The organism is Luteimonas sp. Soil_C_16 (assembly GCF_057657295.1).
In genome coordinates, this window is record NZ_JBDGIS010000003.1 from 1 (window position 1) to 112,486 (window position 112,486).

Below are 112,486 nucleotides of genomic sequence, written 5' to 3' on the forward strand. Positions count from 1 at the left end.
TCAGACATGGGCTGCTCTTCGGCCACGCCAGGCTCCGGTGCTCGGCTCGCTCTACGGCTCGATTCAAGTCAAAGGCTCAAAGCCAAAGCCAAGGCCAAGGCCAAGGCCAAAGCCAAAGCCAAAGCCAAAGCCAAAGCCAACGCCAACGCCAAGCCAAAGCAAAAGCCGGAGCCGAATCCAAAGCCGAGCCAAGGCGAAAACAATGCAAAAAAGAAGCCGCGCCCAAGTCCAAAAGCCGAGGCCGAAACACTCGACCACCTACACGCCACCCATCACCCACCCCGGTATGCTCATGCCCCCCGGAACGCGTCACGGATGTCGCCATGGGCATGTGGTCTCCGCTCGAGATGTTCTGCCTGCTTGCCGGCCTGGTCGTGTGGGCTGTGGCCAGTGTCGTGAGTGTGCGTCTGGTGCTCGCGCATCGGCGTGTGTGGCCGCCGGAACGTGTCGAACACGGCGCCGCGTTTCCGGAACTGCCCACGCATGCGCGGCTCGCGGCGCTCGATGCGCTGTTGGCGAACGGGCGCATCGGCGCTGCCGAACACGCGGCGCGGCGTCGGGATCTGATGCTGGAAGCGGTCGGTTTCGGTCGCTAGGACGACGACACGCGACACCCGCTCAGAAGATCCGCGCCAACCATTCGGTCGCAGCCGTCGCCAGCGTGCCGCTGAGTACGCCGAAGAAGCCGATCGCGACGATCCCGCCGACCCACGCCCACACCATCAGCGCGCCGTCGCGCTCCAGCAATGCCAGCGAATAGGCTAGCAGCAGCAGGCCGAACACGTAGTTGGTGAACGGAATCGGCAGCGCCAGCAGCACGCCGAGCAGCACCAGCTGCAGGCCGGTGAACATCGCCGCGGCGCGGTGGTCGAGCACGCCGGGCAGACGCGGGCGGCTGAAGCGTTCGACGCGGCGCAGCCAGGGTTCGAGCACGGTTTCGAAGCGCTGCACCGCGCTGCGATGCGGGCCGCGTTCGGCGATGAAGCGGGGCAGCCAGGGCTTGCGCAGGCCGATCAGCAGTTGCGCGCCGACCAGTGCGACCAGCGGGCCGCCGATCGCGCCGCCGACGCCCGGAATCGGGATGAAGGCGGGCAGGGTGGCGACGAACAGCATCATGCCGAACACGCGCTTGCCCAGGCCGATCAGCAGGTCGGCGAAGCGCAGCTGGTCGTCGGGATCGCCCAGCGCCATCGCGGCGAGCAGTTCCCGCGTGCTGGCTTCCTCGCGCGAGGGGATCTCAGGCGTCATCGCCGCCCGCGTCCGCATCCGGAAGGCGCTGCAGCAGCAGCTTGTCGACCCGCGGGCCGTCGAGGTCGACGATCTCGATCCGCCAGCCCTGCCACTCGAAGTGCTCGGCGACGTTGGGAATGCGACTGAAGCGCGCGATCGTCATGCCGGCCGCGGTGTGGAAGATGTGCTCGTCCTCGCCCGGCAACGGGCCGCCGCCCAGCAGTTCGCGCAGCGCGCCGGTCGGCAGCGTGCCGTCGACCAGCATCGAGCCGTCCTCGCGCTGGACCACCAGCGGCGCGGCGTCGAGGCCGCTGCTCTGTGTGCGGCCGATCACCGCTTCCATCACGTCGTTGAGCGTGACCATGCCGGTGATGTCGCCGTACTCGTCGACCACCAGCGCCAGGGATTGCTGGTTCTCGCGCAGGATCTCCAGCAGCTTCATCGCCGGGGTCGATTCGGACACGAACAGCGGCTCGCGCAGATACTTGAAGAGGTCGAATTCCCTCTTCTCGAGCCGGTCGATCAGCGACTTGATCTCGAGCACGCCGACCACGTCCGAATCGTTGCCGCGGAACACCGGATAGCGCGAATAGGGCGTCTCGCGCATCTCGGCGAGGTTCTCCTCGAAGCCGGCCGAGACGTCGAGCCAGGCGATGCGCGTGCGCGGCGTCATCAGGCTTTCCGCGTCACGGTCGCCGAGGGTGAGCACCCGGTTGACCATGTTGCGCTCGTCGGCGTCGATCACGCCCTGCTCGTGGCCTTCGCTGACCAGCATGCGGATCTCTTCTTCCGAGACCTGCGCCGCTTCGGTCTTGTCCAGGCGCAGCAGCTTCAGCAGCCCGCGCACGCTGGCGCTGAGCAGCCAGACCGCTGGCGTGGCGATGCGCGACAGCCAGTGCATCGGCAGGGCGACCAGGGAGGCCAGGCGCTCGGGCGCGAGCAGGGCGAGGCGCTTGGGCAGCAGTTCGCCGAAGACGATCGTCAGGAATGTGATCAGGCTGACCGCGAGCACGGTGCCGACGGTCGAGGCATAGGTGCCGAGGATCGGCAGGCTCGACGCGAGCCACGTGCCGATCAGGCTGCCCAGCGCATCGCCGCCGAGCATGCCGGTGAGCACGCCGATCGTGGTGATGCCGACCTGCACCGTCGACAGGAAGCGTTCGGGATGCTCGGCCAGTTCCAGCGCCGCGCGCGCACTGCGGTGCTCGGCGGCCATCTGCTTCAGGCGCGGTTTGCGGGACGTGACCACCGACATTTCCGACAACGCGAAGAACGCGTTGCAGGCGATCAGGGCCAGGACGATGAGGATCAGCTCGAGCATTGCCGGGGCCTCCTGCCGGATTGAGGGCGATGCAGAGCATCGGGGGAGGCGTCAGCGGTGTGCGTCGCGGGGAGCGGTCTAGAGTCGTCGTCCATGTGAAAGATGAACAGCGCAAGGGGCGCGGCGGCGACTATAACAGGCTGCGATGTGACGACCGCCGTACACCCCGGGGCGGCCCGGGCTGGCCCGGAGTGTCATCGAACCGTCATAATCCGCGCCTTGCGCAGAGCGTCCGGTCCCGGGCGCGCGACTTCAAGGCGTCCCGGCATGTTCTCCCTGCAAACGATCTTCGGCCAAGGCAACCAGTTCTACACGCTGCTCGAGGAGGCCGCCGTGGCCGCGCACGACAGCACCGTCGCGCTGCATTCGATGCTCAAGGCGTCGGACCGCCAGCCGGCGCTGGACGCGTTCAAGCTGGCGCGCATGCGCGAGCGCGAGGCGTCGGACAAGATCAGCCAGGCGCTGGTGGACAGCTTCATCACCCCGATCGAGCGCGAGGACATCGAGGCGCTGGGCTCGGCGCTGTACAAGATTCCCAAGCAGGTCGAGAAGTTCGCCGACCGCTACTCGCTGGCGACGCGCCATCTCGAACACATCGACTTCGCGCCGCGCGCGGCGATGCTCGAGCAGGCGTCGGCGGTCGTGGTGAAGATGGTCAAGACCCTGCGCAGCATGAAGCTCGAGCCGATGAAGGCGCTCAACGACGAGCTGCGTGCGCTGGAGAACGAGGCCGACCGGCTGATGCTCGAGCTCTACCGCGACATCTACTCGGGCCAGCTCGAGCCGCTGCAGATGTTTCTGCTCAAGGAGTTCTTCGAGATTCTCGAAAAGGCGATCGACCGCTGCCGCGAGGCGGGCGTGGTCGCCTACGAGATCGTGCTGAAGAACTCCTGACGGACTCCGGATCATGCTGACCCTCGTGCTGATCGTGGTCGCGACCGCGCTGGTGTTCGAATACATCAACGGGTTCCACGACACCGCCAATTCGATCGCGACCGTCGTCGCCACCAAGGTGCTGTCGCCGATGCAGGCGGTGGGCCTGGCCGCATCGATGAACCTGATCGGCGCGCTGATGGGCACGGCGGTCGCGAAGACCATTTCGTCGGGCCTGATCGACGCCGGCGTCATCGACGTGGGCTCGCAGCTGATCCTGTGCGCGCTGCTGGGTGGCATCGTCTGGAACCTGATCACCTGGTGGTGGGGCCTGCCGTCGTCGTCGTCGCACGCGTTGATCGGTGGTCTGATCGGCGCCGCACTGGCGGCCGCGTCCAACAATCTCGACGTGGTGATCTGGTCGGAGCCGGCGCAGCCGATCTGGCACAGCGCGGGCGTGCTGTGGAAGGTCATCGTGCCGATGGTCAGTTCGCCGGTGCTGGGGTTCGCCGCAGGCTTTCTGATGATGGGCGTGCTGTTCTTCGCGATCTCGATGATGGCGCGCAGCGGCGGCGTGCTCGCACGCATCGCGCGGCCGCGCTGGGTCAACGCGTTCTTCGGCAAGAGCCAGATCGTCTCGGCTGCCGGCATGGGCTTCGCGCACGGCATGAACGATGCGCAGAAGACGATGGGCATCGTCGCGCTCACCCTGGTCAGCGCGCAGAGCGTCGGCACGCTCGACAACCTGCCGGCCTGGCTGGCGTTCCTGCATCCCTCGGACGCAGCACTCGCCGAAGGCGACATCGACCTGTGGATCAAGATCACCTGCGCCGTGGTCATGGCCGCCGGTACCGCCGCGGGCGGCTGGCGCATCATCAAGACGCTGGGCCACAAGCTGGTCAAGCTGCACCCGATCCACGGTTTCGCGGCCGAGACCAGTGCCGCGTCGGTGATCCTGGCCGCCTCGTCGATGGGCATTCCGGTGTCGACCACCCACAACATCTCCGCCGCGATCATGGGCGTGGGTACGGCCAAGCGCCTCAACGCCATCAAGTGGACGGTCGTCAACAAGATGATCTGGGCGTGGATCCTGACGATCCCGATGTCCGGCGGCATCGCCTACGGCCTGTTCCGGATGTTCCACCACTTCGGCTGGGTCTGATCCCGTCACGCGCCGCCGCATACTGCGGCGATGCACGACGCCCACTCGAAGGCGGACGCCCGCGCCCGCATCCTCGCCGCGATCCGCGCGGTGCCGGCCGGCCGCGTTGCCGGCTACGGACACATCGCACGTCGCGCCGGTCTGCCCGGGCGTGCGCGGCTGGTCGCGCGGGTGCTGCGCGATCACGGCGATCCGGACCTGCCGTGGCATCGCATCGTGCGCAGTGACGGGCGCATCGCGTTCCCCGACGGTTCGCCGGGCTTCCGCGAACAGGCGCAGCGGCTGCGCGCCGAGGGCGTCACCGTGACGCGTGGTCGGGTGCGGATGCCGATCGACGACACGCTCGACGCCGCGCTGTGGGGCCCCGACGCACACGCCTGATCCGGCACGATCGTCTACACGCCTGCGCCGGTATCATGACGCCGGAAAAACGAGGAGTCGGGATGTTTCCGAGGTTGCCGCTGGCCGTCAAAGTGATCCTGGCCATCAATGTGGTCGTGTTCGTGCTGCAGCTGGCGATCGGCAATGCGCTCGCGCATTTCATGCTGTGGCCGCTGGGCGGCGCGGAGGCGGGCGGGCTCGGCTTCCAGCCATGGCAGCTGGTGACCTACGGCTTCATGCACGACCCGCGCAACATCGGGCATCTGGCGTTCAACATGCTGGCACTGGCGATGTTCGGCTCGCAGCTCGAATACACCTGGGGCACCAGGCGCTTCGTCACCTATTACCTGGTCTGCGTGATCGGCGCGGGGCTGTGCCAGCTCGGCGTGGTGACGTGGTCGCTGGCGCAGGGCGCGTTTCCGTATCCCACGCTCGGTGCGTCGGGCGGTGTGTTCGGTCTGCTGCTGGCCTACGGCGTGCTGTTTCCGAACCAGCGGCTTGTGCTGCTGTTTCCGCCGATCCCGATGCGCGCACGCACGCTGGTGATCGTCTACGGCCTGGTCGAGCTCGTGCTCGGCATCACCGGCACGCGCTCGGGCGTCGCCCATTTCGCCCACCTGGGCGGCATGCTGTTCGGCTGGCTGCTGCTGCAGCACTGGCGTGGACGTCCGCCGTTCAATCGCGGCGGCGGCAAGCGGCACGTGCGCAGGGTCTGAGGCGCCCACTTCCATCGGGTTTCGGCGGGTTGCGCTTCGCGCTGCCCATCCTACGAAAGCCCAGCCGGTCGACGCACGGTCGAGCGTCGGCCGCACACATCGCCTGACGCATCACCAGACGCCCAAAAAAAATGCGCCGGACGCGCCGGCGCATTTTTCGTGTCATGCGTGGCCCCGGCTCAGCGCCAGATCCGCACCTGGTCTTCGGCCTTGCGGCTCATCGCATCGTTGGCGCCGCACTTGAAGGTCTCGGTGTAGACCGGCAGGTTCGTCACCGGGCCGTTCGCCCGCCACTGGCCCGGCGCATGCACGCTGGTGGCGGCGCTGCGGGTCGCGGTGTCGACGGCCGACTGCTGGCGCCACAGCTGTGCCCAGCCGCGGAAGAACGCTTCCTTGCCCGATTGCGCGAGTTCCGGGCTCGCGGTCTGCAGCGCATCCCATGCGAGCTCCACGCCCGCGAGATCGGCGGCATTCTCGTCGCGGGTCAGCGCGCCGTTGACCTGGGTGCCGGTCAGGCCCGGATATCCGTAGCCGTTGTACTGCGAGACGAGCTTGTCGGTGGCGGTCAGCCAGCCGGCGTCGTCGTCGTTGCTCCACCAGGTGCGCACGGTGCCGGCGCTGTCGACCAGCTTGCCCTTGATGTCGACCGCGCGGCTCAGCTCGTGGCCGACCAGTGCGCCGTAGGTGCCGTAGTGCGTGGCGGCGTCGGCAGCGACGTCGAGCACCGGCGGCTGCAGCACGGCGGCGGACACGATCAGGCGGTTCTGCGCGAGGTCGTAGGCCAGCGCCGGCGTCTGCGGCAGCACGTCCCAGCGGCGGCCGGCATTGGCCTGGCCGATGCGGCGCATTTCCTGGGCGTGGCGCCAGGTCGACGCGATGAGCATGTTGCTGCCGAAGCTGGCGCGGCCCATCGGCTGCACCGTGTAGTCGATGTCCTGCACCGGCGCGCCGATCTCGATCTTCAGCGCGGCCAGCTTGGCCTTGGCCTCGGTCTTCGCGGCCGGTGTCATCCAGGTGTTGCGCTCGATGCCGCGGCCCAGTGCATCCCGCACCTGGCCGGCGATCGTCTCGGCGCGCGCGCGGGTGGTGTCGGGCAGATACGCGGCGACGTATTCGCGCGACATCATCGGGCCGGCAGCGCGGTTGATCGCGCCCAGCACCAGCTGCTGACGGCTCGGCTGCGCGGTTTCGCCGCGCAGGATGCGGCCGTGGAAATCGTATTCGGCGTCGCGGAAGCTCTTCGACAGGTACGGCGCCATGGCGTTGCCGATATGGAAGCGCAGGTACGCCTTCCACTGGTCCGGCTTGAGCGCGTTGACCAGCGTGTCGAGCTGGGTGAACAACTCGGGGTTCGCCAGCGACACCTGCGGTGCCTGCACGCTCTGCGCGGACAGGAACGTGCCCAGCTGCAGGCGGCGGTACTGCTTGTCGAGACCGGCCGTGTCGACGAGCGCGTACTGCGCGCGCGGATCGCGCAGGTCGGCCAGCGGCTTGGACACGGCGGCGATGCGACGCTCCAGATCGATCACCAGCGCGGTTTCGGCGTCGAGACGGTCCTCGGCGGTGCCGGTCAGCGCGAGGATGTTGCGCACGTACTGCGTGTACTGCGAGACGATCTGCTGCGTCTCGGCATCGCCACGGCTGTAGTACGCCGGGTCGGGCAGGCCGAGGCCACCCTGGGTGAAGTAGCCGACGTGGCGGTTGAGATCGGCCAGATCGACCTCGGCGCCGAACTCGAACAGCACCGGGATGCCGACCTGGTGCAGCGCGGCGAGTGCCGGCGCGATGTCACGCGTGCGGCGGATGCCATCGATGCGGGCGATCAGCGGAGCGATCGGCTTGGCGCCGTCGGCTTCCACCGCGGCCTCGTCCAGGCCGCTGGCCCAGAAGTCGCCGAGCAGGCGCTGCACGTCGTTCTGCGGCGCCGTCATCGCTTTGTTGAGCAAGTCGTGCTGCTGGGTGAGCGCGAGCGCCTGCAGTTCACCGAGCGCCGAACGCGTGCCCTGACCGGCGACGACCATGTTCGCGGCCAGCCAGTCCTTGTTGACGAAACTGTAGAGGTCGGTACAGGCGGTGACCGGCGGCGGTCCCTTCGGGGCGGCGGCGCGGCGACGCTGCGCGTCGGCATCGGAACTCAGGCCGACCAGCAGTGCGATCGAGGCGGCGAGCAGGGCGGGGCGGGCAAGCGTGTGCTGGATCGGCATTGCGGAGTCCGTGCGGGCATGAATCGCGCAAGTCTAGCAAGCCGCGCGGTGGCAGGACGGTGCGGGATTTCGCGTTCAGGGATGTCCGGTCGCAGGCGTGGTGCACGACGTGACCGCAGCCTGGTCCGGTCCGTCGATGCGCGGGCAGTTGCTGACGCACGGAAGTGCCTGCGAAGCGTCGTGGCGCCGCGCACGTCGGGGCGTCCGGCCGCAGCCATTGCGCCGTGGGCGTCGACCTTGCATCAAGTCCAGGGCAGGTGAGCTTCCGCAGGCGCAGTGTCGAAAACGACGCGCGTCGCTCGCCCTCGCGCCGTGGTCGGGACACGAAAAAGCCCGGCATCACTGCCGGGCTTCGTCGTTACCGCGATACCGCGTGGATCACCAGATGACGACCTGCTGGTCGCCGGTGCGGACCATCGGATCGCCCGGCTTGCACGAGAACGCGGCCGCGAACGCGGGCAGGTTCGACGGCGCGCCGATCGCGCGGAAGTTCGCCGGGGCGTGCGAGTCGGTCTTCAGACGCACGTCGAGTTCCTGCGGGGTGAAGTTGCGACGCCACACGGTGGCCCAGTTGAGGAAGAAGCGCTGGTCGCGGCTCAGCCCGTCGGTCATCGGGTCGGGCGTGTCGCCGGCCGCCTTCTTCATCGCATCGTAGGCCGTCGCCAGACCCCCGAGATCGGCGATGTTTTCGCCCAGCGTCAGCTTGCCGTCGACGTGCTTGCCCGGTGCGGCCTCATATGCGTTGAACTGCGAGGTCAGCAGATCGGTGCGGCCGGTGAAGCCGGTCGAATCGGCCTTGGTCCACCAGTTCTCGAACTTGCCGGTCGGGCCGAAGCGGCTGCCCTGGTCGTCGTAGCCGTGGGTCATCTCGTGACCGATCACCGCGCCGATGCCGCCGTAGTTGATCTCGTCGGATGCGTTCGGATCGAAGAACGGCGGCTGCAGGATCGCCGCCGGGAACACGATCTCGTTCTGCAGCGGGTTGTAATAGGCGTTGACCGTCTGCGGCGTCATGCCCCACTCGGTCCTGTCGACCGGCTGGCCGATCTTCGACAGCATCCACTTGTAGTTGAACTCGGTCGCGGCGAGCACGTTGCCGATGTAGCTGTCGCGCGAGGTCGACAGGCCGTCCCACGCGCGCCACTTCTCGGGGTAGCCGATCTTCGGCGTGAACGAGGCCCACTTCTCCATCGCCTTGGCCTTGGTCTCGTCGCTCATCCAGGCCAGGTTCTCGATGCGCACCTTCAGCGAGTCGCTGAGGTTCTTGACCAGCGTCTCCATGCGCGCCTTGGACTCGGCCGGGAACGCGACCTGCACGTACAGCTGCCCCAGCGTTTCGCCGGCCTGGTCGTTGAGCGTGTCGAGCACGCGCTTGCCGCGCTCCTTGAGTTCCTTCTGCCCGCGCAGCTTGTTGCCGTAGAAGTCGAAGTTCTCCTGCACGAACGCATCGCCCAGATACGGCGCGGCGCCGTCGACGAGGTGATAGCGCAGGTAGGCCTGCCAGTCGGCGACCGGCGTGTCGCCGAGCATCGCGCTGACTTCCTTGTGGAAGTCCGGAATCGCCAGCGAGAACTTCTCCGGCACCGCGACGCCCTGCGATTCGAAGAACGTGGTCCACGGGAAGTTCGGGGTCAGCGCATCGGCTTCCGCCGGCGTGACCGGGTTGTAGAACAGCTTCACGTCGCGCGACATCTCGACGCTGGACTTGGACTTCGACGCCAGGCGCGTTTCGAACGCCAGCACCGACTTGGCCTGCGTCGCCGCATCGGCGGCCGGCACGCCCGACAGCTCGAGCATCTTCGCCACGTGGGCGACGTACTGCTCGCGCACCGGGGCCTTGTCGGCATCGGTGTAATAGCTGGTGTCGGGCAGACCCAGACCGCCCTGCATCGCGTAGGCGATGTTCATGGTCGGCACGTCGAAATCGGCCTCGGGGCCGAAGCCGAACAGGCCGCCTTCGCCGCGTGCATAGGTCTGGCGCAGGTATTCGGCCACGGCCGGGCCGTCGGCCAGCGCTTCGATCGCGGTCAGGCGGTCCTTCAGCGGCTCGACGCCCTGGGCGTTGATCTTGGCTTCGTCCATGCCGGTGGCCCAGAAGTCGCCGACGATCTTCTCGACGCCGGTCGCGGCGGTGTCGGCCGCGGACTGCTCGGCGAGCTGGCGCTGGATGGCGGTCGAGCGCTCGTCGAGCATCTCGAACGCGCCCCACGAGGTGCGATCGCCCGGGATGGCGTTGGCGGCGAGCCACTTGCCGTTCGCGTAGGCGTCGAAATCCGTACAGGCGTTCTTGCTGGTGTCGAGATCGCCGATCTCGAAGCGGTTCACGCCGGGCAGCGTGCTCTCGTCGAGCGTCAGCTTTCTGGGCGCGGCGGCATCCGTCGCCGGCGCGGCGGCCGTGGCCGGCGGGGTGTCCTGGTCGCCCGAACAGGCGGACAGCGCCAGCACCACCGAACAGGTCAGCAGCAGGCGCTTGGGAACGAAGGCAATCACGTGGAATCTCCGAAAGGAAGGACCGCCGGGCGACGCCCGGTGTGGGCGCACTCTACGCCTGCCCCGGAGGCGCCGGGGGTGTCGAAGGTCATGCGTGCAGCCGGGCGGCCAGGGCGCGATCGAGGTCCCGCCGCGCGCGGATTTGCGGTTCGTGGCGATTTACCTTTCAACGGCGGGTGACGTTCGACCCATGTGCGGCTGCACGGGACAGGCGAGGATCGCGCCATCGTGCCGATGGCACAGGGAGACGCCCATGCTCGCGATCCGTGACCTGACCAAGACCTACGCCAATGGCGTGCGCGCCCTCGACGGCGTGACGCTCGACATCCCGCGCGGCATGTTCGGGTTGCTGGGTCCCAATGGCGCGGGCAAGTCCTCGCTGATGCGCACGCTAGCGACATTGCAATCGGCCGACGGCGGCAGCGTCACGCTCGACGGCAGCGACGGTCCGATCGACGTGCTGCGCGACAAGGATGCGGTGCGCCGCCAGCTCGGCTACCTGCCGCAGGATTTCGGGGTGTATCCCAAGGTCAGCGCGCTGGATCTGCTCGAACACTTCGCGGTGCTCAAGGGCCTGACCGATCGCAAGCAGCGGCGCGAGGTCGTCGACGGCCTGCTGGCGCAGGTGAACCTGTGGGATGCGCGCAAGCGCAAGCTCGGTACGTTCTCCGGCGGCATGCGCCAGCGTTTCGGCATCGCCCAGGCGCTGCTCGGCAATCCGCGCCTGGTCATCGTCGACGAACCCACCGCCGGTCTCGATCCCGAGGAGCGCAACCGCTTCCTCAACCTGCTGGCGGCGATCGGCGAGGACGTGGTGGTGATCCTGTCGACGCACATCGTCGAAGACGTCACCGACCTGTGCCCGACGATGGCGATCATGAATCGCGGCCAGGTGCTCCTGACCGGGCGCCCCAGCGACGCGATCGAGGCGCTGTCGCAGCAGGTCTGGCGCAAGCAGGTGACCAAGGAGACGCTGTCGGGCTACGAGGCCGCGCATACGGTGCTGTCGACGCGGCTGGTCGCCGGCCAGCCGGTGATCCACGTGCACAGTGCGGATCGTCCGGAAGACGGTTTCGTCCAGATCGAACCGGATCTCGAAGACGTCTACTTCCAGCGCCTGCGTCTGCAGGCGCGGCAGCAGGCCACGCCTGCGCCGGTCGTCTGACCGGAGCACGCCATGATTCTCGAATTCTTCCGTTTCGAGCTGCGCCAGCAGCTGCGTTCGCCGCTGCTCTGGTGCCTCGCGGTGCTGTTCGCGCTGCTCGGGTTCGGCGCTGCGTCGAGTGATGCGGTGCAGATCGGTGGCGCGATCGGCAACGTGCATCGCAATGCGCCGGTCGTCGTGGCGCAGTTGTTCGGCGCCTTCACCCTGTTGACGATGCTGATCGTGCCGATCTTCGTCAGTACCGCGCTGCTGCGCGATTTCGAACAGGGCACCGCGGACCTGCTGTTCGCAGGGCCGGTGCGCCGGCGCGACTATCTGCTGGGCCGCATCGGCGCTGCGCTGTCGGCCAGTCTGGCGGTGTTCGTCGTCATCGGTGTCGGCCTGTTCGTCGCGCAGTTCATGCCGTGGATCGATCCGGCGCGACTCGGGCCTGTGTCGCTGCAGCCGTATCTGTGGTCGCTCGGCGTGCTCGTGCTGCCGAACCTGCTGTTCGTCACGGCGCTGCTGGCGGTTCTTGCGGTGACCACGCGTTCGATCCTCTGGGTCTACATCGGCGTGCTGGCGTTCTTCGTGCTCTACGGCGTCAGTGCGACGCTGATCAAGGACATCGACAACATCTGGCTGGCGACCCTGGTCGAGCCGCTCGGTGTGCGCGCGTTGTCGCGCACGGTGCGGTACTGGTCGGCCGAGGAACGCAATGCCGGCCTGCCCGCATTCGCCGAGTATCTGCTCGCCAATCGCGCGTTGTGGCTGGGCGTGTCGCTGACGCTGTTCGCGGCGGCGTTCGCGCTCTTCCGGACCGAGCGCAGCGGGACAGGGCGCGGACTGTTCAGGCGTCGACGCGTGACGGCTCCGGCCACCGTCGCATCGGTCGTGCCGTCGCCCGCACCGATCCGCGTCCAGCCTGTGTTCGGCGCGGCGACCGCCTGGACGCAGACCTGGCGACAGGTGCGGTTCGACACCGCAGGCGTGCTGCGCAGCGTGCCGTTCCTGGTGATGCTGCTGTTCGGCATCCTCAACTTCGTGCCGTCGGCGCTGTTCCAGCAGTCGCTGTACGGCACGTCGGTGTATCCGGTGACGTCGCAGATGCTCGACGCGCTGCGCAGCAGCTACAGCTTCCTGCTGATGCTGGTGGTGATGTTCTACGCCGGCGAACTGGTGTGGAAGGAGCGCGGCGCCAAGCTCAACGAGGTGATCGATGCGATGCCGGTCGCCAACCGCATTCCGCTGCTGGCCAAGTTCCTGACGCTGCTGGTGGTGACCGCGCTGTTCCAGCTTATCGGCATGGCGATGGCGATGACGATCCAGCTGTTCAAGGGCGGCGTGCAGCTGGAGCCGCTGGTCTACGCGCAGGCGCTGGTGTTCGACTCGATTCCGTACGTGATCATGGGTGGGCTGGCGCTGGCCTTGCAGGTCCTGGCCAACAACAAGTTCATCGGCTACGGCCTGCTGGTGCTGGTACTCGTCGCGCAGTCCGTGCTCGGCATGCTCGATTTCACCCACAACCTCTACACGATCGGTGGGTGGCCGAACGCGCCGTATTCCGACATGAACGGTTACGGGCACTTCCTCGCCGGGCAACTCGCATTCCAGGGCTATTGGGGCCTGTTCGTCACGGCGCTGTTGCTGCTCGCGGCGGCGTTGTGGGTGCGCGGCGTGGATGGTGGCTGGCGCCAGCGTCTGGCAGGCATGCGTGCGCAGTTGCGGGGCGGCCTGGGCGTGGCGTTCGCGGCGGCGGTACTCGCGTTCGCAGCGGTCGGTGGCGCGCTGTTCTGGAACACCAACGTCCGCAACGACTTCGTCTCGCCCGATGGCCAGCTCGATCTGCAGGCCCGCTACGAGCGAGATTACAAACAGTACGAATCGCTGCCGCAGCCGCGCATCATCGCGAGCCGCTCGGACATCGACCTGCGCCCCGAAACGCAGTCCATGACCGGCACGCTGGTCTATACGGTGCGCAATCCAAATGCCGGGCCGATCACCGATGTGCACATCGGCATGGAGGAGGACCGCGCGCTGGTCGATGTCGATCTCGGTGGGCAGGTGCTCGCCAAGCACGACGCGCCGCTGGGCTATCGCATCTACCGGCTCGCCACACCGTTGGCGCCGGGCGAGACGCGCGAGTTCCGCTTCAGGGTCGACTTCCATCCAACCGGCATCACCAACGACCGGGCGCAGACGCAGTTCGTCGAGAACGGCAGCTTCTTCAACAGCAGGATGTTTCCGCAGTTCGGCTACAACGCACGTGTCGAGATCAGCGACCGCAACGAACGGCGCAAGCGCGATCTCGGCGAACCGCGGCGCATGCCGAAGCTGGAGGACGAAGCCGCCCGGGCGAACACCTATCTGACCGACGACGCCGACTGGATCGATTTCAGCACCACGATCTGCACCGCGCCCGACCAGATCGCGCTGGCGCCGGGCTACATCGAACGCGAGTTCGAGCGCGACGGGCGTCGCTGCTTCAGCTATGCGATGGATCGCCCGATGCTGCACTTCTACGCATTCCTCTCCGCGCGCTGGGAGGTCCGCAAGGGCATGTACAAGGACATCCCGATCGAGGTGTATTTCGACCCCAAGCATCCGCTCAATGTCGACCGGATGATCGAGGCGACGCAGAAGTCACTGGCCTACTACGAGGCCAACTTCACGCCGTATCAGCATCGCCAGTTGCGCATCATCGAGTTCCCGGGCTACGAGAGCTTCGCCCAGGCGTTCGCCAACACGGTGCCGTATTCGGAGTCGATCGGCTTCATCGCCGACCTGCGGGATGCCGACACGCTCGACTACGTGTTCTACGTCACCGCGCACGAGGTCGCACACCAGTGGTGGGCGCACCAGGTGATCGGCGCGAACGTGCAGGGCGCGACGATGCTGTCCGAATCGCTGTCGCAGTATTCGGCGCTGATGGTGATGGAACAGGAATACGGCCGGCCGCGCATGCGCCAGTTCCTGAAGTACGAACTGGACCGCTACCTCGGCGGTCGCGGCGGTGAACTGCTGGAGGAGTTGCCGCTCTACCGCGTGGAGAACCAGCAGTACATCCACTACCAGAAGGGTTCGCTGATCTTCTATCGCCTGCGCGAAGAAATTGGCGAGGCCGCGCTCAATCGCGCGCTCAAGCGGTTCCTCGAGGACAAGGCCCACCAGCAGCCGCCGTACACCACGTCGCGCGAACTGCTGGACTACATCCGGGCCGAAGCGCGACCCGACCAGCAGGCGTTGATCACCGATCTGTTCGAGACGATCAGCTTCTACGACAACCGGGTCGTGACGGCGACGACGACGCGTCGCGACGATGGCCGCTACGACGTCACGCTCAACCTGCATGCGGCCAAGCGCTACGCCGATGGCACCGGTCGCGAGACAGCGGGCGTGCTCGACGACTGGATCGAGGTCGGCGTGTTCGCACGCGGGCTGTCGGGCGAGGAACGCGACGAGAAGGTGCTGTACCTGGAGCGACACCACATCACGACGGCCGATCCGGTGATCACGGTGACGGTCGACGAGGCGCCGTTCGAGGCCGGCTTCGATCCCTACAACAAGCTGATCGACCGGGTGTCGTCGGACAACCGGCGACGGGTGACGCAGTAACGGAACCGGTTTCCGGGGCGATGCGGGTCATCGCCCCGGACTCCGCGCTCAGGGCAATGGCGCGTCGGGTCCGGGCGCTGTCGCTGCGGCATCGTTGAGCCGCTTGCTCTCGCGGCGCGGACGCGTCAGCGGCGTCGGCTTCGGGCCCGGCGCATTGGTGTTCTTGATGATCAGCGGGATCCCGGCGCGGGTGTCGTTGCTGGCGGTTTCCAGTTCGAAGCGTTCGGTGTCCAGACGCCGCACCTGGGTCGCGATCGCATCGGCGTCCTCCTCCGACACATCGAGCTCGCGCAGCACGGCGGCGCCGAACTGCACGGCCGATTCGAAGGTCTCGCGGATCTGGAAGTCGACGCCGGCGTTGACCAGGCGCAGGGAATGCTCACGGTCGAACGAGCGGACCAGCAGCTTGGCCTGGGCGAATTCGTGCTGCGCGAGTTCGACGATGCGGTCGGCGGCCGCGCGGTCGTCGATACAGATCGCGATCGCGCGTGCGGTGCAGGCGCCCGAGGCATGCAGCACGTCGAGGCGCGTGCCGTCGCCGTAGTAGACCTTGAAACCGAACTCGGCCGCGCTCTGGATCATTTCGATATCGGTGTCGATGATCGTGACGTCGACATCGCGCGCCAGCAGCGACTGGCTCATGACCTGGCCGAAGCGGCCGAAGCCGATGATCAGCACGCTGCCGCTCTGGCCTTCGACGTCTTCCACGTCGTCGGGCCGCGCGTCCTTGGCCTTGACGATGAAGCGCTGGGTCATCAGTACGACCAGCGGGGTCAGCGCCATCGACAGCACGACGATCGCGGTGAAGTTGGCGTTGACCTCGGCATTGATCAGCCCCGTCGCGGCGGCAGTGGAGAACAGCACGAACGCGAATTCGCCGCCCTGCGCCATCAGCACCGCGCGCTCCAGCGCTTCGGGATGCGAACTGCGGGTCACGCGCGCGACGATGTAGATGCACAGCGCCTTGGTGGCCATGGCCGCGAACACGCCGCCGACGATCAACGGCCAGTTGGCCGCCACCACCGTCAGGTTCAGCGCCATGCCGACGCCGAGGAAGAACAGGCCCAGCAGGATGCCGCGAAAGGGTTCGATGTCGGCTTCGATCTGGTGGCGGAACGAGGATTCCGACAGCAGCACGCCGGCCAGGAACGCGCCCATCGCCATCGACAGGCCGCCGAGCTGCATCAGCAGCGCCGCGCCCAGCACCACCAGCAGCGCGGCCGCGGTCATGACCTCGCGCGCCTTGGCCGCGGCGAGGATGCGGAACATCGGATTGAGCAGATAGATGCCGGCGACGATCAGCGCGACCAGCGAGCCGATGCCGATCGCGATCGACATCCAGCGCGAGGGCGCATCGACGGCGGCCTCGGGGGTCGGCGCGAGGAACGCGATCAGCGCCAGCAGCGGCACGATCAGCAGGTCCTCGAACAGCAGCACCGAGACGATCTTCTGGCCGTGGGGCAGGGCGATCTCGCCGCGCTCGGACAGCAGCTGCATCACCACCGCGGTGGATGTCATCACGAAGCCGGACGCACCGACAAACGCGATCGGCCATGGAAACCCGAACGCGGCGCCGAGCAGGGTCAGCGCGGTGATGCTCAGGATGATCTGCAGCGCGCCGAGGCCGAAGATCTGCCGGCGCAGGCTCCACAGATGCGAGGGCCGCATTTCCAGGCCGATGACGAACAGGAACATCACCACGCCCAGCTCGGCGACGTGGAGGATCGATTCGGGATCGGAGAACCAGCCGAAGCCGAACGGGCCGATCGCCAGGCCGGCGGCGAGATAACCGAGTACCGAGCCGAGCCGGAGCTTGCGGAACAGTGGCACCGCGACGACGGCGGCGCCGAGTAATGCGACCACCTGGATCAGCTGGCTGGTGGTTTCGTGGGCCTCGGTGGCCATGGATCACTTCCTCGGTGCGGTCGCGGCCAGCAGCAGGAAGCCGCCGGCCAACGCGATGTTCTTGATGAAATGCAGCAGCTGGCCGTCGAGCGCCGTGGCGCGCGCCGACCAGAAGGGATGCGACAGCAAGGTGTCGGCCACCAGCAGCGCCGCGGCCGCCAGCGCGACCCAGCGCAGGCGCCAGCCACCGAGCAGCAGCAGGCCCAGCAGCAGTTCGCCGACGCTCAGCACCAGCGCGGCGTTCGACAGCACCATCCCGTCGAGTGCGCCCCAGACCCGCCATCCGCCGAGCACGATGAACAGGCTCGCCATCAGAACGCGCGCAAACAGCATCGGGGCGGACGGCGCGCTGGATCGGAAGGCCATGGGTGGATCCTGTCGAGGATGCGTGAAGGGTGACACAGCGCCGCACGGCCGCCCAGCAGCCCGTGCCGCGCCGGGTGCGCCTGAGCCCCGGCTGTCGCGGCGCGTGGCCTGCCGCTGGAGTGACCGGCTGAATTGGCGTAGACTCTGCCTCGTTCTGCAACACGGCTGCCCCTGTCCGACGCGATCCGCGCCGACAGATACGATCCTGGTACGCCTACCGCATTGATCGATTCCTGATCCGCGCGGACTTATCCCGCACGTCTTTCGTCGCGCAGACCACGGCCCGGAGCATCCGGCAGCCGTTTCATCATTGCTCGCAGCGCGGTTCTGGATAGCTCCGAGCAAGACTTCCCAGCGTTTCCGTTCCGGTGTTCGTGCGTCCGCACGATTCGCAGGCGGTGGCGTGCGGAAGCGCAAGGAGTTCCAAGATGACGTTTGAAGACCTCGGGCTGTCGCCCGCGCTGCTGCGCGCGCTCGCCGAAAACGACTACACCACGCCCACGCCGATCCAGGCGCAGGCCATTCCGCTGATCCTCGGCGGCAACGACGTTCTGGGCGGCGCCCAGACCGGTACCGGCAAGACCGCCGCGTTCGGCCTGCCGCTGCTGCAGCGTCTCGCCAAGGAAACGCCGCCCAAGGGCCCGCGCAAGCCGCGCGCGCTGATCCTGGTGCCGACCCGCGAACTCGCGGTGCAGGTCGCCGACAACCTCAAGACCTACGGCCGCCACCTGCGTCTGAACGTCACGACGATCTTCGGCGGCGCCGGCATGCAGCCGCAGATCGACAACCTGCGCCGCGGCGTGGACGTGCTGATCGCGTGCCCGGGTCGTCTGCTCGACCATATGGACAGCGGCCACGCCAAGCTCGACGCCGTCGAAGTGCTGGTGCTCGACGAAGCCGACCGCATGCTCGACATGGGCTTCCTGCCGCAGATGAAGCGCATCATGAACCGCGTGCCGAAGCAGCGTCAGACGCTGCTGTTCTCGGCCACGTTCGAGCCGCGCATCAAGGCGATGGCGCTGGAGTTCATGCGCGATCCGCAGCAGGTACAGGTGGCGCAGAACAGCACGATCGCCGACACCATCGCGCACCGCGCACATCCGGTCGACAACAGCCGCAAGCGCGATCTGCTGGTCGATCTGCTGTCCAAGCGCCACACCGACCAGGTGCTGGTGTTCGGCAAGACCAAGCACGGCTGCAACCGTCTGGCCGAACAGCTCGCCGAGTCCGGCCTGCCGGCGGTCGCGATCCACGGCAATAAGAGCCAGGCGCAGCGCCAGAAGGCACTGGATATGTTCAAGTCCGGCCGCGCCCGCATCCTGGTCGCCACCGACGTCGCCGCGCGCGGTCTCGACATCCCGAACCTGCCGCTGGTGATCAACCACGATCTGCCGATGGTCGCCGAGGATTACGTGCACCGCATCGGCCGCACCGGTCGCAACGGTTCGACGGGTGAGGCGCTGTCGCTGGTCTCGCCGGAAGAGGGCGGTCTGCTGCGCCAGATCCAGCGCATGCTCAAGGCCGAGATCGACCTGACCGCGGTGCCGGGCTTCGAGCCGAGCCAGCCGGTGCGCCTCGACACGCCGATCCCGAAGAACGGTGGCGGTCAGCGTCGCCAGCCGGCCGGTGGCCGTCCGGGCGCACGCATGGGCGAGCAGAAGCCGGGTGGCGAGCGCGCACCGCGCAAGCCGGGCAACCGCGGCCACGGCAAGCCGGCGGACCGCAGCGCACATGCGCACGCGGGCCCGAAGCAGCACCGTCCGGGTGCCGGCCGTCCGCAGGAACGCCGCGACAGCCGCGCGTGAGGCAGGGCGCGGCGCGGGCCTGACGGTCCGGGTCGCGTTCGATCCGCGTTGATGAAAAAGGCTGCCTTCTGGCGGCCTTTTTTTGTTCCGGCGCTGGCGCAACGGCGACGTCACGGAGCATCGCTGCTGACGTGTCAGGTGCGAGGTCGTTAAGACGCAGGAAGACAGAAGCCCTCCCCCGCATGCGGGGGAGGGTTGGGGTGGGGGCAAACTCCAAGCAGTGGTGTCCGTCGATGTGGGCGCGATGCTGGTGTCCCGGCACCCGCTTTGAGCGTCCCGGCACTGGCGCCTATCGAAACCGGTGGATGCTACCCCCTGCGCGTGCAGGTCATTCGATCCAGTCCCGACAGCGCGCCCCCACCAACCCTCTCCTGCACGCGGGGGAGGGCTTTCAGAACCGGTGCCTGCAACTAAGAGCGGCGCCCACAACGCAAAAGGCCGCCTCTCGGCGGCCTTCTCGCATCGGGCGTCAGCCCTCAGACGCCGGCGACGCGGCGTGCGGACTTGAAGCGGGTGGCCCAGTAGCCCGAGTCCAGCTCGGAGACCATCACGTCCTTGCCGCTGCGCGGGGCGTGCACGAAGCGGCCGTCGCCCAGGTAGATGCCGACGTGGTCGATGCGGTTGCCGCGGCGGCCGAAGAACACCAGATCGCCGGCGGTCAGGGCGGTGCGCTCGACGCGCTCGCCGTTCTGCGCCATGTCACGGGAAACGCGCGGCAGGTCGATGCCCAGCGCGGTGCGGAACACGTAACCCACCAGGCCGCTGCAGTCGAAGCCGCTGTCCGGGCTGGAGCCACCCCAGCGGTACGGGGTGCCGATGAAGCTCAGGGCGCGCTTGAGCAGGCCTTCGACGCGGCCGTCGGCCTGGACCGGCTTGTCGACGTCCATCGCGATCAGCTGGTTGATGTCGCTGGCCAGCAGCATTTCGGGCTGGGCGAGCTGCGCGGTCGGCGTGGTGAGCGCGCGGGCGACAGAGGTGGTCGCTTCGATCTGGTCGGCGGAGTCGCCGGCGAGGCCGGGGCCTGCGAAAACGGGTGCTGCGGAGAAGGCGAGAACGCTTGCGACGAAGGCAGTGCGAAGGCGGCTGTGGCGTTTGGCGCGAGCGCCTGGCGTTGCGTCTGTCATCGTCACGTGGGTTTCACATTGTCGCGGACCAGCGGGGGAAGCTACCGGACGGGAATGTGAAAGTTGTTAAACAAAAATTAATGAATGCGTACAAGTCCTCGTTTTTGAACAGAAATCGGTGAAGAGCGTGTGGAGAAACCGTGTCGCGCTTCAGTCCCGCGGCATGACGATCGGCGTGACAGCCGCGATGTGAAAAGGTGAATGCGAAGTTGGATGAACGAGGTGCAAGCAGATCGCCTCAGCCTCAAGGTCCAGGACGAATCGACGTCTCGCCGATGCGTCGGCCGACGCCTCCCGAGATCCGTGCGCTCGAGCCGCGGTGATCGCGTCCTCTAATGCAGCACGCGCTTGGACCCAGAGTAGTTCCGCACCCAGTAGCTGCCGTCCAGATGGTCCAGACGCACGGTGCCGCCGGTACTCGGGGCGTGCACGAAGCGGCCTTCGCCGACATAGATGCCGACGTGGGTCACGCTGCCGCCGCTGCCGAAGAACACCAGATCCCCGGTGGCGAGGCGGCTCGGCTCGATCTTCGGGCCCTGGTAAGCGAACAGCTCGCGGGAGGTGCGCGGCAGGCGCAGGTCGAGCATGTCGCGGAAGACGTAGTTCACCAGGCCGCTGCAGTCGAAGCCGCCCTCGGGCGTATTGCCGCCGTAGCGGTAGGGCGTGCCGACGAGGCTGATCGCCCGCATCAGCACCGCATTCGCCGCCGCCGGGTCGGCCGGGGCGACCGGTGTCCAGGTGCGGGTGGCGGCCTGCGTTTTCGCAGCGGGCGGGGTGGGGCGCACGTCGTCGCGTCCGCAGGCGGCCAGCGCGAGCGTCCCCACGAGCAGCGGAACCAGCCAGCGGCGCGCGGCGGTTGGCGCCGGCGTGCCGGAGTCCGGATAATGTGAGGTTGCTCGCATGGGGCGCCCGGTCGATTGCATCGCGGCATCCTGCCCCAGCCACACCTCCTCCTCAAGCGGCGCTGCCGCGCTATCCGGATATTCCAGCAATGAAGATCGAGAAAGACCGCGTCGTCCGTTTCCACTACAGCGTCGCCGAAACCGGCCAGGAGCCGGTGGAGACCTCGCGCGACCGCGAGCCGCTGGCCATCCTGTTCGGCCACGGCAACATCATCCCGGGTCTGGAGAAGGCGATGGACGGCCGCGAAGCCGGCGAGACCTTCAAGGCCGACGTGACCGCGGCCGACGCCTACGGCGAGCGTCGCGACGGCATGACCCAGCGCGTGCCCAAGAAGCACTTCGGCGACCAGAAGCTCGCCCCGGGCATGCAGGTCGTGCTGAACACCAGCTTCGGCCCGCGCGCGGTGACGATCGAGAAGATTGGCATGAGCGTGGTCGACGTGGACCTCAACCATCCGATGGCCGGTAAGGACCTGCAGTTCGACATCGAAATCGTCGACGTGCGCGAAGCCTCGGCCGAAGAAGTCGAGCACGGCCACGTGCACGGCGACGGCGGTCACCAGCACTGAGATCGGGCGCCGCCGCCGGCAGTGACGCTGGCGGCGCTTTGACATCGCGAGGACCGCAGGATGCACACGCAGGCCGCGCTTGGACCGGTCCCCACCGGTCAGCGTCTCGAGGTGATGGACGTGCTGCGCGGCATCGCGCTGCTCGGCGTGTTCGCGATGAACATCGAATGGTTCAACCGGCCGATGCAGCAGATGGGGTCGGGCATTCCGGTCGACGCGACCGGGCTCGACCATGCGGTCGCGTGGGTCGTGCACGTGTTCGTGGCCGGCAAGTTCTGGACGATGTTCTCGCTGCTGTTCGGCATGGGCTTCGTGCTGATGAGCGGGCGCATCGCCGCCGCCGGCCTGTCGGTCGAACGCGTCTATCTGCGCCGGATGGCGGCGCTGTTTCTGTTCGGCGTCGCGCATATCGTGCTGCTGTGGCCGGGCGACATCCTGCATACCTATGCGATCGCCGGCGCGATCCTGATGGCGATGCGCGCGGTCGCGCCGAAATGGCAGCTGGTGACCGGCCTGCTGCTGTACGCCGGCATCGCGGCGTTCTATCTGCTGTTCGCGGCGGTGATGTTCGTGCTGCCCGAATCCGCGCTGGCCGAGATGTCCGCGCCGATCGCGGCGAGCGCCGAGCGCGCGGCGAGTGTCTATCCCGATGGCGGCTTCGGTGCGGTGCTCGTGCAGCGCGTCAGCGATTACGCGCAGATCGGCCTGATGGGCCAGACAATGATGGTGCCGATGGTGCTGGGCGTATTCCTCATCGGCAGCTGGCTGATGTCCGGTGGCTGGCTGCAGTCGCCGGCCGCGCAGCGCCGGTTCTGGTGGCGTCTGCTGGCGATCACGTTGCCGACGGGTCTGGTGTTCACCGCGCTCGCGGTCTCCGTCGGCACGACGTTCACGCTCGGTGCGATGGATGCGCGCGGCATTCTGGCGCAGGGGCTGATGCTGTGCGGCGCGCTGCCGATGTCGCTGGCCTACGTCGCGCTGATCGTGCTCGCGTGGAGCAGCGGTGCGGGTGCGCGCGTACTGGGCGTGTTCGCGCCGGTCGGACGCATGGCGCTGACGCATTACCTCGGCCAGTCGCTGATCTGCTCGCTGCTGTTCTATGGCTACGGCTTCGGCCTGTTCGGCGAACTGGGCCGCGCGGCCCAGACCGGCATCGTGCTCGGCGTGTTCGCGCTGCAGATCGGGATCAGCCATGCGTGGCTGTCACATCACCGCTATGGACCGATGGAATGGACCTGGCGCTGGTTGACCTACGGACGCCGTCCGGGTTGGCGGCGCATTCCCGCGCTGCCGTGAGAATCCGTCCAATATCCTGCTGCGCTTGTCGGAAGGCGCGCGTGCGGTGCCCGGAGTGCTCACGTACCCCACGTACGCTGCGCCTCCTGCGATGCGCCACGCGCCATCCGGCTGCGCTCGCGACGGATCCTGAACAGATTCAGAGGGCGCTGGCATGAGCGCGCGGGACGACGTGCTGATCGTCGGCGGCGGGGTCATCGGCCTCGCCAGCGGCATCGCGCTGCTGCAGGCGGGCCGCGGCGTGCGTGTGCTGGAGGCCGGCACCGCGGGCTGCGGCAGTTCGCATGGCAACTGCGGCACGATCACCCCGAGCCACGCTGCGCCCCTGGCTGCGCCCGGCACGGTGGCCAAGGCGCTGCGCTGGATGCTGATGCCCGACGCGCCGTTCCGCGTGAGCCCGCGCATCGACCCGGCGCTGTGGCGCTGGATGATCGGTTTCGCGCGCCACTGCAACCGGCCCGACTGGCTGCGTGCGATGCGTGCGCGCTCGACGATTCTCGAAGCCTCGCGCGCGTCGTTTCCGGAATGGCTCGAGACGCTGGGCATCGATTGCGAGTTCGAAGCCTCCGGCGTCGATTACGTCTATCGCGACCGCGCCGATTTCGACGCGTTCGAGGATGAAGCCACGCAGCTGCGCGCGCTGGGCGTCGCGGTCGAGCGCATCGACGGCGCCGACTATCTGCGTCAGGAGCCTGCATTGCGCGAAGGCGTGGTCGGCGCGATCCGCTTTCCCGGCGATGCGCGTCTGCGCCCCGATCGCTATGTCGCAGGTCTTGCGCGCGCATTCCGCGCGCTGGGCGGCGAACTGGTCGAGCACTGCGAGGTGCGCGCGATTGAAGAGACCGGGGACGGCGTGCACGTGGACACCACGCAGGACGTGTTCGCGGGACGCGATCTGCTGCTCGCGACCGGCGCCTGGTCGCCGCTGCTCGCGAAGTCGCTGCGCCTGCGCGTCCCGGTGCAACCGGGCAAGGGCTATTCGATCACCTATTCGCGTCCGTCGATCGTGCCGCGCACGCCGATGGTGCTGCACGAACGCAGTGTGTGCGTGACCGTGTGGGACAGCGGGTTCCGGCTCGGCAGCACGATGGAATTCTCCGGCTACGACCGCTCGCTCAACCGCGTGCGCCTCGATGCGCTGGAGCGCGCGGCGCGCGAATACCTGCACGAACCGGTCGGCCCGGTGCGCGAGGAAGAGTGGTACGGCTGGCGCCCCGTGAGCGTGGACGACGTGCCGATTCTCGGCCTCGCACCCGGTCATCGTCACCTCTGGCTCGCGACCGGGCATGGCATGCTCGGGGTCAGCATGAGCGTGGCGACCGGACACCTGATGAGCGATCTGATCTGCGGCCGCGCGCCGCGCTTCGACCCCGCGCCCTACGCGCCGGCGCGGTTCGCATGAGCGCCGCGCGACACGACGATTCCGCGCTGCTGCATTTCGACCTCATCGTCATCGGTGGCGGCTCCGGCGGCCTCGCTGCGGCGTTCCGCGCGGCCGAACACGGCCAGCGCGTCGCGGTGCTGGAACCGCAGCCGCTCGGCGGCACCTGCGTCAACGTCGGCTGCGTGCCGAAGAAGGCGATGTGGCTCGCCGCGGATCTGCGCCTGCGCATGGGGCAGGCCGCGCGGTTCGGGTTCGATCTGCCGATGGACACGCAGGTCGCGTTCGACTGGCCGTCCTTCATCACCGACCGCCAGCGCTACATCCACATGATCCACGAGAGCTACCGCACGCGGCTCGATCGCGACGGCATCCTCGTGCTGCCTTCGCGCGGACGACTGGCCGGGCGCGACCGGGTCGAATGCGAAGACGGCACCTGCCTCACCGCGCCGCACATCGTGCTGGCCGCGGGCTCGCATCCGCAGCGGCCCGACATTCCGGGCGCCGCGCTTGGCGCGATTTCCGATGACTTCTTCCGCTGGTGCGAGGCGCCGCCGCGCGTGGCGATCATCGGGGGCGGCTACATCGCCATCGAACTCGCGGGCGTGCTGCAGGCGCTCGGCAGCCAGGTCGACGTGTTCGTGCGCGAGCAGCGGCTGCTGCGGCAGGCCGACGCCGAACTCGTCGCGCAGCTGCAGGAGAACTATTGCCAGCAGGGTATCGATCTGGTGTTCGGCTACGGGCTCAAGGCCCTGCATCGCGACGACGACGGCCTGCGTCTCGAAGCCGAAGACGGCACGTCGCGCGGTGGCTACGCCGAGGTCATGTTCGCGACCGGTCGCCGCCCCAACACCGCCGATCTCGGACTCGACACCGTCGGCATCACGCCCGATGCCGCCGGCAATATTCCGGTCGACGAATGGCAGTGCACACCTGCGCCCGGGGTGTACGCGATCGGCGACATCTGCGGCTGCGGGCCGACCTTGACGCCGGTCGCGATCGCGGCCGCTCGCCGTCTGTGCGATCGCCTGTTCGGCGGCAAGCCGGACGCGAAGCTCGATGCCGACAACGTACCGTCGGTGGTGTTCTCGCATCCGCCCCTGGCGATGGTCGGACTGACCGAAGCCCAGGCGCGCGCGCAGTACGGCGACGATGTGCACATCTACCGCAGCAATTTCCGCCCGATGCGGGAGGCGCTGGCCGAATCGAGCCAGCGCAGCCTGTTCAAGCTGGTCTGCACCGGCGACGAGCGTCGCGTGCGCGGCATCCACCTGCTTGGCGATGCGGCCGACGAGATCCTGCAGGGCTTCGCGGTCGCCTTGAAGATGGGCGCGACCCTCGACGACCTGCACGACACGATCGCGATCCATCCCACCAGCGCCGAGGAAGTGGTGCTGATGCGCTGAGCACCGGTGCGAGAGGAGCGGGCCTACAATGCGCCGATGCGCACCGACCTCTTCGACCTCCATCGCGGCGACGCGCCGCTGCTGATCAGCATCCCGCACAACGGCACGCACGTGCCCGATGCGATCGCCTCGCAATTGACGGACAAGGCACGTCGCGTGCCCGACACCGACTGGCACGTCGCCGATCTCTACGCGTTCGCACGCGAACTCGGCGCTTCGATGCTGGTGCCGACGCATTCGCGGTACGTCGTCGACCTCAACCGGTCCGAGGACGACGTCTCGCTGTATCCCGGCCAGAACACGACCGGTCTGTGCCCGGTGGTGCGTTTCGACGGCGGCCCGGTGTACCTGCCGGGTGCAGCGCCGACTCCCGACGAGGTCACCGCGCGCGTCGACACCTATTGGCGTCCGTACCATGCCGCGCTCGCGGATGAGATCGCGCGCCTGCACGCCGCGCATGGCCGGGTGGTGCTGTGGGAAGCGCATTCGATCCGCGGCACGCTGCCGTTCCTGTTCGAAGGTCCGCTGCCCGATCTCAATCTCGGCACCGCCAGCGGCGCGAGCTGCAGACCGGAACTCGAAGCACGGATGACCGCGCGATTGCAGGTGCAGTCGACGTTCGGCTTCGTCGCCAACGGCCGCTTCAAGGGCGGCCACATCACCCGGCATTACGGACGACCGGAGACCGGCGTCGAAGCCGTGCAGCTGGAAATCAGCCAGCGCTGCTACATGGACGAGGACACCTTCGCCTGGGCCGCGGCGCGCGCCGGCCGGCTGCAGCCAATTCTGCGCACGCTGATCGAAGATGCGATCAGCTATGCAACCGGAGATTCCCGCCGCGCATGAGCGCCACACGCGCCAGCGATGCCGAGTTGCTGCGTCCGTTCAAGCCGATGCTGTGGCTGGTCGCCGCGGCGGTGTTCATGCAGATGCTGGACACCACGATCGTCAACACCGCGCTGCCGTCGATGGCAGTCGATCTGGGTCAGTCGCCGCTGCGGATGCAGTCGGTCGTGGTCGCCTACGCGCTGACGGTCGCGATGCTGATCCCGGCATCGGGCTGGCTCGCCGACCGCTTCGGCACGCGGCGTCTGTTCGTCGCGGCGATCGCGCTGTTTTCGGCCGGCTCGCTGGCCTGCGCGCTGTCGCAGAACCTCGATGCGCTGGTCGCCTCGCGCGTGCTGCAGGGCGTCGGCGGCGCGATGATGATGCCGGTCGGGCGACTCGCCGTGCTGCGCGCGGTGCCGCGCACGGCGTTCCTCGCGGCGATGAGTTTCGTCACCGTGCCCGGGCTGATCGGCCCGCTGATCGGGCCCGCGCTCGGCGGCTGGCTGGCCGATGTCGCGTCCTGGCACTGGATCTTCCTGATCAATCTGCCGCTGGGCGTGCTCGGCGCAATTGCGGCACTGAAATGGATGCCCGATCTGCGCGCACCGGTCTCGCGGTTCGACCTGCCGGGCTACGCGATGCTCGCGTTCGGCATGATCGCGATCTCGCTGTCGGTCGAAGCGCTGTCGGGCCACGCGGCGCGGCATGCGGCGCTGGTCGTGCTGCTGGTCACCGGGCTCGCGGCGCTGGTCGCGTACTGGCTGCATGCCGCGCGTTCGGTCGCGCCGCTGTTTCCGCTGACGCTGTTCCGCACGCGCACTTTCAGCGTCGGCCTGCTCGGCAATCTGTTCGCACGCCTCGGCAGCAGCGGCATGCCGTACATGATTCCGTTGCTGCTGCAGGTCGCGCTCGGCTACCCGCCGACCCACGCCGGACTGATGATGATTCCCGTCGCGCTGGCCGGCATGTTCTCCAAGCGCATCGTCGTGCCGCTGGTGCAGCGCTTCGGCTACCGCAACGTGCTGGTGGTCAACACCGTCTTGACCGGTCTGACGATGGCGAGTTTCGCGCTGGTCGACGTGGGCCAGCCGACGTGGCTGCACATCGTCCAGTTCGCGATCTTCGGCGCGGTCAATTCGCTGCAGTTCACCGCGATGAACACCCTGGCGCTGCGTGATCTCGGTGGCCCGGAGGCGAGCGCCGGCAACAGCCTGCTGTCGATGGTGATGATGCTGGCGATGAGTCTGGGTGTGGCGACCGCGGGCGGGTTGCTCGGCGCCTTCAGTGGCGAACCGGCCGGGGATGCACCGGTGCTCGCGGCGTTCCGCTGGACCTTCGTCTGCATCGGCGCGCTGACGCTGGCCTCGGCGGCGATCTTCGCCCAGCTCGGCCGCACCCATCGCATTCCGGGGCGCGTCGTCGAGACCAGCGATCAGGCCTGACGCGGCGCCTGTTTGACCGCGCGCAGTTCCCACAGCAGATACGGCGCGCGCGGCGTGAACGCGCGACCGCGCATCCAGCGCAGCCAGCGGCGCAGTGCACGCGCGGCGAGTTTGCGCGAGCTGTGATTCTGCGGCGAGCCGGGCAGGGCGCTGTAGGCCGCGCCGCGTTCGGTGCGGATCACCCGCACGATCTCGAAATGCCCATGGAAGCCGTACATACGCCCGTCGGGCGCGGGCCCGCAGAAATACGCGTGGCTGTCGTCGGTGATGATGTTGACGTGGGTCGGGTCGACGAACGCATCTGTATGCGGAAACGCCGGCGTCAGCGCGTACAGCCGGCCGTCGTGCGCGAGCACGCGCCAGATCTCGTTCATCAGCTCGATGAAGGGAAACCGCGTGCCGCCGTTCGCGTCGGGAAAGATCCGTGGCACGTGCTCGATGAAGTCATAGGCCGACACCGAACCGAAGCTGTCGTCGGGATACGGAATCGGCGCGACGACCAGGTTCGCGGTGCGATATTCGTGGGCGACATCGCCGTCGGGCGCACGAATGTCGATGCCGCAGAGCTGGGCACGTCCGTAGGGATTGCGCGGGGCGTCGCCGCAGCCGAGATCGAGGTGACGGTCGGGTAATGGCATCGGGACAGTCTGCCGTCCGACCCGCATTCAGGCGTTACAGAAACGTTACCCGGGTGCGTGCGACGCGGCTCCAATCACGCCGGCCACCACTCCAGCAGCTGCAGTGCGAGCGGCACGGTGACGATCGCGAGCAGCGTCTGCAGCGTGATCAGCGAGGCCATCAACGGCGCATCGCCGCCCATTTGCCGCGCCATGATGTAGGCGTTGGATGCGGTCGGCAGCGCGGCGTAGAAGGAGGCGGCGCGGGTGACGTCGTCGTCGGCGCCCAGCAGGCGGCAAGTCGCGACGGCGATCAACGGCAACGCCAGCAGTTTCAGTGTCGAGGTGATGCCGAGCGCCAGCGGGCGCGCCGCCGACCAGTTGAAATCGAGTCCGCCGCCGACGCAGATCAGACCCAGCGCAAGCGACGCGCTGCCGAGGATGTCGAGGCCGTTGGCGAGCGGCGCGGGCACCTGCAGGCCGAGGGCATTCACCAGCGCGCCGGCGACCGTAGCGACGATGATCGGATTCTTCGCCAGCATCATCGCGATGCGCGCGGCGCTCACGCGCGTGCCGCCCCACCACGCCAGCGCGACGACGGCGACCACGTTGACCACCGGCAGGCAGATCGCCAGCGCCAGCATCACCAGCGCAGCCGCGGCGTCCTCGAACAGCAGGGACGCGACCGCGAGTCCGAAATAGGTACTCGGACGCACCGCGCCCTGGATGATCGACGAGCGGCTCGGGTCGGGCAGGCGCGGGGCGAAGCGCAGGGCGATGACCAGCAATGCCACCATCGCCAGCGTCGGCAGCAGCGTCGCTGCGGTGAGGTCGCGCAGCGCGCCGCCGGTGAATTCCAGCCGCGCGGTGTTGATGAAGAGCAGTGCCGGAAACGCGACGTAGAACGAGAACCACTCGATCGCCGGAAAGAACCCCTCGGGCGTCCAGCGGCTGCGTCGCAGCCAGACGCCGAGCAGGACGATCAGCAGAACCGGGATGGTGTAGTCGAGCATCGGTCAGGAGTGGCGATCGGACGTAGCAGCGTGATCCGTCGTCACGTCGCGGCGCGCCATCAGACTTCCAGTGTCGCCAGGTCGCCCTTGGTTTCCAGCCAGGCCTTGCGATCGCCCGCACGCTTCTTCGCCAGCAGCATGTCGACCAGCGAGCGCGTCTGCAGATCGTCGTCGATCGTCAGCTGCACCAGGCGGCGCGTGTCGGGATGGATCGCCGACTCACGCAGCTGCGAGGGGTTCATCTCGCCCAGACCCTTGAAGCGGGTCACATTGATCTGGCCCTTGAGCTTCTCGCGCGCGATCTTCTCCAGCAGCAGGCGCTTCTCTTCTTCGTCGAGCGCGTAGAACACCTGCTTGCCCACATCGACGCGGAACAGCGGCGGCATCGCGACGAAGATGTTGCCGGCCGCGACCAGCGCCGGGAAATGGCGCAGGAACAGCGCGCACAACAGCGTGGCGATGTGCAGGCCGTCGGAGTCGGCGTCGGCCAGGATCACGACTTTGCCGTAGCGCAGGCCGGAGATGTCCTCCTTGCCCGGATCGCAGCCGATCGCGATCGCCAGGTTGTGCACTTCCTCCGAGCCCAGCACCGAGGTGCTGGCGACTTCCCAGGTGTTGAGGATCTTGCCGCGCAGCGGCAGGATCGCTTGGAAATCCTTGTCGCGCGCCTGCTTGGCGCTGCCGCCCGCCGAGTCGCCCTCGACGAGGAACAGTTCGGTGCGCGAGAGATCCTGGCTGATGCAGTCGGCCAGCTTGCCCGGCAGCGCCGGACCCTGGGTGACCTTCTTGCGGACGATCTGCTTCTCGGTCTTGAGCCGCGCACTGGCGCGGTCGATCGCGAGCTGGGCGATCTTCTCGCCCAGATCCGTGTGCTGGTTGAGCCACAGGCTGAAGGCATCGTGCGCGGCGCCCTCGACGAAGCCCGCGGCCTGGCGCGAGGACAGCCGCTCCTTGGTCTGGCCGGAGAACTGCGGGTCGGTCATCTTCATCGACAGCACGAAGGCGACACGGTCCCAGACATCTTCCGGCGCCAGCTTCACGCCGCGCGGCAGCAGATTGCGGAAGTCGCAGAACTCGCGCAGCGCGTCGGTGAAGCCGGTGCGCAGGCCGTTGACGTGGGTGCCGTGCTGCGCGGTCGGGATCAGGTTGACGTAGCTCTCCTGCACAAGCTCGCCATCGACCACCCAGGCGACCGCCCAGTCGACGGTCTCGGTGTCCTTCTTCAGCGCGCCGACGAACAGCTCCGGCGGCAGCAGTTCGCGCTCGGCGAGTTCGCCCTTGAGATAATCGCGCAGGCCGTCCTCGAACAGCCACTGGTCGCGTTCGCCGGTCGCCTCATCCAGCAGCGTCACGGTCAGCCCCGGGCACAGCACGGCCTTGGCGCGCAGCAGATGCCGCAGGGATCGCACGCTGAACTTCGGGCTGTCGAAATACTTCGGGTCGGCCCAGAAGCGCACGCGCGTGCCGGTGTTCTTCTTGCCGACCGTGCCGACCACTTCCAGCGGCGAGGCGCGGTCGCCGTCGCGGAAGGTGATGCGGTGCTCGCTGCCGTCGCGCTTGATGTGCACTTCCACCAGCGTCGACAGCGCATTGACCACGCTGACGCCCACGCCGTGCAGGCCGCCGCTGAAGGTGTAGTTCTTGTTGCTGAACTTTCCGCCCGCGTGCAGGCGGGTGAGGATCAGTTCGACGCCCGGAATCTTTTCCTCGGGATGGATGTCGACCGGCATGCCGCGGCCGTCGTCGGACACTTCGCAGCTGCCGTCCTTGAACAGCGTGACGGCGATTTCGCGGGCGTGCCCCGCCAGCGCTTCGTCGACGGCGTTGTCGATGACCTCCTGCGCCAGATGGTTCGGGCGCGTGGTGTCGGTGTACATGCCGGGGCGGCGTTTGACCGGATCCAGGCCGGAGAGGACTTCGATGTCGGCGGCGTTGTAACGGGTGTTCATTCGAGGCTGCGCGGCGGGAATCGGCGCATGTTAAAGGAATTGCCGATCCGCCGATTCCGGAGCGTGTCGCGGCGGAAAACAGCGCGATCCGCGTCATCGCCGCATGTAAGCGGTTGCAATGAAGTTAGGACCGTGTGGACCCCCTGTAAGCAGGCCGTTGTTCAGTTGCGGGCCGGGTCGCGGTGGCTAGGTTCGAATCGTCGAGCAGATCCAGCCGACACCCTTCATCCGCCGCGCCGCCGCGGATGGTTTGCAAGACGCAACGCTGCTCCACTTTCGAATTCAAATCCGGAGAGTCCAATGAAGACCCGCAACGTGTTGTTCGCCGCCATCGTCGCCACCGCCTTCGCCGCCCCGGCGTTCGCCCAGGATGCCTCGGTCGAGCAGCAGGCCCGCGACGCCCAGATCGCCGCGCAGCAGGCCGAGCAGGCCGCCCAGACCGCCGAGGCATCGGCGCAGGCTGCCGAAACCGCCGCCACCGAAGCCGATTACGCGACCGACGCGGTGAACGAGGCCTACGACGCGCAGGCCGACGCCGCCGTCCAGACCGCCGAAGAGCCGGTGCCGCAGGTCGAGGAAGAAGAGGAAGATCCGGCCTGATCCACGCGCCTGGCTGTACCCACGAACGCCCCGCCCAGTCGGGGCGTTCTGCTGTGCGGGCGGGTGTCGATGTGGCCGACCGGGGCGCAGGACCGGGCGCGGTTCGGCCACAGCCTGTAGAATGGGGCTTTCCAGCGACCCGCTGTCCCCATGACGCCTCCTTCCAGTTCCATCACTCCGCTCGTGTTCGTGACCGGCGGCGTGGTCTCTTCCCTCGGGAAGGGCATCGCGGCCGCCTCGCTGGCGGCCATTCTCGAAGCCCGCGGCCTGCGGGTGACGATGATGAAGCTCGATCCCTACATCAACGTCGACCCCGGCACGATGAGCCCGTTCCAGCACGGCGAGGTCTACGTGACCGACGACGGCGCGGAAACCGACCTCGATCTCGGCCACTACGAGCGCTTCATCAATGTGCGCCTGTCGGGCAAGAACTCGATCACGACCGGCAAGATCTACGAGAGCGTGATCCGCAAGGAACGCCGCGGCGATTACCTCGGCGCGACCGTGCAGGTCATCCCGCACATCACCGACGCGATCAAGCGCGCCATCGACGAGGCCACGCAGGGCTACGACGTGGCCCTGGTCGAAATCGGCGGCACCGTCGGCGACATCGAGTCGCTGCCGTTCCTCGAGGCGATCCGCCAGATCCGCACCGACCGCGGCAGCGACAAGGCCGTCTTCATGCATCTGACCCTGGTGCCGTACATCGCGGCCGCCGGCGAGCTGAAGACCAAGCCGACGCAGCACTCGGTCAAGGAACTGCGCTCGATCGGCATCCAGCCCGACATCCTGCTGTGCCGCAGCGAGCAGCCGCTGCCCGACGGCGAGCGCCGCAAGATCGCCTCGTTCACCAACGTGTCGGAGAAGGCGGTGATCTCGGCCGTCGATCTCGACAACATCCACAAGATTCCGATGTGGCTGCATGCGCAGGGCCTGGACGAGATCGTCGTCGAGCGCCTGCGCCTGGGCGACAAGGCCAAGCCGACTGCGGATCTTTCCGAGTGGATCGACGTGGTCAATGCGGTCGAGCATCCGATCGACGAAGTGGTGATCGGCGTCGTCGGCAAGTACGTCGACCACAAAGACGCCTACAAGTCGGTCGGCGAAGCACTCAAGCATGGCGGCGTGCGCCAGCGCACCCGCGTCAGTCTGAAGTGGATCGAATCGCAGGACATCGAGCGCGACGGCGCCGCCGCGTGGCTCGGCGACGTGGACGGCGTGCTGGTGCCCGGCGGTTTCGGCGACCGCGGTTTTGAAGGCAAGGTCCTCGCCTCGCAGTACTCGCGCGAAACCGGCCTGCCGTATTTCGGCATCTGCTACGGCATGCAGGCCGCCGTCGTCGACGTGGCGCGCAATGTCGCCGGTCTCGAAGGCGCCAACAGCACAGAGAACGACAAGCAGTCGCCGCATCCGGTGATCGGTCTGATCACCGAATGGCGCACGCAGTCGGGCGATGTCGAGCGCCGCAGCGAGGACAGCGATCTGGGCGGCACGATGCGCCTGGGCCTGCAGGAACAGCGCCTCAAGCCCGGCACGAAGTCACGCGAGGTCTACGGCCAGGATGTCGTCGGCGAGCGCCATCGCCACCGCTACGAATTCAACAACCGTTACCGCACCCAGCTCGAGGACGCCGGCCTGGTGATTGCCGCCAAGTCGATGGACGACCTGCTGGTGGAGATGGTCGAACTGCCGCAGCATCCGTGGTTCATCGCCTGCCAGGCGCATCCCGAATTCCTGTCCACGCCGCGCGGCGGCCATCCGCTGTTTATCGGCTTCGTGCGCGCCGCGCGCGAGAACAAGGCCGGCGGCGCGCTGCTCAAGGAGGCACACGCATGAAGCTCTGTGGATTCGAGGTCGGTCTCGACCAGCCGTTCTTCCTGATCGCCGGCCCCTGTGTCATCGAGTCGGAGCAGCTGCAGCTCGACGTCGCCGGCCAGCTAAAGGAGATCACGTCCGATCTGGGCATCAATTTCATCTTCAAGTCGAGCTTCGACAAGGCCAACCGCACGTCCGGCACCAGCTTCCGCGGCCCGGGCATGGAAGAAGGCCTGCGCGTGCTGGCGGAAGTGAAGCGCCAGCTCGGCGTGCCGGTGCTGACTGACGTGCACGAATACACGCCGATGGACGAGGTCGCTTCGGTCGTCGACGTGCTGCAGACGCCGGCCTTTCTCGTGCGCCAGACCGATTTCATCAAGAAGGTCTGCGCCGCCGGCAAGCCGGTCAACATCAAGAAGGGCCAGTTCCTGTCGCCGTGGGACATGAAGCCGGTCGTCGAGAAGGCCAAGTCCACCGGCAACGACCAGATCATGGTCTGCGAGCGCGGCGCGAGCTTCGGCTACAACAACCTGGTCAGCGACATGCGCTCGTTGGCGGTGATGCGCGAGACGAATTGCCCGGTCGTGTTCGACGCGACCCACTCGGTGCAGCTGCCGGGCGGGCAGGGCAATTCCAGCGGCGGCCAGCGCGAGTTCGTGCCGGTACTGGCACGCGCGGCGATCGCGGTCGGCGTCGCCGGTGTGTTCATGGAAACGCATCCCAAGCCCGAAGAAGCGCTCAGCGACGGCCCGAACGCGTGGCCGCTGGGCCGCATGCGCGCGTTGCTGGAAACGATGCTGGAACTCGACGCCGTCACCAAGCGTGCCGGCTTCGCGGAAGCCGACCTCTGACCGGCTGGTGGCCCTGGCTGATCGCCTTGCTGTCGTGCGCGGCAGCGGTCGCCTTGGCCGTGCGCAGTGCCCGCAAGATCGCGGCGTCGGCCGTACCGGTCGCGCGCGACGAGCCGTTGCTGCACGCGGCACGTGCGCGCGCCCAGGCGTCGATCGATGAGCTGCGTCCGCATGTCGGTTCGCCACTGCAGGTCGGGGTGAAGATCCCGCTGCGCAACGCGGCCGACGAAATCGAACACGTCTGGGGCACGCCGGAATCGATCGATGCCGCATCGGTGACGGTGCGCATCGTGACCCCCTTCGTCGATGGCGCGACGCCGTCCGAGCCGGTGACCGTCGCGGTCACCGAGATCGAGGACTGGCAGGTGTTTCTTGACGACGGCCGTATCCTCGGTGGCTTCGGCACCCGTGCGCAGATGGCCGTGGCCCGCCGCGACGGCCACCCGATTCCCGAACACGTTCTGGCCCAGGAAGCGCGCTTCGTCGACGCCTGAGCACTCCCATTTTCCCGAACGAGACTTTCGACCCGACCATGACCGCCATCGCCAAGATCCACGCCCGCGAGATCCTCGACTCCCGCGGCAATCCGACCCTCGAAGCCGAAGTGACGCTGGAAGACGGCAGCTTCGGCCGTGCGATGGTGCCGTCCGGCGCCTCGACCGGCGCCCGTGAGGCGGTGGAACTGCGCGATGGCGACAAGACGCGCTATCTCGGCAAGGGCGTGCAGAAGGCCGTCGGCAACGTCAACGGCGCGATTGCCGAGGCATTGAAGGGCTTCGATGCCGCCGACCAGGCGGGTCTCGACAAGCGCCTGATCGATCTCGACGGCACCGAGAACAAGGGCCGTCTGGGCGCCAACGCGCTGCTCGGCGTTTCGATGGCGAACGCGCATGCGCTGGCCGCGTCGAAGAAGATGCCGCTGTGGAAGCTGCTCGGCGGCGACCGCGCGCCGGTGCTGCCGGTGCCGATGATGAACATCATCAACGGCGGCGCGCATGCCGACAACAACGTCGATTTCCAGGAATTCATGGTGCTGCCGGTCGGCTTCTCGAGCTTCTCCGAGTCGCTGCGCGCGGGCACCGAAATCTTCCACGCGCTCAAGTCCGTGCTCAAGAGTCACGGCCTGAGCACGGCGGTGGGTGACGAAGGTGGCTTCGCGCCGGACTTCCGCAGCAACGTCGAAGCGCTCGACACGATCCTCGAGGCGATCGGCAAGGCCGGTTACGCCGCGGGCGACGACGTGCTGCTGGGCCTGGACGTCGCGTCGAGCGAGTTCCATGACAACGGCAAGTACCACCTGGTCGGCGAGAACAAGCGCCTGACCGGCGAGCAGTTCGTCGACTTCCTCGCCGACTGGGCCGCGCAGTACCCGATCGTCACGATCGAGGACGGCATGGCCGAGGACGACTGGACCGGCTGGAAGCAGCTCACCGACCGCATCGGCAGCAAGGTGCAGCTGGTCGGCGACGATCTGTTCGTCACCAACCCGAAGATCTTCAAGGAAGGCATCGATTCCAAGACCGCGAACGCGATCCTGATCAAGGTCAACCAGATCGGCACGCTGACCGAAACGCTCGAAGCCATCGCGATGGCGGATGCGGCCGGTTACGCCGCGGTCGTGTCGCACCGTTCGGGCGAGACCGAGGACACGACGATCGCCGACATCGCGGTCGCCACCACGGCCACGCAGATCAAGACCGGTTCGCTGTGCCGCAGCGATCGCGTCGCCAAGTACAACCAGCTGCTGCGCATCGAAGAGGCCCTGGGCAGTGCTGCCCGGTACGCCGGCCGCGATGCGTTCGTGTCGCTGAAGCGCTGATTCCACAGGACACAGGTCAATGCGCGCGTTGCTCGTCGTGCTGCTGGTGCTCGCCACCCTGCTGGCCTGGTTGCAGTACCGGTTGTGGTTCGGTGTGGGCGGGACCGAGCAGGTCGAGGAGCTGCGCGGTCGCGTCGAGACGCAGGCACGCCAGAACGAAGGCCTGGAGCAACGCAACGCCGCGCTCGCGGCCGAAGTCGCCGACCTCAAATCAGGTGAGGCGGCGATCGAGGAGCGCGCGCGTGGCGAGCTGGGCATGATCAAGCCGGGCGAAACCTTCTACCGCGTCGTCGACGATGCCCGCATCGCGCCGCTGCCGGCCGAGCACGCGCTCGATCCGGACGCGCAGCGCCGCGCGCAGGACCAGGCGCCGTGAGCAACTGGGTGATCGTGCCGGCCGCCGGTCGCGGCAGCCGGTTCGGTGGCGCGGTGCCGAAACAGTTTCTCGAGGTGGGCGGGCGGAGCGTTCTGGCGCACACGCTCGACGCGCTCGCCGGGCATTCCGGCATCGGCGGCGTCGTGCTGGTGCTCGGTGCCGACGACGCACCGCTGCTGCCCGACGCCGTGCTGCACGGCAAGCCGCTGGTCCGCGCACCGGGCGGCGACACGCGTGCGGCATCGGTGCTCGCCGGTCTGCATGCATTGCCCGAATCGGTCCGCCCCGACGACTTCGTGCTGGTGCACGATGCCGCGCGTCCGAACCTGCACGCCGACGATCTCGACGCGCTGCTCGAACGCGGCCGCATGGATCCGGTCGGCGCGATTCTCGCCGCACCCGTGCGCGACACGCTCAAGCGGGCAGGCGACGACGGCGGCATCGACGGTACCGAACCCCGCGAACGCCTGTGGCGCGCGCTGACCCCGCAGCTATTCCGCCGCCTGCAACTGGGCCGCGCACTCGAAGCCGCCGATGTCGACGGCATCGCGGTCACCGACGAAGCCATGGCCATGGAGCGCCAGGGCGCGCGCCCGCTGCTGGTCGAAGGCCGCGAGGACAATTTCAAGATCACGACGCCGGCGGATTTCGCGCGCTTCGAGTTCGAGCTGTCGCGACGCAGGTAAGGACTGCCCACGGATCTACGCAGATGCGCGCGGATCGAAGCGAAGCCTTCGTAGGTGCATCAGCCGCCCCTGTGACTTGCCCAGGTCCCAATCCGTGGCAAGCTGCCGTCCCGTTTTTCCTGCAGGGTCCGCCCCATGACCGCCACGCCTGATTTCCGCATCGGCCAGGGCTTCGATGTCCACGCCTTCGGCGACGGCGACCACGTCATGGTCGGCGGCGTCCGCATCCCGTTCGAGCGCGGCGTACTCGCGCACAGCGATGGCGACGTCGCGCTGCATGCACTGTGCGACGCGATGCTCGGCGCGCTCGCGCTCGGCGACATCGGCGTGCATTTCCCGCCGACCGATGACCGCTGGAAGGGCGCCGACAGCCGTGCGCTGCTGCGGCATTGCAACGTGCTGCTGGCGGAGCGCGGCTGGCGCGTCGGCAATGCCGACGTCACCGTGATCTGCGAGCGGCCGAAGATCGGTCCGCACGCGGCTGCGATGCGCACGGCAATCGCCGACGACCTCGGCATCGCGCTCGACTGCATCTCGGTCAAGGCGACGACCAGCGAACGCCTCGGCTTCACCGGCCGTGGCGAAGGCATTGCCGCGCAGGCGGTGTGCCTGCTGGTGCGCGATGGCGGCTGAGCCGGACGAGAGCGCCGACATCGCAGCCGGCACGCCGACCGCGCACGGCGCGCCGGTGCTGTCGGCGACGATCCGCCAGCATCCGTCGGATTTCCGCGTCGACGAGATCGACGGCTTCGAGGCCAGCGGCGCGGGCGAACATCTGCTGCTGACGATCGAGAAGACCGGCATGAACACCGCGTTCGTCGCGCGCCTGCTCGCGCAGTGGGCCGACGTCGACGGTCGTGCGGTCGGCTATGCGGGCCTGAAGGATCGCCACGCGCTGACGACGCAGCGTTTCACCGTGCAGTTGCCGGGCCGTGACGCACCCGACATCGCCGCGCTCGAAGCCATGGCCACCGGTCATGGCCAGTCGCTGCGCGTGCTGGCGCAGGCGCGGCACGCGCGCAAGCTGCCCCGCGGCGCGCTGGCGGGCAACCGTTTCGTGCTGACGCTGCGCGATGTCGTCGGCGATATCGCGGCGATCGAGGCGCGTCTGCAGACGATCGCCTCGCGCGGCGTGCCGAACTATTTCGGCGAACAACGCTTCGGCCACGACGGCGGCAACATCGACAAGGCGCTGCGCATGTTCGCCGCGCCGCGCCGCCGCATGGACCGCGACCAGCGCGCGATGCTGCTGTCGGCCGCGCGCTCGGCGCTGTTCAACCGCGTGCTCGCGGCGCGCGTCGACGCTGGCGACTGGGACACCGGACTCGATGGCGAGGTCTGGATGCTCGACGGCAGCCGCAGCGTGTTCGGGCCCGAGCCGGCAAGCGCCGAGCTCGACGCACGCGTCGCCGCGCAGGACATCCATCCCACCGCGCCGCTGTGGGGCCGTGGCGCGCTGCGCAGCGCGGGCGACGCACGCGCACGCGAAACCGCGGCGCTCGTCGATCCGCAGTCGCTGGCATTGCGCGAGGGTCTGGAGACTGCCGGCCTGTCGCAGGAACGTCGCGCGACACGCCTGCAACCGGGCGAACTGCAGTGGCGCTGGCCGGCGCCGGACCAGCTGCAGCTTTCGTTCGTGTTGCCGGCCGGCTGCTATGCCACTTCGGTGCTCGCCGAACTCGGCACCATCGGCAATGCCGCCGCCCGTCGGCCGGCACCGGACGCGCCGACCGGCGGTTGATCGGCCTGCGCGGCGCGGGTGTATAGCGCAGGGGCAGGTACCGCAACGGCGGCGCACCTGCGCCGAGCCAGTCGCCGCGGAGTCCGACCATGCCGTCCTTCCTCCGAACCACTCTCGTCCTGTCGGCCTGCGCGCTTGCGGCCTGCGCCAGCAGTTCGCCACGCCTGGCGGATGCACCACCCCGTGAGGTGCGGATGCAATCCGGGGATCCACTGCGGATCACGACCGACGATGCCTACATCGCGAAGGTCAACCGCGAGGCGCAGCGCCGCGGTCTGCAGGTGCAGTGGATCAATCCGCCCTTGCAGCGGAACGACTGATCGCGTTCAACCGGCGACGCGCAGCGCGGGATCGCTGATTTCCAGGCCGCGCAGGATCACGCCCGCGTGCGTGCGGTTGCGTGCGCCGAGCTTTTCGAAGATCGCCGACATGTGCGCCTTGATCGTGCGTTCCTGCACGTCGAGGCGATCGGCGATCTGCTTGTTGAGCAGGCCTTCAGCGACCAGGCGCAATACCCGGAACTGCTGCGGCGTCAGGCTCGCGAGGCGCGCGGCGAGATCCATGTCCGCCGGCGCCGACTGCGCGCGTGCGACCGCGCCGCGGAGCGCCAGCGGCAACCACTGCTCGCAATCGAGCACCGCGCGGATCGCTTCGCGCAATTCGTCGAGGCCGGCGCTCTTTGGGATGTAGCCGGCGACGCCGTGATCAAGCGCGCGGCGCACGACCAGCGGGTCTTCGTTCGCCGATACCAGCACCACCGCCACTGCCGGGAACTGCGCGCGGATCGCCGCCAGTCCGGCGAGCCCATGGTTGCCGGGCATGTGCAGGTCCAGCAGCACGAGATCGATGTCGTCTTCGTTCTCCAGCGCTTCGAGCACGCCGTCGAGCGTCTCGGCCTCGCGCGTGGTGACGTCGGGCGCCGCGTCGGCCGCGGCGCCACGCAAGGCGGCGCGGAACAGCGGGTGGTCGTCGGCGATCAGCAGCTTGGGCATTCGGGGGCCGGGATGGGGATTCGGAATCGGGATCCGGCGCGGTGGCCGCCAGCGTCGGCGTCGACTCCCGGGTCCGGATCCGAGCGCCACACTAGCAAGCCCGGGCCAGCCGCGCGGCTGGTACCAAAGTACGATGGCCGCCGGCGAACGCGCTGCTACGGTGCCTGCATGACCAAGACCCGCATGCTCCGGCCGCTGTGCCTCGCCACCCTCGCGCTCTCGCTCGCCGCCTGTGCCGGCAGTGCGACGCGCAGCGATCCTGCCTCGATGCGCGGAGACGACGCCACGATGTTCAGTGCCCAGCGCACCAGCCTCCACCGCGGCGACGACGATCTGCTGACCGCCGGGCTCGGGCTGGCCGGCCTGCAGGCGATGACGCCGCCGACCTTCGCCGATCCGGAGCGTCCACTCGCGGCCGAAGCACGCCGTCGTGCGCTGTGGGCGAACTGGCGCGGCATCGCCGACCTGGCGCCGGGCGGCGGCTACGGCACGCTCTACGGCAGCCTGACCGCCGTGCCGGGCCGCGAATTCCACGCGCTGGCCACGGTGCCCGGCGCCTCGCAGCCGCATCGTGTGCTGGTGCAGGTGCCCGACGATTTCGACCGCACGCGTCGCTGCATCGTGGTGACCGCCTCGTCCGGCTCGCGTGGCATCTACGGCGCGATCGCCGTCGCCGGCGCCTGGGGTCTGCCGAAGGGCTGCGCCGTCGCCTACACCGACAAGGGCGCAGGCACCGATTACTTCGACGCCGATGCCGGCCTCGGCGTCGCGGCCGATGGCACGCCGTCCGCCGATCGCACGCAGGCCGTCTTTGCGCCGCAGGGCGCGGGGAAGGGCGTTGCGTTCAAGCATGCGCATTCCGGCGACAACCCCGAGGCCGACTGGGGCCGCCACGTCCGCCAGGCCGCCGAATTCGCGCTGCAGGCGCTGGGCGAGGCGTATCCGGACGATGCGCCGTTCGATTTCGACAGCACCCGCGTCATCGCGGTCGGCATTTCCAACGGCGGCGGCGCGGTGCTGCGCGCGGCAGAACTCGAAGGCGACTGGCTCGATGCCGTGGTCGCCGGTGAGCCCAGCGTCCACGTCGATGCACCGGGCGCGCGTTCGCTCTACGACTACACCACCGAAGCCGCGCTGCTGATGCCGTGCGCGCTGCTCGCCGTCGACAACCTGCCGCAGCCGCCGTTGACCGCACAGGTTGCACCGCTGTGGACCGCGCGTTGCGCCTCGCTGCGCGCGGCCGGTCTGGTCGAAGGCGACGACGCTGCGGCGCAGTCGCGGTCGGCACTGGGAATCCTGCGCACCCACGGCTGGACCGATGGTGCGCTGCGCGCGGGCGCCCTGTCGGCGGGCTTCGACCTGTGGCGCGCGATCGCCGCGACCTATGCATCCGCGTACGGCCGTTTCGAGGCCGACGCGCATCCCTGCGGATACCGCTACGCGGCGCAGGGCCCGGACGGCAGTCCGCGTCCGGCGACCGCGACCGAACGCGCGACCTGGTGGAGCGACGGCAGTGGCATTCCGCCGGGCGCGGGTGTCGGCCTCGTCGACACGCGCATGGCGGGTGCCGATCCGCTGCTGCCCGGCCTGCAATGCCTGCGCGCGCTCAACGATGGCGACGATGCGGCCGCGAAACGCGTCCAGGCCGGCATCACCGAGACGCAGGTCGGTCTGCCGCGCGCAGGTCTGCCGGTCGTCGTGATCCATGGCACCGACGACGGCCTGATCCCGATGGCGTTCACCAGCACGCCCTATGTCGGCTGGGCGAAGGCGGCCGGGCGCGACGTGCGTCTGTGGCAGGTCGCCAATGCGCAGCACTTCGACGGATTCCTCGGCCTGCCGGACTACGCCGCGCGCTACGTGCCGCTGCTGCCATACGTGTACGCCGCGCTCGACCGCGTCGACGCGCACTTGGACGGCAACGGCGCGCTGCCGGCGGACGCCGCGATTCAGACCACGGCGCGTGGCGCAGGCAAGCCGCTCGACGCCGTCCACCTCGCGGTCCCCCGCTGACGCCCCCCCGCTGACGGACTAACGTCTGACGCCCTTCTCCTGACGGCAAACGCTTGCAGTGCCCATGCGTTAGTAGTAATACTACTCACCATGGACTTGACCCAGACCCAGCACGCGATTCTCGAAATGATCGGCGAGCGCATCGCGGCCGAAGGCATGCCGCCTTCGCAGACCGAGATCGCCCGCGCGTTCGGCTTCAGTGGCGTGCGTGCCGCGCAGTACCACCTCGATGCCCTGGAAGCCGCCGGCGCGATCGAGCGGGTGCCGGGACGGGCACGTGGCATCCGCGTGCTGGTCCCGGTGCAGCAGGCGCAGCACGCACTGGCCCTGGGCGCCACGCCCGGTGATGCGCTCCGCCTGCCGGTGCTCGGGCAGGTCGCCGCCGGCGCACCGATCGGTGCCGACATCGGCTCGGACGATTACCTCGTCCTCGACCGCGTGCTGTTTTCGCCGTCGCCCGACTACCTGCTCAAGGTCAAGGGCGACTCGATGCGCGATGAAGGCATCTTCGAAGGCGATCTGATCGGCGTGCACCGTACCCGCGATGCGCGCTCGGGCCAGATCGTCGTCGCCCGTGTCGATGACGCGATCACGGTCAAGCTGCTGAAGATCGGCAAGGACCGCATCCGGCTGATGCCGCGCAATCCCGATTACGCACCCATCGAGGTGCTGCCCGACCAGGACTTCGCGATCGAAGGCCTGTACTGCGGGCTGGTCAGGCCGAACCGTTGAGCGCCTTGCCACGGCGGCGCACGGGATGCGGGGTGTTTCCCGACCGGCATCCGCGTCGCGCGCCGCTGACCGGCGCGCATCCACCCACTTAATTTGATGTCCTCCCTGCAGCGTCGCAGCCTGTGCGACCTGCGATTGCGAGGATGCATCCACCAGACCGGAACACGAATGACGAGGACCACCACGATGGACGAGAACAAGAAGCGCGCGCTCTCCGCAGCCCTGAGCCAGATCGAGAAGCAGTTCGGCAAGGGCTCGGTGATCCGCATGGGCGACCGCGTGTCGGAAGTGGTCCCGGTGATCCCGACCGGTTCGCTGCAGCTCGATCTCGCACTCGGCATCGGCGGTCTGCCGCGCGGCCGCGTCATCGAGGTCTACGGCCCGGAATCGTCGGGCAAGACCACGCTGACCCTGCAGACGATCGCGCAGTGCCAGAAGATGGGCGGCGTCGCGGCGTTCATCGACGCCGAGCATGCGCTCGATCCCACGTACGCCGCGAAGCTCGGCGTCAACGTCGAGGATCTGCTGGTCTCCCAGCCCGACACCGGCGAGCAGGCGCTCGAGATCGCCGACATGCTGGTGCGCTCGAACTCGGTCGACATGGTCGTCATCGACTCCGTTGCCGCGCTGACCCCGCGCGCCGAAATCGAAGGCGAGATGGGCGACCAACTGCCGGGCCTGCAGGCCCGTCTGATGAGCCAGGCGCTGCGCAAGCTGACCGGCAACATCAAGCGCAGCAACTGCATGGTGTTCTTCATCAACCAGCTGCGCATGAAGATCGGCATCATGATGCCGGGCCAGAGCCCCGAGACCACGACGGGCGGCAACGCGCTGAAGTTCTACGCGTCGGTCCGCCTCGACATCCGCCGCATCGGCGCGATCAAGAAGGGCGACGAGATCATCGGCAACCAGACCCGCATCAAGGTCGTCAAGAACAAGATGGCGCCCCCGTTCAAGCAGGTCATCACCGAAATCCTCTACGGCGAAGGCATCAGCCGCGAAGGTGAACTGATCGACATGGGTGTCGAGGCCAAGCTGATCGAGAAGGCGGGCGCCTGGTACAGCGCGGGTGACGAGCGGATCGGGCAGGGCAAGGAGAACGCCCGCCAGTACCTCAAGGACAACCCGGAAGTGGCCGCGCGCATCGAGGCGGGCATCCGCGAGAAGCTGCTGCCGGCAGCCGTGCTGGCGGCCGCGGCGGCGGGCAATGAAGAAAACGACGACGACTGAGCCGGCCGCGTCGGGCCTGCCCGGCGGCGGCGAACCGCATGACACGGACCTGCCGGCAGGCGGGTCCGTGGAACGCCTCGACGCAGCCGAGTCCGGATTGACCGCCCAGGGTGATACGCCTGCCACGGGCAGGCGCAGGAAACGCCGCGAACTGACGCCCGCCCAGCGGGCGTTGTCGTTGCTGGTACGGCGTGAGCATTCGCAACCCGAACTCCTGCGCAAGCTCGCCGCGCGCGGCATCGAGCCCGAAGCCGCTGCCGATGCCGTCGAGCGCATGCGCGAGGCCGGCTGGCAGGACGACGGCCGCTTCGCCGCGAGCCTCGCCCGCAGCCGGGCCACGGGCGGCCACGGCCCCTTGCGGATCGAGGCCGAACTGGCGACGCATCGGCTCGATGCGGGCAGGATCGCTGCCGCCTTCGAATCGCTGGCCGCCGACGGCGACGCCGACTGGCCGCAGCGCGCACGCGATCTGCTCGAGCGTCGTTACGACGTGGCCGGGTTCGCGGACGATCCGGCACTGCGGCGCAAGGCCGTGGATTTCCTGCTGCGTCGTGGGTTCGACGGCGAGACCGCCTATGGCGCGGTCCGCGCGTTGCGGGACGATCCAGGCGCCGTGTAGCACGCGCGCGGGTTGCGCCGGTGCAGCGGCGCGCGTGGCCCCCGGACGGCCTGCTACCCTTTGCGGCTGTGGGCATGGCTCCGGACCTGTCCCCGCCGAGATGGCGGGCGTGCACGGCTGCCGGGGATGCCCTTACTCCCTCCAGCACGTCCGTCACGCCAGGCCCATGACCACGCAGACCCCCACCAGCACCGCCCAGATCCGCAGCGACTTCCTCGAGTTCTTCAAGGGCAAGGGCCACACCATCGTGCCGTCGGCGCCGCTGGTGCCCGGCAACGATCCCACGCTGCTGTTCACCAACTCCGGCATGGTGCAGTTCAAGGACGTATTCCTGGGCGCCGAGAAGCGCAGCTACGTGCGCGCGGCCGACGTCCAGCGCTGCCTGCGCGCGGGCGGCAAGCACAACGATCTCGACGTCGTCGGCTACACCGCGCGTCACCACACCTTCTTCGAGATGCTCGGCAACTGGTCGTTCGGCGACTACTTCAAGCAAGACGCCATCGCCTGGGCGTGGGAACTGCTGACGCAGGTCTGGAAGCTGCCGGCCGACCGTTTGCTGGTCACCGTCTACCAGACCGACGACGAGGCCTACGCGCTGTGGCGCGACATGGTCGGCATTCCGGAAGACCGCATCGTCCGCATCGGCGACAACAAGGGTGCGCCGTTCGCCTCCGACAACTTCTGGCAGATGGCCGACACCGGCCCCTGCGGCCCCTGCACCGAGATCTTCTACGACCACGGCCCTGCGCATTTCGGCGGCCCCCCGGGCTCGCCCGACGAAGACGGCGACCGCTTCATCGAGATCTGGAATCTGGTCTTCATGCAGTTCGACAAGCAGTCCGACGGCACGCTGGTGCCGTTGCCTGCGCCGTGTGTCGACACCGGTATGGGGCTGGAACGCCTCGCCGCGATCCTGCAGGGCGTGCACAGCAACTACGAGATCGACCTGTTCCAGGCCCTGATCCGCAAGGCCGGTGAACTCACCGGCACGCAGGATCTGGAGAACAAGTCGCTGCGCGTGATCGCCGACCACATCCGTGCCTGCAGCTTTCTGATCGTCGACGGCGTGCTGCCGTCCAACGAAGGTCGCGGCTACGTGCTGCGCCGGATCATCCGCCGCGCACTGCGCCACGGCTGGATGCTCGGCGTGCGCCAGCCGTTCTTCAGCGCGATGGTCGCCACGCTCGACGACGTGATGGGCGAGGCGTATCCGGAACTGCGCGAGAAGCGCGACCTGGTCGAGCGCGCGCTCAAGGCCGAAGAGGAGCGCTTCGCCGAGACGCTCGATGCCGGCATGCGGATCTTCGACGACGTCGCGTCGCGCAGCAACGGCGCGATTCCGGGCGAGGACGCGTTCCGCCTGTACGACACCTACGGATTCCCGCTCGATCTCACCCAGGACATCGCGCGAGAGCGCGGCCTCGAGGTCGACATGCCCGGCTTCGATGCCGCCATGCAGCGCCAGCGCGAGACTGCGCGCGCGGCCGGCAAATTCACGTCGAGCGCCGGCCTGTCGGCCGATCTCGTCGCCCAGCTGTCGCCGACCGTGTTCGTCGGCGACGACCAGCACGAGGCCGACGGTCTGCAGATCCTCGCGCTGCTCGTGGGCGGGCGCCCGGTCGAGTCCGCATCGGCCGGCGACGAAGTCGTCGTGATCCTCGACCGCACACCGTTCTACGGCGAGTCGGGCGGCCAGGTCGGCGATACCGGCGTGCTCGAAGCCGACGGTGTGCGTTTTGAAGTCGACGATACGCAGAAATTCGCGGGCCAGTTCCACGGCCATGTCGGCCGCCTGGTGTCGGGTACGCTGCAGCGCGGTGATCAGGTGCGCGGCGCGATCGATACCGCACGTCGCGGCACCATCGTGCTCAACCACAGCGCGACGCATCTGCTGCACGGCGCGCTGCGCGATCTGCTCGGCACACACGTCGCGCAGAAGGGCTCGCTGGTCGCGCCCGAGCGCCTGCGTTTCGACTTCTCGCATTTCCAGCCGGTGACGACCGACGAACTCGCCGAAATCGAGCGTCGCGTCAACGTCGAAGTGCGCGCCAACCATCCGGTCAGCATCGAGCAGATGGACATGCAGTCCGCGCTCGATTCAGGCGCGATGGCGCTGTTCGGCGAGAAGTACGGCGAGCGCGTGCGCGTGGTGACGATGGGCGAATCGGTCGAATTGTGCGGCGGTACGCACGTCGACCGTACCGGCCGCATCGGCCTGTTCAAGCTCGTGTCCGAAGGCGGCGTGTCGTCCGGCGTGCGCCGTATCGAAGCGCTGACCGGCCAGGCCGCACTCGATCACGTGCGCAGCGATGAAGAGCGCATGCGTCAGGCGGCCGGTCTGCTCGGCGGCACTGCCGGCGAAGTCGGCGAGCGACTGCGCGCGCTGCTCGATCGCCAGAAGCAGCTCGAGCGCGAGCTCGAATCGCTCAAGGCCAAGGCCGCCAGCGGCGCGACCGCCGACCTCGGCGCATCCGCTGTCGACGTCGACGGCATCAAGGTCGTCGCCGCGCGCATCGAAGGCCTCGATGCCAAGGCGCTGCGGGATGCGGTGGATCGTCTCAAGCAGCAGCTCGGCGATGTGGTCGTGCTGTTGGCCGGCACGAGCGACGGCAAGGCGGCGCTGGTCGCCGGCGTCGGCGGCGCCGCGACCGGTCGCGTCAAGGCGGGCGAACTGCTGTCGCACGTCGCGGCGAAAACCGGCGGCAAGGGCGGCGGTCGACCCGACATGGCGCAGGGCGGCGGCGAAGACGGTCCTGCGTTGCTCGCGGCACTCGGCGACGTCCGCCAGTGGGTCGCCGAACGCCTCGGCTAAGCGGGCGCTAAACGCCCGTCCCCGCTTGTTGACCGGCCGCCCGGCAGGGGACATGCTTCACGGCCTAACGAGGTCTGTAATCGGTTTCCAAGGTCGAGAACGGTCCGAATACAGTCCACGCCGGCGCGTCGAAACGGGCCGGTTCCAGGAGATTGCTATGCTGATTTTGACCCGCCGCGTCGGGGAGACGCTGATGATTGGTGACCAGGTGTCGGTCACCGTATTGGGCGTCAAGGGCAACCAGGTGCGCATCGGTATCACCGCACCCAAGGATGTCGCCGTGCACCGCGAGGAGATCTATCAGCGCATCCATCGCGAAGGCGATGGTGCCGACGCGCAAGAAGATTTGCCGCAGACGCCCTGAGCCGTTATCCTTCGCACCGCGTTCGGCGCTTGCGTCGAACGTGTTGCTTCGGAGAGTTGCCCGAGTGGCTGAAGGGGCTCCCCTGCTAAGGGAGTATGGGGCTTAAAACTCCATCGAGGGTTCGAATCCCTCACTCTCCGCCACTGCTCGAATTCGATCGGATTTCTTCGGAAATCGCAGAGAAAAATTCTGGATAGTGGTTGACGAAGCAAACGTTTTGCTAGAAAATTCCGCTTCTGTTCAAGGCGCCCGTAGCTCAGTTGGATAGAGCACCAGGCTACGAACTTGGGGGTCGGAGGTTCGAATCCTTCCGGGCGCACCAGAACAACGAAGAGGCCAGCGAGCGATCGCTGGCTTTTTTGTTGCGCGCATGTTTTCCGCAGGGGCGTGTGCGTCTGTTTCGATCCACTGCGCATCTCGCGATTGGTGGACGCCGCACCGTGCGTTGGCCTGCGACCGCGGCGGCGCGATGCATCTTCGAAGGCATGGATCACGTGCCGTACGCGGCGCTCCCGTCGCCGAGTGGCGGGCGCGACGAGATCTACGCGCGCTTTGCATGCCGGTGCAGAGGCGGGTCTCGATGCGTCGTGGTGAACTTGCATCGCTGACGCCGCCGCATGCGAAGCGCGTCAGCTCGCCGGAACGGAACGTCGGGACACCGGGATTGCAGACGCGACGCTTCGACGCGATCGACCCGCTCTAGGCGGGCACCGCTTCACGACAGTCTGGAGGGCGGGTCACGCCGCGCATCCGGGCGCAGCGTAGCGACGCGCTAGAGTCGCGCGTCCACCGCGTCCGCGGGTAGCACGGCCTTGACGTCGAAGAGCACCGCGCCCGGCTTGCCGAACGCGCGCATGCCATCCGCGCCGAGATCGCGGAACTGCGTGTGCGCGACCGCGAGGATGATCGCGTCGTAGGCGCCGGTCTCCGGCGTGTCGATGGGCGTGAGCCCGTACTCGTGCTGCGCGTACGCCGCCGCGACCCACGGATCGTGCACGTCGACGTCGATGCTGTAGCTCTGCAGTTCGCGCACCACGTCGATCACGCGCGTGTTGCGCAGGTCCGGGCAGTTCTCCTTGAACGCCAGCCCCAGCACCAGCACGCGCGCGCCGGCGGTCTGGATGCCGCGCTGCTGCATCAGCTTCACCACGCGCTGGGCGACGTGCAGGCCCATGCTGTCGTTGATGCGACGGCCGGCGAGGATCACTTCGGGGTGGTAACCGATCTCCTGCGCCTTGTGCGTCAGGTAATACGGATCGACGCCGATGCAGTGGCCACCGACGAGACCCGGTCGGAACGGCAGGAAGTTCCACTTCGTACCCGCGGCTTCGAGCACTTCGTGCGTATCGATGCCGAGGCGATCGAAGATCAGCGCGAGCTCGTTGACGAGGGCGATGTTGACGTCGCGCTGGGTGTTCTCGATGACCTTGGCCGCTTCGGCCACGCGGATGCTCGACACGCGATGCGTGCCGGCTTCGACGATGTCGCGATACAGCGCGTCGACGAACTCTGCCGCCGCGTCGCTGGAGCCTGCAGTGACCTTGAGCGTGTTCTCCAGCCGATGCTGCTTGTCGCCGGGATTGATGCGTTCGGGGCTGTAGCCGACGTGGAAGTCGTCGCGATAGCGCAGTCCGGAAGCGGCCTCCAGGATCGGCACACAGATTTCCTCGGTCGCCCCCGGATACACCGTCGACTCGTAGATCACCACGCCACCGCGCTGCAGGGCCGCGCCGACCGCGCGACTCGAAGCTTCCAGCGCCGACAGGTCGGGCCGCTTGTAGGCATCGACCGGCGTCGGCACGGTGACGATGTGAACGTTGCAGCCTGCGAGATCGGCTGCGTCGGCGCTGTAGCGCAGATGTGCGGCCGCGCGCAGTTCGTCGGGCGACAGCTCGCGGGTGTGGTCGTCGCCGCGCTGCAGGCCGGTCACGCGCGTCTGGTCGATGTCGAAACCCAGCGTCGCGTGGTGGCGGCCGAATGCGACCGCGAGCGGCAGGCCCACGTAGCCGAGGCCGATGACGGCGATGCGGATGTCGTCGCGTGCGGGCAGCGGTGCGGTCATGCAGGAGAGGCTCGTTGGTCGATCGACGCAGTGTAGCGGACGCTCGCAACCCGCCTCAGGTGTCGGCGAGCCAGGCGGCGATCGCGTCCGGCGTGCGCATCCACGCGAAATGGTCGGCCCTCGCGTCCAGGCGCGCGGCGTCGAACCCCTCGATCGCGACATCCGCGCTGCCGAGCTTGCCGAGCAGGAAACGCAGCGACGACGGCGGGCCGAGCCAGTCGTCGCCGAGCCAAGCCGCGCGGACGGGCACCTCGACACGCGCCATCGACGTATCGATATCGACATCGATGCCGGCTGCCGCATAACGCCCGCGCAATCCGCTGCGCGTCCAGTCGGCGATCACGCCGCGTGATTCGTTGCCGGCGAAACGCAGCCGGCGCCCCGGCAATACGCCGCGCGTGCGCGCGAGCCACGCCATGAAGCGGTACAGCGGCGGCAGCGTGTAGCGCACACGCGGCGGAAACGCGCGCCAGTAGGGCGCGCCGCTGGCGACCAGCCATAGCGCGTCGGCCGCATCGGGCTGCAGCGCGAGATGGCAGCAGGCGAGCTGACCACCGAGGCTGTGCCCGCCGACGATGCGCGACGCACCCGGCACGGCGGCGTCCAGCGCCGCTTCGCTGCGTGCGATGTCCGCCAGCAGTTCGCGGTAGCCCCAGTCGTGCGCGCGGCCGGCGCGCAGGCTGCTCGAGCCGATGCCGCGCCATTCGTGCAGGCCGACGGCAATGCCGCGCGCCGCCAGCGCATCGGCGAACGGCAGGTAATGCTTCGCCGGCACGCCCATCGCCGGCAGCCACAGCAGCCGACGCGTCGGGGCATCGGGTACGCGCAGGATCAGTTCGAAGCAATGGCCATCGCCGCTGTCGAGCGGTGCTACGCGGGCCACCGCTGTGCTCACGACGCGAGCGGACCCAGGTGACCGAGCACGCTGACCGCACTGCGTCCGGGGCGGTAGGCGTCGCGCATCGCGCGGTGCACGTAGTCGATGCCGCCGCGGCACGCAGTCGCGGCGTCGTCACCCAGCGCGAGGCGCGCGGCGATCGCCGACGACAGCGTGCAGCCGGTGCCGTGGCCGTCGATCTCGAGCCGCGGCGCGCGATGCGCGAAGGCTGCGTGTGCATCGGCATAGCGATCCACGACCTCGTCGCCCTCGTCCAGATGCCCGCCCTTGAGCAGCACACCGCGCGCGCCGAGTGCGCGCAGCGCCGCAAGTGCGGCTTCTGCGTCGGCGCCTGCCGCGATGCGGCGGCCGAGCAGCAGTTCGGCTTCCGGCAGGTTCGGCGTCAGCACGCGTGCGCGTGGGATCAGGCGCGTGCGCAGCGCGCCGAGTGCGTCGTCGTCGAGCAGCTTCGCGCCCGAGGTCGCGATCATCACCGGGTCCAGCACCACCGGCACATCGGGAACCAGCGCCAGCGCGTCGGCCACGGCGTCGACGATCTCCGCCGTCGCGAGCATGCCGATCTTGACGCTGCGCACGTCGAAGTCGTCGAAGCAGGCATCGAGTTGCGCGCGCAGGAACGCGACCGGCGGCGCATGCACGGCGGTGACGCCACGCGTGTGCTGCGCGGTGAGCGCGGCGATCGCGGACAGGCCGTGCACGCCGTGCGCGGCGAAGGTCTTGAGGTCGGCCTGTATGCCGGCGCCACCGCCGGAATCGGAACCGGCGATCGTGAGCACGGACGGTGGGCGGGGCGCGGACGGATCGGTCATGCGCACATTGTGCAACAGCGCTCGACGCGGAACGCAGCGCACACGCATCGACCGGCCGCGTGTGCGGCCGGTCGTGCGCGGGTCAGAGCACTTCGGACGCGAAGTCGGCCAGACGCGAACGCTCGCCCCGACGCAGCGTGACGTGCGCGCTGTGCGCCCAGTTCTTGAAGCGGTCGACCGCGTAGGTCAGGCCCGACGTCGTCTCGGTGAGGTAGGGCGTGTCGATCTGTTCGACGTTGCCCAGACACACGATCTTCGTGCCGGGGCCGGCGCGGGTGATCAGTGTCTTCATCTGCTTCGGCGTGAGGTTCTGCGCCTCGTCGAGGATCAGATACCGCGACAGGAACGTGCGCCCGCGCATGAAGTTCATCGAGCGGATCTTGATGCGCGAGGCCAGCAGATCGTTGGTCGCCGCGCGGCCCCAGCTGCCGCCTTCCTGGTTGTGCGTCAGCACTTCGAGGTTGTCGGTCAGCGCGCCCATCCACGGGGTCATCTTTTCCTCTTCCGTGCCGGGCAGGAAGCCGATGTCCTCGCCGACGCTGACCGTCGCGCGGGTCATGATGATCTCGCGGTAGCGCTGCTGGTCCATCGTCTGCGCCAGCCCCGCGGCGAGTGCGAGCAGCGTCTTGCCGGTGCCGGCGGTGCCGAGCAGGGTGACGAAGTCGACTTCGGGATCCATCAACGCGTTGAGCGCGAAGTTCTGCTCGCGGTTGCGCGCGTTAATGCCCCACACCGCGTGCTGGCTGTGGCGGAAGTCGTCGACGATCTGCAGCGTCGCGCGGCCGTCCTCCACCCGGGTCACGCGGAATTCCGATTCCTCGTCGCCCGGCAGGTACAGGAACTGGTTCGCGTACCAGCCGTCGTCTTCCGACACGGCGAGGTCGTAGTACGTACGGCCCTTGTCGGTCCACGACCGCAGATCCTTGCCGTGGATCGTCCAGAAATCCGCGGGCAGCGCGGTCGCGCCGGTGTAGAGCAGGCTGAAATCGTCGAGCGCGCGGTCGTTCTCGTAGTCCTCGTTCGGAATGCCGGCGATCGCCGCCTTGATCCGCAGGTTAATGTCCTTGGAGACGAACACCACCGGGTAGTCCGGCTCGGTGCGCACCAGATCGAGGATCGCGCCGAGGATGCGGTTGTCGGGCGCGGCGGCGCCGAACGAGGTCGGATCCTCGGTCGGCGTGGTGGTCTGGAAGCGCAGCTTGCCGACGCTCTGCGCGCCCCGCAGCTGCAGGCCCTGGGGACGCAGCAGCGGCAGGCCGGTGGAGATCTGGTCGCTGCCTGCCGCTTCGATCAGTTCATTGAGGAACCGGCTGACCTGGCGCGCGTTGCGGCTGGCTTCGCTGGTGCCCTTCTTGCCGTTGTCCAGCTCTTCGATCACCTGCATCGGCAGGTAGACATCGTGCTCTTCGAACTTGAACAGCGCCGTGGGGTCGTGCATGAGCACGTTGGTGTCGAGAACGTAGACGCGCTTGCCTTTGGTCATCATCGTCAGTCGGCGTTCCGTGTTGGAGAAGGGATGACGGAAGTGGAGCCTGTGTCGCACACGCACGGCCGCGCCGCCGTGACCCGCGATGCGGGACGGCGAGCGGCACGTTCGGAAATGGCCGTCACTGCGACTGCGCAGCCTGCAGTGCGTCGAGGACGGCCTGCGCATGGCCCTGCACGCGGACCTTGCGCCACTCGACCGCGATACGGCCGTCGGGATCGATCAGGAACGTGCTGCGCTCGATGCCGAGCACGGTCCGGCCATACATGTTCTTTTCGCGGATCACGTCGAACGCGCGACACAAGGCTTCGTCCGCGTCGCTGACCAGCGGAAACGCGAAGCCCTGTTTGGCGCAGAAATTGTCGTGCGATTTCACCGAATCGCGCGAGACGCCCAGCACGTCGGCGCCGAGCGCCTGGAACTGCGGCAGCAGCGCGCTGAAATCCAGGCCCTCGGTCGTACAACCGGGCGTGGAATCCTTCGGGTAGAAGTAGAGGACGAGCCAGCGTCCGGCGTGGTCGGCCAGTGTGGCCTTCGCGCCGCCCGACAGCGCCAGCGGCAGCTGCAGGGTGGCGTTTACGAGCTTCTTGCGTGTTCCGCTCATCGTTCGAACGGGCGTTCCATTGCGACGGTCGTGATCACAATGCGCGCGAGTTCCTGCTTTCGCAAGCGTCCGCGCGCACCGGATCAGAACTTCATCGGATCCATGATCGCGTCGAGGTTCAAGTGGTCGCAGAACTCGAGGAAATCGTCGCGCAGCGCGGCGATGTGCATGTTCGCCGGGATGCCGATCGTGATCTGCGCCGAGAACATGTCCGCGCCGGTCTGCATCGCGCGATACCGCGAAGAATGCAGGCTTTCGATCGTAATGCCCTGACGGTCGAAGAAGTCGGCCAGCTGGAACAGGATGCCGGCCTTGTCGGCCGCGACCACTTCCACGACGTAGGGCAGCAGGTTCGACTGGATCGGCTTCGGGCCGGTGCGGTACCACACCAGCTTCAGGTCTTCCTCGCGCTCCAGACGCGTGAGCATCGCTTCGAGCTTGGCGACCGCATCCCACGGGCCGTTCGCCAGCGCCGTCACCGAGACGTCCCGGCCCACCGTCGACAGGCGCGTGTCGACCAGGTTGCAGCCGCTGTCGGAGATGCGACGCGACACCGACAGCAGCGGCGAGGCCGGATGCGTGGTGTACGCGTTGATCAGCAGGTAATTCTCGTTCGGCGAGGGCCGGGCAGCGGTGTCGGAATCGGTCAAGGGGGCGTCCGCGGCGGGAAATCTGTTCGACTGCGAGGGTCGATGGCGACTGGAGGGTGAACGGCGGTCCGGTCGGGGCCGGATGCGGCGGCCAGCATACTTGCCCGCGCTTCGTGGCCGCAAGTAACATCGGCCAGCTTTTCCGGGCCAAACCGCGCGTTTCCCGGCCTCCTCGTTTCTCTGCGACCGCGCCGCGGCCGCCCATCGGACTCCCATCTTGCGACTCTCAGGCAGCATCACCGCACTCGCCACGCCCTTCGACGCCACCGGTGCACTCGACCGCGCAGCGTGGAAACGGTTGGTCGAGTGGCAGCTGGCGGCCGGTACCCAGGGGCTCGTGGTCGCGGGTTCGACCGGCGAAGCCGCGACGCTGGAAGACGATGAATACGAATGGCTGGTCCGCAGCGCGGTCGAACTGGCCGGCGGCCGCGTGCCCGTGCTCGCCGGCACCGGACTGTCGGCGACGTCGAAGACGATCGCCGCGACGCAGCGGCTCGCGCAGCTCGGCGCGGATATCGCACTCGTCGTGGTGCCGGCCTATGTGCGGCCGACCCAGGCTGGCCTGATCGCGCATTACCGCGCGGTGGCCGATGCCGGCGGCCTGCCGGTGCTGCTCTACAACGTGCCCGGCCGCACCGGCACCGACATGCTGCCCGAGACCGTCGCCGAGCTGGCGAAGCACCCGCGCATCGTCGGCATCAAGGAAGCGCACAGCGGCGCGGAGCGCATGCAGGCGCTGCTCGCCCTGCAGAGCGAGACGTTCGCGGTGCTCAGTGGCGACGATCCGACCGCCGCGCGCGCGATGCTCGCCGGCGCCGATGGTGTGATCTCGGTCGTGTCGAACCTCGTGCCAGGCGCGTTCCGCAAGCTGTGCGATCTGGCCCGCAACGGCCAGGCCGACGCCGCACACGACTGGGACGCGCGCCTGCAGCCGCTGCACGTGTTCTGCGGCATCGAACCCAACCCCATTCCCGTCAAGGCGGTGCTGAGCAGGCAGGGCCTCGGCCATGGCCTGCGTCTGCCTTTGACGACACTGGCCCAGGCGCATGATGCGCAGGCCGACGATGCGACGCGACTCGCGGCGGACCTCGAAACGTCCTGCCGTGCCCGCGCCGCCTGATTTCCCAGGAGATTCCACGATGCGTCCACCCCGTTCCTCCATGCGCTATCTCGCCATTGCCGTCGTCGCGGTCGCAGTCGTGGGCACCAGCGGCTGCCGCTGGTTCAAGAAGGACAACGCGCTGTACGCGCAGAGCCCGGAAACCCGTCCGCTCGAAGTGCCGCCGGATCTCGACCGTCCGCGGACCGACGGTGCGATGGCGCTGCCGGAAGCCACGACGTCGGTCACCCGTTCGGGCACCGCGGCGGTGCCGGCCGATTCGAACGTGTCCTTCAGCGCCACCGGCGCGCGCGACGCGGTGTTCGCACAGGTCGGCGAAGCGCTGGCCGCGACCGACGGCGTGACCGTCAACAGCCGCTCGCAGGTGCTGGGCACCTACGACGTGTCCTATGCCGGCAGCCAGTTCCTGGTGCGCGTGGCCTCCCAGCAGGGCGGCGCCGTGGTGTCGGCCGTCGATCCGCGCGGCGTGGCCGCGACCGGCGATGCGCCGGTGCGTCTGATCGCCTCGCTGCAGGCGGCGCTGGCGCAGTAGGACGGGTCGACGGCGTTCGCGGTCCGGACGTTGTCGATTCCCGGATACGGAAACGGGCGCCTCGGCGCCCGTTTTTTTTCGTCGTGCGAGCGCGCTGCGCGGATCAGCGCTCCAGCAGCGGCAGCTTGTCCGGTTTGCCTTCCCAGTCCTTGGCATCGGCCAGCGCATCTTTGCGCGTGGTGATGACCGGCCACGCCTTGGCCAGATCGGCATTGAGCGCGACGAACGCTTCCTGGCCCGCCGGCACGTCGTCCTCGGGATAGATCGCGTTGATCGGGCATTCCGGCTCGCACAACGTGCAGTCGATGCACTCGTCGGGATCGATGACGAGGAAGTTCGGCCCTTCGTGGAAGCAGTCCACCGGGCAGACTTCGACGCAGTCGGTGTATTTGCACTTGATGCAGTTTTCGGTGACGACGAAAGGCATGGAATTCGGATCGGGCGGGGCGGCGACGGGCTGCAGTTTAAGGCAGCGCCCGCGGCGCCGGTGCGAAGTGTTCGCATTTGCCGGGAAAGCGTGTGCGTTGCGCTGCGTCGGGTCGGGTCTGGTCGGAGGATGACGTGCGACGGTGTCCCGCGCCCGGCGCGAACTCGAAGTCACGGCCAGGATCGATCGTGGTCGCGGAGATGTCGTCGACCGTGCCGCAGGTCCGAGGCCGTGTGACAACGGGTTGCGATCGCTGACCCGTCTGCCGCCGGCGGGGCAGGTGCATTCCGCCGAGCGGGCGCGCATGTCGGCGGAGGACGCTTCGGGTGGGCTGCCGTCCCTCATCCTTCGCCGGCCGGCGGCGGTGCACCACGCGCGCAAACGCAGACAGCCCACGCCTTGCGGCATGGGCTGTCGACTTTTATATGGTGCTCCCTACGGGATTCGAACCCGTGTTTTAGCCTTGAGAGGGCCACGTCCTGGGCCTCTAGACGAAGGGAGCTGGGTGCCGCGAACGGCTCCGGTTGGACGACCGGCCTGCAAACGCGTCTAAGACGTGTGCAGCTTGCTAGTATATCAGGCTTGCTGGCGCCGCAACGGCCGCCTGAGAATTTTTTCAGACTTGATGCATACCGATTCCGCTCCGATTCAAAGCGCCGTGTCCGCCGACCTGCGGATCATTCCGCGCGACCAGCACACCATCTCGCGGCGGCAGATCAGCCAGAACGCGCTGCGCGTGCTGTACCGCCTGCACGAGGCCGGTCACGAGGCCTATCTGGTCGGCGGGGCGGTGCGCGATGTGCTGGTTGGTCTGACGCCGAAAGACTTCGATATCGCGACCGACGCGACGCCGGAGCAGGTCAAGGGACTGTTCCGCAACTGTCGCCTGATCGGTCGCCGGTTCCGCCTGGCGCACGTCGTGTTCGGCCGCGAGATCATCGAGGTCGCCACGTTCCGCGCCAACGTCGACGACGGCAGCGGCGACCGCGAGGTCCACGATGGCGGTCGCCTGCTGCGCGACAACGTCTACGGCACGATCGAAGACGACGCGGTGCGCCGCGACTTCACCGCCAACGCGCTGTATTACGCGATCGCCGATTTTTCGGTGCGCGATTACACCGGTGGTTTCGAGGACGTGCAGAACCGCGTCATGCGCCTGATCGGCGATCCCGACACGCGCTATCGCGAAGACCCGGTGCGCATGCTGCGTGCGGTGCGTCTTGCGGCCAAGCTCGGTTTCACGATCGAGCCCGGTACCGCGGCGCCCATTCCGCGGCTGGCCCCGCTGCTGGCCGAAGCTGCGCCCGCGCGGCTGTTCGAGGAGTGCCTGAAGCTGTTCCTGTCCGGGCATGCCGTCGCCAGCTTCGAAGGCCTCGAGCGCCACGGTCTGCTGCCGGCGCTGTTCCCAGAGTCCGCGGCCGCGCTCGCCAGCAACCGCAGTGGCGCGTTGCGCGCGATGGTGCTCGCGGGCCTGGCATCGACCGATGCCCGCATCGCCGCGGGCGATCCGGTGTCGCCGGCGTTCCTGTTCGCGACCCTGCTGTGGCCGGCGTTCTGCCGCGCCTGGATGAAGCTGCAGGCCGATGGCGTGCAGCCGGTCGAAGCGCAGCGCCGCGCGGCCGATCGCGTCACGCTGCATCAGGTGACCACGGTCGCGCTGCCGCGTCGATTCTCGTTGCCGATGCAGGAAATCTGGCTGCTGCAGGCGCGCTTCCCGCTGCGCCAGCGCAAGCGCGTCACGCGCACGCTGTCGCATCCGCGTTTCCGCGCCGCGTTCGATTTCCTGGTGCTGCGCCAGACCGCGTCCGATGCGCATGCCGCCGACGTCGCGTTCTGGGAAGAAGCCCAGCACGATCCCGACCACGCGATCGCGCTGTATCCGGGCGAGGACGAGGCGGGTGGCAGCGACGACGCACCGCGTCGCCGTCGACGGCGACGTCGTACGCCGGCCGCGGTTGGATGACCCCGCGCGCCCCGCGGAGCGGGCAGAGCGGCGCCCGCACATGAGCGTGCGCGCCTGGGTCGGACTCGGCGGCAATCTGGGCAACGTGCCGCAGGTGCTGCGCGACGCGGCGTCGGCGCTGTCGGCGTTGCCCGGCATCCGGGATCTCCGGCTGTCGTCGCTGTACCGAACGCCGGCCTGGGGCCGCACCGACCAGCCCGATTTCGTCAACGCGGTCGCGGTGTTCGACACCGACCGCGCGCCGATGGATCTGCTCGACGCGCTGCTCGACATCGAACGTCTGTTCGGCCGCACCCGCAGCGACGAGGCCGGCGACCAGTGGGGCCCGCGCACGCTGGACCTCGACCTGCTGCTCTACGGTGATGCCGTGATCACGCTGCCGGGACTGACCGTTCCGCATCCGCGCCTGCATCAGCGCGCATTCGCGCTCGTGCCCCTGTTGGAACTCGACGCCGCCATCGTGATTCCACGCATCGGCGCGGCCGTCGAGGCGCTCGTGCACGTGGATCGTGCCGGCATCGAAGCGCTGCCCTGATCGCGCGTCGGGCCATCGTTCGCTGATCCGCGGCGACGCACTGCGCGGCGCGTCGATGCCGGCGCGCGCGACCGCCCCTTCGGCATTGGTGCGACACTAAGGCGATGAACACTTCATCTTCCGCGCCGGTCACCGTGCCCGCGCTGTTCGAGGCACGCGCCGCCGGTCGCCGGCTGGCGATGCTGACCGCCTACGACGCCGGCTTCGCCCGCACTTTCGATGCCGCCGGCGTGGACCTGCTGCTGATCGGCGATTCGCTCGGCATGGTGGTGCAGGGGCACGGCTCGACGCTGCCGGTCACCGTCGACGACATCGCGTATCACACCGCCTGCGTGGCGCGCGGCGTACAGCGCGCGCTGATCGTGGCCGACCTGCCGTTCCAGGCCGACGCGACGCCCGAGCGCGCCCTCGACGCATCGACGCGGCTGCTGCAGGCAGGCGCCGGCATGGTCAAGCTGGAAGGCGCGACGCCGAACAAGTGCGAGGTGGTGCGTTTTCTCGTCGAACGCGAAATTCCGGTCTGCGCGCATCTCGGCCTCACGCCGCAGTCGGTCCTGCGTTTCGGCGGCTTCAAGATCCAAGGGCGTGGTGATGCCGCGGCGCAGGCGCTGCGTGACGACGCACGCGCGATCGCCGACGCCGGCGCGACGCTGATCGTGCTCGAAGGCGTGCCGGCTGCGCTGGCGGCCGAGATCACCGCCGCCTCTCCTGTCCCGACGATCGGCATCGGCGCCGGCCCGGACTGCGATGGTCAGGTGCTGGTGCTGCACGACATGCTGGGCCTCGACAGCGGCCATCGCCGGCCGAAGTTCGTGCGCGATTTCCTCGTCGATGGCGGCTCGGTCGCCGGCGCCGCGCGCGCCTACATCGACGCGGTGCGTGACGGCAGCTTCCCGGGTCCGGAACACTCCTACAAATAAGCGATCGTGGTGTCCGGGCAGGGCGGCGACGACATGTAGACGACGATGTGCCGAAGCGTGCGCTGACGCCCGACGCTGCCGATCTGCGAAAATCGACGCCTCCCCATTGCCGGACCCGCCGTGATCGACACCGTCCATGACCTCGCCGCGCTGCGCGCGCGGATCGCCGACTGGAAGCGCGCGGGCCTGCGCATCGGTCTCGTGCCGACGATGGGCAATCTGCATGCGGGTCATTTCTCGCTGGTCGAGGCATTGCGCGCGCGCGTGGATCGCGTGGTCGCCAGCGTGTTCGTCAATCCCACCCAGTTCGGCCCGAACGAGGACTTCGCCCGCTATCCGCGCACGCCGGACCAGGACGCGCGGGGTCTCGCCAACGCAGGCTGCGATCTGCTGTGGCTGCCGTCGGTCGAGGCGATGTATCCGCTGGGCCTGCGCAACACGGTGACCGTGCGCGTGCCGGGCGTGACCGAGGTGCTCGACGGCGCGCACCGCCCCGGCCACTTCGACGGCGTGGCGACCGTGGTCGCGCGTCTGTTCAACCAGGTGCAGCCCGACGTCGCCGCATTCGGGCGCAAGGATTACCAGCAGCTGGCGGTGATCGCGCATCTGGTCGCCGATCTCGCGTTTCCGGTGGAACTGCTCCCCGTCGAGATCGCACGCGAGGCCGACGGCCTGGCGATGAGCTCACGCAACCAGTATCTCGACGCCGATGCGCGCACTCGCGCGCCGGCGATGCAGGCGGCGCTGCGCGCACTGCGCGACCAGATGCAGGGCGGCGCGTCCGCGGCCGACGCGGCGGCTGAGGCCGCTGTGGCCCTGCGCGAGGCCGGCTTCGTGGTCGATTACGTCGAGGTGCGTGCCCCCGACCTGTCGGCCCATTTCGACGGCCAACAGTCGGCCGTCGCGCTGGCCGCGGCGCGCCTGGGCGCCACGCGCCTGATCGACAACCTCGAATTCAGCATCGACGGGACGCCGTCGGCCCGCTGAATCTCCCGTCGCCGCGCCGGGCGGCGATGTTGCGATGCCGCAGATGGTCCCTATACTTCGCGGTTCCTGCGGGCTTCCCGCGTTGTCCGATGCCGTGATCCGGCCGCATCCGTCATGCAACTCACCCTGCTGAAAGCCAAGATCCACCGCGCCTCCGTCACCCACGCCGAGCTGCATTACGAAGGCTCGTGTGCGATCGACGGCCGTCTGCTCGACCTGTCGGGCATCCGCGAGTACGAGCGCATCGAGATCTACAACATCAACAACGGCGAGCGCTTCGCGACCTACGCGATCCGCGCCGACGTCGGCAGCGGCATCATCTCGGTCAACGGCGCCGCCGCGCACAAGGCCGGCGTCGGCGATCTGGTGATCATCTGCGCCTACGGCGCGCTGGACGAGGCCGAAGTGGCCAAGTTCAAGCCCAAGCTGGTGTACGTGGACCGCGACAACCGCATGACCCACACCAACGATTCGATTCCCGCACAGGCCGCCTGATGACGACGGCGGCGCGGCGGATCATCGATACGCTGGCGCCGCACGCGCGTCGCCTCGATTCGGCGCGCATCGCCGACCTCGTCGACGCCGATGCGGCGCGCCCGCACGACTTCGCGCTGCGCATCGGCGGGCTCTACGCCAGCTTCGCGCGCCAGCGATTCGACCGCGACGCGCGTGGTGCGCTGGTCGCACTCGGTGAAGCCGCGGCGTTGCCGCAGGCGTTCCGCGCGCTGTTCGACGGCGCCATCGTCAATACCTCGGAAAATCGGCCGGCGCTGCACGTTGCGCTGCGGTCCGCGCTGTCCGACACCGCGATCGCGCGCGACGCGCATGCGCAGGCTGCCGAAGCGCGCGTGCGCATGGCCGAACTGGTCGCGCAGCTCGAAGCGTCCGACGTCACCGACATCGTCAATGTCGGCATCGGCGGTTCGGATCTCGGCCCGCGTCTGGTGGTCGACGCGCTGAAGGATTTCGGCACCGGTCGCTTCCGCGTGCATTTCCTGACCAACGTCGACGGCAGCGACGCGCAGCATCGTCTGGCAAGGCTCGATCCGGCGAAGACCGCCGCGATCCTCGTGTCCAAGACCTTCGGCACACAGGAAACCCTGCTCAACGGCGCGGTCGTGCGCGACTGGCTCGGCGGCAGCGAACGTCTGTACGCGGTGAGCGCCAACGTGCCGCGCGCCGAAGCCTTCGGCGTCGCGCCCGAGCGTGTGCTGCCGATGTGGGACTGGGTGGGGGGGCGTTATTCGCTGTGGTCGGCCGTCGGTTTCTCGATCGCACTCGCCGTCGGCATGGACGGGTTCGAGGCGCTGCTCGCCGGCGCCGCCGACATGGACGCGCACGCACTGCAGACGCCGATCGGCGAGAACCTGCCGCTGCTGCACGCGCTGACGGGCGTGTGGAACCGCAATGCGCTCGGCCTCGCTACGCATGCCGTGCTGCCCTACGACGAGCGCCTCGCGCTGCTGCCCGCCTATCTGCAGCAGCTGGTGATGGAAAGCCTCGGCAAGTCGGTCACGCCCGATGGCGAAGCCGTCGGCATCGATACCGTGCCGGTGCTCTGGGGCGGGCCGGGCACCAATTCGCAGCACAGCTTCTTCCAGGCGCTGCACCAGGGCACGCAGAGCGTGCCGGCCGATTTCATCGGCGTGGTGAATCCCGCGCACCCGCACGCCGACAACCACGCGGCGTTGCTGTCGAACCTGCTCGCGCAGACCGAAGCGCTGGCCAACGGGTATTCGGCCGACGATGCGCAGAAGTCGTATCCCGGCAACCGTCCGTCGACGCTGCTGCTGCTCGACCGTCTCGATCCGCGCAGCCTCGGCGCGCTGATCGCGCTCTACGAACATAGCGTCTACGCACAGTCGGTGCTGTGGGGCATCAACGCGTTCGACCAGTGGGGCGTCGAGCTCGGCAAGCGCATTGCCGGCGAACTGATGCCGGCGGTGCAGGGCGATGACGTGGCGGTGGCCGATCCGGTCACGCGCGCGGTGCTGGACGAGATCCGCGCGCGTCGCGCGCGCTGATCGATCGCTGTTCGCGCGGGCATGTCCCGCGCTTGCGGATTCAATCCACGCCGTGGCGTGCCAGCGCCCAATCCACGTGTTCTTCGATCAGGGGATCGCCGGAGTTGCGGCGCGTGCGCAGCGCGGCGATGGTCTCCGGCGTCGTCGGTGCATTGCCGAGCGCGACCGCGAGATTGCGCAGCCAGCGGCAATGGCCACTGCGGCGGATCGGCGAGCCTTCGGTGCGCTGGAGGAATTCATCCTCGTCCCAGGCGAACAGCTCGGCCAGACTCGCGGTGTCGAGGTGGTTGCGCGCACGGAAGTCGGGCTCGTCGGTGCGCTTGGCGAACTTGTTCCAGGGGCAGACCAGCTGGCAGTCGTCGCAGCCGAAGATACGGTTGCCGATCAGCGGGCGCAGCGAGACGTCGATCGCGCCTTCGTGCTCGATCGTCAGATAGGCGATGCAGCGACGCGCATCGAGCCGATGCGGCGCGATGATCGCGCGCGTCGGGCAGACGTCGATGCAGCGCACGCAGGTGCCGCAATGCGCGGTCGCCGGCGGATCCACCGGCAACGGCACGTCGACGTAGATCTCGCCGAGGAAGAACCAGGAGCCGCCGTGCTTGTCGATCAGGCAGGTGTGTTTGCCGATCCAGCCCAGGCCCGCATTGCGTGCGAGGGCGCGTTCCAGCACCGGCGCCGAATCGACGAACACGCGATGGCCGAACGGCCCGATTTCGTCGGCGATGCGATGCGCGAACTTCTGCAGCCGGTTGCGCATCAGCTTGTGATAATCGCGGCCCAGCGCATAGCGCGCCACGTAGGCGCGGCTGCCGTCTGCGAGCGTGTCCCAGGCGCTGTCGTCATCGTTGCGGCCGTAGTCGAGACCGACCGACAGCACGCGCACGGTGCCCGGCAGCAGCTCGTCCGGACGCGCACGCATGTCGCCGTGGCGCGCCATCCAGTCCATGGTTCCGTACAGCCCCTGCGCGAGCCAGTCGCGCAGATGCGCTTCGTCCTCGCGCAGGTCGATGCCGGCGATGCCGCAACGCTGGAAGCCCATCTCGCCCGCGATCGCCTTGATGCGCGCGGCGAGCGCGTCGGGCGACGCGGTCATTGGAACGGCGGTGGCGGCTGAGGGCATCACGATGCGCGAAGTATAGAATCCGCCCGATGAGTGCTTCCTGTGCCACGCCTGCGTCCGGCGCTTCGCTGCCGGGCACCCCGCTGTTCGACGCGGCCGCGCTGCGCGCGATCGAGGCCGCGGCGCTCGCTGGCGCAGATGACACCACCGTGCTGATGCAACGGGCGGGGCAGGCCGCTTGGCGCACGTTGCTCGCGCACTGGCCGCAGGCGCGGCGTATCGTCGTGGTCTGCGGGCCTGGCAACAACGGCGGCGATGGTTACGTGCTTGCGACACAGGCGCAGGCGTCGGGGCGCGACGCGGTCGTCGTCCGGCTCGCATCGCATGCACCGCGGACCGATGCGGCGCAGGCGATGTGCGCCGCGTTCGGGGCCGCCGGCGGCCGGATCCTCGTGTTCGACGGCGCGTTGCCGGCTGCCGACCTCGTCGTCGACGCGGTGTTCGGTATCGGCCTGTCGCGCGCACCCGACGACGCGAGCGCTGCATTGATCGACGCGATCAACGCTGCCGGCGTGCCGGTGCTCGCATTGGATACGCCCAGCGGCCTGTCCGGCGATCGCGGCAGTGCGGACGGCGTTGCCGTGCGCGCGACGCGCACGCTGCAGTGCCTCGCGCCGCAGATCGGTCTGCAGACCGGCGACGGCCCGGATCATGCAGGCGCCCTGTCGCTGGACACGCTTGATATCGGCGCGAACTGCCTCGCGGATGCGCAGGCGCAGGCGCGCCGGATCGACGCGCATGATCTCGCGCACTGGCTGCGGCCGCGTCCGCGCAATGCGCACAAGGGCACCCATGGACGCGTGCTGTGCATCGGCGGCGACCACGGCACCGGCGGCGCGGTGCTGCTAGCGGCCGGCGCGGCGTTGCGTGCAGGCGCGGGGCTGGTGGAAGTCGCGACCCAGGGCGGCCACGTCGCGCCACTGCTCGCGCGCTGGCCCGAGGCGATGGTCCGGCGCACCGACAACGTTTCGGCGCTGGCCGGCGCCCTCGAGGCCGCCGATGTCATCGCGCTCGGTCCGGGCCTCGGCCAGGGCAGTTGGGGCCATGCGCTGTTCGACGAAACGCTCGATGCGGCCAGTGCCGCCGGCACGCCGCTGGTGCTCGATGCCGACGCGCTCAATCTGCTCGCCGCGCGTCCGCGCGCGTTGCCGGCGGGCGCGATACTCACCCCGCATCCGGGCGAAGCCGCGCGGTTGCTCGATCGCGATACCGCCGCGATCCAGCGCGATCGGCCGGCCGCGGTGCGCGCACTCGCCGCGCGCTGGCACGCCGTCGTCGTACTCAAGGGCGCCGGTACACTGGTCTGCGCGCCCGGCGGACTGCCGTGGCTCGTCGCCGCCGGCAATCCGGGCATGGCCACCGGCGGCATGGGCGATGTGCTGACCGGCGTGATCGCCGCGCTGCGGGCGCAGGGACTCGACGCCGAACACGCGGCCGCCTGTGGCGCCCTGCTGCACGCCGTGGCCGGCGACACCGCCGCGCGCACGTCCGGCGAACGCGGCCTGTTGCCGGGCGATCTCATCGACGTGCTGCGCGCCTGCGCGAATCCGGAACCGAACCCATGATCCGACGCCATCTTCCCGACGACGCGGCGACCCGCCTGCTCGCCGAACTTCTCGCCGCGCATCAGCCGCGCGGCGCCGTCGTGCACCTGCAGGGCGACCTCGGCGCCGGCAAGTCCACGCTGGCCCGCGCGTGGCTGCGCGCGCTCGGCGTGACCGGCACCGTGCGCAGTCCCACCTACACCCTCGTCGAACGCTATCCGGTCGATGGCGGTGAGGCCCTGCATCTGGATCTGTACCGGATCGGCGATGCCGGCGAACTCGATTTTCTCGGGCTCGACGATATCGACGCTGCGCTGTGGCTTATCGAGTGGCCGGAGCGCGGCGCCGCGGCGCTGGCGCCCGCCGATCTGGAGATCCACCTGGCCGTCGACGGCGCGGGCCGTTCGGTCGAACTCGTGCCCGACGGGAAGGGCGGTCACGTTTGGCTGGCCGCACTTCTCGACGATCCCCGTTTGTCGACGCTTCCTGAACCGAAACCATAGGAAGGATCTGCAGGCCACGGATTTGAAAGGGAAAACGGCTTGCAATGTTCCAGATGCGGTGATTGACTAGCCGCCATGCGTATCCGGGGGATCAATCTGTCTCAGCTCACGTTGGCGGTCGCCCTGATCGCCGCGCTGTGCTGGAACCTTGCCTACGGTGCCGAGCTGCGCGGCGTCGACGTGCGCTCCGGTGCCACCGGCACCCGCGCCGAGCTCAAGCTCGATGCTCGTGCCGAATATTCGGTGATCTCGCTCGCCAATCCCGACCGCCTGGTCGTCGATCTGCCCGGCACCCGTCTGCGCACGACGGCAATGCCCGCCGGCGCGGGCACGATCAAGTCCGTGCGCAGCGGCCAGCCGGTCGCCGGCACCACGCGCATCGTGTTCGACCTGTCCTCGTCGGTGAAGGCGATGCCGCCGCGGCTCGAAGACAGCCCGGACGGCCCCCGGCTCGTCATCGAATGGCCGGGCGACGGCGCAGCCGATCCGATCGCGCGGATCGCCGCATCGACTGCGGCGACGCCTGCCGCCGGCACTGCCCCGGCTGCAGTGCCCGCGGCCGATCCTGCATTGGCCTCGAACGATGCGACCTCGCGCCTGATTTCCAGCATGGGCCCGCAGCAGGGCCCGGCGCCGTCCGCGCCCGTCGCGGCCACCGCGCAGGCTCCGGTCACGCAGTTGCCGCCCGCGCCCATTCCCACGCCGCCGCCTGCCGTGCAGCGCGAAATCGCGCCCGCGCCGCAGGTGCCGATGCCCGCAGCGGTGGGCCCCGGCATGCGTCCACTGGTCGTCGCGATCGATCCCGGACATGGCGGACGCGATCCCGGTGCCATCGGTCCGGCCGGTACGCACGAAAAGAACGTCGTGCTGGCGATCTCGCGCGAACTCGCGCGCCAGATCAACGCCACGCCGGGCATGCGCGCGCATCTGGTGCGCGACAACGACACCTACATCGAGCTGCCGCAGCGTGCAGCGCGCGCCCGCCGGGCCAAGGCCGACATGTTCGTATCGATCCATGCCGACGCTGCGCACAACCGCGCGGCATACGGCTCGTCGGTCTACACCCTGTCCACGCGCGGCGCGTCGTCGCAGCAGGCGCGCTGGCTGGCCGATCGCGAGAACAGCGCCGATCTGGTCGGCGGCGTGTCGCTGTCGCAGGACACGCTGTCGAACGTGCTGCTGGAAATGGCGCAGAGCGGTCATATGCGCGCTTCGCAGGATGCCGCGACGCACGTGCTCTCGGGCCTGCGCAACGTGGGCAAGACGCACAAGGCGAATGTCGAGTACGCGAATTTCTCGGTGCTGCGCAACGCCGACATGCCGGCGATGCTGGTCGAGACCGGCTTCATCTCCAACGCCGAGGAAGAGCAGCGTCTGCTCGATCCCGCGCACCAGCGCCGCCTCGCCAGCGCCGTGCTCAACGGCATCAATACCTACTTCACCGCGCAACCGCCGCCGGGCACGCTGTATGCCGCGCGCGCGGCGGCTGCGGCCGATGCGGGCGTGGCGGCCGGCGGCAGCCCCTGATCGACCGGGCCCGACGCTCGAGCCGGTATCATCCACGTTGATTCCTGCCGCGACGCGCCTGCGTCGCCGATGCCCACGTGCCGATCCGCCAGCTGCCCGACATCCTCGTCAACCAGATCGCCGCCGGCGAAGTGGTCGAACGCCCTGCGTCCGTGGTCAAGGAACTCGTCGAGAACGCGCTCGACGCCGGCGCGCTGCGCGTCGACATCGATCTCGAAGAAGGCGGCGTCCGCCTGATCCGCATCCGCGACGACGGCGGTGGCATTCCGCCTGAGGAACTGCCGCTGGCCGTGCAGCGTCACGCGACCAGCAAGATCGGTTCGCTCGACGACTTGGAAGCCGTGGCGACACTCGGCTTCCGCGGCGAGGCACTGCCGTCGATCGCGTCGGTGAGCCGCTTCTCGCTGATCTCGCGTCGCGAGGACGAGGCTCACGGCTCTGCGCTTGAAGTCGAGGGCGGCCGCGTGGGCGACGTCACGCCGCGGTCGCACCCGCGCGGCACGACGGTCGAAGTGCGCGATCTGTTCTACAACGTGCCCGCACGCCGCAAGTTCCTGCGCGCCGAACGCACCGAGCTCGGCCACATCGAGGAATGGCTGCGCGCGCTGGCACTGGTGCGGCCGGATGTCGAACTGCGCATCAGCCACAACGGCAAGGCATCGCGTCGCTACAAGGGTGACGAGGATCTGTTCTCCGGCGCGCGTCTGGTCGAAACCGTGGGCCGCGAATTCGCCGACAACGCGCTGCGCATCGATCACAGCGCCGCGGGTCTGCGCCTGCACGGCTGGATCGCCAAGCCTGCGTACTCGCGTGCGAGCGCGGATCAGCAGTACCTCTACGTCAACGGCCGCGCAATCCGCGATCGCAGCGTGGCGCACGCGGTGAAACAGGCCTTTGCGGACGTGATGTACCACGGTCGCCAGCCGGCCTATGTGCTGTTTCTCGAACTCGATCCGACGCGCGTCGACGTCAACGTGCATCCCGCGAAGCACGAAGTGCGTTTCCGCGACGCGCGGCTGATCCACGATTTCGTCTACCGCACGCTGCACGAAGCCCTGGCCGATACGCGCGCCGGGCAGACGCATCACGCAGCACCGGATGCGGCGATGACGGCGTTCGCGGCAGTGCCGGCCTCCGGCGCCGCATCGATGCCCGACTGGTCGCGGCCGATGCCACAGCCGAATCTGGCGTTGCGCGTCGACGAAACACGCGCGGCCTATGCCGGGCTCTACGGACCGACGCCGGCGCAGATCGCCTCGGGCGCAGACGTGTGGACACCGTCGCCGATGGCGCCCGACGCCGCGGTCGACGAGAGCGGCGCACTGGTGCCGCCGCTCGGCTACGCGGTCGCGCAGCTGCACGGCATCTACATCCTGAGCCAGGCGGCAGACGGCATGATCGTCGTCGACATGCACGCCGCGCACGAACGCATCGGCTACGAAAAGCTCAAGACCGCACACGACGGCGAAGGCGTGCGCACGCAACCGCTGCTGGTGCCGCAGACGGTCGCGGTGTCCGAGCGCGAAGCCGATGTCGCCGAAGCCGAATCCGCGACGCTCGCCGAGCTCGGCTTCGAAGTCTCGCGCGCCGGTATCCAGTCGCTGCTGCTGCGCGGCGTGCCGGCGCTGCTCGCGCAGGGCGACACCGAAGCCCTGCTGCGCGACGTACTGACCGACCTGCGCGAGCACGGCGAGAGCCTGCGCGTGCGCTCGGCGCGCGACGAACTGCTGTCGACGATGGCCTGCCACGGCGCGGTACGCGCCAACCGACGCCTGACGGTGCCGGAAATGAACGCCTTGTTGCGGCAGATGGAAGCCACCGAACGTTCCGGGCAATGCAATCATGGTCGTCCGACGTGGGCGCATTTCCCGCTCGCCGAGATCGACCGCTGGTTCCTGCGAGGACGCTGACATGCTGCGATGGCGCCACTGCTGCACGATCGGACTGGTGGCATTGCTGGCCGCCTGTGGTGAAACGTCCGCGCCCGAAGATCCGTCCGCCCGCGCGGACGCCGCGCGACGCGACGTGATGTTCTCGGCGCAGACCCGCGTCTGGCAGGACGCGCGCCGCGCGGAGCTGGTCGCGCCCGATGGCTGGCTGAGCCTGATCGGCCTGCATCGCATCGAGCTGAAATCGCATTTCATCGGCAGCGGTGAGACGGCCGGCATCCGCCTGTCGATGGGGCCGGACAAGCTCGGCCTGCTGCAATCCGACGACGGCGCGTATGCGTTCACGCCCGAGCGCGGTGTCGCGGTGACGCTCGATGGCGCGCCGGTGCGCGGCCGCGTGTCGCTGCGGACCGACGCCGATGCAGCGCCCAGCGTGCTGGGATTCGATGATGGCAAGGGTGCGCTGACGCTCATTGAACGTGGCGGCTCGGCGTTCGTGCGCGCACGCCACGAAGACGCGCCCACGCGGCGGCGCTTCACCGGCATCGAATACTGGCCGACCGCGCGCGACTGGCAGGTCGATGCGGAGTTCGTGCCGGCGGCGGCCGGTGCGACGCTGCCGATCGCCAATATTCTGGGCATGGTCGAGGACACGCCGACGCCGGGCTCGGTCGCATTCGAACGCGACGGCACGCGCTACACGCTGCAGGCGCTCGACGGTGGCGACGGTACGCTGTTCCTGATCTTCGCCGACCGTACCAGCGGCCACGGCAGCTACAGCGCCGGACGGTATCTCGATGCGCCGGCGCCGGGCAGCGACGGTCGGCTGCAGATCGATTTCAACCGCGCCTACAACCCGCCGTGCGCGTTCACCGCGTTCGCGACGTGCCCGCTGCCGCCGGCCGGCAACCGCCTCGATCTCGCGATTCCTGCGGGCGAGAAGGTCTACGTACCCGCGACCACGGTATGACCCCGAACTCCGAACAGGACCGCTCCCGCATGCGTCGATCCGCACCGATCCGTTTCCTCCGCTCGTGTGCCGTGGTGGTCTGCCTGCTCGCGGGCGGCGCGAGCCAGGCCGAACTGCCGTTGCTGGAGGCCCCCGCGACGCTGCTCTCGCCGGTCGTCGTGCCGGCCGATGGACGCCAGGAAACGCCTGCGATCGGCTACGGCGCTCTGGCCTCCGCACCGGTACCGCTGCTATGGCGGGTGAGCGGCGAGCACGGCGCGCTGTATCTGCTCGGCTCGTTCCATTTCCTCACGCCTGCGGACTATCCGTTGTCGGAGGACGTTGCGCGGGTGATCTCCGGCGCAGGCGAAGTGGTGTTCGAACTCGCGCCCGAGGAACTGCATTCGCCGACGCTGGGCCTGCAGATGATGCAAGCCGGCCTGCGCAGTGACGGCAGCCAGCTCGACGACGAGCTCCCCGCGCAGACGGCCGAGCAATTGCGCGCGTGGGCGAATGCCAATGCGGCGTCGCTGCAGGGCGCAGGCGGCGCGTCCAACCTGCAGCTGTTCGAGCCTTGGTTCGTCTCGCTGCTGGTGACGACCACCGAACTCGGCCGTTTCGGCCTCGAGGCGAAGCTGGGCATGGACGCGCAACTCGCGCGTCAGGCCCAGGCCGCCGGTACGCCGACCGCCGGACTGGAATCGGCCCAGCAGCAGATCGAACTGCTCGACGGCATGGGCCGCGTCGAGCAGACGCAGATGCTGCAGGAAGCGCTGGAGCAGGCGGGCGCAGGTCCCGAATCGATCCAGGCGCTGCACGAGACCTGGCGCGCCGGCAACGCCGATGCGCTGTGGCAGGAGATGGGCCTCGACATGCAGGCACGTTTCCCCGCGCTCTACGCGCGCATCAACACCGAGCGCAACGACGCCTGGTTACCCAAGCTCGAACAGATGCTGCAGCAGCAGGGCGACATCCTCGTCGTCGTCGGTGCACTGCATCTGGTCGGGCCTGACGGTGTCGTCGAGAAGCTCGCGGCGAAGGGCTATGCGGTCGAGCGCGTGTGTTCGGCCTGTGCGCCGGCTGATGCGACGCTGCCTGCGACACCTGCACCGGTGCAGCCCGAACAAGGCATCTGACGTGCCGGCCGTCTAGGCGGCCGCGACCATCTCGATGCAGTCCACCGGACACGCCGGCACGCAGAGTTCGCAGCCGGTGCAGGCATCGACGAGCACGGTGTGCATCAGCTTCGAACCGCCGACGATCGCGTCGACCGGGCAGGCCTGGATGCACTTGGTGCAGCCGATGCAGTCGACCTCGATGACCAGCGCGACCGGCGGCAATGCGTGGTGCTCGCCCCGCTCGCGGTCGAACGGCAGCGCGACGGTCTCCAGTGCGCGGGCCAGCGCGCGTGCGCCGGCATCTCCGCCGGGCGGACATCGATCGACCTCGGCCTCGCCGCGCGCCATCGCGTCGGCATAGGGACGACAGCCGTCGAAACCACACTGGCCGCATTGGGTCTGCGGCAACAGGCGGTCGAGACGTTCGACGAGGGACGGCGGCATGCGTGGCGTTCGGCTGGGCGTGCGGGCTGGGCAGGGTTCGCGGCGATGCCGCGCCGGCTCAGCGGACCGGCATGCCCGGCTGCGCGGCGGCGTCGGCATCCAGTAGTGCGAGCGCACCACCATCGAAACCGGCCGACAGGATCATGCCTTCGCTGATGCCGAAGCGCATCTTGCGCGGCGCGAGATTGGCGATGAACACCACGTTGCGCCCGACCAGCGTGTCCGGCTCGCCGTAGCTCGCACGGATGCCGGAGAAGATCTGGCGCGTGCCGAGATCGCCGGCGTCGAGTTCGAAGCGCAACAGCTTGTCCGAACCTTCGACGAAATCGCAGGCGACGACCTTCCCGATGCGCAGATCGAGCTTCGCGAAGTCGTCGATCGAGATGTGCGCCGGCGCACCCGCGTCCGTGGCTTTCGCCGGCGACGCGACAGGTGCTTCGACCGGCTTCTTCACGGCGGCGGGCGCGGCCGGTGCGGCGGCGAGGGTGTCCTTGGAGGCGTCGGTCATGGCGTCGATCTGCTTGGGGTCGATTCGGGTGAAGAGCGGGGCATAGGGTTGGATGACGTGGCCGAGCAGCGGCGCGTCGAGCGCGGCCCACGTGTCGGACGGTGCGGCGAAGAACGCATCGACGTCGCGCGACACGCGCGGCAGCACCGGCCGCAGTGCCGTCGCCAGCACACGGAACAGGTTCAGGCCTTGCGTGCAGACAGCCTGCAGTTCGGCGTCGCTGCCGTCCTGCTTCGCGATCACCCACGGCTTGCGGTCGTCGATGTAGCGGTTGGCCTCGTCGGCCAGCGCCATCACCTGACGCAGCACACTGGCCGGTTCGTTGCGCGCATAGGATTCGCGGATCGGCGCCAGCGCCTCAACGAAACGCGCGTAGGTCGCCGGCTCCGGCAGCGCGTCGGCCAGACGGCCCTCGAAGCGCTTGCCGATGAAGCCGGCGCAGCGGCTGGCGAGGTTGACCAGCTTGCCGACCACGTCGCTGTTCACGCGCGCGATGAAGTCGCCGAGGTTGAGGTCGAGATCATCGACACCGCCCGAGGATTTCGCCGCGAAGTAGTAACGCAGTGCCTCGGGATCCAGGCCCTGGTCGAGATACGTGCGCGCCATGACGAAGGTGCCGCGCGACTTCGACATCTTCGCGCCGTCAACGGTCAGGTAGCCGTTGACGTGCAGCCGCGTCGGCGCGCGCAGACCGGCGCCGTGCAGCATCGCCGGCCAGAACAGGCCGTGGAAATTGACGATGTCCTTGCCGATGAAGTGGTGCAGTTCGGCGCCGCCCTCGGGTGCGAGCCACGCATCGAAATCCAGGCCTTCGCGTGCGCACAGCGCCTTGAAGCTGCTGAGATACCCGATCGGCGCGTCCAGCCAGACGTAGAAGAACTTGCCCGGGTGACCCGGAATCTCGAAGCCGAAATAGGGCGCATCGCGGGAGATATCCCACGCGCGCAGGCCGCCTTCGCCGTCGAGCCATTCGGCCAGCTTCGCCTTGACGCCCGACACGGCGACATCGCCCGCCAGCCACTCGCGCAGGAAGGCTTCGAAATGGCCGAGCTCGAAGAAGAAGTGCTCCGACTCGCGCACTTCCGGCGTCGCGCCGCTGACCACCGAGACCGGATCGATCAGATCGCTCGGCGAGTACGTGGCGCCACAGTGTTCGCAGTTGTCGCCGTACTGGTCCGGCGTGCCGCACTTCGGGCAGATGCCCTTGACGTAGCGGTCCGGCAGGAACATGCCGCGCACCGGATCGAACAGCTGCGCGACATCGCGACGCGCGATATGACCGCCCGCGTCGAGACGTGCGTAGATCGTCTCGACCATCGTGCGATTGCCCGCCGAATGGGTCGAGTCGTAGTGGTCGAAGTCCACGCCGAACGCGGCAAAGTCACGCTCGTGTCCGACCTGGATGTCCGCAATGAAGGCTTCGGGTGTCGTCCCCGCCTTTTCTGCCGCCAGCATGATCGGCGTGCCATGCGTATCGTCCGCACAGACGAACCGCGCCGTATCCCCATCCATGCGCCGCGCCCGCACCCAGATGTCGGCCTGGATGTAGCCGACCAGATGACCGAGGTGCAGCGGCCCGTTGGCGTAGGGCAGGGCGGTGGTGACGAGCAGCGTGCGCGACATGGGGCGAGGCTTGGAAGAGCGGGCGGAGCGGGATTATCGCATGGGGGATTCTCTTCAAAAAAAGAGCCCGGCCGAAGCCGGGCTCTTTCATGCAGCGGTTACAGGTTCATCAGAACTTGTAGGTGGCGCCCAGATACACGAAGCGACCGACGCTGTCGTAGAACGCAGAGTTGATGTCCGCGCCGAAGTAGTTCGCCGGAGGATCCTTGTCGAACAGATTATCGGCGCCGATGTAGACCTTGATGCCCGAATCCGGGAAGGTGTAGCCGATCTGCGCGTTGTGATAGACGTACGAACCGTTGCGGATCGGGTTGGCCTGCCCCGGATTGCTCTGGTAGGAGGCCGGCTCCACGCGCAGGTTGTGATGCATGTAGCGCATCGTCCACGACGCGTCCCAATCGTCGCGGTTGTACGCAGCTTCCAGATTCGCGCGGTAACGCGGATCGCTGACGGACGTGACCCACTCCTTGAACTCGTTCGGGAAGTCCTGGAACGCCCACTCGCGCGACTGGATCAGGCGGGTGCCGACCAGGCGCGTGACAGCATTGCCGCCTGCCAGGTCAAAGCGGTAATCAACCTCGAAATCGACGCCGACGCGGCGCGACTTGGCGAGGTTCTCGTTCAATGCGGTCCAGTTGTAGATGCTGTAGCTCGGGAAGGCACGTCCCTGCGGGTCGTTGTAGCCACCGGCCGGCGCTCGGAGGATCTGGTCGCAGAAGATGTTATTGGTCACGCCGCCAGGCGAATCGACGCAGCGCGTCGCATTGGTCTGTGCTGTGACTGCGCCGATCGCGTCATGCAACGTGATGCGCCAGTAGTCGATCGAGACGCCCAGGCCCTTGACGAACTCGGGCTGCCACACCACGCCGAACGACACCGTGTCGGCTTCTTCAGGGTTGAGGTTCGGATTGCCGCCGCTCACGCCCGGACGATTGGCGGTGTACTCGTCTTCCCAGTTGGCAGGAACGCCGAGTGCCGCGCAGTTCGCCTGACGAAGTGCGACGTCAGCCGCGGTGGACGGCCGATTCGGGTTGGTGATGCGGGTGTTGCACGGATCGTTGATGACCGCAAAGTTCTGCGACTGCGGATTGAACAATTCGCCGATGCCCGGTGCGCGCACTGCCTTTGCGGTGGTGCCTCGAACGCGAAGCGAGGGAACGATCTGCCAATCGAGACCCACGTTCCAGGTGGTCGTCGTTCCAATCGTGCTGTAGTCCGAATAGCGACCGGCCAGATCAAGCGACAGACGCTCGACACCGGGAAGATCGGCCAGCAGCGGAATCGTGGTTTCCGCGAACACGTCGGTGACGTCGTAGCGGCCGCCACGGCTGGAGATCGCGTTGAGGAAGGTCAAGCCGAGTGCAGACAGTGGATCGGTGTTTTCCTGGCTCTCTTCGCGGCGATGCTCGATGCCACCTGCAAAACCGACATCGCCGGCGGGCAGTGAGAACAACGCGTTGTTGGCGACGGAGGCGCTGTAGACCGTCTGCTTGAGCTTCGATGTGTTCAGCGAATTGGCATTGAACCATGCGGCAGCAGCCGGGTTCGCTGCAACGGCGCCGTCTCCGAAGATGGAGAACGGCACGCAGCCTTGGACGAGTGCGGCGTTGTAACGCTGACCCGTATGAACGTTGATGGCGTTCGGGTCGAGCGTGGCACGGCAGACGATGTTGCCGGTCGCGGGATCGCGCACTGCATCAAGACCTGCATGCCAGCGCTCGTTGATACGGTTGTTGAGGTTGATGCGCGAAATCGTCGATTCGCCGAAGTTGACCGAGGTCTCGTAGGTCCAGTCGTCGCCGAGGAAACCCTCGAGGCCCACGACGATGCGCTTGGTGTCACGATCAATGCGCTCGCCACGGCGACCGGCATCGACATTCATGCGATTCACGTTGAGGACGCGATACGAGCTCGGCGTGCCCGGCACCGGCGTGTTGAAGTTGACGGTGCTAAGAGCAGCCGGGTTGGCGGCAATGAATGCCGACAACTGGGGCGAAATGAACGCGTTGTCCGGACGCACGCGGATTGACTGGTCGAATGCGGATTGGCCGAAGAAGTGCGACTCGGTCTTGCTGTACTTGGCCTCGGCAAACACGTTGTGGTCGTCGTTCAGCGCGAAATTGAACATCGCGTTGACGCTGGTGCGATCGAACTCTGGCTCAAGGTCGGCAAGCGCGTTGAGGTCAGTGAATTCGCAGTCGATACAGGAGTTGGCATTGAGCCAGCCGTTGTACGTGTTGCGGACGAAGCTGCCGTCAGGGAGGAAGCGGTAGCGCTGCGTCGGATTGGCGGGGTTGAAGGTGCCGACATTGAACGTACCGCCGTAGGAGAGCGAATGATTGCCGCCCGGGCCGTCCAGGATCGTCTGCGGATTGGCCTCGCTCGAGGGCTGGCTTGGATCGAAATTAGGATTGGGGCGCGAGACCAGATAGCGGCGGCCGATTTCCCGGCTTGTGCGGCTGAAGCGGTCCTGCTCGCTGCGTTCAACCGAGATCGCCGCGTTACCACGGCCATCCGCGAACTCGCCGCCGGCGGAGACGCTTGCAAACGCACGGCCGAAGCCGCCTTCGCCTGCTGCACCGCGCTGGGCGCGCATCTCGATACCATCGAACGACTTCTTGGTGATGAAGTTGACCACGCCCGCCACAGCGTCGGCGCCATAGACCGCGGACGCGCCGCCCGTAATCACTTCAACGCGCTCGATCCACTCCACCGGAATGGTGTTGACGTCGACGGCGGTGGTACCAGGCGTGGCGCCTACGTGGCGACGACCATTGACCAGCACCAGCGTGCGCGAGGTACCCATTCCACGCAGGTCCAGAAGGCCGAGGCCAGCGGTACCGATGAAACGGGTCGAATTGCCGAGCGTGTAGTTCGGGCTCAGAGCGGGCATCTTCGTCATCAGATCGGCGATGGTCACGGCGCCAGTGGCGCGGATCTCTTCAGCCGATATCGCAGTGACAGGCGACGGGGTGACGAATCCCTCGCGTGCGATACGCGAACCGGTCACGCTGACGCGATCCAGGGTCTGGGCATCGTTCGCAGAATTCGAATCCTGCGCGTGTACCGCGCCTGCGGCCGAGGCGAGAAGCGTGGTCGCGATCGCCGCGTACAGCGGCGAAACTTTGTTAACAATCATGGAAATCCCCTATATAGAAAACCGCGGGCCACTCCTGACCCACGAACACCCTGCTTAACGCAGCGTTAACTTATTTGCCATATCTTAGTAACGAATGCAAGCTTTCTGGCCGAAATATTTGCAATTCTTGTCTTTTAAATTCGCAAAAATTGAGTCAAATATTTGCCGAATACGCATGGGGCTATGAGGTGACACAGACGAAGCGCGCGCCCATTCAAGTGCTCTGGAGGCTTCTGCGTTGCGGCGTCTCTATGCGCCGCTGCTCTTCTGGTCCTTGAATAGGGCCTTGGGAAGAACCGGCCGGCAAAGAAGGACATCCATACGCCAGGCGGTAATCACTGGCACTCACACGGCGTTTCATGAGCCTTGCATATCGCCACAGCAAGAGCGATCCGCCGCGTAGATTCAAAGTTTGTCGAGCACGTCGGGCACCCGTCTGACAACGCTTGATCGGGCTCAGAACGGGTGAAGCGCCGCGGGAACCTCGGTGCCCGCGGCTTGGCGGCTCACTCGCGCTGCCAGACCTGCTCGCGGCAGATGAACGCGATGCAGCCCGACACGCCGATGCGGTTGGCATCGAGCATCTTGGTCTTGGACTTGTAGGTCTTGCCATTGGCCGGGTCGAGAATCGTGCCACCCGACCACTCGCTGCCGTCCGGCTTGAGATCCCACAGGATCGTCATGCCCGTGATCGGCTGATTCCGACGCGTGCCGCTGCATTTGTCGCAGACCGGATTCGGACCACGATCGGACTGCAGCACCTGCGCCACACGGCCACTCAGCGTGCCGTTTGCCGCTTGCGTGATCTCGACGATCGACTTCACCCGACCGGTCTCGTCGTCGATGGTCTTCCAGCGGCCGACCGGGGACTGGGCGGCGGCAACCATCGACGCGAGCATCAGAGGCATCCCCACCACAGCCACCAGCCACATCTTCTTCCTGTTCAACATTTCGATCCCTCCCTCGAAGCTGCGACCAGCACAGCGCCTGCGCAGATGGCGGAGTTATAGCCGATAAGCCATGGTCAGTGACGGCTTCTCGACCGTCATTCAGCAAGTGATGTAGCGCGATGGCGAGGCGAGGTAGCCCTGCTTCCTTCTGCGGCTGTGTTCTCGTGATTCCCCGCGTCCGGTTGATGGGACAATGCGAGGCTCCCGGATCGTCGCTATTTTCTATGACCCACGTCCCTGTCCCGGCTCGCGAAGTACAAAACGCGCTCTCGCCACATGCCCGCATCCGCAACATCATCGCCATCGGCTCCGGCAAGGGCGGCGTCGGCAAGTCGACCACCGCGGTGAACCTCGCGCTCGCGCTCGCGGCTGATGGGGCGCGGGTCGGGGTACTGGATGCCGATGTGTACGGACCGAGCATTCCGATGATGCTGGGCCTGTCGGGCAAGCCGGACAGTCCGGATGGCAAGTCGATCCTGCCGATGCAGGCCCATGGCATCGAGGCGATGTCGATCGGGCTGCTGGTCGACCAGGACACGCCGATGATCTGGCGCGGGCCGATGGCGACGTCGGCACTGACGCAGTTGCTCAACGACACGCTGTGGGGTGGGGACGACGCGCTCGACTATCTGCTCGTCGATCTGCCGCCCGGAACCGGCGACATCCAGCTCACGCTGGCGCAGAAGATTCCCGTGGCCGGCGCGGTGATCGTGACCACGCCGCAGGACGTGGCGACGCTCGATGCGCGCAAGGCGCTGAAGATGTTCGAGAAGGTCGAGGTCGCGGTGCTCGGGCTGGTCGAGAACATGGCCCAGCACGTGTGCTCGAACTGCGGACACGTCGAGCATCTGTTCGGCGACGGTGGCGGCCAGCGCATGGCGACGCAGTACGGCGTGCCGTTGTTGGGCTCCTTGCCGCTGGAGATCGGCATCCGCGCACAGGGCGATGCCGGTGTGCCGATCGTCGTCGCGTCGCCGGATTCGCCCGCCGCGCAGGCCTATCGCGCCACGGCACGGCGGCTGGTGGCAGAACTCGAGAAGCGGCCGCGGGCGCCGATGTCGATTTCCGCGTCGCTGGTCTGACGGCGCTGCCGCGGCGGGGTGACGCAGGCGGGCTGGGCGGCGACAATGCGCGTCCAGGCCGCCGCGCCGCAGGAACCCCACGATGAGCATCAAGAGCGACCGCTGGATCCGCCGCATGTCCGAGCAGGGCATGATCGAGCCCTTCGAGCCGGGCCAGGTGAAGCAGGACCCCGCCGGCCAGCGCATCGTCAGCTACGGCACGTCGAGCTATGGCTACGACGTGCGCTGCTCGCGCGAGTTCAAGATCTTCACGAACATCAATTCGACGATCGTCGATCCGAAGCATTTCGATCCCGGCAGCTTCGTCGACATCGAAGCCGACGAATGCATCATTCCGCCGAATTCGTTCGCGTTGGCGCGCACGGTCGAGTACTTCCGTATCCCGCGTGACACGCTGGTCGTGTGCCTGGGCAAGAGCACGTACGCGCGCTGCGGGATCATCGTCAACGTGACCCCGCTCGAACCGGAATGGGAAGGCCACGTCACGCTGGAATTCAGCAATACGACGCCGCTGCCGGCGCGCATCTACGCCAACGAAGGTGTCGCGCAGATGCTGTTCTTCCAGTCCGATGCCGACGATGTGTGCGAGACCTCGTACAAGGATCGCGGCGGCAAGTACCAGGGCCAGCGCGGCGTGACCCTCCCGCGCACCTGATCGTTCGAACCCATCACGCAAGGACGCTGCGATGCACGAGACGAATCCCTATCAGGCGCCGACCGCGCAACTGCAGACCAACGCGCAGGAAGAACCCGCCGATCGGGGTCTGCGTCTGGCTGCTGTCATGATCGATGCGCTGATTGCAGTGGTCGCGATGACGCCGCTGATGTGGTTTGGGGGTTACTTCTCCGCGGTGATCGACTCCGCGCAGCGCGGGTTCCAGATCGGATTGGGTATGCAACTCATGTGGATGGCCATCAGTCTGCTGATGTTTGCGGCGATCCATGCATGGCCGCTGCACGTCGGCGGCCAGACCTGGGGCAAGCGCTTGCTCGGCATCCGCATCGTCACGCTCGATGGCCGTCCGGTCACGGCGCTGCGCGCGATTCTTGCGCGCTATTTCCCGCTGCAGATAGTCGGCAGCATTCCGCTCCTGGGAACGCTGCTCGTACTGGGCAGCGTCTGCATGATCTTCCGCCAGGACCGGCGCTGCGGCCACGATTTCGTCGCCGGCACGCGCGTGGTCCGCGCGCGCTGAGTCAGCGCGGCAACGCGGCCTGCAACTGGCCGATGCGGGCGACGAGCTGTTCGGGCGTGTAGGGCCGCGCAGCCACGCGGCCCCAGACCGGCGCCGGCCACGCGGGATCGTCCTGTTCGCGGCCGATCACATGCACATGCAGCTGCTCGACCATGTTGCCGAGCGCGGCCACGTTGAGCTTGTACGGGCGGAATGCATCGCGCAGCAGGCGCGCAGCCACGTCGATCTCGTCGGTCAGCTGGCGCCGCTGGCCGACATCGAGATCGATCATCTCGCGGGCGCCGGCGATGCGCGGCACCAGCACCAGCCACGGATAGTTGGCGTCGTCCATCAAGCGCAGCTCGCAAAGCGTGAGTGTCGTCAGCGGGTGGGTGTCGTCGGCCAGCTGCGGATGCAGCGAGAAGGCGGTGTGGGTCATGGCGTCGCGTCCTGCCGCGGGGCGGCGTCGAGGAAGGCGAGGGTGGCGCGCCGTGCGGCGGCTGCGCTGGCAGGGTGGTAATGATCCGGGTCGACATCGCGATTGAAGCCGTGCCCGCCCGGATGCACCAGCAGTGCGGCGTCGGGCTGTGCATTGCGATGGCGCTCGATATCCGCCGGCGGGATCGCGGCATCCTCGGCGCCAAACTGGAACAGCATCGGTGCCTGCAAGGGTTCGTCGAGGAACGGCACGGTGCGCGCGCCGTAATAGCTGACCGCGGGGAGGGCAAGACGCGTGTTGGCGAGAAAGGCCAGCGTGCCGCCCCAGCAGAAGCCGATCACGCCGATGCCGCGATGGCCTTCGGTCTGCAGCGCGACGCGGCAGGCGCGGAGGATGCCGACGGCGCGTTCGGTGCCCAGCGCGTCGACCAGCTCGCGGCCGCGCGCGAAGCCGTCGGTGTCGTAGGCGAGTTCGACGTGGCGCGCGACCGGATCGAACAGTGCCGGTGCCAATGCCACGTAACCGGCGGCCGCATAGCCGTCGGCGACGCTGCGGATGTGCGCATTGACGCCGAAGATCTCCTGGATCACGACGATCGCGCCCAGCGCGGCAGCGCCATGGGGCGGATCCGCGCGCCAGGCGTTCACCGGTCCGGAGGGCGTGGTGAGGATGACGTCCCGGCCCATGGGGAATTCCTGTTCAGGTGGCGCCCCGAGTCTAACCGAGTCGCGAACGGCGAATCCGTGCGCCCGGTCCACGGGCGGGCCGGCGGTATACTGCGCGGCCATCGCGCGCGGGCGTCACGCCGCGCGGCCGCGATCCCAGCCGCCCTCGGCGGCCATCTCCAAGCCACGGTTCCCATGTCCGCAGCCAATCCCAAGGTCGGGTTCGTCAGCCTCGGCTGTCCGAAAGCCCTCGTCGATTCCGAACGCATCCTCACCCAGCTCCGGGTGGAGGGTTACGACATCGTCCAGACCTACGACGATGCCGACGTCGTTGTCGTCAACACCTGCGGCTTCATCGATTCGGCAGTGACCGAATCGCTGGACGCGATCGGCGAGGCCATCGCCGAGAACGGCAAGGTCATTGTGACCGGCTGCCTGGGCAAACGCGAAGAGGTGATCCGCGAGGCGCATCCGGGCGTGCTGTCGATCAGTGGCCCGCAGGACTACGGCTCGGTGATGCGCGCGGTGCATTCGGCGGCGCCACAGACGCACAATCCCTTCATCGATCTGGTGCCACGCCGCGCGGCGCTCGACGACATCGGCATCAAGCTGACGCCTAAGCACTACGCCTATCTGAAGATTTCCGAGGGCTGCAACCACCGCTGCAGCTTCTGCATCATTCCGTCGATGCGCGGCGATCTGGTCTCGCGCCCGGTCGACGACGTATTGCGCGAAGCCGAGAAGCTCGTGCGCGGCGGCGTGCGCGAGCTGCTGGTGATCTCGCAGGACACCTCGGCCTATGGCGTCGACGTGCGCTACGCCGAGCGCACCTGGCGCGAGCGCCAGTACGCCACGCGCATGAAGGCGCTGTGCGAAGGCCTGTCGGAGCTCGGCGTGTGGACGCGTCTGCATTACGTGTATCCGTATCCGCACGTCGACGACATCATTCCTCTGATGACCGAGCGCCATGCCGACGGCATGCCGAAGCTGTTGCCGTATCTCGACGTGCCGCTGCAGCACGCCAGCCCGCGCATCCTGAAACTCATGAGGCGCCCGGGTGCGATCGACAAGACCCGCGAACGCATCGCGCGCTGGCGCGAGATCTGCCCGGAACTGACGATCCGCAGCACCTTCATCGTCGGCTTTCCCGGCGAGACCGAGGACGATTTCCAGCAGTTGCTCGATTTCCTCGACGAGGCGCAGCTCGACCGCGTCGGCGCGTTCGCTTACTCGCCGGTGACCGGCGCGACCGCCAATGCGCTGCCCGACGCAGTGCCCGAAGAAGTGAAGCAGGAGCGCCTTGCGCGCTTCATGGAGAAGCAGGCGGAGATCTCGACCGCACGGCTCGAGGCCAAGGTCGGCACGGTGCAGATGTGCATCGTCGACATGGTCGACGGCGATCTCGCGATCGCACGCTCGATGGGCGATGCGCCCGAGATCGACGGCGTGGTGCAGATCCAGGATGGCCGCGAGGCCGACCTGCAGCCCGGCGATTTCGTCGATGTCGCGATCATGGGGAGCGACGAGCACGATCTCTACGGCGAGGTCGCGCAGGTGCTGGCGTGATCCGCCGCGCGGTGCTGCTCGCGGCCGCGTTGTGCGCGGCCGGTATCGCGCACGCCGCCGATGGACTGAGCGGCACGTATCAGCCGGCCGGCGACGCGGGCGCAGCGTTTCCCGCCGACGCGCAGCTGGTGGTGCGCGCCGAAGGTCGCGGCTGGCTGGCGATGTTCCGCGGCGAAGGTCTCGCGCTGTTGCCGCTGAGCGCGATGGAGCAGCACGGTCTGTTTCCGGACATCGGTCCCGAAGCGCGCCTGCAGTGCGCGTATTCGCGTGCGTTCCTGTTCTGCCGCGTGTCGCCGGGCACGGCGTTCCCGGACAAGAATTTCACGTCGACCACAGGGTATTTCACCGCCCTGTCGGATAACGGGATCTTCGAGATGCGTCGCGTCGATTGAGGGCAGCTGCCGCGTGCGACGTGGCTGACCGCGATCGAACGCTGTGTAGCGCGCGGGAGCTGAAACGCGCGCCTGCAGCGCCGGTCTCGATGCGTCAGCGCGTCGTCTCGACGGCGTCGACGTAATCCCAGGTGGCGACCTCGATCGCATCGATCGATGCGATCGCCCACGGCAGCAGACGCCGGCCTTCCTCGCCGCCGTCGTCGCGCATCGTACCCGCGACGTTGTAGTCGACCAGCGCCTGCCACGCAGGCAGCCGCGCATCGACGGTGTCGCGCAGCTGGCGCAGCGCGGCGTCGGCAGTCGGCGCCGAACCCGTTGCGGCGAGGGCGTGCGCCGCCCGCGACTGGAAATCGGCGCCGAAATGATGGGTGTCCGTACGGGCACGCCAGAACGCGCCGAGCCGGAAGCGTTCGTCGTCCGCCGCGGTTTGGCCGCGCGCCACACCGGGCAGGCTGCGTTCGATCAGGAAACGCCGCAGGCGGTGCGCGAGATCCGCATGCGCCAGCGTCTTCGCGTCCGAGGCCGGCTGCGCCGGGCGTTCCCGGGACGGCGGCGCAGTCGGCGCGTCCCGCGTGCAGGCGGGCAGGGCGAGCAATGCGAGCGGCAGCAGCCACGCGCTCATGCGGCGCGCGTTCCAGTGCCATCGTGGCGCAGGGACAACCGTCGCACTCACGCCGCGCGATAGTCCACGGCGAGGACCATGAAGCGCACCGGGCCGCCCGGCAACTGCGCCTCGAATTCGTCGTCGACCCGCTTCTTCAGCATCGCCCGCGCCAGCGGCGAATCGATACTGATCCAGCCGGCCTTCGCATCGGTTTCGTCCGGCCCGACGATCCGGTAGTGCGCCAGCTCGCCGCTGTCGATGTCTTCCACCTCGACGTGCGCGCCGAAGAACACGGCGTCCGGATCGCTGGGCGCGGCGTCGATCACGCGCAACGATTCCAGCCGCTTCGACAGATAGCGCACGCGCCGGTCGATCTCACCGAGCTGCTTCTTGCGATAGGTGTATTCGGCGTTCTCAGAGCGGTCGCCTTCCGCGGCGGCGGCCGACAACGCACGCACGACTTCGGGCCGCCGCACGCGCCACAGATCGTCGATTTCGGCCTTCAGACGCGCATGGCCTTCGGGCGTGATCAACGCAGTGCTTTTCTCGGCAGGCGGCCGCCAGCGGCTCATCGCGTTCCGCTCAGCGCTTGCCGCCGAGCAGGCTGCCCAGCAGGCCGCGCACAAGACGGTTGGTGATCGTGCGCGCGGCCTGTTTGCCGGCCGCCTCCACCACACCTTGGCGACGGCCAGTGCCGAACAGGAAGTCGTTGATCTTCTGCCCGGCGCCGCCTTCGGCAGGCGTGTCGTCGCGCGCGGTCTTCGCCGGCGGCGTCCTGGCCTGCGCGGTCGCATCCTCGGCGCGCTTTGCGAGCAGTTCGGCTGCGGATTCGCGATTGATCGCGGTGTCGTACTTGCCGCCGACGGGGCTGTTCGCACGCACCTGCGCGCGCTCTTCCGGCGTGATCGCGCCCATGCGGCAGCGCGGCGGGGCGATCAGGGTGCGCTCGACCGGCGTCGGCACGCCTTTGTCCTGCAGCGTGGAGACCAGCGCCTCGCCGGTGCCGAGCTGCGAGATCGCGCTGGCGACATCGAGCGCGGGATTCGGTACGAAGGTCTGGGCGGCGGTGCGCACCGCCTTCTGGTCGCGCGGGGTGAACGCACGCAATGCGTGCTGCACGCGGTTGCCGAGCTGTCCGAGCACGTTGTCGGGCACGTCATCGGGAAACTGCGAGCAGAAATACACGCCCACGCCCTTGGAGCGGATCAGACGCACGACCTGTTCAATGCGCTGCTGCAGCGCGGGCGGCGCATCGTCGAACAGCAGATGCGCCTCGTCGAAGATGAAGACGAGCTTCGGTTTGTCGAGATCACCGACTTCCGGCAGCGTCTCGAACAGTTCCGACAGCAGCCACAGCAGGAAGCTCGAATACAGCCGCGGGCGCAGGATCAGCTGGTCGGCGGCGAGGATGCCGATGACGCCGCGACCGTCGGTGGACGTGCGCATCAGATCGTTGAGTTCCAGCGCCGGCTCGCCGAAGAAGTGATCGCCGCCGTCCTGTTCCAGCCGCAGCAGCGAACGCTGGATCGCGGCCACCGATTGCGGGCTGACCAGACCGTACTGCGTGGAAATGTCCTTGCGCTCGTCCGTCACCACGCCCAGCAAAGCGCGCAGATCGGCGAGATCGAGCAGCAGCAGGCCGCGGTCGTCGGCGAGCTTGAACACGATGTCGAGCACGCCCGACTGGGTGTCGTTGAGTTCGAGGATGCGCGCCAGCAGCAGCGGGCCGACTTCGCTGACCGTCGTGCGCACCGGATGACCGAGCTTGCCGTAAAGATCCCAGAACACCACCGGATTCGCGGCCGGGGCCCAGTCGGCAACGCCGATGTCGGCCGCGCGTGCGAGCAGCTTGTCGTTCGACGTACCCGCAACCGCGAGTCCGGCGACGTCACCTTTGACGTCGGCCATGAACACCGGCACGCCGATGCGCGAGAAGCCTTCGGCCAGCGTCATCAGGGTGACGGTCTTGCCGGTGCCGGTTGCGCCGGCGACCAGGCCGTGGCGGTTGCCGAGCTTCGGCAACAGGTGGACGGGCCCGGCGTCGGGGGTCGTGACGGCCTTGCCGAGCAGGATCGGATCCATCGCGCGGGCACTCCATGAGGTGGATGCCGCGATTCTAGCGACTGCGTCGCGGTTCGCGCTGCGCGCCTTGCCGCGCCGCGACAGGCAGGGCTACCCTGCGGGCCCTGTCTGCTGGACCCCCGTCACGATGCGAGATTCCGTTTCCACGACGCTGCGCCTCGGCGCGCTTGCGCTGGCGCTCGCGCTGGCCGCCATGGCCACCGATGCGAATGCGCAGTCGCGCCGCGACCGCGAGGCCGGCGAGGCGCTCAACCAGCGCATGCTCGATGCCGAGGCCCGCTACCGCCAGGCGCTGGTGCAGATCGCCAACGACGATCCGGCCGGCATCGATGCCAGCAACGCGGCGCTGGAGGACATGGAAGACGTGATGCTCGCCTGCGAGAAGCAGCGCGGTTGCAGCGTTCCGCAGCTGCTGACGACCTACAAGCGCCTGCTCAAATCGGATGCCGATGCGCAGGCCGGCCAAGGTCCCGAGGACGCCGATGTCGACGGTGCCGAAGGCACGCTGCCGACCGCCGATGTACCGGCCGCCGCCAGCGCCTCGGCGCTGCTGGCCGAGGACGAGCGCTTCAAGCGCATGGTCCAGCTCAATCCCGCCGTGCAGGCCTCGATCCGCCGCTGGCTCACCGACATGCGCGTGTCGCTGATGACCAGCCACGAGAACTACCAGTACATGCAGCATCTGATGTCGCCGGCGTTCAAGCGCAGCGGTCTGCCCGAGGCGCTGCTGTTCGGCATCATGGCCAAGGAGTCCAACGGCCGCGTGCATGCGCGCTCGCGCGCAGGCGCTGCCGGTCCGCTGCAGTTCATGCCGGCCACCGGGCGCCGCTTCGGCCTCGGCCCGGACGGCACCGGTTTCGACACGCGCTACGACCCGCGCCTGTCGGCCGACGCAGCCGCGGTGTATCTCAACGAGCGCTTTGCCCAGCACGGCAACGAGATCGAATACTGGCTGGCCGGCTACAACGGCGGCGAAGGTCGCGCGTTGCGCGTCTATCGCGAGGCGGCCGGCCGCAGCTTCTGGGATCCGGATGTCTACAACCAGTTTCCGGCCGAGACCAAGGACTACGTGCCGATGGTGATCGCCGCGGCGTGGCTGTACCTGCACCCGCAGGAGTACGGCCTGACGTTCCCGAAGATCGACACGCGTCCGGCGACGTTCACCCTGGAGCGCCCGGCGTCGATCTACGAGCTGACGATCTGCCTTGGCAACGGCAACACCCGCGACGGCTACATGCGCGCGCTGCGCAATCTCAACCCGAGCTACGAAGCCGAAAGCCTGCTGCCGGTCGGCACCACGCTCGCCGGTACCACGCGCATGGCCAGCCTGTACAAGCGCTGGTGCGTGCGCGGTGAGCGCGCCGATCTCGCCGCGGAACTGGTCAACAGCGATCCGCGCGCGGCGATCGTGCGCACGGGCGCGATCGAAGTGCTGTCGACCGATGGCGATCCGCCGCCGGCGGCGTTGCCGCCGTCCGCCGCTGCGCCGCGTCCGCCGGAGGCTGCACCTGCACCGACGCCGGCACGTACGCACCGGGTGGCACGCGGCGAAACCCTTGGCAGCATCGCGCAGCGGTATGGATGCGAGGTGCCGGCATTGGCGCGTGCGAACGGTTTGCGCGCGCCGGCGTATGCGCTGCGGCAGGGGCAGTCGTTGAAGCTGGAAGGGTGTTCGCGCTGAGGCAATGACCTGCTCTCGCTCCTTCCCCTGCGTGCGGGGGAAGGCTGGGATGGGGGCGAACCACGAGGGCCGACGGCACCTCATCGAGCGAGTCTCTTAGAGACTGCTTGTAACGGGTTAGTTGCGACCGGCCCGATTGCCCCCACCCAACCCTCCCCCGCGAGCGGGGGAGGGCTTCAAGCTTCAAACGTCGCTGCGCATCGCAAGCCGCTGACCCAGCCGCACCGGTGACTCGGCATGCAGCGACGGCTCCAGCTCGGCGACGCCCCTGGGCAGCAGCACGATCACCGTCGAGCCGTAGTTGAAGCGCGCCATTTCCTCGAAACGCTGCAGGATGATGCCTTGGCCGCGCCAGTCCTTGCGCTGGATGCGGTCGCCGTAAGCGGGAATTTCCTCGCCGCTCCAGACCGTCTCCACGCCCGAGACCAGCAGCGCGCCGACCATGACCTGCACCATCGGCCCGAAGTCGGTGTCGAAATGGCAGACCAGACGCTCGTTGCGGGCGAACAGGCGCGGCACCTTCGACACCGCGGCGGTGCCCACGCTGAAAAGCCGGCCGGGCACGTGCACGGTTTCGCGCAGCGTGCCGGTCCACGGCATGTGCACGCGGTGGTAGTCGCGCGGCGACAGGTAGACCGTCGCGAAACTGCCGTCGAGATACGGCGCGGCATCGGCGGCGTCGCCCAGCAGTTCGGCGACGGTGAACGACTGGCCCTTGGCCTGGAAGATGCGCCCGGCCTCGATCGGGCCGCACTGGCTGATGTGCCCGTCGGCCGGCATCACCAGCGCACGCGGATCGGGATCGGGGACGCGCGCACCTTCGCGCAGGGCGCGGGTGAAGAATGCATTGAAGCTGGCGTAGGACGCGGGATCGGGATTCGCCGCTTCCGACAGGTCGACACCGAACTTGCGCACCACGGTGTCGATCAGCCAGCGGCGCGTGCCGGGGTTCTGCGAATACGCCAGACGCCGCGCCAGCGACGACAGATAGCGGTGTGGCAGGGCGTAGGTCAGCGAGGTGACGAGGCTCATGGGCGGTGCTCGGCGGTCAGGCGCAGCAGGTCGGCGGCCACGGCTTCGGGGCGCGGCGTCTCGGCATTGAGCACGCTGCCAGAGACCACGCCGGCCATGCGACCCTGCGGATCGAGCACGGCCAGCGAGGCGCTGTGGTCGACGGTGTAGGCGCCATCGGGCGCGTCGCGGTCCAGCGGCACCTTGGCGAACACCATCGACAGCGAACGCGCGAAACGCTCCAGCGACGGGATGTCGGCAGTCGCGGCCAGCGTGTCGCGATGGAAAGCATGCGCGTAGTCGCCGAGGCGTTCGGGCGTGTCGCGCTCGGGATCGACGGACACGAACAGCACGCGCGGGCGCGTCGCTTCGGGCAGCGCTTCCCACTGGCGCTGCGCCTGGGCGAGATGGGTCAGCGTCATCGGGCAGACATCGGGGCAGTGGGTGAAGCCGATGAACACCAGCGTCCAGTGGCCGGCGAGTTCGCCCGGCAGCAGCTGGGTGCCATCGGACTGCTGCAGCGCGAAATCGGGCAGATCGCGCGGCGCGGGATACAGCTGCACGACCTCCAGCTGCGGCGTCGCGGCGCTGCCGTTCGAGGCGAAATACTTCTGCGCGACCAGCAGGCCGAGCCCGCCGGCGAGCGCGACGCAGAGAATGACGAGGGTGGTCCTGTTGAACATCGCGAAGTCCGGTTCGGGCGCCGGGCATGATAACCGGCGCGCCCGGCAGGGCCGTGGCGGGGCGGTGACCTATAATCCGCGGCCATCAAGCCGTCCCGAGCTCCGCGCGCCATGACCGAAGAACTGCAGACGATCGTCGACCTGATCCGCTACGGCGCCAGCCGCTTCAACGCCGCCGGCCTGACCTTCGGACACAGCTACGACAATGCGATCGACGAGGCGACCCAGCTGACCCTCCACGCGCTGCATCTGCCGCACGACCTGAGCCCCGTCTACGGCCAGTCGCGGGTCACGCTCGCGGAGAAGGAAGACGTGCTGGCGCTGTTCCTGCGCCGCATCGAGGACCGCATGCCGGCCGCGTATCTGACCGGCGAGGCCTGGTTCGCGGGTCTGAGCTTCAAGTCCGATGCGCGTGCGCTGGTGCCGCGGTCGCCGATCGCCGAACTGATCCTGGGTGGGTTCGAGCCGTGGCTGGGCGGTCGCGAAGTGCGCCGTGCGCTGGACCTGTGCACCGGTTCGGGCTGCATCGCGATCGCGATGGCGCACCACAATCCCGACTGGCACGTCGACGGTGTCGACCTCAGCGATGACGCCCTGAGCCTCGCCGCCGAGAACGAGCAGCGCCTTGAAGTGCGCAATACGTGCTTCCTCAAATCCGATCTGTTCGACGGGCTGCAGGGCGAGCACTACGATCTGATCGTCACCAACCCGCCCTACGTCACCAACGACGAAACCGATGCGCTGCCGCGGGAGTACGGCTACGAGCCCGAGATGGGCCTGCGCGCCGGCGACGACGGCCTCGACCTCGTGCTGAAGATCCTGCGCGACGCGCCTCTGCATCTGACCGAAGACGGCCTGCTGATCTGCGAAGTGGGCGAGTCCGAACAGCACCTGATCAAGCTGCTGCCGGAACTGCCGCTGATGTGGATCGAGTTCCAGGTCGGCCAGATGGGCATCTTCGTCGTCGAGCGCCACGACCTGGTCACGCACAGCGCGAAGATCACGCAACTGGCGGCGGCGCGTGAGGGCACGACCCCGGCTGCCGTCGCGGCGACGGGCAGTGCAGGGGCGGGGTTGTTCTGATTTTTCGCCGTCATCCCAGCGGCTTTCAACAGACGCATGTCTGGTCAGGCCGGGATGACACTAAAGCGGGCGCAATGCCTGCGGGCTCGCTGACGGCAGATTCGCGTCATCCCAGCGAAAGCTGGGATCCATTCTGATCTTCGAGGCAATCGAAATGGGCCCCAGCATCCGCTGGGGCGACGATGTGAGCCCTGCGCGATCCCTGCCGAGCCGTACCCAACGGTTCGCCCCGAAACCATGCGTCCACGCGCGGCCCGGGCGCGTTAAGCTTGCCGGCCCGCGTTTTCGTGCCGCGTCGCTCCGACGCCCCGTCCCATGTCCAGCAACAGCTTCGGTCAACTGTTCACCGTCACGACCTTCGGCGAAAGCCATGGTCCGGCGATCGGCTGCGTGGTCGATGGCTGCCCGCCGGGCATCGCGCTCGCGGTCGAGGATTTCGAACACGATCTGGCCCGGCGCGCGACCGGCAAGACCCGGCACACCTCGGCGCGACGCGAGGCCGACGAGGTCGAGATCCTCAGCGGCGTCTACAAGGGCGTGACCACCGGGACGCCGATCGCGCTGCTGATCCGCAACACCGATGCGCGCAGCAAGGATTACGGCAACATCGCCCAGCAGTTCCGGCCCGGGCATGCCGATTACGCGTACTGGCAGAAGTACGGCATCCGCGATCCGCGCGGTGGCGGCCGCTCGTCGGCGCGCGAGACCACGATGCGCGTCGCTGCGGCGGTGATCGCCAAGAAGTGGCTGCATGATCGCTTCGGCGTGCGCGTGCACGGCTATCTGTCGCAGCTGGGCGAGATCGTGCCGGCGCAGTTCGACAGCGCCGCGATCGACTGGGATGTCGTCGAGTCGAATCCGTTCTTCTGGCCCGACGCCGCGCAGGTGCCGGAACTCGAGACCTACATGGACGCGCTGCGCAAGTCCGGCGACTCCGTCGGTGCGCGCGTGACCGCCGTGGCCGATGGCGTGCCGCCGGGCTGGGGCGAGCCGGTCTACGGCAAGCTCGATGGCGATCTGGCCGCGGCGATGATGTCGATCAACGCGGTCAAGGGCGTCGAAATCGGCGCGGGCTTCGCTTCGATCGCGCAGAAGGGCAGCGAACACCGCGACCTGATGACGCCGCAGGGCTTCGCATCCAATCATGCCGGCGGCGTGCTCGGCGGCATCAGCACCGGCCAGCAGATCGTGGTGTCGACGGCGTTCAAGCCGACGTCCAGCCTGCGCCTGCCGGCCGATGGCCTGGATACCGACGGCAACACCGTCGAAGTGATCACCACCGGACGTCACGACCCGTGCGTCGGCATCCGCGCGACGCCGATCTGCGAAGCGATGCTGGCGCTGGTGCTGATGGATCAGGCGCTGCGCCATCGCGCGCAGTGCGGCGATGTCGGCACGGTGACGCCGCGGATTCCGGGGCGCATCGATGGCTGAGTCGCGGCCGAAGGTCTGGGTGTCGCAACCGCTGTTCGACGACATCGTCGAGCGCCTGCACGCGCATTTCGACGTGGTGCAGGTGCCCGTCGTCAGCGAGCACGACGCCGCTGCGATTGCCGATGCATTGCGCGATGTCGACGGCGCGCTGGTGACGCTCAACGAGCGCATCGACGGCGGTGCGATCGCCGATGCACCGAAGCTGCGCGCGATCGCCAACGTCGGCGTCGGCTACAACAATCTCGACGTGCCGGCGCTGCATGCGCGCGACATCATCGCGACCAACACGCCCGACGTGCTGACCGAGACCACCGCCGACTTCGGCTTCGCGCTGATGATGGCCGCCGCGCGCCGCGTCACCGAGGCCGAGCGCCATCTGCGCGCCGGCAAGTGGCAGGGCTGGAACTTCAAGGGTCTGCTCGGCGCCGATCTGCACGGCAGCACGCTGGGCATCCTCGGCATGGGCCGGATCGGGCAGGGCATCGCCAAGCGTGCGTCCGGCTTCGAAATGCGCGTGATCTATCACAACCGCAGCCGCCTGCCGGCCGATGTCGAGCGCACATTCAACGCGTCGTATGTCGATTTCGACACGCTCCTCGCGCAGGCCGATCATCTGGTGCTCGTGCTGCCGTACTCGGCTGCAAGCCACCACATCGTCGACGCCGACGCATTGGCGAAGATGCAGCCGACCGCGACGCTGACCAACATCGCGCGCGGCGGCATCGTCGACGAAGCCGCGCTGGCCGATGCGCTCGGCAGCGGCCGCCTCGCCTCGGCCGCACTCGACGTGTTCGAAGGCGAGCCCGCGGTCGATTCGCGCCTGCTCGCGCTCGACAACATCGTGCTGACCCCGCACATCGCCAGCGGCAGCCTCGCCACGCGTCGCGCGATGGTCACGCTCGCGGTCGACAACCTGATCGCCGCGCTCGGCGCGGGCCCGGATGCCGGTCATCCGCCGACGCCGATCGCGTCTGCAGCGAAAGACGGCAAAGACGCGAAACGTCCGGGAACCGCCTGAGCGTCAGGGGCGGGCGGTTCCCCGAAGCCCACGCAATGCAGCGCCCGCGCGTGCCGCGCGACCCACGTCCAGATCTTTTCGAGAAGTTGTCCATGTCCAGTTCCCAGAACCGCCGTTTCCGCGTTGCCGTCGTCGGTGCCACCGGCGCCGTCGGCGAGACCATGCTGTCGATCCTCGCCGAGCGTGATTTCCCCGTCTCCGAACTCGTGCCGCTCGCGAGCGAGCGCTCGGCCGGCACCACCGTGAAGTTCGGCGACGACGACATCGTCGTGCAGGATCTCGCCACCTTCGATCCCGCCGGCATCGACATCGCGCTGTTCTCCGCCGGCGGCGACACCAGCAAGGCCTACGCGCCGAAGTTCGCCGCTGCGGGCGCCGTCGTCATCGACAACAGTTCGGCCTTCCGCTACGACGACGACGTGCCGTTGGTGATCAGCGAAGTGAACCCCGAGGCAGCCCGCAAGCGTCCGCGCGGCATCATCGCCAATCCCAACTGCTCGACGATGCAGATGCTGGTCGCGCTCGCGCCGCTGCACTGCAAGGCGGGCATCGTGCGCATCAACGTGTCGACCTACCAGTCGGTGTCGGGCGCGGGTCGCTCGGCGATGGAAGAACTCGGCCGCCAGACCGGCGATCTGCTGAATTTCCGCGAGATCGATCCGCAGAAGTTCCCGGTGCAGATCGCGTTCAACCTGATCCCGCAGATCGACGCGTTCCTCGAGAACGGCTTCACCAAGGAAGAGATGAAGCTGGTCTGGGAGACGCACAAGATCCTCGGCGACGACAGCATCCTGGTGAACCCCACCGCGGTGCGCGTGCCGGTGTTCTACGGCCATTCGGAATCCGTCGCTGTCGAACTTCGCGAGCGCATCACCGTCGACGAGGCGCGTGCGATCCTCGCGACGGCGCCGGGCGTGGAAGTCGTCGACGAGCGCACGACGGGCGGCTGGCCGACGCCGGTGACGCACGCCTCGGGTCGCGATCCGGTGTTCGTCGGCCGCATCCGCGAGGATCTCTCGCACCCGAACGGTCTGAACCTGTGGATCGTCGCCGACAACATCCGCAAGGGCGCCGCGCTCAACGCGGTGCAGGTCGCCGAACTGGTCGCTGCCGAGGGCTGAGCCCGCGCGATGCCGCATCGCAGCCGCAGCTGCGGCGTATTGTGTGGATACTGGCGCGATGCGGTGGACGCATCGCGCGTTGCGGAGCGGGAGTCCGCGCCGCTACAGTCGCCGGATGAATCCGGATCATCGGCAGCAGGCCCGGCAATGCCGGGTGGGGCAAGCCCGCAAGAAACAGGGGACGTTCGTGTCGCGCATCCTTCCGCGTCTGTTGCTGGCCGGTGGCCTGTTGGCCCTGGCCGGGCCCGTGCTCGCGCTGGGGCTGGGCCGCATCGAGGTCCGCTCGCAGCAGGGCCAACCGCTGCTGGCGGAAATTCCCGTCGTCTCCAGCGATCCGGCCGAGCTGCGCCAGCTGCAGGCACGTCTCGCATCGCCCGAGACCTTCGCGCGCATCGGCCTCGAGCCGCCGCGCGGTGTGGTGTCCGATCTGCAGTTCAATGTCGCGCTCGACCGGAGCGGGCGTCCGGTGATCCGTGTCACCAGCGCCGCTCCGGTGACGCAGGAAGCGCTGACGTTCCTGGTCGAAGTCGACTGGGGGCAGGGCCGTCTGGTTCGCGAATACTCCGCGCTGGTTGCCGTGCCCGATACCGTCGCTGCGCCCGCGCAGCCGACGATCCAGGCGCCGGTGGCCGCGCCGGCACCGAGCATCGTGCGTCCGCCGGCTGCTGCGCCTGCGCCCGTGCAGGCACCGCCCGCGCCGCCGCCGCAGCAGGCGTCCGCGCCCGCAGAGCCGGCGCCGGCCAGCGATGCGATCGCGACGATACCGCCTCCGCCAACTCCGGCACCTGCTTCTGCCCCGACGCCCGCACCCGCGGCGCGTCCTGCCGCCGCTGCCGTCACGCCGGGCGATGCGCTGCCCGCAGTACGCCCGGGACAGACGCTGTCGTCGATCGCCGCGCCGCTCGCCGACGAGGCCGGCATCAGCGTCAACCAGGCGATGCTGCTGCTGTTGCGCACGAACCCGGATGCCTTCATCGGCGGCAACCTCAATCTGATCCGCCAGGGCGCGGTGCTGCGGGTGCCGGCGCGCGATGCCTGGTCGCAGTTCAGCGCTGCCGAGGCGAATGCCGTGGTGCGCGAACAGGTGGGCCAGTGGCGCGAGATGCGCCGTCCCGCGCCGCAGCCTGCGGACCCGGTCGCCGATGCGACGCCGACGGCGGCGGCCGCTGCGCCGCCGGCCGCGGCCCCGCGCACCGCTGATGCACGACTCGAAATCACACCGCCCGCCAGCGACAGCCAGCCGGCGGGCACCCAATCCGGCATCGCTGCCGGCGCTGGAGGCGACATGCTGCGTCAGGAACTGCAACAGGCCAACGAGACCGTCGCCGCGCGTACCGCGGAGATCGACGAACTCAAGGCCCGCCTCGACGATCTCGAACAGCTGCAGCAGCAACAGCAGCAGCTGATCCAGCTCAAGGACGCCGAACTCGCCGCTGCGCAACAGCGCATGGACGCGAGCAACCAACAGCAGACCAGCGTGGCTGCACCGCTGCCGTGGCTGTGGCTGGGCGTCGCGATCCTCGTCGTCGCCGCGCTCGCTTTCCTGCTCGGCCGTCGTGGCCGCACGCCGACCCCGAAGCGTCCGTTCGACAGCGCCGCGCTGGCCGCGGGTCTGCCGACGTCGACCGCCGAACCGGCCGCGCCGGTGGTGACCGTGCCGGAGCCGGCGACACCGCCTGCGTTCGCGCGGGAAGCGCCTGCACCGGTCGTCGACCCTGCGCCGGTCGTCGCGTCGCCCGTGTCCGGCGGCCCCACCTGGCACGCGCCGACGGCATCGCCGGTCGAGCCGGTCGAACCCGAGGCCGTACCGGTCGTCGATGCGACGCCGGCCGGCAACGCGCCGGTCGAACTCGACAGCGGCGACGCCGTCGAGACGCCGATCGGCGTGGAGCGCATCGAGCTGGCGCGCGCCTACATCGATCTGGGCGACACCGACACGGCGCGCAGCCTGCTGCTGGAAGTGGTGGAAGGCGACGATCTGGCGGCCGCCGCGCAGGCCGCGCAACTGCTGCGCACACTGGGCTGAGCCACACGATGCGGGTCGCGATTGGCGTCGAGTACGACGGCCATGGGTTTCACGGTTGGCAGCGGCTGGGCAAGGCGGCCGAGACCGGGCCCGGCTCCGTGCAGGCCGCGCTCGAGAACGCGCTGTCGCGCGTCGCCGCGCATCCGGTCGTGACCACGTGCGCCGGCCGTACCGATGCCGGTGTGCACGCGCGCTGCCAGGTCGTGCATTTCGACACCGACGCCGTGCGCACGCCGCGTGCGTGGATGCTCGGCACCACCGCGCACCTGCCGCCCGCGGTCTGCGTGCGCTGGGCACAGCCGGTGTCCGACGATTTCAGCGCCCGCTTCTCCGCGCGCGCGCGGCATTACCGCTATCGGCTCATCAACCGCCCGGTGCGGCCGGCGTTGCACCGCCAATACCTGTCGTGGGAGCTGCGCCCGCTCGATGCCGACGCCATGCACCGCGCCGCGCAGGCGTTGCTGGGCGAACAGGATTTCTCCGCCTTCCGCACCGTGCACTGCCAGGCCCCGCATGCGCGTCGTGACCTGCAACGCATCGCGGTGACGCGCGACGGCGACGAGGTCATCGTCGAAGTGCAGGCCAACGCGTTCCTGCATCATATGGTGCGCAATATCGTCGGTTCGCTGCTCGTCGTCGGCGCCGGCGAGCAGCCTGAAGCCTGGATCGGCGAGCTGTTGGCCGGGCGCGATCGCAGCGTCGCAGGGCCCACCGCGCCGGCGGCCGGTCTCGTGTTCCTGGGGCCGCTCTATCCGCCGGAGTGGGAGTTGCCGGCGGAAGTGACGCTGACCTGAGATCCGGGCGCATGGCGCCCGGACCGTTCTGGTTCAGAAGCGGGCTTCGAGGCCGAGCATCACCAGGTCGGCTCGATTGATGTCGAAGTCGTACGTGTCGTATCCATATCGGGTCGCGTACGCGTGGAAGGTGTACGCCAGCGTCAGATTGACGTGTCGGCTGAAGTCGGCCCCGAGACCGACGCCTGCATAGCCGCCGTCTACGATTTCGCTACCAAACACCGTCTCGGTATCGGCGCGCCAGTAGCCGAGGCGCGTCATCGCGAACATAGGGCTGCGGCCAAACTGGAAGCGTGCGTTCGCGCCCAGGCTGGCGTAATCGGCCTCGCCGGTGCGGTAGGGCCGGCCGGCCTCGCTGAAGGCCTTGTCGTCGATGCGTCCGTATACCCCTTCGATGCCGACCTGCACGACCGGACCCGCCTGCCATCGATAACCGGCGCTGATGGCCCGGGTGTCCTGGCGGACGTCATCGACGATCCACGCCTGACCGGCCTGCGCGGCCACGAAGAACGCGCCACGCGCGCCATCGGCGGGCGTAGCGACGTATGCGCTCTCCGATGCATGCGCGACCGGCGCGCTGGCGGCTGGTGCGTACGCCGGCTGCGCGGGTGCCACGGTTGCAGGTGCAGCGTCGGTGCTGTGCGTGTCGGTCGGCGCCGTAGCCGGCGCATCGGACTGCGTACGTTCGCGGTACTCGGTCCAGGCGGGCGACAGGCTCTGCGCGTGGACCGGCAATGCCGCCGCCAATGCAACGAAGAGAAGCGCGCGTGGAATGGATGTGGATGTCATGGAATTCCCCCTGTCATGCAGCCGCGGACATGCTCGCAGCCTTCCGGATGCGGCGCGCGCTAGTGCGCGAAACGAGCTGCGTGCCGACCGCGCGTCGGACATGACGCGGACCTCAAGATCGGGGCGATTCATCGGATAGAACGAAGGGCGCGGCAGGACAGCGGTCGTGACCGCACATCCCTGTCCACCTGTCGTCGTCCCTGACGGCACCCCCTGCCGGCGGCGCGTAGCGTGTGCATCGCCTGATGTGCTGTCAAGCGCGCGAACACGCGCGGGCGACGTTAGGCTGTCGCCATGTCACGCACCTTGATCAAGTTCTGCGGCCTGACCCGCGCTGAAGACGTCGCCGAAGCGGTTGCACTCGGCGTCGACTGCATCGGTTTCGTGTTCGCGGCGCGCAGTGCGCGTCGCCTGACGCCCGAGGATGCGCGCGTGTTGCGCGAGGCGGTGCCGGCGTCGATCCGCGTCGTCGCGTTGACGATGGACAACCCGGCCGACGAAGTCGCGGCCATCGTGTCGACCGTGCGGCCGGACATCCTGCAGTTCCACGGCGCGGAGGACGACGCGTTCTGCGCGGGGTTCGGTCTGCCGTACTGGAAGGCGATCGCGATGGGCGGCGATCCGGCCGCGGCGCTGCGCACGCTCGATGCGTGGCCGAACGCTTCGGCGTTCCTGTTCGACGGTCATGCTGCAGGCGAACCCGGTGGCAGTGGCGAACGCTTCGACTGGGCCGCGCTGCCGGCGTCGCTGGATAAGCCGTTCTGGCTCGCGGGCGGCCTCGACGCGGGCAACGTCGCGCAGGCGATCGACATTGCGCGTCCGGCAGGCGTCGATGTGTCCAGCGGCATCGAATCCGCGCCGGGCATCAAGGATGCGGCGCGGATGCGCGCATTCGTTGAGGCGGTGCGCGGCACGCGCTGATCGTCAGCTCCGGAATGTAGATGCCTGTGCGCGCTCGTGCGCGACGGCACTTTCCGGTAGCGCCCCATCGCGCGTGAGCGCGCTCCCACGATGGCCTGTCGACGTCAGGCCAGCTCGTGTCGGAGCCACGCCGCCAGCGCATCGAGTCGCGCATCGTCATCGTCGCGCCGCGTCGCCAGAATCCACTGCGCATCCGTTTCGACGAACCCCCACGGCGCGAGCAGACGGCCGGCGGCGAGATCGTCGGCGACGAGTTCCTGCGGCGCGATGGCGACACCGAGGCCGGCGGCCGCGGCTTCGAGCAGGAAATACAGATGCTCGAATCCCGTGCCGAGATCGTCGGGCGACGCGGCGCCGTGCAACGCGGCCCACGTCGGCCACGCCTGCGGGCGCGAGGTGGTGTGCAGCAGCGGTTCGCGCAACAGCGCATTGGGCGTCAGTGCTGCGAGGCGTGTCGCGTCCGAGTGGCGTGCACTGAGTACCGGGCCGATCCGCTCCGGCGCGAGTGCGCGCACCGTCCACGCGGCCGGCCACGGCGACGTGCCGATCAGCAGCGCCGCATCGAATCCGTCCAGCGATGCCGGGAACGCGCCTTCATGCGGCGACAGATGCAACTTCAGATCGGGCAGGGCATCGCTCAGGCGCGGCAGTCGCGGAATCATCCAGCGGGCGAGCAGGCTGCCCGGGCAGCCCAGCACCCGCGCAGGCGACGTGCCCGAGCGGCGGATCGCCGCGGCTGCGCCCTGCAGGCGCGCGAACGCATCGCCGGCGGCGTCGCGCATGCGCATGCCGGCCGGCGTGAGCCGCAGGCCGCGGCCTGCACGCACGAACAGCGGTATGCCGAGCGCGTCTTCGAGCAGGCGCACCTGGCGGCTGACCGCACCGTGGGTCACGTGCAGCGCTTCGGCCGCTCGGCTCAGGCTGCCCAGGCGGGCGGCGGCCTCGAAGGCGCGCAGCGCATTGAGCGGCGGCAGCTCGGGTTCGGTCATGTGAGATTTCCTGACGTATGCGTCAGATCTTATCGATTCTGGACGCGCGACGTGTGCGTTAGAGTGCAAGCCAGCCCGCACCGTGCACCTCCCGATGTCGCAGCCTCCGATCACCGATTTTCACGCCTATCCCGACGCCAACGGCCATTTCGGCCGCTATGGCGGGCGCTTCGTCGCCGAGACCCTGATGGGGCCCATCGCCGAACTCGCGGCGGCCTACGACACCGCCAAGGCCGATCCCGCGTTCCAGCAGGCGTTCGACAAGGACCTCGCGCATTACGTCGGCCGGCCGAGCCCGATCTATCACGCCGAACGGCTGAGCGACGCCGTCGGTGGCGCGCGCATCCTGCTCAAGCGCGAGGACCTGAACCACACCGGCGCGCACAAGATCAACAACACCATCGGCCAGGCGCTGCTCGCCAGCCGCATGGGCAAGACCCGGATCATCGCCGAGACCGGCGCCGGCCAGCATGGCGTCGCATCGGCCACCGTGGCCGCGCGGCTCGGTCTGGAGTGCGTGGTCTACATGGGCGCGACCGACATCGAGCGGCAGAAGATCAACGTCTACCGGATGCGCCTGCTGGGTGCGGAAGTCGTGCCGGTGACCTCGGGCTCGGCGACGCTCAAGGACGCGCTCAACGAGGCGATGCGCGACTGGGTGACCAACATCGCCGACACCTTCTACATCATCGGCACCGTCGCCGGTCCCGATCCGTACCCGCGCATGGTCCGTGACTTCAACGCCATCGTCGGCCGCGAAGCGCGCGAACAGATGCTGGCCGAATACGGCCGCCTGCCCGATGCGATCACCGCCTGCGTCGGCGGCGGCAGCAACGCGATCGGCCTGTTCCACGCGTTCCTCAACGATCCGGGCGTGCGCATCGTCGGCGCCGAAGCGGCGGGCGACGGTATCGACACCGGACGTCATGCAGCTTCGATCGCCGCCGGCCGCCCCGGTGTGCTGCACGGCAACCGCACCTACGTGATCTGCGACGACGACGGCCAGATCACCGAAACGCATTCGGTGTCCGCCGGCCTCGATTACCCGGGCGTCGGACCCGAGCATTCCTTCCTCGCCGACGCCGGCCGCGCGCAGTACGTCGGCATCACCGACGACGAAGCGTTGGCCGCGTTCCACCAGCTCGCGAAGACCGAAGGCATCCTCGCCGCACTCGAATCCAGCCACGCCATCGCGCAGGCGATCAAGCTCGCCCGCGAGCTGCCGAAGGACGCGATCGTGCTCGCCAACCTGTCCGGTCGCGGCGACAAGGACGTGCACACGATCGCGCAGCGGGAAGGGTTCGTACTGTGAGAACGGGCGTCTGCTTGCTGGCAGCCATGCTGTCCCTCACGGCGATGCCCGCATCCGCCGATGCGTGGCCGCATGACCGTGTCGGCGAGTTCCGCATCGGAGATGCCGTCGATATCACCGGGTTCGGACCGGAGTGGGACATGAGCGATGGTGGCAACCGGGTCTGGCTGACGCGATCACGTTGTCGGAAGGATGCGTCTGATGTCTGCATCGCCCTCCCAATCGAACCTTTCAACGCCGGAACCCATGAACCGCATCGACACCCGTTTCGCCGCGCTCCGCGCCGCCGGCCGCAAAGCGCTGATTCCGTTCTTCACCGCCGGCGATCCCTCGCTCGAAGCCACGGTGCCGGTGATGCATGCACTGGTCGCGGCCGGGGCTGATGTCATCGAACTCGGCGTGCCGTTCTCCGACCCGATGGCCGACGGCCCGACGATCCAGCGCAGTTCCGAGCGCGCGCTGGGGCGGGGCGCGGGCATGACCTACGTGCTCGACGCGGTGCGCCACTTCCGCACGCAGGACGACGCCACGCCGGTCGTGCTGATGGGGTACCTCAATCCGATCGACATCCGTGGCGCGGCGACGTTCGCGAAGCAGGCAGGCGATGCGGGCGTGGATGGCGTCCTGCTGGTCGATCTGCCGCCCGAGGAGGCCGACGAATTCCGCGCGGCCTTCGATGGCGCCGGCATCGCGCTGGTGTTGCTGGCGTCGCCGACGACTACCGATGCGCGCATCGAGGCGCTGTGCGCAGGGGCGCAGGGCTATCTGTACTACGTCAGCTTCGCGGGTGTGACCGGCGCGGCGGACCGGCTCGACACCGCGCAGGCCTCGTCCCGGTTGCGGACCATCCGCGCTGCCAGTCGCGCACCGGTGGTGGCCGGTTTCGGCATCCGCGACGCCGCGAGCGCTGCGGCGATGGCGGTCGATGCCGATGGCGTGGTGGTCGGCAGTGCGCTGGTCGCGGCACTCGACGGCGCGGCAGATGCGGACGAGGCTGCCGCGCGTGCGGGGGCATTCCTCATGCCGCTGCGCAAGGCGCTCGACGCAGGCTGAACAAGCGCGGGATTCGAGCCGTTCCCTGCGGGCGCCGGGGGCTCGATACCCTCCACGACGGGTCGGGCGGGCGCGGTATGAGCCGTACGCCCCCCGCCGGAAGCCCAACGGCCCGTCGGTTACACTTCCGCGCTTTGCGGCCCCGTTGCGGCCGCCGGGAGAAAAACGCCCATGTCCTGGTTGCAGAAGATCATGCCGCCGCGCATCCGCACCGATGCGCCCGCGGCCAAGAAGCGCAGCGTGCCCGAGGGTCTGTGGGAGAAGTGCGAGCGCTGCAGCACCGTGCTGTACGGCCCGGAGCTCGAAGAGAATCTGGAGGTCTGCCCGAAGTGCAACTTCCATCGTGCGATCCGTGCCCGCGCGCGCCTGAAGGCGTTCCTGGACGCGGGCAGCCTGCAGGAGATCGCGGCCGATCTGGGCCCGACCGACATCCTGAAGTTCAAGGACCAGAAGAAGTATTCGGACCGCATCAAGGCCGCGCAGCGCGCCACCGGTGAGCGCGACACGCTGATCGCGATGCAGGGCACGCTGATGCAGCGCCCGATCGTCGCCTGCGCGATGGACTTCGCCTACATGGGCGGCTCGATGGGCTCGGTCGGCGGCGAGAAGTTCGCTCGCGCCGCGGAACAGGCGCTCGCCCTGCAGGCGCCGCTCGTGAGCTTCGCCGCCAGTGGCGGCATGCGCATGCAGGAAAGCATGTTCTCGCTGCTGCAGATGGCCAAGACCTCGGCTGCGCTGGCGCGACTGCGCGAAGCCGGCCTGCCGTACATCTCGGTGTTGACCAACCCGACCTACGGCGGCACGTCGGCGTCGTTCGCGATGCTCGGCGACATCAACCTGGCCGAGCCCGAAGCGCTGATCGGGTTCGCCGGCCCGCGCGTGATCGAACAGACCGTGCGCGAGACCCTGCCCGAAGGCTTCCAGACATCGGAATTCCTGCTCGAGCACGGCGCGATCGATCAGATCTGCGACCGTCGCGAGATGCGTCCGCGCGTGGCCCACCTGCTGGCGCTGCTGACGAAGCAGGACATGCCGACCGAGGCCGCTGCGTGAGCCGCAGGTACTTCGGTACCGACGGCATTCGCGGGCGGGTCGGTGAGGGTTCGATCTCCGCCGATTTCGTGCTGCGCCTGGGCAATGCCTACGGCCATTCGCTGCGCGGACGCGGCGGGGACTGGCGTCGTCCGCAGGTGCTGATCGGCAAGGACACGCGCATCTCGAACTACATGTTCGAGGCCGCGCTCGAGGCCGGACTGGTCGCGGCCGGCGTCGACGTGCAGCTGATGGGCCCGATGCCCACGCCGGCCGTGGCGCACCTGACGCGCTCGCTCGGCGCCGACGGTGGCATCGTCATTTCCGCCTCGCACAATCCGCATCACGACAACGGCATCAAGTTCTTCAGCGCGCAGGGCGAGAAGCTCGACGATGCGACCGAACTCGCGATCGAGGCCGCGCTCGACCAGCCGTTCCGCACCGTGGCGTCCGAGAAGCTCGGCAAGGCCGTGCGCACGCGCGATGCCGTCGGCCGCTACGTGGAAGCCTGCAAGGCCTCGGTGCCTCGTGGATTCGATCTCGACGGCATGCGCATCGTCGTCGACTGCGCGAACGGCGCGACCTACCAGGTCGGTCCGATCGTGCTGCGCGAACTCGGCGCGCAGGTCGAGGTGATCGGCGCCGAACCCAACGGCGTCAACATCAACGATGGCGTCGGCTCGACCCATCCCGAACACCTGAGCGAGCGCGTCAGCCGCAGCGGCGCGAACCTCGGCATCGCCTTCGACGGCGACGGCGATCGTGTGCTGTTCGTCGACGCCAACGGCACCGTGCGAGACGGCGACGACCTGCTGTACGTGCTCGCGCGCGACTGGCAGCAGTCGGGCCGCCTGCAGGGTCCGGTGGTCGGCACGCTGATGAGCAATTACGGCCTGGAGCGCGCATTCGGCGAGGCCGGCATCGGCTTCGCGCGCGCCAAAGTCGGCGACCGCTACGTGCACCAGATGCTGCTCGAACACGAGGGCGTGCTCGGCGGCGAAACCTCCGGGCATCTGCTGTGTCTGGATCGCGCGACGACCGGCGACGGCATCATCAGCGCGCTGCAGGTGCTGGAAGTGCTGCGCCGCCGCGGCGCGTCGCTGCAGGAAGCGTTGCACGGCCTGTCGAAGGTGCCGCAGAAGACCGTCAACGTGCGTTACGAAGGTGCGTCCAAGCCCGTCGAGGCGCCGGCCGTGCAGGCCGCGCTCGCCGATGCGCAGGCCGCCGTGCAGGGCCGCGGGCGCGCGTTCCTGCGTCCGTCGGGGACCGAGCCGGTCGTGCGCGTGACCGTCGAAGCCGACGACGACACCCTGATGCAATCGACACTCGACCAACTGGCCGACGCCGTGCGCGCGGCCGCTGCCTGACCCAAGGATTCCGCCATGAGCGCACGCATCCCGACCCTCGACATCCGCCGTTTCGACACGGATCGCGAAGCCTTCGTCGCCGAACTCGGCGCCGCCTACCGAGAGTGGGGCTTCGCCGGCATCAACGGCCACGGCATTGCGCAGGCGCAGATCGACGGCGCCTACGACGTGTTCAAGGCCTTCTTCGCGCTGCCCGAAGACGTTAAGAAGCGCTACCACGTGGCCGGCGGCGGCGGCGCGCGCGGCTACACCGCGTTCGGCGTCGAGACCGCCAAGGGCGCAAAGCACTTCGACCTCAAGGAGTTCTGGCACATCGGCCGCGAGATTCCGGACGACTCCAAGTACCGCGAGGTCATGCCGCCGAACCTGTGGCCGACCGAAGTCCCGGGTTTCCGCGAACACGGCTACGGCCTGTATCAGACGCTGGACCAGCTTGGCTCGAAGGTGCTCTCGGCGCTGGCGCTGCACATCGGCCTGCCGGAGAACTACTTCGTCGACAAGACCGACTACGGCAATTCGATCCTGCGCCCGATCCATTACCCGCCGATCACCTCGGACGACATTCCCAACGAGCGCGCGGGCGCGCACGAGGACATCAACCTGATCACGCTGCTGGTCGGCGCATCGGCGGCGGGTCTGGAAGTGAAGTCGCGTGATGGCGAGTGGGTGCCCTTCACGTCGGACGCCGACACGATCGTCGTCAACATCGGCGACATGCTGCAGCGCCTGACCAACCACGTGTATCCGTCAACGACGCACCGCGTGACCAATCCGCCGGGCGAGCAGGCCCGCAAGCCGCGGTATTCGGTGCCGTTCTTCCTGCATCCGAATCCGGACTTCGTCATCGACGTGCTGCCGTCGACGGTGACCGCCGACAACCCGAGCCGCTATCCCGAAGCGATCACCGCGCAGGGCTATCTCGAGGAGCGGTTGCGCGAGATCAAGCTGAAGTAAGGCGTCAGCGGCGTCAGACGCAAGCAGACACGGCGCCCGAGGGCGCCGTGTCCGTTCCTGGGCACCGGAAGTATCCACGCAGCAGAAGGTCGAGCTGCGCGCGCCGCCGGTCGCGGCGTCCGCACCGGCTGCCGCGCCAGCGGAGCCCAGGCGCGCGGCAGTGCGTGGTCCCTGAACCGGGCCGGCAGGCGCATCGGCTATCCTCTTGCGCCTCTCGTCTCAAGGAGTCGCCCATGCGCCGCAGGATCGTCGCCGGCAACTGGAAGCTGCAGGGCAGCCGCACATTCGCCACCGAACTCGTCGAGGGCATCGCCGCCGGGCTACCGGGCGGGGTGGAGGCGATCGTGCTGCCGCCGTATCCGTATCTCCCGCTGCTGACGCAGTCGCATTCGGGGCGCGGCGTGGCCTTCGGCGCGCAGGACGTCAGCGCGCACGCCAAGGGCGCCTACACCGGCGAGGTGGCCGCCTCGATGCTGGCCGACGTCGGCGCCGTCTACACGCTGGTCGGCCATTCCGAGCGCCGCCAGTACCACGGCGAGGACGACGCGCTGGTCGCGCGGAAGTTCATCGCCGCCCGCGCCGCCGGCCTGGTGCCGATCCTGTGCGTGGGCGAGACCCGCGAGCAGCGCGAGGCCGGCCGTACCGAAGCGGTGATCGCCGCCCAGGTCGGGACCGTGCTGGCCGAGGCCGGTGTGGCCGCATTCGATGGCGCGATCGTCGCCTACGAGCCGGTCTGGGCGATCGGCACCGGCCTGACCGCCAGCGCCGAGCAGGCGCAGGCCGTGCACGCCTTCCTGCGTGGCGTGGTCGCCGGACAGGATGCTAGAATCGCCGATTCGTTGCCGCTGCTCTATGGCGGCAGCTGCAAGCCCGACAATGCCGCTGCGCTGTTCTCGCAGCCCGACGTCGACGGCGGATTGATCGGTGGCGCCTCGCTGGCGGCCGACGACTTCCTGGCCATCGTCGCCGCGGCCGCGCGCTGAGCGCAGCCGGCGATTCCGACACAAGGCCCGTCCGCGGGCACCCCAGAGCGCCCACGCAATGCTGCTGACCGTCTTCAACATCCTGTTCGTCATCATCGCCATCGCGATGATCGCGTTGATCCTCATGCAGCGCGGCGCCGGTGCCGCGGCCGGTTCCGGCTTCGGTGGCGGTGCGTCCGCGACCGTGTTCGGCGCGCGCGGCTCGTCGAACTTCCTGTCGAAGGCGACGAAGTGGCTGGCGATCAGCTTCTTCTCGATCACGCTGTTCATGGCCTGGTACGCGATGCATCGCGCCAATCCGAACGCGCTGGACATGGACCTGGGCGTCATGGGCGGCGAGGTGCCGACCGCGCCGGTCGAAGGCGCGCCGGTCGCACCGCCCGCACCCGCCGACGCGACCGTGCCGGCTGCACCGTCTGCCGAGGGCGCAGTCCCGGCCGCGCCGCCGGCGGCGGAAAATTCTTCGCAGGAATCGCCGCAGCCCACTCCCCAGAACGATTGATTGGGATTACAATGCGCGGCTCGCCGGGGCGGTAGGCCCGGATGAGGTTTCAGGTTGACCTGCCCAGGTGGCGGAATTGGTAGACGCACTACCTTGAGGTGGTAGCGGCTTAGGTCGTAGGGGTTCGAGTCCCCTCTTGGGCACCAACCGGAAAAGCGATGCGGGTCACGCGCATCGGACACGAAAAGCCTCGCGCAAGCGGGGCTTTTTCGTGCGCGGAAGTATGCGGCGGCGCGCGGACAGGAATCATTCGCGCGCGCACTTCACGTGCCGTGCGGCGCTGCATCGCGATGCAGCCCATGAGCGGCGTATGCAGCGGCGGAAATCGTTTACTCACCAGTTCTGTAACCGGTACAATTGCCGGAATCGGGCGATCGCACAACGTGCATCGCCCGGCCTTCGTGAAGCGCTCCGACGCTTCGAGAATGCGGCGTCCACAGGCGCCGAGCCAAGGCCGCACATTGCGGCCGTAGCCGAGAGAACATCCGAGTGCTGGCCGAATATCTGCCGACCCTGCTGTTCCTGATCGTTGCCACGGGGATCGGCATTGCCTTGCTGATCATTGGCAACCTGCTGGGGCCCAAGCGCCCGACGCTGGAAAAGCTGTCGCCCTACGAGTGCGGATTCGAAGCCTTCGAAGACGCGCGCATGCAGTTCGACGTGCGCTATTACCTCATCGCGATCCAGTTCATCGTCTTCGATCTGGAAATCATCTTCATCGTGCCCTGGGCCACCGTGTTCCGCGAACTCGGCGTGCTGGGCCTGATCGAGATGGGCATCTTCGCCGGCATGCTGCTGCTCGGCTTCGTCTACGTGTGGAAGAAGGGAGCGCTGGAATGGGAGTGAACCAGACCGTCGCGCGCCTGATGAACAACCCGCTGCCGGAAGGCCGCGTGGACGACATCCTGCGCCCGGAAGGCGAGAACCCGCTGCTCGAGCGCGGTTTCGTCACGACCAGTTCCGATGTGCTGCTCAACTGGGCACGCACCGGCTCGATGTGGCCGATGACCTTCGGTCTCGCCTGCTGCGCGGTGGAAATGATGCACGCCGGTGCGGCGCGCCTCGATCTCGACCGCTACGGCGTGGTGTTCCGCCCGTCGCCGCGCCAGTCGGACGTGATGATCGTGGCCGGCACCCTGGTCAACAAGATGGCCCCGGCGCTGCGCAAGGTCTACGACCAGATGCCGGATCCCAAGTGGGTCATCTCGATGGGCAGCTGCGCCAACGGCGGCGGCTACTACCACTACTCGTATTCGGTGGTGCGCGGTTGCGATCGCATCGTGCCGGTCGACGTCTACGTGCCGGGCTGCCCGCCGACGGCCGAAGCGCTGATCTACGGCATCTTGCAGTTGCAGAAAAAGATCCGCCGCGCCACCAACTTCGGCGACACCAAGACGGGGCAGCGCGATGCGTGAGTCCTCCACCGCGTTCGCGGCGCGTCTGCGCGCGCGCTTCTCCGACGCCGACGTGGCGGTCGCACTGCCGCGCGGCGAGGTGACGATCACCACGGCCGGCGACTGGCTCGATACCGCGCGCGCGCTGCGCGACGAATTCGGCTTCGAGTCGCTGATCGACGTCTGCGGCGTCGACTATCTCGGCCACGGCAGTGACGAATGGGACACCGACGTGTCCTCCGAAGGTTTCAGCCGCGGCGTCGAAGGCCGTGGTCCGGGCCGTTTCAAGTTCGGCGAAACCGGCAGCCGCCAGGTCTCGCAGCCGCATGGCGATGCCGGGATTCCGGTGCCGCAGCGCCGCTTCGCCGCGGTCGCGCAGTTGCTGTCGATCCAGCACAACCAGCGCGTGACGCTGAAGTGCTTCGCGCCCAGCGACGATCTGCCGGTGGTGTCCTCGCTGACCGTGCTCTGGCCGGTCGCGAACTGGTTCGAGCGGGAAGCCTTCGATCTGTTCGGCGTGATCTTCGAAGGTCACCCGGATCTGCGCCGCATCCTGACCGACTACGGGTTCGTCGGTCATCCGTTCCGCAAGGATTTCCCGTTGATCGGCAATGTCGAAGTGCGTTACGACGCCGAGCGCAAGCGCGTGGTGTACGAGCCGGTGACCTCGGTCGAACCGCGTGTCGGCGTGCCGCGCGTGATCCGTGACGACGCCCGTTTCGCGACCGCAAGCGGCGAACAGGCCGCGCGCCGCGTGGAGGCTGCCAAGTGAGCGCCGTGCCGACCACCTCGCTGCACACCAACGCGACGCCGAGTGCGGAAGCGCTGAAGCAGGAAATCCGCAACTACACGTTCAACTTCGGTCCCCAGCACCCGTCCGCGCACGGCGTGCTGCGCCTGATCCTGGAGATGGACGGCGAGACCGTGATGCGCGCCGATCCGCACATCGGCCTGCTGCACCGGGGCACCGAGAAGCTGGCCGAGTCGAAGCCGTTCAACCAGTCGATCGGTTACATGGATCGCCTCGACTACGTGTCGATGATGTGCAACGAGCACGCCTACGTGCGCGCGATCGAGACCCTGATGGGGATCGAGGCGCCCGAGCGCGCGCAGTGGATCCGCACGCTGTTCGACGAGATCACCCGCATCCTCAACCACCTGATGTGGGTGGGCTCGAACGCGCTCGATCTCGGCGCGATGGCGGTGATGCTCTACGCGTTCCGCGAGCGCGAAGAGTTGATGGACGTCTACGAGGCGGTGTCGGGCGCGCGCATGCACGCGACCTATTACCGTCCCGGCGGCGTCTACCGTGACCTGCCTGCGCAGATGCCGCAGTACGCCGAGTCGCGCTGGCGCAAGGGCGAGAAGCTCAAGCGTTTCAACAAGTGGCGCGGCGGCTCGATGCTCGATTATCTCGAGGCATTCGCCAAGGATTTCCCCAAGCGCGTCGACGAGTACGAAACCCTGCTCACCGACAACCGCATCTGGAAGCAGCGCACCGTCGGCATCGGCGTGATTCCGCCGGACCTGGCCAAGGCCTGGGGCATGACCGGTCCGATGCTGCGCGGTTCGGGCGTCGAGTGGGATCTGCGCAAGACCCAGCCTTACGCCAAGTACGCCGAAGTCGATTTCGACATCGCGGTGGGCGTCAATGGCGACTGCTACGACCGCTATCTCGTGCGCGTGTTCGAGATGCGCGAGTCGGCGAAGATCATCCAGCAGTGCGTCAACTGGCTGCGGGCGAATCCCGGCCCGGTCATGCTGGACAACTACAAGGTGTCGCCGCCGTCGCGTGAGTCGATGAAGGACGACATGGAAGCGTTGATCCATCACTTCAAGCTGTTCACCGAGGGCTACAGCGTGCCTGCCGGCGAGACCTACAGCGCCGTCGAAGCCCCGAAGGGCGAGTTCGGCTGCTACCTGGTCTCCGACGGCGCGAACAAGCCGTTCCGCGTGCACCTGCGCGCGCCCGGTTTCGCACATCTCTCGTCGATGGACGCCATCACCAGCGGACACATGCTGTCCGACGTGGTGGCGATGATCGGTACCTATGACATCGTGTTCGGAGAAGTCGACCGATGAAGGCGACTGGCAATTTCGAGAACGCCCGCAACGTCGACCCGATGGTCGTGCTCAGCGGCGACACGCGCGCGCACATCGATCACTGGCTGACCAAGTTCCCCGAAGACCGCAAGCGGTCCGCGGTGCTGCAGGGGCTGTTCGCGGCGCAGGAGCAGAACAACGGCTGGCTGACCGACGAGCTGATCGCCGGCGTCGCCAAGTATCTGGACCTGCCGCCGGTGTGGGCCTACGAGGTGGCGACGTTCTACTCGATGTTCGAGACCGAGAAGGTCGGCCGCAACAACGTCGCGTTCTGCACCAACATCAGCTGCTGGCTCAACGGCGCCGAGGATCTCGTCGCGCACGCGGAGAAGAAGCTGGGCTGCAAGCTGGGTGAATCCACCGCCGACGGTCGCGTCTTCCTCAAGCGCGAAGAAGAGTGCGTCGCTGCGTGCTGCGGCGCGCCGGTCGTGGTCATCAACGGTCATTACCACGAGAAGCTCACACCCGAGACGGTGGACGAGCTGATCGACGGTCTGAAGTAAGGCATCGCGCGGACATGGCACATCACCATCCCAAGTCTTCCGAAGGTTACGGGCCCGTCGGGCCTGCGCCGCAGGAACACCAGGCGGTCTACACCACGCTGCATTTCGACAAGCCGTGGTCCTACGAGAACTACCTCAAGACGGGTGGTTACAGCGCGCTGCGCAAGATTCTCGAAGAGAAGATTCCGCCGGCCGACGTGATCGAGATGGTCAAGCAGTCGGGCCTGCGCGGCCGTGGCGGCGCGGGCTTTCCGACCGGTCTGAAGTGGAGCTTCATGCCCAAGGGCGAGATGCAGAAGTACATCCTCTGCAATTCGGACGAATCCGAGCCGGGCACTGCGAAAGACCGCGACATCCTGCGTTACAACCCGCACTCGGTCATCGAGGGCATGGCGATCGCGTGCTACGCGACCGGCTCGACGGTGGCCTACAATTACCTGCGCGGCGAGTTCCATCACGAGCCCTTCGAGCATCTGGAAGAAGCCACCGCCGAGGCCTACGCCAACGGCTGGCTGGGCAAGAACCTGCTCGGCTCGGGTATCGATGTCGACATCTACAACGCGCTCGGCGCGGGCGCCTACATCTGCGGCGAAGAAACCGCGCTGATGGAATCGCTGGAAGGCAAGAAGGGACAGCCGCGCTTCAAGCCGCCGTTCCCGGCCAATTTCGGTCTGTACGGCAAGCCGACGACGATCAACAACACCGAGACCTACGCCTCGGTGCCCGCGATCGTGCGCAACGGCGCGCAGTGGTTCATGGATCTGGGCAAGCCCAACAACGGCGGCTGCAAGATCTTCTCGGTCTCCGGCCATGTGGCCAAGCCGGGCAACCACGAGATCCGTCTGGGCACCTCGTTCGCCGATCTGCTGGCGCTGTGCGGCGGCATGCGCGAAGGCCGCACGATCAAGGGCGTAATTCCGGGTGGTTCGTCGATGCCGGTGCTGCCGGGCGAGACGATGATGGGCCTGACGATGGATTACGACGCGCTGCAGAAGGCCGGTT

The 112,486-nt window shown here is 68.1% G+C and carries 102 protein-coding genes, 4 tRNA genes and 1 pseudogene (1 of these 107 cut by a window edge); 73 read left to right on the forward strand and 34 right to left on the reverse strand.

Going from position 1 to position 112,486, the window contains the following annotated elements; all coding sequences use genetic code 11:
* The first annotated feature begins 323 nt into the window (after positions 1–323).
* Positions 324–596 (forward strand): hypothetical protein, encoded by a 273-nt coding sequence (locus AC3A5T_RS06365; RefSeq protein WP_487627873.1) that lies wholly within the window; start codon positions 324–326, stop codon positions 594–596.
* A 22-nt stretch (positions 597–618) separates the two neighbouring features.
* Here AC3A5T_RS06365 and AC3A5T_RS06370 read toward each other — a convergent pair whose 3' ends face one another.
* Together AC3A5T_RS06370 and AC3A5T_RS06375 are read right to left on the reverse strand one after the other, a co-directional pair.
* Positions 619–1,248, reverse strand: a complete 630-nt coding sequence (locus tag AC3A5T_RS06370; protein ID WP_487627874.1) for an exopolysaccharide biosynthesis protein — start codon at positions 1,246–1,248, stop codon at positions 619–621.
* Positions 1,238–2,551, reverse strand: coding sequence for a hemolysin family protein (locus tag AC3A5T_RS06375; protein ID WP_487627875.1), 1,314 nt, complete (start codon positions 2,549–2,551; stop codon positions 1,238–1,240). Before AC3A5T_RS06375 ends, AC3A5T_RS06370 begins: the two co-directional genes overlap by 11 nt.
* A 267-nt stretch (positions 2,552–2,818) precedes the next feature.
* Between AC3A5T_RS06375 and AC3A5T_RS06380 the strand changes: the two genes are divergently transcribed.
* The 4 genes from AC3A5T_RS06380 to AC3A5T_RS06395 all read left to right on the forward strand — a co-directional run bounded on the left by AC3A5T_RS06380 (position 2,819) and on the right by AC3A5T_RS06395 (position 5,683).
* Complete coding sequence (locus AC3A5T_RS06380) at positions 2,819–3,445, forward strand: DUF47 domain-containing protein (RefSeq protein ID WP_332078602.1); 627 nt, start codon at positions 2,819–2,821, stop codon at positions 3,443–3,445.
* Between the two features lie 13 nt (positions 3,446–3,458).
* The gene (locus AC3A5T_RS06385; protein ID WP_332078603.1) at positions 3,459–4,586 is read left to right on the forward strand and encodes an inorganic phosphate transporter; all 1,128 of its coding nucleotides are present in this window, start codon (positions 3,459–3,461) and stop codon (positions 4,584–4,586) included.
* 30 nt (positions 4,587–4,616) lie between these two features.
* The gene (locus AC3A5T_RS06390) at positions 4,617–4,967 is read left to right on the forward strand and encodes an MGMT family protein (RefSeq protein ID WP_487627876.1); all 351 of its coding nucleotides are present in this window, start codon (positions 4,617–4,619) and stop codon (positions 4,965–4,967) included.
* A gap of 62 nt (positions 4,968–5,029) precedes the next feature.
* Positions 5,030–5,683, forward strand: coding sequence for a rhomboid family intramembrane serine protease (locus AC3A5T_RS06395; protein ID WP_232136993.1), 654 nt, complete (start codon positions 5,030–5,032; stop codon positions 5,681–5,683).
* A gap of 179 nt (positions 5,684–5,862) precedes the next feature.
* Here the strand turns inward: AC3A5T_RS06395 and AC3A5T_RS06400 are convergent, their stop codons facing one another.
* Both AC3A5T_RS06400 and AC3A5T_RS06405 read right to left on the reverse strand, forming a co-directional pair.
* On the reverse strand, positions 5,863–7,887 hold the full coding sequence (locus AC3A5T_RS06400) for a M13 family metallopeptidase (RefSeq protein WP_487627877.1): 2,025 nt from the start codon (positions 7,885–7,887) through the stop codon (positions 5,863–5,865).
* Between the two features lie 378 nt (positions 7,888–8,265).
* On the reverse strand, positions 8,266–10,353 hold the full coding sequence (locus AC3A5T_RS06405) for a M13 family metallopeptidase (protein WP_487628186.1): 2,088 nt from the start codon (positions 10,351–10,353) through the stop codon (positions 8,266–8,268).
* A gap of 277 nt (positions 10,354–10,630) precedes the next feature.
* Between AC3A5T_RS06405 and AC3A5T_RS06410 the strand changes: the two genes are divergently transcribed.
* Positions 10,631–11,542 carry an ABC transporter ATP-binding protein gene (locus tag AC3A5T_RS06410; RefSeq protein ID WP_487627878.1) on the forward strand — a complete coding sequence of 304 codons (912 nt, stop codon included), beginning with the start codon at positions 10,631–10,633 and terminating at the stop codon, positions 11,540–11,542.
* Positions 11,543–11,554: 12 nt separating this feature from the next.
* On the forward strand, positions 11,555–15,136 hold the full coding sequence (locus AC3A5T_RS06415; protein ID WP_487627879.1) for an ABC transporter permease/M1 family aminopeptidase: 3,582 nt from the start codon (positions 11,555–11,557) through the stop codon (positions 15,134–15,136).
* A 48-nt stretch (positions 15,137–15,184) separates the two neighbouring features.
* Here AC3A5T_RS06415 and AC3A5T_RS06420 read toward each other — a convergent pair whose 3' ends face one another.
* Positions 15,185–17,041: a monovalent cation:proton antiporter-2 (CPA2) family protein gene (locus tag AC3A5T_RS06420; protein WP_487627880.1), complete on the reverse strand. Its 1,857-nt coding sequence runs from the start codon at positions 17,039–17,041 to the stop codon at positions 15,185–15,187.
* Positions 17,042–17,044: 3 nt separating this feature from the next.
* Positions 17,045–17,407, reverse strand: a complete 363-nt coding sequence (locus AC3A5T_RS06425) for a hypothetical protein (protein WP_487627881.1) — start codon at positions 17,405–17,407, stop codon at positions 17,045–17,047.
* Between the two features lie 428 nt (positions 17,408–17,835).
* On the opposite strand from AC3A5T_RS06425, the pseudogene AC3A5T_RS06430 reads away from it, so the two are divergent.
* Positions 17,836–19,235: pseudogene (locus AC3A5T_RS06430) on the forward strand (DEAD/DEAH box helicase).
* Between the two features lie 453 nt (positions 19,236–19,688).
* Here the strand turns inward: AC3A5T_RS06430 and AC3A5T_RS06435 are convergent.
* Positions 19,689–20,336, reverse strand: coding sequence for a C40 family peptidase (locus tag AC3A5T_RS06435; RefSeq protein ID WP_487628187.1), 648 nt, complete (start codon positions 20,334–20,336; stop codon positions 19,689–19,691).
* A gap of 332 nt (positions 20,337–20,668) precedes the next feature.
* Entirely contained in the window at positions 20,669–21,238 is a 570-nt protein-coding gene (locus AC3A5T_RS06440; RefSeq protein WP_487627882.1) for a C40 family peptidase, read from the reverse strand.
* Positions 21,239–21,327: 89 nt separating this feature from the next.
* On the opposite strand from AC3A5T_RS06440, the gene AC3A5T_RS06445 reads away from it, so the two are divergent.
* From AC3A5T_RS06445 to mdtD, 6 genes are all read left to right on the forward strand, one after another.
* The gene (locus AC3A5T_RS06445) at positions 21,328–21,807 is read left to right on the forward strand and encodes an FKBP-type peptidyl-prolyl cis-trans isomerase (RefSeq protein WP_487627883.1); all 480 of its coding nucleotides are present in this window, start codon (positions 21,328–21,330) and stop codon (positions 21,805–21,807) included.
* Positions 21,808–21,867: 60 nt separating this feature from the next.
* Positions 21,868–23,103, forward strand: a complete 1,236-nt coding sequence (locus tag AC3A5T_RS06450; protein WP_487627884.1) for a DUF418 domain-containing protein — start codon at positions 21,868–21,870, stop codon at positions 23,101–23,103.
* Positions 23,104–23,257: 154 nt separating this feature from the next.
* Positions 23,258–24,505, forward strand: a complete 1,248-nt coding sequence (locus AC3A5T_RS06455; protein ID WP_487627885.1) for an NAD(P)/FAD-dependent oxidoreductase — start codon at positions 23,258–23,260, stop codon at positions 24,503–24,505.
* Positions 24,502–25,890 (forward strand): glutathione-disulfide reductase, encoded by a 1,389-nt coding sequence (gorA, locus tag AC3A5T_RS06460; protein WP_487627886.1) that lies wholly within the window; start codon positions 24,502–24,504, stop codon positions 25,888–25,890. The genes AC3A5T_RS06455 and gorA overlap by 4 nt, the downstream gene beginning before the upstream one ends.
* Positions 25,891–25,926: 36 nt before the next feature.
* Positions 25,927–26,736, forward strand: a complete 810-nt coding sequence (gene hutG, locus AC3A5T_RS06465; protein WP_487627887.1) for an N-formylglutamate deformylase — start codon at positions 25,927–25,929, stop codon at positions 26,734–26,736.
* Complete coding sequence (mdtD, locus tag AC3A5T_RS06470) at positions 26,733–28,160, forward strand: multidrug transporter subunit MdtD (RefSeq protein ID WP_487627888.1); 1,428 nt, start codon at positions 26,733–26,735, stop codon at positions 28,158–28,160. Before hutG ends, mdtD begins: the two co-directional genes overlap by 4 nt.
* On the opposite strand, the gene AC3A5T_RS06475 is transcribed toward mdtD, so the two are convergent.
* From AC3A5T_RS06475 to parE, 3 genes are all read right to left on the reverse strand, one after another.
* Complete coding sequence (locus AC3A5T_RS06475) at positions 28,151–28,798, reverse strand: hypothetical protein (RefSeq protein WP_487627889.1); 648 nt, start codon at positions 28,796–28,798, stop codon at positions 28,151–28,153. The genes mdtD and AC3A5T_RS06475 overlap by 10 nt on opposite strands.
* A 74-nt stretch (positions 28,799–28,872) precedes the next feature.
* On the reverse strand, positions 28,873–29,790 hold the full coding sequence (locus AC3A5T_RS06480) for an AEC family transporter (protein ID WP_487627890.1): 918 nt from the start codon (positions 29,788–29,790) through the stop codon (positions 28,873–28,875).
* A 59-nt stretch (positions 29,791–29,849) separates the two neighbouring features.
* The gene (parE, locus tag AC3A5T_RS06485; RefSeq protein WP_487627891.1) at positions 29,850–31,739 is read right to left on the reverse strand and encodes a DNA topoisomerase IV subunit B; all 1,890 of its coding nucleotides are present in this window, start codon (positions 31,737–31,739) and stop codon (positions 29,850–29,852) included.
* 300 nt (positions 31,740–32,039) lie between these two features.
* Here parE and AC3A5T_RS06490 point away from each other — a divergent pair, with 300 nt between their 5' ends.
* From AC3A5T_RS06490 to AC3A5T_RS06535, 10 genes are all read left to right on the forward strand, one after another.
* Complete coding sequence (locus AC3A5T_RS06490; protein WP_232136976.1) at positions 32,040–32,339, forward strand: hypothetical protein; 300 nt, start codon at positions 32,040–32,042, stop codon at positions 32,337–32,339.
* A gap of 171 nt (positions 32,340–32,510) precedes the next feature.
* The gene (gene pyrG, locus AC3A5T_RS06495) at positions 32,511–34,175 is read left to right on the forward strand and encodes a CTP synthase (protein WP_332078746.1); all 1,665 of its coding nucleotides are present in this window, start codon (positions 32,511–32,513) and stop codon (positions 34,173–34,175) included.
* Complete coding sequence (gene kdsA / locus AC3A5T_RS06500; protein WP_232149866.1) at positions 34,172–35,005, forward strand: 3-deoxy-8-phosphooctulonate synthase; 834 nt, start codon at positions 34,172–34,174, stop codon at positions 35,003–35,005. Before pyrG ends, kdsA begins: the two co-directional genes overlap by 4 nt.
* A 59-nt stretch (positions 35,006–35,064) precedes the next feature.
* Complete coding sequence (locus AC3A5T_RS06505) at positions 35,065–35,499, forward strand: hypothetical protein (protein WP_487627892.1); 435 nt, start codon at positions 35,065–35,067, stop codon at positions 35,497–35,499.
* A gap of 38 nt (positions 35,500–35,537) precedes the next feature.
* Entirely contained in the window at positions 35,538–36,824 is a 1,287-nt protein-coding gene (gene eno / locus AC3A5T_RS06510) for a phosphopyruvate hydratase (protein WP_487627893.1), read from the forward strand.
* A 19-nt stretch (positions 36,825–36,843) separates the two neighbouring features.
* Positions 36,844–37,200 (forward strand): cell division protein FtsB, encoded by a 357-nt coding sequence (gene ftsB, locus AC3A5T_RS06515; RefSeq protein WP_465073661.1) that lies wholly within the window; start codon positions 36,844–36,846, stop codon positions 37,198–37,200.
* Positions 37,197–37,886: a 2-C-methyl-D-erythritol 4-phosphate cytidylyltransferase gene (ispD, locus tag AC3A5T_RS06520; protein ID WP_487627894.1), complete on the forward strand. Its 690-nt coding sequence runs from the start codon at positions 37,197–37,199 to the stop codon at positions 37,884–37,886. The genes ftsB and ispD overlap by 4 nt, the downstream gene beginning before the upstream one ends.
* Positions 37,887–38,021: 135 nt before the next feature.
* Positions 38,022–38,519 (forward strand): 2-C-methyl-D-erythritol 2,4-cyclodiphosphate synthase, encoded by a 498-nt coding sequence (gene ispF, locus AC3A5T_RS06525; protein WP_487627895.1) that lies wholly within the window; start codon positions 38,022–38,024, stop codon positions 38,517–38,519.
* A complete protein-coding gene (gene truD, locus AC3A5T_RS06530; RefSeq protein WP_487627896.1) occupies positions 38,509–39,627 on the forward strand; it encodes a tRNA pseudouridine(13) synthase TruD in 1,119 nt (372 codons plus the stop codon). Before ispF ends, truD begins: the two co-directional genes overlap by 11 nt.
* 89 nt (positions 39,628–39,716) lie before the next feature.
* Positions 39,717–39,947, forward strand: coding sequence for a hypothetical protein (locus AC3A5T_RS06535; protein WP_487627897.1), 231 nt, complete (start codon positions 39,717–39,719; stop codon positions 39,945–39,947).
* Between the two features lie 6 nt (positions 39,948–39,953).
* On the opposite strand, the gene AC3A5T_RS06540 is transcribed toward AC3A5T_RS06535, so the two are convergent.
* Positions 39,954–40,619, reverse strand: a complete 666-nt coding sequence (locus tag AC3A5T_RS06540; RefSeq protein WP_487627898.1) for a response regulator — start codon at positions 40,617–40,619, stop codon at positions 39,954–39,956.
* A 168-nt stretch (positions 40,620–40,787) separates the two neighbouring features.
* Here AC3A5T_RS06540 and AC3A5T_RS06545 point away from each other — a divergent pair, with 168 nt between their 5' ends.
* The 8 genes from AC3A5T_RS06545 (at position 40,788) to AC3A5T_RS06580 (ending at position 48,711) form a co-directional block, all read left to right on the forward strand.
* On the forward strand, positions 40,788–42,632 hold the full coding sequence (locus AC3A5T_RS06545) for a 3-hydroxybutyrate oligomer hydrolase family protein (protein WP_487627899.1): 1,845 nt from the start codon (positions 40,788–40,790) through the stop codon (positions 42,630–42,632).
* 90 nt (positions 42,633–42,722) lie between these two features.
* Positions 42,723–43,364: a transcriptional repressor LexA gene (lexA, locus tag AC3A5T_RS06550; protein ID WP_232149877.1), complete on the forward strand. Its 642-nt coding sequence runs from the start codon at positions 42,723–42,725 to the stop codon at positions 43,362–43,364.
* Positions 43,365–43,550: 186 nt separating this feature from the next.
* On the forward strand, positions 43,551–44,594 hold the full coding sequence (gene recA / locus AC3A5T_RS06555; protein WP_332078747.1) for a recombinase RecA: 1,044 nt from the start codon (positions 43,551–43,553) through the stop codon (positions 44,592–44,594).
* A 97-nt stretch (positions 44,595–44,691) separates the two neighbouring features.
* Positions 44,692–45,213 carry a regulatory protein RecX gene (locus AC3A5T_RS06560; RefSeq protein WP_487627900.1) on the forward strand — a complete coding sequence of 174 codons (522 nt, stop codon included), beginning with the start codon at positions 44,692–44,694 and terminating at the stop codon, positions 45,211–45,213.
* 166 nt (positions 45,214–45,379) lie between these two features.
* Entirely contained in the window at positions 45,380–48,025 is a 2,646-nt protein-coding gene (alaS, locus tag AC3A5T_RS06565) for an alanine--tRNA ligase (RefSeq protein ID WP_487627901.1), read from the forward strand.
* A 157-nt stretch (positions 48,026–48,182) separates the two neighbouring features.
* On the forward strand, positions 48,183–48,389 hold the full coding sequence (gene csrA, locus AC3A5T_RS06570) for a carbon storage regulator CsrA (protein ID WP_465073670.1): 207 nt from the start codon (positions 48,183–48,185) through the stop codon (positions 48,387–48,389).
* Positions 48,390–48,439: 50 nt separating this feature from the next.
* A tRNA-Ser gene (locus tag AC3A5T_RS06575) sits at positions 48,440–48,532 on the forward strand.
* A 102-nt stretch (positions 48,533–48,634) separates the two neighbouring features.
* Positions 48,635–48,711: transfer RNA gene (locus AC3A5T_RS06580), tRNA-Arg, on the forward strand.
* Between the two features lie 450 nt (positions 48,712–49,161).
* On the opposite strand, the gene AC3A5T_RS06585 is transcribed toward AC3A5T_RS06580, so the two are convergent.
* The 6 genes from AC3A5T_RS06585 to AC3A5T_RS06610 all read right to left on the reverse strand — a co-directional run bounded on the left by AC3A5T_RS06585 (position 49,162) and on the right by AC3A5T_RS06610 (position 54,898).
* Positions 49,162–50,451: a nucleotide sugar dehydrogenase gene (locus tag AC3A5T_RS06585; protein WP_487627902.1), complete on the reverse strand. Its 1,290-nt coding sequence runs from the start codon at positions 50,449–50,451 to the stop codon at positions 49,162–49,164.
* A gap of 55 nt (positions 50,452–50,506) precedes the next feature.
* A complete protein-coding gene (locus AC3A5T_RS06590) occupies positions 50,507–51,334 on the reverse strand; it encodes an alpha/beta hydrolase family protein (RefSeq protein WP_487627903.1) in 828 nt (275 codons plus the stop codon).
* Between the two features lie 8 nt (positions 51,335–51,342).
* Positions 51,343–52,158, reverse strand: a complete 816-nt coding sequence (thiD, locus tag AC3A5T_RS06595) for a bifunctional hydroxymethylpyrimidine kinase/phosphomethylpyrimidine kinase (protein ID WP_487627904.1) — start codon at positions 52,156–52,158, stop codon at positions 51,343–51,345.
* 82 nt (positions 52,159–52,240) lie between these two features.
* The gene (locus tag AC3A5T_RS06600; protein ID WP_487627905.1) at positions 52,241–53,641 is read right to left on the reverse strand and encodes a PhoH family protein; all 1,401 of its coding nucleotides are present in this window, start codon (positions 53,639–53,641) and stop codon (positions 52,241–52,243) included.
* Positions 53,642–53,765: 124 nt separating this feature from the next.
* Positions 53,766–54,248, reverse strand: a complete 483-nt coding sequence (locus AC3A5T_RS06605; protein WP_487627906.1) for a peroxiredoxin — start codon at positions 54,246–54,248, stop codon at positions 53,766–53,768.
* A gap of 83 nt (positions 54,249–54,331) precedes the next feature.
* On the reverse strand, positions 54,332–54,898 hold the full coding sequence (locus AC3A5T_RS06610) for a glycine cleavage system transcriptional repressor (RefSeq protein ID WP_332078642.1): 567 nt from the start codon (positions 54,896–54,898) through the stop codon (positions 54,332–54,334).
* A 217-nt stretch (positions 54,899–55,115) separates the two neighbouring features.
* Here AC3A5T_RS06610 and dapA point away from each other — a divergent pair, with 217 nt between their 5' ends.
* Positions 55,116–56,018, forward strand: coding sequence for a 4-hydroxy-tetrahydrodipicolinate synthase (dapA, locus tag AC3A5T_RS06615; protein ID WP_332078643.1), 903 nt, complete (start codon positions 55,116–55,118; stop codon positions 56,016–56,018).
* Between the two features lie 19 nt (positions 56,019–56,037).
* Complete coding sequence (locus tag AC3A5T_RS06620; RefSeq protein ID WP_332078644.1) at positions 56,038–56,550, forward strand: hypothetical protein; 513 nt, start codon at positions 56,038–56,040, stop codon at positions 56,548–56,550.
* 103 nt (positions 56,551–56,653) lie between these two features.
* On the opposite strand, the gene fdxA is transcribed toward AC3A5T_RS06620, so the two are convergent.
* Together fdxA and AC3A5T_RS06630 are read right to left on the reverse strand one after the other, a co-directional pair.
* On the reverse strand, positions 56,654–56,977 hold the full coding sequence (fdxA, locus tag AC3A5T_RS06625; RefSeq protein WP_232116506.1) for a ferredoxin FdxA: 324 nt from the start codon (positions 56,975–56,977) through the stop codon (positions 56,654–56,656).
* A gap of 426 nt (positions 56,978–57,403) precedes the next feature.
* Positions 57,404–57,479: transfer RNA gene (locus AC3A5T_RS06630), tRNA-Glu, on the reverse strand.
* A gap of 123 nt (positions 57,480–57,602) precedes the next feature.
* Between AC3A5T_RS06630 and pcnB the strand changes: the two genes are divergently transcribed.
* The 6 genes from pcnB to pgi all read left to right on the forward strand — a co-directional run bounded on the left by pcnB (position 57,603) and on the right by pgi (position 63,406).
* The gene (pcnB, locus tag AC3A5T_RS06635) at positions 57,603–58,940 is read left to right on the forward strand and encodes a polynucleotide adenylyltransferase PcnB (RefSeq protein WP_487627907.1); all 1,338 of its coding nucleotides are present in this window, start codon (positions 57,603–57,605) and stop codon (positions 58,938–58,940) included.
* 40 nt (positions 58,941–58,980) lie between these two features.
* Positions 58,981–59,475, forward strand: a complete 495-nt coding sequence (gene folK / locus AC3A5T_RS06640) for a 2-amino-4-hydroxy-6-hydroxymethyldihydropteridine diphosphokinase (protein WP_487627908.1) — start codon at positions 58,981–58,983, stop codon at positions 59,473–59,475.
* A gap of 104 nt (positions 59,476–59,579) precedes the next feature.
* Positions 59,580–60,395, forward strand: a complete 816-nt coding sequence (gene panB / locus AC3A5T_RS06645; RefSeq protein WP_487627909.1) for a 3-methyl-2-oxobutanoate hydroxymethyltransferase — start codon at positions 59,580–59,582, stop codon at positions 60,393–60,395.
* Between the two features lie 120 nt (positions 60,396–60,515).
* The gene (gene panC, locus AC3A5T_RS06650) at positions 60,516–61,382 is read left to right on the forward strand and encodes a pantoate--beta-alanine ligase (RefSeq protein ID WP_487627910.1); all 867 of its coding nucleotides are present in this window, start codon (positions 60,516–60,518) and stop codon (positions 61,380–61,382) included.
* Positions 61,383–61,496: 114 nt separating this feature from the next.
* A complete protein-coding gene (gene panD / locus AC3A5T_RS06655) occupies positions 61,497–61,877 on the forward strand; it encodes an aspartate 1-decarboxylase (RefSeq protein ID WP_232136944.1) in 381 nt (126 codons plus the stop codon).
* On the forward strand, positions 61,877–63,406 hold the full coding sequence (gene pgi, locus AC3A5T_RS06660) for a glucose-6-phosphate isomerase (RefSeq protein ID WP_487627911.1): 1,530 nt from the start codon (positions 61,877–61,879) through the stop codon (positions 63,404–63,406). Before panD ends, pgi begins: the two co-directional genes overlap by 1 nt.
* A 40-nt stretch (positions 63,407–63,446) precedes the next feature.
* On the opposite strand, the gene queG is transcribed toward pgi, so the two are convergent.
* Positions 63,447–64,502, reverse strand: coding sequence for a tRNA epoxyqueuosine(34) reductase QueG (queG, locus tag AC3A5T_RS06665; RefSeq protein ID WP_487627912.1), 1,056 nt, complete (start codon positions 64,500–64,502; stop codon positions 63,447–63,449).
* A gap of 56 nt (positions 64,503–64,558) precedes the next feature.
* Here queG and AC3A5T_RS06670 point away from each other — a divergent pair, with 56 nt between their 5' ends.
* The 6 genes from AC3A5T_RS06670 to AC3A5T_RS06695 all read left to right on the forward strand — a co-directional run bounded on the left by AC3A5T_RS06670 (position 64,559) and on the right by AC3A5T_RS06695 (position 72,077).
* Positions 64,559–66,094: an NAD(P)H-hydrate dehydratase gene (locus AC3A5T_RS06670; RefSeq protein WP_487627913.1), complete on the forward strand. Its 1,536-nt coding sequence runs from the start codon at positions 64,559–64,561 to the stop codon at positions 66,092–66,094.
* Complete coding sequence (gene tsaE / locus AC3A5T_RS06675; RefSeq protein ID WP_487627914.1) at positions 66,091–66,576, forward strand: tRNA (adenosine(37)-N6)-threonylcarbamoyltransferase complex ATPase subunit type 1 TsaE; 486 nt, start codon at positions 66,091–66,093, stop codon at positions 66,574–66,576. Before AC3A5T_RS06670 ends, tsaE begins: the two co-directional genes overlap by 4 nt.
* Positions 66,577–66,651: 75 nt before the next feature.
* The gene (locus tag AC3A5T_RS06680) at positions 66,652–68,103 is read left to right on the forward strand and encodes an N-acetylmuramoyl-L-alanine amidase (protein WP_487627915.1); all 1,452 of its coding nucleotides are present in this window, start codon (positions 66,652–66,654) and stop codon (positions 68,101–68,103) included.
* A 77-nt stretch (positions 68,104–68,180) separates the two neighbouring features.
* Positions 68,181–70,013: a DNA mismatch repair endonuclease MutL gene (gene mutL, locus AC3A5T_RS06685; RefSeq protein ID WP_487627916.1), complete on the forward strand. Its 1,833-nt coding sequence runs from the start codon at positions 68,181–68,183 to the stop codon at positions 70,011–70,013.
* A gap of 1 nt (position 70,014) precedes the next feature.
* Entirely contained in the window at positions 70,015–70,962 is a 948-nt protein-coding gene (locus tag AC3A5T_RS06690) for a DUF1684 domain-containing protein (protein ID WP_487627917.1), read from the forward strand.
* Positions 70,963–70,991: 29 nt separating this feature from the next.
* Positions 70,992–72,077 (forward strand): TraB/GumN family protein, encoded by a 1,086-nt coding sequence (locus AC3A5T_RS06695; protein ID WP_487627918.1) that lies wholly within the window; start codon positions 70,992–70,994, stop codon positions 72,075–72,077.
* A gap of 12 nt (positions 72,078–72,089) precedes the next feature.
* Here the strand turns inward: AC3A5T_RS06695 and rnfB are convergent, their stop codons facing one another.
* The 4 genes from rnfB to AC3A5T_RS06715 all read right to left on the reverse strand — a co-directional run bounded on the left by rnfB (position 72,090) and on the right by AC3A5T_RS06715 (position 78,705).
* Positions 72,090–72,503 carry an Rnf electron transport complex subunit RnfB gene (gene rnfB, locus AC3A5T_RS06700; RefSeq protein WP_487627919.1) on the reverse strand — a complete coding sequence of 138 codons (414 nt, stop codon included), beginning with the start codon at positions 72,501–72,503 and terminating at the stop codon, positions 72,090–72,092.
* A gap of 58 nt (positions 72,504–72,561) precedes the next feature.
* On the reverse strand, positions 72,562–74,634 hold the full coding sequence (gene metG / locus AC3A5T_RS06705; RefSeq protein WP_487627920.1) for a methionine--tRNA ligase: 2,073 nt from the start codon (positions 74,632–74,634) through the stop codon (positions 72,562–72,564).
* Positions 74,635–74,743: 109 nt separating this feature from the next.
* On the reverse strand, positions 74,744–77,773 hold the full coding sequence (locus tag AC3A5T_RS06710) for a TonB-dependent receptor domain-containing protein (RefSeq protein ID WP_487627921.1): 3,030 nt from the start codon (positions 77,771–77,773) through the stop codon (positions 74,744–74,746).
* 506 nt (positions 77,774–78,279) lie between these two features.
* Complete coding sequence (locus AC3A5T_RS06715) at positions 78,280–78,705, reverse strand: DUF2147 domain-containing protein (RefSeq protein ID WP_487628188.1); 426 nt, start codon at positions 78,703–78,705, stop codon at positions 78,280–78,282.
* A gap of 242 nt (positions 78,706–78,947) precedes the next feature.
* Here AC3A5T_RS06715 and apbC point away from each other — a divergent pair, with 242 nt between their 5' ends.
* From apbC to AC3A5T_RS06730, 3 genes are all read left to right on the forward strand, one after another.
* On the forward strand, positions 78,948–79,805 hold the full coding sequence (apbC, locus tag AC3A5T_RS06720) for an iron-sulfur cluster carrier protein ApbC (RefSeq protein ID WP_487627922.1): 858 nt from the start codon (positions 78,948–78,950) through the stop codon (positions 79,803–79,805).
* Positions 79,806–79,887: 82 nt separating this feature from the next.
* Positions 79,888–80,460 carry a dCTP deaminase gene (gene dcd / locus AC3A5T_RS06725; RefSeq protein ID WP_232117224.1) on the forward strand — a complete coding sequence of 191 codons (573 nt, stop codon included), beginning with the start codon at positions 79,888–79,890 and terminating at the stop codon, positions 80,458–80,460.
* A 31-nt stretch (positions 80,461–80,491) separates the two neighbouring features.
* Positions 80,492–81,001, forward strand: coding sequence for an RDD family protein (locus tag AC3A5T_RS06730; protein WP_487627923.1), 510 nt, complete (start codon positions 80,492–80,494; stop codon positions 80,999–81,001).
* A gap of 1 nt (position 81,002) precedes the next feature.
* Here AC3A5T_RS06730 and AC3A5T_RS06735 read toward each other — a convergent pair whose 3' ends face one another.
* Both AC3A5T_RS06735 and AC3A5T_RS06740 read right to left on the reverse strand, forming a co-directional pair.
* Positions 81,003–81,419: an HIT domain-containing protein gene (locus tag AC3A5T_RS06735; protein WP_487627924.1), complete on the reverse strand. Its 417-nt coding sequence runs from the start codon at positions 81,417–81,419 to the stop codon at positions 81,003–81,005.
* Positions 81,416–82,105, reverse strand: a complete 690-nt coding sequence (locus AC3A5T_RS06740; protein ID WP_487627925.1) for a dienelactone hydrolase family protein — start codon at positions 82,103–82,105, stop codon at positions 81,416–81,418. Before AC3A5T_RS06740 ends, AC3A5T_RS06735 begins: the two co-directional genes overlap by 4 nt.
* A gap of 174 nt (positions 82,106–82,279) precedes the next feature.
* Here AC3A5T_RS06740 and rimO point away from each other — a divergent pair, with 174 nt between their 5' ends.
* Both rimO and AC3A5T_RS06750 read left to right on the forward strand, forming a co-directional pair.
* Complete coding sequence (rimO, locus tag AC3A5T_RS06745; protein WP_487627926.1) at positions 82,280–83,650, forward strand: 30S ribosomal protein S12 methylthiotransferase RimO; 1,371 nt, start codon at positions 82,280–82,282, stop codon at positions 83,648–83,650.
* Positions 83,647–84,042, forward strand: a complete 396-nt coding sequence (locus tag AC3A5T_RS06750) for a hypothetical protein (protein WP_332078664.1) — start codon at positions 83,647–83,649, stop codon at positions 84,040–84,042. The genes rimO and AC3A5T_RS06750 overlap by 4 nt, the downstream gene beginning before the upstream one ends.
* A gap of 94 nt (positions 84,043–84,136) precedes the next feature.
* Here AC3A5T_RS06750 and AC3A5T_RS06755 read toward each other — a convergent pair whose 3' ends face one another.
* From AC3A5T_RS06755 to AC3A5T_RS06765, 3 genes are read right to left on the reverse strand one after another with little or no spacing between them, the layout of a single operon-like run.
* Positions 84,137–84,667: a hypothetical protein gene (locus tag AC3A5T_RS06755; protein WP_487627927.1), complete on the reverse strand. Its 531-nt coding sequence runs from the start codon at positions 84,665–84,667 to the stop codon at positions 84,137–84,139.
* Between the two features lie 47 nt (positions 84,668–84,714).
* Positions 84,715–85,221, reverse strand: coding sequence for a transcription elongation factor GreB (gene greB, locus AC3A5T_RS06760; RefSeq protein ID WP_487627928.1), 507 nt, complete (start codon positions 85,219–85,221; stop codon positions 84,715–84,717).
* Positions 85,222–85,231: 10 nt separating this feature from the next.
* The gene (locus AC3A5T_RS06765) at positions 85,232–86,731 is read right to left on the reverse strand and encodes a helicase HerA-like domain-containing protein (RefSeq protein ID WP_487627929.1); all 1,500 of its coding nucleotides are present in this window, start codon (positions 86,729–86,731) and stop codon (positions 85,232–85,234) included.
* 127 nt (positions 86,732–86,858) lie between these two features.
* Here AC3A5T_RS06765 and AC3A5T_RS06770 point away from each other — a divergent pair, with 127 nt between their 5' ends.
* Positions 86,859–88,412 carry a transglycosylase SLT domain-containing protein gene (locus tag AC3A5T_RS06770; protein WP_487627930.1) on the forward strand — a complete coding sequence of 518 codons (1,554 nt, stop codon included), beginning with the start codon at positions 86,859–86,861 and terminating at the stop codon, positions 88,410–88,412.
* A 183-nt stretch (positions 88,413–88,595) separates the two neighbouring features.
* On the opposite strand, the gene asd is transcribed toward AC3A5T_RS06770, so the two are convergent.
* Both asd and AC3A5T_RS06780 read right to left on the reverse strand, forming a co-directional pair.
* On the reverse strand, positions 88,596–89,444 hold the full coding sequence (asd, locus tag AC3A5T_RS06775) for an archaetidylserine decarboxylase (protein ID WP_487627931.1): 849 nt from the start codon (positions 89,442–89,444) through the stop codon (positions 88,596–88,598).
* Positions 89,441–90,106, reverse strand: coding sequence for an SCO family protein (locus tag AC3A5T_RS06780; protein ID WP_487627932.1), 666 nt, complete (start codon positions 90,104–90,106; stop codon positions 89,441–89,443). The genes asd and AC3A5T_RS06780 overlap by 4 nt, the downstream gene beginning before the upstream one ends.
* Positions 90,107–90,217: 111 nt before the next feature.
* On the opposite strand from AC3A5T_RS06780, the gene prmB reads away from it, so the two are divergent.
* The 6 genes from prmB to truA all read left to right on the forward strand — a co-directional run bounded on the left by prmB (position 90,218) and on the right by truA (position 97,582).
* Positions 90,218–91,189 carry a 50S ribosomal protein L3 N(5)-glutamine methyltransferase gene (gene prmB / locus AC3A5T_RS06785; protein ID WP_487627933.1) on the forward strand — a complete coding sequence of 324 codons (972 nt, stop codon included), beginning with the start codon at positions 90,218–90,220 and terminating at the stop codon, positions 91,187–91,189.
* Between the two features lie 315 nt (positions 91,190–91,504).
* Complete coding sequence (gene aroC, locus AC3A5T_RS06790) at positions 91,505–92,623, forward strand: chorismate synthase (RefSeq protein ID WP_487627934.1); 1,119 nt, start codon at positions 91,505–91,507, stop codon at positions 92,621–92,623.
* A complete protein-coding gene (locus AC3A5T_RS06795; RefSeq protein WP_487627935.1) occupies positions 92,616–93,641 on the forward strand; it encodes a 2-hydroxyacid dehydrogenase in 1,026 nt (341 codons plus the stop codon). Before aroC ends, AC3A5T_RS06795 begins: the two co-directional genes overlap by 8 nt.
* 92 nt (positions 93,642–93,733) lie before the next feature.
* Complete coding sequence (locus AC3A5T_RS06800) at positions 93,734–94,762, forward strand: aspartate-semialdehyde dehydrogenase (RefSeq protein WP_487627936.1); 1,029 nt, start codon at positions 93,734–93,736, stop codon at positions 94,760–94,762.
* Positions 94,763–94,949: 187 nt separating this feature from the next.
* Positions 94,950–96,788 (forward strand): FimV/HubP family polar landmark protein, encoded by a 1,839-nt coding sequence (locus tag AC3A5T_RS06805; RefSeq protein ID WP_487627937.1) that lies wholly within the window; start codon positions 94,950–94,952, stop codon positions 96,786–96,788.
* 8 nt (positions 96,789–96,796) lie between these two features.
* Complete coding sequence (gene truA / locus AC3A5T_RS06810) at positions 96,797–97,582, forward strand: tRNA pseudouridine(38-40) synthase TruA (protein WP_487627938.1); 786 nt, start codon at positions 96,797–96,799, stop codon at positions 97,580–97,582.
* Positions 97,583–97,615: 33 nt separating this feature from the next.
* On the opposite strand, the gene AC3A5T_RS06815 is transcribed toward truA, so the two are convergent.
* Positions 97,616–98,371 (reverse strand): outer membrane protein, encoded by a 756-nt coding sequence (locus tag AC3A5T_RS06815; RefSeq protein WP_487627939.1) that lies wholly within the window; start codon positions 98,369–98,371, stop codon positions 97,616–97,618.
* Between the two features lie 294 nt (positions 98,372–98,665).
* Between AC3A5T_RS06815 and AC3A5T_RS06820 the strand changes: the two genes are divergently transcribed.
* On the forward strand, positions 98,666–99,292 hold the full coding sequence (locus AC3A5T_RS06820) for a phosphoribosylanthranilate isomerase (RefSeq protein ID WP_487627940.1): 627 nt from the start codon (positions 98,666–98,668) through the stop codon (positions 99,290–99,292).
* A gap of 104 nt (positions 99,293–99,396) precedes the next feature.
* Here AC3A5T_RS06820 and AC3A5T_RS06825 read toward each other — a convergent pair whose 3' ends face one another.
* A complete protein-coding gene (locus AC3A5T_RS06825; protein WP_487627941.1) occupies positions 99,397–100,281 on the reverse strand; it encodes a LysR family transcriptional regulator in 885 nt (294 codons plus the stop codon).
* Between the two features lie 94 nt (positions 100,282–100,375).
* On the opposite strand from AC3A5T_RS06825, the gene trpB reads away from it, so the two are divergent.
* The 14 genes from trpB to nuoF all read left to right on the forward strand — a co-directional run.
* Positions 100,376–101,593, forward strand: coding sequence for a tryptophan synthase subunit beta (trpB, locus tag AC3A5T_RS06830; RefSeq protein ID WP_487627942.1), 1,218 nt, complete (start codon positions 100,376–100,378; stop codon positions 101,591–101,593).
* Between the two features lie 246 nt (positions 101,594–101,839).
* Positions 101,840–102,646: a tryptophan synthase subunit alpha gene (trpA, locus tag AC3A5T_RS06835; protein WP_487627943.1), complete on the forward strand. Its 807-nt coding sequence runs from the start codon at positions 101,840–101,842 to the stop codon at positions 102,644–102,646.
* 171 nt (positions 102,647–102,817) lie between these two features.
* A complete protein-coding gene (accD, locus tag AC3A5T_RS06840) occupies positions 102,818–103,699 on the forward strand; it encodes an acetyl-CoA carboxylase, carboxyltransferase subunit beta (protein ID WP_332078683.1) in 882 nt (293 codons plus the stop codon).
* Positions 103,696–105,045, forward strand: coding sequence for a phosphoglucosamine mutase (gene glmM / locus AC3A5T_RS06845; protein WP_487627944.1), 1,350 nt, complete (start codon positions 103,696–103,698; stop codon positions 105,043–105,045). Before accD ends, glmM begins: the two co-directional genes overlap by 4 nt.
* Positions 105,046–105,060: 15 nt before the next feature.
* Positions 105,061–105,999 (forward strand): isopenicillin N synthase family dioxygenase, encoded by a 939-nt coding sequence (locus tag AC3A5T_RS06850; protein ID WP_487627945.1) that lies wholly within the window; start codon positions 105,061–105,063, stop codon positions 105,997–105,999.
* A 233-nt stretch (positions 106,000–106,232) separates the two neighbouring features.
* Positions 106,233–106,982, forward strand: a complete 750-nt coding sequence (gene tpiA / locus AC3A5T_RS06855) for a triose-phosphate isomerase (RefSeq protein WP_487627946.1) — start codon at positions 106,233–106,235, stop codon at positions 106,980–106,982.
* A gap of 58 nt (positions 106,983–107,040) precedes the next feature.
* Positions 107,041–107,484 carry a preprotein translocase subunit SecG gene (gene secG, locus AC3A5T_RS06860; protein ID WP_487627947.1) on the forward strand — a complete coding sequence of 148 codons (444 nt, stop codon included), beginning with the start codon at positions 107,041–107,043 and terminating at the stop codon, positions 107,482–107,484.
* A gap of 61 nt (positions 107,485–107,545) precedes the next feature.
* A tRNA-Leu gene (locus AC3A5T_RS06865) sits at positions 107,546–107,630 on the forward strand.
* A gap of 343 nt (positions 107,631–107,973) precedes the next feature.
* Positions 107,974–108,330 carry an NADH-quinone oxidoreductase subunit A gene (locus AC3A5T_RS06870; RefSeq protein WP_159679484.1) on the forward strand — a complete coding sequence of 119 codons (357 nt, stop codon included), beginning with the start codon at positions 107,974–107,976 and terminating at the stop codon, positions 108,328–108,330.
* Positions 108,321–108,899, forward strand: coding sequence for a NuoB/complex I 20 kDa subunit family protein (locus AC3A5T_RS06875; RefSeq protein WP_159679482.1), 579 nt, complete (start codon positions 108,321–108,323; stop codon positions 108,897–108,899). Before AC3A5T_RS06870 ends, AC3A5T_RS06875 begins: the two co-directional genes overlap by 10 nt.
* Positions 108,892–109,650 (forward strand): NADH-quinone oxidoreductase subunit C, encoded by a 759-nt coding sequence (locus AC3A5T_RS06880; RefSeq protein WP_487627948.1) that lies wholly within the window; start codon positions 108,892–108,894, stop codon positions 109,648–109,650. Before AC3A5T_RS06875 ends, AC3A5T_RS06880 begins: the two co-directional genes overlap by 8 nt.
* Before the next feature lie 5 nt (positions 109,651–109,655).
* Entirely contained in the window at positions 109,656–110,960 is a 1,305-nt protein-coding gene (locus AC3A5T_RS06885) for an NADH-quinone oxidoreductase subunit D (RefSeq protein WP_487628189.1), read from the forward strand.
* Positions 110,957–111,484 carry an NADH-quinone oxidoreductase subunit NuoE gene (nuoE, locus tag AC3A5T_RS06890; protein ID WP_332078689.1) on the forward strand — a complete coding sequence of 176 codons (528 nt, stop codon included), beginning with the start codon at positions 110,957–110,959 and terminating at the stop codon, positions 111,482–111,484. Before AC3A5T_RS06885 ends, nuoE begins: the two co-directional genes overlap by 4 nt.
* A 14-nt stretch (positions 111,485–111,498) precedes the next feature.
* Positions 111,499–112,486 carry the 5' portion of an NADH-quinone oxidoreductase subunit NuoF gene (gene nuoF, locus AC3A5T_RS06895; protein ID WP_465073739.1) on the forward strand. The gene runs 380 nt beyond the window's last position, so only the first 988 of its 1,368 coding nucleotides appear in the window; the start codon lies at positions 111,499–111,501; its stop codon lies beyond the right edge, outside the window.

What these genes read in the sequence shown, in the direction of transcription:
- AC3A5T_RS06365 (WP_487627873.1), top strand. Translation starts at nt 324, where the DNA reads ATGGGCATGTGGTCTCCGCTCGAGATGTTCTGCCTGCTTGCCGGCCTG.
- AC3A5T_RS06370 (WP_487627874.1), bottom strand. Translation starts at nt 1,248, where the DNA reads ATGACGCCTGAGATCCCCTCGCGCGAGGAAGCCAGCACGCGGGAACTG.
- AC3A5T_RS06375 (WP_487627875.1), bottom strand. Translation starts at nt 2,551, where the DNA reads ATGCTCGAGCTGATCCTCATCGTCCTGGCCCTGATCGCCTGCAACGCG.
- AC3A5T_RS06380 (WP_332078602.1), top strand. Translation starts at nt 2,819, where the DNA reads ATGTTCTCCCTGCAAACGATCTTCGGCCAAGGCAACCAGTTCTACACG.
- AC3A5T_RS06385 (WP_332078603.1), top strand. Translation starts at nt 3,459, where the DNA reads ATGCTGACCCTCGTGCTGATCGTGGTCGCGACCGCGCTGGTGTTCGAA.
- AC3A5T_RS06390 (WP_487627876.1), top strand. Translation starts at nt 4,617, where the DNA reads ATGCACGACGCCCACTCGAAGGCGGACGCCCGCGCCCGCATCCTCGCC.
- AC3A5T_RS06395 (WP_232136993.1), top strand. Translation starts at nt 5,030, where the DNA reads ATGTTTCCGAGGTTGCCGCTGGCCGTCAAAGTGATCCTGGCCATCAAT.
- AC3A5T_RS06400 (WP_487627877.1), bottom strand. Translation starts at nt 7,887, where the DNA reads ATGCCGATCCAGCACACGCTTGCCCGCCCCGCCCTGCTCGCCGCCTCG.
- AC3A5T_RS06410 (WP_487627878.1), top strand. Translation starts at nt 10,631, where the DNA reads ATGCTCGCGATCCGTGACCTGACCAAGACCTACGCCAATGGCGTGCGC.
- AC3A5T_RS06415 (WP_487627879.1), top strand. Translation starts at nt 11,555, where the DNA reads ATGATTCTCGAATTCTTCCGTTTCGAGCTGCGCCAGCAGCTGCGTTCG.
- AC3A5T_RS06420 (WP_487627880.1), bottom strand. Translation starts at nt 17,041, where the DNA reads ATGGCCACCGAGGCCCACGAAACCACCAGCCAGCTGATCCAGGTGGTC.
- AC3A5T_RS06425 (WP_487627881.1), bottom strand. Translation starts at nt 17,407, where the DNA reads ATGGCCTTCCGATCCAGCGCGCCGTCCGCCCCGATGCTGTTTGCGCGC.
- AC3A5T_RS06435 (WP_487628187.1), bottom strand. Translation starts at nt 20,336, where the DNA reads ATGACAGACGCAACGCCAGGCGCTCGCGCCAAACGCCACAGCCGCCTT.
- AC3A5T_RS06440 (WP_487627882.1), bottom strand. Translation starts at nt 21,238, where the DNA reads ATGCGAGCAACCTCACATTATCCGGACTCCGGCACGCCGGCGCCAACC.
- AC3A5T_RS06445 (WP_487627883.1), top strand. Translation starts at nt 21,328, where the DNA reads ATGAAGATCGAGAAAGACCGCGTCGTCCGTTTCCACTACAGCGTCGCC.
- AC3A5T_RS06450 (WP_487627884.1), top strand. Translation starts at nt 21,868, where the DNA reads ATGCACACGCAGGCCGCGCTTGGACCGGTCCCCACCGGTCAGCGTCTC.
- AC3A5T_RS06455 (WP_487627885.1), top strand. Translation starts at nt 23,258, where the DNA reads ATGAGCGCGCGGGACGACGTGCTGATCGTCGGCGGCGGGGTCATCGGC.
- gorA (WP_487627886.1), top strand. Translation starts at nt 24,502, where the DNA reads ATGAGCGCCGCGCGACACGACGATTCCGCGCTGCTGCATTTCGACCTC.
- hutG (WP_487627887.1), top strand. Translation starts at nt 25,927, where the DNA reads ATGCGCACCGACCTCTTCGACCTCCATCGCGGCGACGCGCCGCTGCTG.
- mdtD (WP_487627888.1), top strand. Translation starts at nt 26,733, where the DNA reads ATGAGCGCCACACGCGCCAGCGATGCCGAGTTGCTGCGTCCGTTCAAG.
- AC3A5T_RS06475 (WP_487627889.1), bottom strand. Translation starts at nt 28,798, where the DNA reads ATGCCATTACCCGACCGTCACCTCGATCTCGGCTGCGGCGACGCCCCG.
- AC3A5T_RS06480 (WP_487627890.1), bottom strand. Translation starts at nt 29,790, where the DNA reads ATGCTCGACTACACCATCCCGGTTCTGCTGATCGTCCTGCTCGGCGTC.
- parE (WP_487627891.1), bottom strand. Translation starts at nt 31,739, where the DNA reads ATGAACACCCGTTACAACGCCGCCGACATCGAAGTCCTCTCCGGCCTG.
- AC3A5T_RS06490 (WP_232136976.1), top strand. Translation starts at nt 32,040, where the DNA reads ATGAAGACCCGCAACGTGTTGTTCGCCGCCATCGTCGCCACCGCCTTC.
- kdsA (WP_232149866.1), top strand. Translation starts at nt 34,172, where the DNA reads ATGAAGCTCTGTGGATTCGAGGTCGGTCTCGACCAGCCGTTCTTCCTG.
- eno (WP_487627893.1), top strand. Translation starts at nt 35,538, where the DNA reads ATGACCGCCATCGCCAAGATCCACGCCCGCGAGATCCTCGACTCCCGC.
- ftsB (WP_465073661.1), top strand. Translation starts at nt 36,844, where the DNA reads ATGCGCGCGTTGCTCGTCGTGCTGCTGGTGCTCGCCACCCTGCTGGCC.
- ispF (WP_487627895.1), top strand. Translation starts at nt 38,022, where the DNA reads ATGACCGCCACGCCTGATTTCCGCATCGGCCAGGGCTTCGATGTCCAC.
- truD (WP_487627896.1), top strand. Translation starts at nt 38,509, where the DNA reads ATGGCGGCTGAGCCGGACGAGAGCGCCGACATCGCAGCCGGCACGCCG.
- AC3A5T_RS06535 (WP_487627897.1), top strand. Translation starts at nt 39,717, where the DNA reads ATGCCGTCCTTCCTCCGAACCACTCTCGTCCTGTCGGCCTGCGCGCTT.
- AC3A5T_RS06540 (WP_487627898.1), bottom strand. Translation starts at nt 40,619, where the DNA reads ATGCCCAAGCTGCTGATCGCCGACGACCACCCGCTGTTCCGCGCCGCC.
- AC3A5T_RS06545 (WP_487627899.1), top strand. Translation starts at nt 40,788, where the DNA reads ATGACCAAGACCCGCATGCTCCGGCCGCTGTGCCTCGCCACCCTCGCG.
- lexA (WP_232149877.1), top strand. Translation starts at nt 42,723, where the DNA reads ATGGACTTGACCCAGACCCAGCACGCGATTCTCGAAATGATCGGCGAG.
- recA (WP_332078747.1), top strand. Translation starts at nt 43,551, where the DNA reads ATGGACGAGAACAAGAAGCGCGCGCTCTCCGCAGCCCTGAGCCAGATC.
- alaS (WP_487627901.1), top strand. Translation starts at nt 45,380, where the DNA reads ATGACCACGCAGACCCCCACCAGCACCGCCCAGATCCGCAGCGACTTC.
- csrA (WP_465073670.1), top strand. Translation starts at nt 48,183, where the DNA reads ATGCTGATTTTGACCCGCCGCGTCGGGGAGACGCTGATGATTGGTGAC.
- AC3A5T_RS06585 (WP_487627902.1), bottom strand. Translation starts at nt 50,451, where the DNA reads ATGACCGCACCGCTGCCCGCACGCGACGACATCCGCATCGCCGTCATC.
- thiD (WP_487627904.1), bottom strand. Translation starts at nt 52,158, where the DNA reads ATGACCGATCCGTCCGCGCCCCGCCCACCGTCCGTGCTCACGATCGCC.
- AC3A5T_RS06600 (WP_487627905.1), bottom strand. Translation starts at nt 53,641, where the DNA reads ATGACCAAAGGCAAGCGCGTCTACGTTCTCGACACCAACGTGCTCATG.
- AC3A5T_RS06605 (WP_487627906.1), bottom strand. Translation starts at nt 54,248, where the DNA reads ATGAGCGGAACACGCAAGAAGCTCGTAAACGCCACCCTGCAGCTGCCG.
- AC3A5T_RS06620 (WP_332078644.1), top strand. Translation starts at nt 56,038, where the DNA reads ATGCGTCCACCCCGTTCCTCCATGCGCTATCTCGCCATTGCCGTCGTC.
- fdxA (WP_232116506.1), bottom strand. Translation starts at nt 56,977, where the DNA reads ATGCCTTTCGTCGTCACCGAAAACTGCATCAAGTGCAAATACACCGAC.
- pcnB (WP_487627907.1), top strand. Translation starts at nt 57,603, where the DNA reads ATGCATACCGATTCCGCTCCGATTCAAAGCGCCGTGTCCGCCGACCTG.
- folK (WP_487627908.1), top strand. Translation starts at nt 58,981, where the DNA reads ATGAGCGTGCGCGCCTGGGTCGGACTCGGCGGCAATCTGGGCAACGTG.
- panB (WP_487627909.1), top strand. Translation starts at nt 59,580, where the DNA reads ATGAACACTTCATCTTCCGCGCCGGTCACCGTGCCCGCGCTGTTCGAG.
- panD (WP_232136944.1), top strand. Translation starts at nt 61,497, where the DNA reads ATGCAACTCACCCTGCTGAAAGCCAAGATCCACCGCGCCTCCGTCACC.
- pgi (WP_487627911.1), top strand. Translation starts at nt 61,877, where the DNA reads ATGACGACGGCGGCGCGGCGGATCATCGATACGCTGGCGCCGCACGCG.
- queG (WP_487627912.1), bottom strand. Translation starts at nt 64,502, where the DNA reads ATGACCGCGTCGCCCGACGCGCTCGCCGCGCGCATCAAGGCGATCGCG.
- AC3A5T_RS06670 (WP_487627913.1), top strand. Translation starts at nt 64,559, where the DNA reads ATGAGTGCTTCCTGTGCCACGCCTGCGTCCGGCGCTTCGCTGCCGGGC.
- tsaE (WP_487627914.1), top strand. Translation starts at nt 66,091, where the DNA reads ATGATCCGACGCCATCTTCCCGACGACGCGGCGACCCGCCTGCTCGCC.
- AC3A5T_RS06680 (WP_487627915.1), top strand. Translation starts at nt 66,652, where the DNA reads ATGCGTATCCGGGGGATCAATCTGTCTCAGCTCACGTTGGCGGTCGCC.
- AC3A5T_RS06690 (WP_487627917.1), top strand. Translation starts at nt 70,015, where the DNA reads ATGCTGCGATGGCGCCACTGCTGCACGATCGGACTGGTGGCATTGCTG.
- AC3A5T_RS06695 (WP_487627918.1), top strand. Translation starts at nt 70,992, where the DNA reads ATGCGTCGATCCGCACCGATCCGTTTCCTCCGCTCGTGTGCCGTGGTG.
- rnfB (WP_487627919.1), bottom strand. Translation starts at nt 72,503, where the DNA reads ATGCCGCCGTCCCTCGTCGAACGTCTCGACCGCCTGTTGCCGCAGACC.
- metG (WP_487627920.1), bottom strand. Translation starts at nt 74,634, where the DNA reads ATGTCGCGCACGCTGCTCGTCACCACCGCCCTGCCCTACGCCAACGGG.
- AC3A5T_RS06710 (WP_487627921.1), bottom strand. Translation starts at nt 77,773, where the DNA reads ATGATTGTTAACAAAGTTTCGCCGCTGTACGCGGCGATCGCGACCACG.
- AC3A5T_RS06715 (WP_487628188.1), bottom strand. Translation starts at nt 78,705, where the DNA reads ATGTGGCTGGTGGCTGTGGTGGGGATGCCTCTGATGCTCGCGTCGATG.
- apbC (WP_487627922.1), top strand. Translation starts at nt 78,948, where the DNA reads ATGACCCACGTCCCTGTCCCGGCTCGCGAAGTACAAAACGCGCTCTCG.
- dcd (WP_232117224.1), top strand. Translation starts at nt 79,888, where the DNA reads ATGAGCATCAAGAGCGACCGCTGGATCCGCCGCATGTCCGAGCAGGGC.
- AC3A5T_RS06730 (WP_487627923.1), top strand. Translation starts at nt 80,492, where the DNA reads ATGCACGAGACGAATCCCTATCAGGCGCCGACCGCGCAACTGCAGACC.
- AC3A5T_RS06735 (WP_487627924.1), bottom strand. Translation starts at nt 81,419, where the DNA reads ATGACCCACACCGCCTTCTCGCTGCATCCGCAGCTGGCCGACGACACC.
- AC3A5T_RS06740 (WP_487627925.1), bottom strand. Translation starts at nt 82,105, where the DNA reads ATGGGCCGGGACGTCATCCTCACCACGCCCTCCGGACCGGTGAACGCC.
- rimO (WP_487627926.1), top strand. Translation starts at nt 82,280, where the DNA reads ATGTCCGCAGCCAATCCCAAGGTCGGGTTCGTCAGCCTCGGCTGTCCG.
- AC3A5T_RS06755 (WP_487627927.1), bottom strand. Translation starts at nt 84,667, where the DNA reads ATGAGCGCGTGGCTGCTGCCGCTCGCATTGCTCGCCCTGCCCGCCTGC.
- greB (WP_487627928.1), bottom strand. Translation starts at nt 85,221, where the DNA reads ATGAGCCGCTGGCGGCCGCCTGCCGAGAAAAGCACTGCGTTGATCACG.
- AC3A5T_RS06765 (WP_487627929.1), bottom strand. Translation starts at nt 86,731, where the DNA reads ATGGATCCGATCCTGCTCGGCAAGGCCGTCACGACCCCCGACGCCGGG.
- AC3A5T_RS06770 (WP_487627930.1), top strand. Translation starts at nt 86,859, where the DNA reads ATGCGAGATTCCGTTTCCACGACGCTGCGCCTCGGCGCGCTTGCGCTG.
- asd (WP_487627931.1), bottom strand. Translation starts at nt 89,444, where the DNA reads ATGAGCCTCGTCACCTCGCTGACCTACGCCCTGCCACACCGCTATCTG.
- AC3A5T_RS06780 (WP_487627932.1), bottom strand. Translation starts at nt 90,106, where the DNA reads ATGTTCAACAGGACCACCCTCGTCATTCTCTGCGTCGCGCTCGCCGGC.
- prmB (WP_487627933.1), top strand. Translation starts at nt 90,218, where the DNA reads ATGACCGAAGAACTGCAGACGATCGTCGACCTGATCCGCTACGGCGCC.
- aroC (WP_487627934.1), top strand. Translation starts at nt 91,505, where the DNA reads ATGTCCAGCAACAGCTTCGGTCAACTGTTCACCGTCACGACCTTCGGC.
- AC3A5T_RS06795 (WP_487627935.1), top strand. Translation starts at nt 92,616, where the DNA reads ATGGCTGAGTCGCGGCCGAAGGTCTGGGTGTCGCAACCGCTGTTCGAC.
- AC3A5T_RS06800 (WP_487627936.1), top strand. Translation starts at nt 93,734, where the DNA reads ATGTCCAGTTCCCAGAACCGCCGTTTCCGCGTTGCCGTCGTCGGTGCC.
- truA (WP_487627938.1), top strand. Translation starts at nt 96,797, where the DNA reads ATGCGGGTCGCGATTGGCGTCGAGTACGACGGCCATGGGTTTCACGGT.
- AC3A5T_RS06815 (WP_487627939.1), bottom strand. Translation starts at nt 98,371, where the DNA reads ATGACATCCACATCCATTCCACGCGCGCTTCTCTTCGTTGCATTGGCG.
- AC3A5T_RS06820 (WP_487627940.1), top strand. Translation starts at nt 98,666, where the DNA reads ATGTCACGCACCTTGATCAAGTTCTGCGGCCTGACCCGCGCTGAAGAC.
- AC3A5T_RS06825 (WP_487627941.1), bottom strand. Translation starts at nt 100,281, where the DNA reads ATGACCGAACCCGAGCTGCCGCCGCTCAATGCGCTGCGCGCCTTCGAG.
- trpB (WP_487627942.1), top strand. Translation starts at nt 100,376, where the DNA reads ATGTCGCAGCCTCCGATCACCGATTTTCACGCCTATCCCGACGCCAAC.
- trpA (WP_487627943.1), top strand. Translation starts at nt 101,840, where the DNA reads ATGAACCGCATCGACACCCGTTTCGCCGCGCTCCGCGCCGCCGGCCGC.
- accD (WP_332078683.1), top strand. Translation starts at nt 102,818, where the DNA reads ATGTCCTGGTTGCAGAAGATCATGCCGCCGCGCATCCGCACCGATGCG.
- AC3A5T_RS06850 (WP_487627945.1), top strand. Translation starts at nt 105,061, where the DNA reads ATGAGCGCACGCATCCCGACCCTCGACATCCGCCGTTTCGACACGGAT.
- tpiA (WP_487627946.1), top strand. Translation starts at nt 106,233, where the DNA reads ATGCGCCGCAGGATCGTCGCCGGCAACTGGAAGCTGCAGGGCAGCCGC.
- secG (WP_487627947.1), top strand. Translation starts at nt 107,041, where the DNA reads ATGCTGCTGACCGTCTTCAACATCCTGTTCGTCATCATCGCCATCGCG.
- AC3A5T_RS06875 (WP_159679482.1), top strand. Translation starts at nt 108,321, where the DNA reads ATGGGAGTGAACCAGACCGTCGCGCGCCTGATGAACAACCCGCTGCCG.
- AC3A5T_RS06880 (WP_487627948.1), top strand. Translation starts at nt 108,892, where the DNA reads ATGCGTGAGTCCTCCACCGCGTTCGCGGCGCGTCTGCGCGCGCGCTTC.
- nuoE (WP_332078689.1), top strand. Translation starts at nt 110,957, where the DNA reads ATGAAGGCGACTGGCAATTTCGAGAACGCCCGCAACGTCGACCCGATG.